The 111,925-nt window shown below is 51.3% G+C and carries 90 protein-coding genes, 3 tRNA genes and 1 pseudogene; 11 read left to right on the top strand and 83 right to left on the bottom strand.

The features are described from left to right. Positions 1–367 precede the first annotated feature (367 nt). From pfkA to ACTQZS_RS09615, 9 genes are all read right to left on the bottom strand, one after another. Positions 368–1,360, bottom strand: coding sequence for a 6-phosphofructokinase (gene pfkA, locus ACTQZS_RS09575; RefSeq protein ID WP_441101501.1), 993 nt, complete (start codon positions 1,358–1,360; stop codon positions 368–370). Positions 1,361–1,511: 151 nt separating this feature from the next. Beyond that, positions 1,512–4,982: a DNA polymerase III subunit alpha gene (locus ACTQZS_RS09580; protein WP_441475603.1), complete on the bottom strand. Its 3,471-nt coding sequence runs from the start codon at positions 4,980–4,982 to the stop codon at positions 1,512–1,514. A gap of 5 nt (positions 4,983–4,987) precedes the next feature. Beyond that, positions 4,988–5,830, bottom strand: a complete 843-nt coding sequence (locus ACTQZS_RS09585; protein WP_441475604.1) for a CvfB family protein — start codon at positions 5,828–5,830, stop codon at positions 4,988–4,990. A gap of 82 nt (positions 5,831–5,912) precedes the next feature. Then, positions 5,913–6,626: an acyl-[acyl-carrier-protein] thioesterase gene (locus ACTQZS_RS09590; protein WP_441475605.1), complete on the bottom strand. Its 714-nt coding sequence runs from the start codon at positions 6,624–6,626 to the stop codon at positions 5,913–5,915. Positions 6,627–6,774: 148 nt separating this feature from the next. Further along, positions 6,775–6,847: transfer RNA gene (locus ACTQZS_RS09595), tRNA-Gln, on the bottom strand. Between the two features lie 126 nt (positions 6,848–6,973). Next, positions 6,974–7,768 (bottom strand): CPBP family intramembrane glutamic endopeptidase, encoded by a 795-nt coding sequence (locus ACTQZS_RS09600; RefSeq protein WP_441475606.1) that lies wholly within the window; start codon positions 7,766–7,768, stop codon positions 6,974–6,976. Between the two features lie 39 nt (positions 7,769–7,807). Further along, entirely contained in the window at positions 7,808–8,575 is a 768-nt protein-coding gene (locus ACTQZS_RS09605; RefSeq protein WP_441475607.1) for an HAD hydrolase-like protein, read from the bottom strand. Continuing rightward, positions 8,572–10,338: an arginine--tRNA ligase gene (gene argS, locus ACTQZS_RS09610; RefSeq protein ID WP_441475608.1), complete on the bottom strand. Its 1,767-nt coding sequence runs from the start codon at positions 10,336–10,338 to the stop codon at positions 8,572–8,574. Before argS ends, ACTQZS_RS09605 begins: the two co-directional genes overlap by 4 nt. Further along, positions 10,335–10,820 carry a CBS domain-containing protein gene (locus tag ACTQZS_RS09615; protein ID WP_441098713.1) on the bottom strand — a complete coding sequence of 162 codons (486 nt, stop codon included), beginning with the start codon at positions 10,818–10,820 and terminating at the stop codon, positions 10,335–10,337. The genes argS and ACTQZS_RS09615 overlap by 4 nt, the downstream gene beginning before the upstream one ends. Positions 10,821–11,023: 203 nt before the next feature. On the opposite strand from ACTQZS_RS09615, the gene ACTQZS_RS09620 reads away from it, so the two are divergent. Further along, positions 11,024–11,659, top strand: a complete 636-nt coding sequence (locus ACTQZS_RS09620; protein WP_441475609.1) for a lactate utilization protein — start codon at positions 11,024–11,026, stop codon at positions 11,657–11,659. Positions 11,660–11,800: 141 nt separating this feature from the next. Here the strand turns inward: ACTQZS_RS09620 and ACTQZS_RS09625 are convergent, their stop codons facing one another. The 18 genes from ACTQZS_RS09625 to scfA all read right to left on the bottom strand — a co-directional run bounded on the left by ACTQZS_RS09625 (position 11,801) and on the right by scfA (position 36,745). Next, on the bottom strand, positions 11,801–13,075 hold the full coding sequence (locus tag ACTQZS_RS09625) for an ABC transporter permease (RefSeq protein ID WP_441475610.1): 1,275 nt from the start codon (positions 13,073–13,075) through the stop codon (positions 11,801–11,803). Positions 13,076–13,117: 42 nt separating this feature from the next. Further along, on the bottom strand, positions 13,118–15,364 hold the full coding sequence (locus ACTQZS_RS09630; RefSeq protein ID WP_441475611.1) for a hypothetical protein: 2,247 nt from the start codon (positions 15,362–15,364) through the stop codon (positions 13,118–13,120). Next, positions 15,354–16,139, bottom strand: a complete 786-nt coding sequence (locus tag ACTQZS_RS09635; RefSeq protein ID WP_441475612.1) for an ABC transporter ATP-binding protein — start codon at positions 16,137–16,139, stop codon at positions 15,354–15,356. Before ACTQZS_RS09635 ends, ACTQZS_RS09630 begins: the two co-directional genes overlap by 11 nt. Before the next feature lie 12 nt (positions 16,140–16,151). Next, entirely contained in the window at positions 16,152–17,579 is a 1,428-nt protein-coding gene (locus ACTQZS_RS09640; protein ID WP_441475613.1) for an efflux RND transporter periplasmic adaptor subunit, read from the bottom strand. Between the two features lie 88 nt (positions 17,580–17,667). After that, the gene (locus tag ACTQZS_RS09645) at positions 17,668–19,836 is read right to left on the bottom strand and encodes a hypothetical protein (protein ID WP_441475614.1); all 2,169 of its coding nucleotides are present in this window, start codon (positions 19,834–19,836) and stop codon (positions 17,668–17,670) included. Next, positions 19,811–20,713 (bottom strand): ATP-binding cassette domain-containing protein, encoded by a 903-nt coding sequence (locus ACTQZS_RS09650; protein WP_441475615.1) that lies wholly within the window; start codon positions 20,711–20,713, stop codon positions 19,811–19,813. The genes ACTQZS_RS09645 and ACTQZS_RS09650 overlap by 26 nt, the downstream gene beginning before the upstream one ends. After that, positions 20,710–21,084, bottom strand: a complete 375-nt coding sequence (locus ACTQZS_RS09655; protein ID WP_441475616.1) for a GntR family transcriptional regulator — start codon at positions 21,082–21,084, stop codon at positions 20,710–20,712. The genes ACTQZS_RS09650 and ACTQZS_RS09655 overlap by 4 nt, the downstream gene beginning before the upstream one ends. 197 nt (positions 21,085–21,281) lie before the next feature. Further along, positions 21,282–23,072: an aspartate--tRNA ligase gene (aspS, locus tag ACTQZS_RS09660; RefSeq protein ID WP_441475617.1), complete on the bottom strand. Its 1,791-nt coding sequence runs from the start codon at positions 23,070–23,072 to the stop codon at positions 21,282–21,284. A gap of 331 nt (positions 23,073–23,403) precedes the next feature. Continuing rightward, the gene (hisS, locus tag ACTQZS_RS09665) at positions 23,404–24,654 is read right to left on the bottom strand and encodes a histidine--tRNA ligase (protein ID WP_441475618.1); all 1,251 of its coding nucleotides are present in this window, start codon (positions 24,652–24,654) and stop codon (positions 23,404–23,406) included. After that, the gene (locus ACTQZS_RS09670; RefSeq protein ID WP_441475619.1) at positions 24,651–25,520 is read right to left on the bottom strand and encodes an HD-GYP domain-containing protein; all 870 of its coding nucleotides are present in this window, start codon (positions 25,518–25,520) and stop codon (positions 24,651–24,653) included. Before ACTQZS_RS09670 ends, hisS begins: the two co-directional genes overlap by 4 nt. Before the next feature lie 9 nt (positions 25,521–25,529). After that, a complete protein-coding gene (gene hemZ / locus ACTQZS_RS09675) occupies positions 25,530–26,993 on the bottom strand; it encodes a coproporphyrinogen dehydrogenase HemZ (RefSeq protein ID WP_441475620.1) in 1,464 nt (487 codons plus the stop codon). Positions 26,994–27,011: 18 nt separating this feature from the next. Next, complete coding sequence (locus tag ACTQZS_RS09680) at positions 27,012–27,644, bottom strand: MBL fold metallo-hydrolase (RefSeq protein ID WP_441475621.1); 633 nt, start codon at positions 27,642–27,644, stop codon at positions 27,012–27,014. A gap of 33 nt (positions 27,645–27,677) precedes the next feature. Then, complete coding sequence (locus ACTQZS_RS09685; RefSeq protein ID WP_441475622.1) at positions 27,678–30,032, bottom strand: RelA/SpoT family protein; 2,355 nt, start codon at positions 30,030–30,032, stop codon at positions 27,678–27,680. Positions 30,033–30,137: 105 nt separating this feature from the next. After that, complete coding sequence (locus ACTQZS_RS09690) at positions 30,138–30,662, bottom strand: adenine phosphoribosyltransferase (RefSeq protein ID WP_441098728.1); 525 nt, start codon at positions 30,660–30,662, stop codon at positions 30,138–30,140. A 149-nt stretch (positions 30,663–30,811) separates the two neighbouring features. After that, positions 30,812–32,554 (bottom strand): single-stranded-DNA-specific exonuclease RecJ, encoded by a 1,743-nt coding sequence (gene recJ / locus ACTQZS_RS09695; protein ID WP_441475623.1) that lies wholly within the window; start codon positions 32,552–32,554, stop codon positions 30,812–30,814. Between the two features lie 206 nt (positions 32,555–32,760). Next, complete coding sequence (gene secD, locus ACTQZS_RS09700; RefSeq protein ID WP_441475624.1) at positions 32,761–35,070, bottom strand: protein translocase subunit SecD; 2,310 nt, start codon at positions 35,068–35,070, stop codon at positions 32,761–32,763. A gap of 28 nt (positions 35,071–35,098) precedes the next feature. Beyond that, positions 35,099–36,496 (bottom strand): thioether cross-link-forming SCIFF peptide maturase, encoded by a 1,398-nt coding sequence (gene scfB, locus ACTQZS_RS09705; RefSeq protein ID WP_441475625.1) that lies wholly within the window; start codon positions 36,494–36,496, stop codon positions 35,099–35,101. Positions 36,497–36,598: 102 nt separating this feature from the next. Next, a complete protein-coding gene (gene scfA, locus ACTQZS_RS09710; RefSeq protein WP_441098732.1) occupies positions 36,599–36,745 on the bottom strand; it encodes a six-cysteine ranthipeptide SCIFF in 147 nt (48 codons plus the stop codon). 401 nt (positions 36,746–37,146) lie between these two features. On the opposite strand from scfA, the gene ACTQZS_RS09715 reads away from it, so the two are divergent. Further along, complete coding sequence (locus tag ACTQZS_RS09715; RefSeq protein ID WP_441475678.1) at positions 37,147–38,385, top strand: class I SAM-dependent rRNA methyltransferase; 1,239 nt, start codon at positions 37,147–37,149, stop codon at positions 38,383–38,385. Positions 38,386–38,566: 181 nt separating this feature from the next. Here ACTQZS_RS09715 and ACTQZS_RS09720 read toward each other — a convergent pair whose 3' ends face one another. The 11 genes from ACTQZS_RS09720 to hisH all read right to left on the bottom strand — a co-directional run bounded on the left by ACTQZS_RS09720 (position 38,567) and on the right by hisH (position 48,059). Next, on the bottom strand, positions 38,567–39,373 hold the full coding sequence (locus ACTQZS_RS09720; RefSeq protein ID WP_441098733.1) for an energy-coupling factor ABC transporter ATP-binding protein: 807 nt from the start codon (positions 39,371–39,373) through the stop codon (positions 38,567–38,569). Between the two features lie 41 nt (positions 39,374–39,414). Further along, the gene (locus ACTQZS_RS09725; RefSeq protein ID WP_441475626.1) at positions 39,415–40,227 is read right to left on the bottom strand and encodes an energy-coupling factor transporter transmembrane component T; all 813 of its coding nucleotides are present in this window, start codon (positions 40,225–40,227) and stop codon (positions 39,415–39,417) included. 331 nt (positions 40,228–40,558) lie between these two features. Then, a complete protein-coding gene (cbiM, locus tag ACTQZS_RS09730) occupies positions 40,559–41,602 on the bottom strand; it encodes a cobalt transporter CbiM (RefSeq protein ID WP_441475627.1) in 1,044 nt (347 codons plus the stop codon). 110 nt (positions 41,603–41,712) lie between these two features. Further along, on the bottom strand, positions 41,713–42,372 hold the full coding sequence (locus ACTQZS_RS09735; protein ID WP_441475628.1) for a DUF3786 domain-containing protein: 660 nt from the start codon (positions 42,370–42,372) through the stop codon (positions 41,713–41,715). Positions 42,373–42,384: 12 nt separating this feature from the next. Beyond that, complete coding sequence (locus ACTQZS_RS09740) at positions 42,385–42,738, bottom strand: metal-sensing transcriptional repressor (protein ID WP_441475629.1); 354 nt, start codon at positions 42,736–42,738, stop codon at positions 42,385–42,387. 159 nt (positions 42,739–42,897) lie between these two features. After that, positions 42,898–43,452, bottom strand: coding sequence for a hypothetical protein (locus ACTQZS_RS09745; protein ID WP_441475630.1), 555 nt, complete (start codon positions 43,450–43,452; stop codon positions 42,898–42,900). Positions 43,453–44,024: 572 nt separating this feature from the next. Then, a complete protein-coding gene (locus ACTQZS_RS09750) occupies positions 44,025–45,656 on the bottom strand; it encodes a putative polysaccharide biosynthesis protein (RefSeq protein WP_441475631.1) in 1,632 nt (543 codons plus the stop codon). Further along, positions 45,653–45,829 carry a hypothetical protein gene (locus tag ACTQZS_RS09755; protein ID WP_441475632.1) on the bottom strand — a complete coding sequence of 59 codons (177 nt, stop codon included), beginning with the start codon at positions 45,827–45,829 and terminating at the stop codon, positions 45,653–45,655. The genes ACTQZS_RS09750 and ACTQZS_RS09755 overlap by 4 nt, the downstream gene beginning before the upstream one ends. Further along, positions 45,826–46,509: a uracil-DNA glycosylase gene (locus ACTQZS_RS09760; RefSeq protein ID WP_441475633.1), complete on the bottom strand. Its 684-nt coding sequence runs from the start codon at positions 46,507–46,509 to the stop codon at positions 45,826–45,828. The genes ACTQZS_RS09755 and ACTQZS_RS09760 overlap by 4 nt, the downstream gene beginning before the upstream one ends. Before the next feature lie 47 nt (positions 46,510–46,556). Beyond that, a complete protein-coding gene (gene hisF, locus ACTQZS_RS09765; RefSeq protein WP_277674905.1) occupies positions 46,557–47,321 on the bottom strand; it encodes an imidazole glycerol phosphate synthase subunit HisF in 765 nt (254 codons plus the stop codon). Positions 47,322–47,444: 123 nt separating this feature from the next. Then, a complete protein-coding gene (gene hisH, locus ACTQZS_RS09770; RefSeq protein ID WP_441475634.1) occupies positions 47,445–48,059 on the bottom strand; it encodes an imidazole glycerol phosphate synthase subunit HisH in 615 nt (204 codons plus the stop codon). A 144-nt stretch (positions 48,060–48,203) separates the two neighbouring features. On the opposite strand from hisH, the gene ACTQZS_RS09775 reads away from it, so the two are divergent. Then, positions 48,204–49,181, top strand: a complete 978-nt coding sequence (locus ACTQZS_RS09775; RefSeq protein WP_441475635.1) for a DMT family transporter — start codon at positions 48,204–48,206, stop codon at positions 49,179–49,181. A gap of 297 nt (positions 49,182–49,478) precedes the next feature. On the opposite strand, the gene ACTQZS_RS09780 is transcribed toward ACTQZS_RS09775, so the two are convergent. From ACTQZS_RS09780 to ispE, 21 genes are all read right to left on the bottom strand, one after another. After that, complete coding sequence (locus tag ACTQZS_RS09780) at positions 49,479–49,805, bottom strand: YerC/YecD family TrpR-related protein (protein WP_441475636.1); 327 nt, start codon at positions 49,803–49,805, stop codon at positions 49,479–49,481. 318 nt (positions 49,806–50,123) lie between these two features. Further along, positions 50,124–51,050, bottom strand: a complete 927-nt coding sequence (locus ACTQZS_RS09785) for a bifunctional riboflavin kinase/FAD synthetase (protein ID WP_441475637.1) — start codon at positions 51,048–51,050, stop codon at positions 50,124–50,126. Positions 51,051–51,062: 12 nt separating this feature from the next. Then, the gene (truB, locus tag ACTQZS_RS09790) at positions 51,063–52,166 is read right to left on the bottom strand and encodes a tRNA pseudouridine(55) synthase TruB (protein ID WP_441475638.1); all 1,104 of its coding nucleotides are present in this window, start codon (positions 52,164–52,166) and stop codon (positions 51,063–51,065) included. Positions 52,167–52,281: 115 nt separating this feature from the next. Continuing rightward, complete coding sequence (locus ACTQZS_RS09795) at positions 52,282–53,232, bottom strand: DHH family phosphoesterase (protein ID WP_441475639.1); 951 nt, start codon at positions 53,230–53,232, stop codon at positions 52,282–52,284. Continuing rightward, the gene (gene rbfA / locus ACTQZS_RS09800) at positions 53,216–53,599 is read right to left on the bottom strand and encodes a 30S ribosome-binding factor RbfA (protein WP_441475640.1); all 384 of its coding nucleotides are present in this window, start codon (positions 53,597–53,599) and stop codon (positions 53,216–53,218) included. The genes ACTQZS_RS09795 and rbfA overlap by 17 nt, the downstream gene beginning before the upstream one ends. Beyond that, positions 53,596–56,283: a translation initiation factor IF-2 gene (infB, locus tag ACTQZS_RS09805; protein ID WP_441475679.1), complete on the bottom strand. Its 2,688-nt coding sequence runs from the start codon at positions 56,281–56,283 to the stop codon at positions 53,596–53,598. The genes rbfA and infB overlap by 4 nt, the downstream gene beginning before the upstream one ends. A 610-nt stretch (positions 56,284–56,893) precedes the next feature. Beyond that, complete coding sequence (locus ACTQZS_RS09810; RefSeq protein WP_441475641.1) at positions 56,894–57,214, bottom strand: L7Ae/L30e/S12e/Gadd45 family ribosomal protein; 321 nt, start codon at positions 57,212–57,214, stop codon at positions 56,894–56,896. Further along, positions 57,204–57,455, bottom strand: coding sequence for an RNase P modulator RnpM (gene rnpM / locus ACTQZS_RS09815; RefSeq protein WP_441475680.1), 252 nt, complete (start codon positions 57,453–57,455; stop codon positions 57,204–57,206). The genes ACTQZS_RS09810 and rnpM overlap by 11 nt, the downstream gene beginning before the upstream one ends. A gap of 44 nt (positions 57,456–57,499) precedes the next feature. Beyond that, positions 57,500–58,888, bottom strand: a complete 1,389-nt coding sequence (gene nusA, locus ACTQZS_RS09820; protein WP_441475642.1) for a transcription termination factor NusA — start codon at positions 58,886–58,888, stop codon at positions 57,500–57,502. 44 nt (positions 58,889–58,932) lie between these two features. Next, positions 58,933–59,406 (bottom strand): ribosome maturation factor RimP, encoded by a 474-nt coding sequence (gene rimP / locus ACTQZS_RS09825; RefSeq protein ID WP_441475643.1) that lies wholly within the window; start codon positions 59,404–59,406, stop codon positions 58,933–58,935. A 125-nt stretch (positions 59,407–59,531) separates the two neighbouring features. Beyond that, positions 59,532–62,126 (bottom strand): 1,4-alpha-glucan branching enzyme, encoded by a 2,595-nt coding sequence (gene glgB, locus ACTQZS_RS09830; RefSeq protein ID WP_441475644.1) that lies wholly within the window; start codon positions 62,124–62,126, stop codon positions 59,532–59,534. A 368-nt stretch (positions 62,127–62,494) separates the two neighbouring features. Further along, positions 62,495–64,381 carry an ATP-dependent zinc metalloprotease FtsH gene (gene ftsH / locus ACTQZS_RS09835; RefSeq protein WP_441475645.1) on the bottom strand — a complete coding sequence of 629 codons (1,887 nt, stop codon included), beginning with the start codon at positions 64,379–64,381 and terminating at the stop codon, positions 62,495–62,497. A 274-nt stretch (positions 64,382–64,655) separates the two neighbouring features. Beyond that, complete coding sequence (greA, locus tag ACTQZS_RS09840; RefSeq protein ID WP_441475646.1) at positions 64,656–65,159, bottom strand: transcription elongation factor GreA; 504 nt, start codon at positions 65,157–65,159, stop codon at positions 64,656–64,658. Positions 65,160–65,301: 142 nt separating this feature from the next. Next, entirely contained in the window at positions 65,302–66,681 is a 1,380-nt protein-coding gene (locus ACTQZS_RS09845) for an aminopeptidase (RefSeq protein ID WP_441475647.1), read from the bottom strand. A 94-nt stretch (positions 66,682–66,775) separates the two neighbouring features. Continuing rightward, positions 66,776–68,689: a B12-binding domain-containing radical SAM protein gene (locus tag ACTQZS_RS09850; protein WP_441475648.1), complete on the bottom strand. Its 1,914-nt coding sequence runs from the start codon at positions 68,687–68,689 to the stop codon at positions 66,776–66,778. Positions 68,690–68,827: 138 nt separating this feature from the next. Next, on the bottom strand, positions 68,828–69,595 hold the full coding sequence (locus tag ACTQZS_RS09855; protein ID WP_441475649.1) for an alpha/beta hydrolase: 768 nt from the start codon (positions 69,593–69,595) through the stop codon (positions 68,828–68,830). 166 nt (positions 69,596–69,761) lie between these two features. Continuing rightward, positions 69,762–71,171, bottom strand: coding sequence for a uracil-xanthine permease family protein (locus tag ACTQZS_RS09860; protein WP_441475650.1), 1,410 nt, complete (start codon positions 71,169–71,171; stop codon positions 69,762–69,764). 68 nt (positions 71,172–71,239) lie between these two features. After that, positions 71,240–71,776 carry a hypothetical protein gene (locus ACTQZS_RS09865; protein ID WP_441475651.1) on the bottom strand — a complete coding sequence of 179 codons (537 nt, stop codon included), beginning with the start codon at positions 71,774–71,776 and terminating at the stop codon, positions 71,240–71,242. 183 nt (positions 71,777–71,959) lie between these two features. Beyond that, positions 71,960–72,032 (bottom strand) — tRNA-Ala (locus ACTQZS_RS09870). Between the two features lie 249 nt (positions 72,033–72,281). Beyond that, a complete protein-coding gene (locus ACTQZS_RS09875; RefSeq protein WP_441475681.1) occupies positions 72,282–72,929 on the bottom strand; it encodes a GntR family transcriptional regulator in 648 nt (215 codons plus the stop codon). A 23-nt stretch (positions 72,930–72,952) separates the two neighbouring features. After that, the gene (ispE, locus tag ACTQZS_RS09880; protein ID WP_441475652.1) at positions 72,953–73,837 is read right to left on the bottom strand and encodes a 4-(cytidine 5'-diphospho)-2-C-methyl-D-erythritol kinase; all 885 of its coding nucleotides are present in this window, start codon (positions 73,835–73,837) and stop codon (positions 72,953–72,955) included. A 314-nt stretch (positions 73,838–74,151) separates the two neighbouring features. Here ispE and ACTQZS_RS09885 point away from each other — a divergent pair, with 314 nt between their 5' ends. Then, complete coding sequence (locus ACTQZS_RS09885) at positions 74,152–74,892, top strand: lysophospholipid acyltransferase family protein (RefSeq protein WP_441475653.1); 741 nt, start codon at positions 74,152–74,154, stop codon at positions 74,890–74,892. A 228-nt stretch (positions 74,893–75,120) separates the two neighbouring features. Here ACTQZS_RS09885 and ACTQZS_RS09890 read toward each other — a convergent pair whose 3' ends face one another. From ACTQZS_RS09890 to ACTQZS_RS09900, 3 genes are all read right to left on the bottom strand, one after another. Beyond that, positions 75,121–75,951 carry a glycerophosphodiester phosphodiesterase family protein gene (locus tag ACTQZS_RS09890; protein WP_441475654.1) on the bottom strand — a complete coding sequence of 277 codons (831 nt, stop codon included), beginning with the start codon at positions 75,949–75,951 and terminating at the stop codon, positions 75,121–75,123. 332 nt (positions 75,952–76,283) lie between these two features. Beyond that, positions 76,284–76,415, bottom strand: a complete 132-nt coding sequence (locus tag ACTQZS_RS09895; RefSeq protein ID WP_441098765.1) for a hypothetical protein — start codon at positions 76,413–76,415, stop codon at positions 76,284–76,286. A 248-nt stretch (positions 76,416–76,663) separates the two neighbouring features. Beyond that, positions 76,664–77,023: a metal-dependent transcriptional regulator gene (locus tag ACTQZS_RS09900; RefSeq protein ID WP_441475655.1), complete on the bottom strand. Its 360-nt coding sequence runs from the start codon at positions 77,021–77,023 to the stop codon at positions 76,664–76,666. 294 nt (positions 77,024–77,317) lie between these two features. Between ACTQZS_RS09900 and ACTQZS_RS09905 the strand changes: the two genes are divergently transcribed. After that, positions 77,318–77,391, top strand: a tRNA-Arg gene (locus tag ACTQZS_RS09905). A 257-nt stretch (positions 77,392–77,648) separates the two neighbouring features. On the opposite strand, the gene ACTQZS_RS09910 is transcribed toward ACTQZS_RS09905, so the two are convergent. From ACTQZS_RS09910 to ACTQZS_RS09980, 15 genes are all read right to left on the bottom strand, one after another. Beyond that, positions 77,649–78,842 (bottom strand): GTP-binding protein, encoded by a 1,194-nt coding sequence (locus ACTQZS_RS09910; RefSeq protein WP_441475656.1) that lies wholly within the window; start codon positions 78,840–78,842, stop codon positions 77,649–77,651. Further along, positions 78,843–79,907 carry an AAA family ATPase gene (locus ACTQZS_RS09915; RefSeq protein ID WP_441475657.1) on the bottom strand — a complete coding sequence of 355 codons (1,065 nt, stop codon included), beginning with the start codon at positions 79,905–79,907 and terminating at the stop codon, positions 78,843–78,845. 14 nt (positions 79,908–79,921) lie between these two features. After that, positions 79,922–80,749 carry an FHA domain-containing protein gene (locus tag ACTQZS_RS09920; protein ID WP_441475658.1) on the bottom strand — a complete coding sequence of 276 codons (828 nt, stop codon included), beginning with the start codon at positions 80,747–80,749 and terminating at the stop codon, positions 79,922–79,924. 221 nt (positions 80,750–80,970) lie between these two features. Beyond that, entirely contained in the window at positions 80,971–82,227 is a 1,257-nt protein-coding gene (gene aroD / locus ACTQZS_RS09925) for a type I 3-dehydroquinate dehydratase (protein WP_441475659.1), read from the bottom strand. A 323-nt stretch (positions 82,228–82,550) separates the two neighbouring features. After that, the gene (ftsZ, locus tag ACTQZS_RS09930; protein ID WP_441475682.1) at positions 82,551–83,729 is read right to left on the bottom strand and encodes a cell division protein FtsZ; all 1,179 of its coding nucleotides are present in this window, start codon (positions 83,727–83,729) and stop codon (positions 82,551–82,553) included. A gap of 175 nt (positions 83,730–83,904) precedes the next feature. After that, positions 83,905–85,557, bottom strand: coding sequence for a hypothetical protein (locus ACTQZS_RS09935; protein WP_441475660.1), 1,653 nt, complete (start codon positions 85,555–85,557; stop codon positions 83,905–83,907). Between the two features lie 11 nt (positions 85,558–85,568). Further along, on the bottom strand, positions 85,569–86,939 hold the full coding sequence (gene murD / locus ACTQZS_RS09940; protein ID WP_441475661.1) for a UDP-N-acetylmuramoyl-L-alanine--D-glutamate ligase: 1,371 nt from the start codon (positions 86,937–86,939) through the stop codon (positions 85,569–85,571). 94 nt (positions 86,940–87,033) lie between these two features. Then, on the bottom strand, positions 87,034–87,984 hold the full coding sequence (gene mraY / locus ACTQZS_RS09945) for a phospho-N-acetylmuramoyl-pentapeptide-transferase (protein ID WP_441475662.1): 951 nt from the start codon (positions 87,982–87,984) through the stop codon (positions 87,034–87,036). Between the two features lie 156 nt (positions 87,985–88,140). After that, the gene (locus ACTQZS_RS09950; protein ID WP_441475663.1) at positions 88,141–90,408 is read right to left on the bottom strand and encodes a peptidoglycan D,D-transpeptidase FtsI family protein; all 2,268 of its coding nucleotides are present in this window, start codon (positions 90,406–90,408) and stop codon (positions 88,141–88,143) included. Positions 90,409–90,679: 271 nt separating this feature from the next. Continuing rightward, complete coding sequence (locus ACTQZS_RS09955; protein WP_441475664.1) at positions 90,680–91,216, bottom strand: hypothetical protein; 537 nt, start codon at positions 91,214–91,216, stop codon at positions 90,680–90,682. Positions 91,217–91,241: 25 nt separating this feature from the next. Then, complete coding sequence (rsmH, locus tag ACTQZS_RS09960) at positions 91,242–92,186, bottom strand: 16S rRNA (cytosine(1402)-N(4))-methyltransferase RsmH (protein WP_441475665.1); 945 nt, start codon at positions 92,184–92,186, stop codon at positions 91,242–91,244. Positions 92,187–92,208: 22 nt separating this feature from the next. Beyond that, entirely contained in the window at positions 92,209–92,640 is a 432-nt protein-coding gene (gene mraZ / locus ACTQZS_RS09965; RefSeq protein WP_441098926.1) for a division/cell wall cluster transcriptional repressor MraZ, read from the bottom strand. Positions 92,641–93,136: 496 nt separating this feature from the next. Beyond that, positions 93,137–94,036 (bottom strand): cation diffusion facilitator family transporter, encoded by a 900-nt coding sequence (locus tag ACTQZS_RS09970; RefSeq protein ID WP_441475666.1) that lies wholly within the window; start codon positions 94,034–94,036, stop codon positions 93,137–93,139. Between the two features lie 91 nt (positions 94,037–94,127). Further along, on the bottom strand, positions 94,128–94,883 hold the full coding sequence (locus ACTQZS_RS09975) for a type 1 glutamine amidotransferase (protein WP_441475667.1): 756 nt from the start codon (positions 94,881–94,883) through the stop codon (positions 94,128–94,130). Between the two features lie 21 nt (positions 94,884–94,904). Further along, positions 94,905–96,410 carry a MurT ligase domain-containing protein gene (locus tag ACTQZS_RS09980; protein ID WP_441475668.1) on the bottom strand — a complete coding sequence of 502 codons (1,506 nt, stop codon included), beginning with the start codon at positions 96,408–96,410 and terminating at the stop codon, positions 94,905–94,907. 242 nt (positions 96,411–96,652) lie between these two features. On the opposite strand from ACTQZS_RS09980, the gene ACTQZS_RS09985 reads away from it, so the two are divergent. The 3 genes from ACTQZS_RS09985 (at position 96,653) to ACTQZS_RS09995 (ending at position 100,268) form a co-directional block, all read left to right on the top strand. After that, the gene (locus ACTQZS_RS09985; RefSeq protein ID WP_441475669.1) at positions 96,653–97,933 is read left to right on the top strand and encodes a hypothetical protein; all 1,281 of its coding nucleotides are present in this window, start codon (positions 96,653–96,655) and stop codon (positions 97,931–97,933) included. 1 nt (position 97,934) lies between these two features. Continuing rightward, positions 97,935–98,606 (top strand): response regulator transcription factor, encoded by a 672-nt coding sequence (locus ACTQZS_RS09990; RefSeq protein ID WP_441098781.1) that lies wholly within the window; start codon positions 97,935–97,937, stop codon positions 98,604–98,606. Positions 98,607–98,840: 234 nt separating this feature from the next. Further along, positions 98,841–100,268, top strand: a complete 1,428-nt coding sequence (locus tag ACTQZS_RS09995; RefSeq protein WP_441475670.1) for a sensor histidine kinase — start codon at positions 98,841–98,843, stop codon at positions 100,266–100,268. Positions 100,269–100,477: 209 nt separating this feature from the next. Here ACTQZS_RS09995 and ychF read toward each other — a convergent pair whose 3' ends face one another. The 3 genes from ychF to ACTQZS_RS10010 form a co-directional block, all read right to left on the bottom strand. After that, positions 100,478–101,590, bottom strand: coding sequence for a redox-regulated ATPase YchF (gene ychF / locus ACTQZS_RS10000; RefSeq protein WP_441475671.1), 1,113 nt, complete (start codon positions 101,588–101,590; stop codon positions 100,478–100,480). 437 nt (positions 101,591–102,027) lie between these two features. Further along, positions 102,028–103,164, bottom strand: coding sequence for an aldo/keto reductase (locus ACTQZS_RS10005; protein ID WP_441475672.1), 1,137 nt, complete (start codon positions 103,162–103,164; stop codon positions 102,028–102,030). Between the two features lie 404 nt (positions 103,165–103,568). Next, the gene (locus tag ACTQZS_RS10010; RefSeq protein WP_441475673.1) at positions 103,569–105,527 is read right to left on the bottom strand and encodes an oxidoreductase; all 1,959 of its coding nucleotides are present in this window, start codon (positions 105,525–105,527) and stop codon (positions 103,569–103,571) included. Between the two features lie 313 nt (positions 105,528–105,840). Between ACTQZS_RS10010 and ACTQZS_RS10015 the strand changes: the two genes are divergently transcribed. Further along, on the top strand, positions 105,841–106,701 hold the full coding sequence (locus ACTQZS_RS10015) for a LysR family transcriptional regulator (RefSeq protein WP_441475674.1): 861 nt from the start codon (positions 105,841–105,843) through the stop codon (positions 106,699–106,701). A gap of 192 nt (positions 106,702–106,893) precedes the next feature. Here the strand turns inward: ACTQZS_RS10015 and ACTQZS_RS10020 are convergent, their stop codons facing one another. Beyond that, a complete protein-coding gene (locus tag ACTQZS_RS10020; protein ID WP_441475675.1) occupies positions 106,894–107,973 on the bottom strand; it encodes a CdaR family transcriptional regulator in 1,080 nt (359 codons plus the stop codon). A gap of 388 nt (positions 107,974–108,361) precedes the next feature. Here ACTQZS_RS10020 and ACTQZS_RS10025 point away from each other — a divergent pair, with 388 nt between their 5' ends. Next, positions 108,362–109,510, top strand: a complete 1,149-nt coding sequence (locus ACTQZS_RS10025) for a glycerate kinase (RefSeq protein WP_441475676.1) — start codon at positions 108,362–108,364, stop codon at positions 109,508–109,510. A gap of 166 nt (positions 109,511–109,676) precedes the next feature. Beyond that, positions 109,677–110,936 (top strand): GntP family permease, encoded by a 1,260-nt coding sequence (locus ACTQZS_RS10030; protein ID WP_441475677.1) that lies wholly within the window; start codon positions 109,677–109,679, stop codon positions 110,934–110,936. A 274-nt stretch (positions 110,937–111,210) separates the two neighbouring features. On the opposite strand, the gene ACTQZS_RS10035 is transcribed toward ACTQZS_RS10030, so the two are convergent. Together ACTQZS_RS10035 and ACTQZS_RS10040 are read right to left on the bottom strand one after the other, a co-directional pair. Then, the gene (locus ACTQZS_RS10035) at positions 111,211–111,558 is read right to left on the bottom strand and encodes a DUF2200 domain-containing protein (protein ID WP_441098793.1); all 348 of its coding nucleotides are present in this window, start codon (positions 111,556–111,558) and stop codon (positions 111,211–111,213) included. A 147-nt stretch (positions 111,559–111,705) separates the two neighbouring features. Beyond that, positions 111,706–111,925, bottom strand: a pseudogene (locus tag ACTQZS_RS10040) (hypothetical protein); the annotation flags it as partial.

A 111,925-nucleotide genomic window follows, 5' to 3' on the forward strand; every position in this document is an offset into this window, starting at 1 on the left:
GCGGGGTCGGGACTTTCACCCTTTGGAACGTGCGCCCGCCGGGCGCACCAACGAGATAAAACACGCTGCGCGAGTTTTATCTCGCTATCGCGACGCTCGCCGCACACGAATACTTCGCATTCGGCTGCGGCTCACTGTTCGCGTAATTAAACAGCGCTCTTCCCGGCAAAGAAAGAATGTTCTGCTATGGCTGCATCAATTGCAGGTCACAGCGCTTTTATCATGAGTTCCGACACGGAATGCAAAAAGGCCGCCACACGAAATGGGTCCGGAAGAGATCTCTCTCCGCATTTCGCGTGGCAGCCCCTGCAATCCATAAGCTATACGCCTGTTATTTCATGACATAAATTCATAAGCTATGCGCCTGTTATTTCATGACATAGTTATAAGAAAGGGTCTTGGCAAGCTCAACCTCATATTCAGACAGAGACTTCTTCATCGCAAGTGCTTCATTGATATCGAAATCGACAAACTGTCCGTTCTTGTATGCGACAACTCTCTTGGTCTTTCCACTGATCAGCAGATCCACCGCGTATGCCCCCATAATGGTAGCGTACATTCTGTCCTTGCAGCTCGGACTTCCTCCACGCTGCATATGGCCGAGGATGGTGGCACGTGTGCCGATTCCGGTAGCTGCCTCAATCCGCTTTGCCATAGCCTGTGAATGGCCGATACCCTCTGCGTTGATGATGATGTGGTGCTTTTTGCCCTTTTTACGGGTCTCAATGATGTGATTGATGATCGTCTGCTCGTCATAATCGTATTTCTCCGGCAGAAGAACATCCTCCGCTCCGGATGCGATTCCGCACCAGAGTGCAATATATCCGGCATTTCTTCCCATTACCTCAATGATCGAACATCTCTCATGAGAAGTCGAGGTATCACGTACCTTATCAATGGCTTCCATTGCCGTATTTACTGCAGTATCGAAACCGATCGTGTACTCTGTGCAGGCAATATCCAGGTCGATGGTTCCCGGAACGCCGATGGCATTGATCCCTTTATCCGCAAGCTTCTGGGCTCCCGCAAACGAACCGTCGCCGCCTACAACAACCAGTCCGTCAATCCCGTATTTATTGCATGTGGCAACCGCCTTGTCGATTCCCTCGTCGGTGCGCATCTCTGCACAGCGCGCGGAATACAGAATTGTTCCGCCCTTTCCGATAATATCAGAAACGTCCTTGGCATTCAGGTCAACAATTTCTTCGTTGATCAGTCCTTCATACCCTTTCAGGATTCCCTTAACCTTAAGTCCCTTGCCGATCGCACGACGGGTAGCCGCACGAACCGCCGCGTTCATGCCCGGCGCGTCACCGCCACTGGTAAGGATACCTATTGTTTTGACTTTACTTTCTGCCATTATCGTTCCTCCGATTCTACACATTAGATGTATTCGATGTATCAGAATAACTGTAATTCCTGATTTCCGGGCTGCCCTTACGTCCCTGTTCCGGCGATAGACCGGAAAAAGGCCAATGTCTGCCCAAGCATGTTATATTTTAATGCAAATTCTATTGCATTTCAATGCGCTTTTCAACAACTTTCACGTTGTCACCGCCGAATTTTTGCTTCAAAGTGACGAGAACACCTCCGGCGTCTTCCGCGTCTGTAAAACAGTTCAGCCGCTTCATGGCGCGCTCCTTCTCCAGATAGACGATGATCCGGTCCGTTCCGGGGAAAGGCGCGGCAATATCCCGGATATCCTTCTCCGCCTGTTCAAAGGCATCTCTGTCCGGAAAGCGAATCCAGATCTCGGCCGGAACCTCGGAAAAGGGAATCACTCTTTCCAGAATGAGCTTGCTTGGCCGGTCTTCTTCCACAGAAACCCTGCCGCGGATGAACACCTTTGCGTCAGTATCAATCATACCTGAATACTGCTCATAACTTTTTGGAAATACGATGATTTCCATTGTGCCGAGAAGATCTTCCAGCGTCAGAAACGCCATCGTCTGATTTGTTTTAGTGTATTTGATCGTCTTGGAAGTGATCATACCGCCTACCGTAACCCGGTTTCCGTCTCCGACCTTCGGGATCCCGCTCTCTTCGTCCGGAAGGAAGTCCGTTGTTACCGCTGTGATGTTCTTTCTCCACTTTTCCTCATACTTCTCCAGAGGATGACCGCTGATATAGATCCCGGTCACCTCCTTCTCAAAGGCAAGTTTTTCCTCTTTGTTAAATTCTCCGACATCGGGCAGACGTATCTCAAACTGTTTTCCGGCCTCCTCGCCCATGAAATCAAAGAGCGTCATCTGGCCGGCCATGTTATTCTTCTTGTCCTGGCTGACCTGATCCAGGATCAGACTGTACACCTGCATATACTGCCTGCGGGTACCGCCAAAGCAGTCAAAGGCTCCTGCCTTGATGAAATTTTCCAGCGTCCGCTTGTTGACTTCTCTGCCGGAGAGCCTCTCGCAGAAGTCTCTCAGGCTCTTGAACGGACCGTTCAGCGCCCGTTCCGCTTCTATCGCCTCCATGACCGGGCGTCCGATTCCCTTCACGGCCGAAAGGGCATAGCGGATCTTTCCGCCTTCCACCGAGAACGAGCTCTCGCTCCGGTTAATATCCGGAGGGAGAATTTCAATTCCCATCTTCCTGCAGTGCAGCATATATTCTGAACATTTTCCCGCGTTGTCGATGACCGAAGTCATCAGCGCAGCCATAAACTCGACAGGATAGTAGCATTTCAGCCACGCTGTCTGAAAGGTCACAACCGCGTAACATGCGGCGTGGCTTTTATTGAACGCGTACCGGGCAAAATCGATCATCTCATCATAGATTTTATTTGCCGTCTGTTCATCGATTCCGTTGCGGATGCAGCCCGGTATATTTTTCTCCTCGCTGCCGTAGACAAAATTCTGGCGTTCCTCCTCCATGACATGCATTTTCTTCTTTGACATTGCCCGCCGCAGCAGGTCAGCGCTTCCGTAGGAATAGCCGGCGAGCTCGCGGACGATGTTGATGACCTGTTCCTGATAGATAATGCATCCATAGGTGGACTTCAGGATCGGCTCAAGCTGTGGGGTGTCATACCGTACCAGTTCCGGGTGTTTTTTTCCTTTGATATAGTCAGGAATAAAGTCCATAGGTCCCGGGCGATAAAGCGCCACACCCGCGACGATGTCCTCCAGAGAGGTGGGCTTCAGTTCCTTCATGAAGCTCGTCATTCCTGCGGACTCCAGCTGGAACACCCCCTCGCACCGTCCCTCTCCGATCATCTTCATTACCTTCGGGTCATTATAATCAACCTTTCGCAGATCAATTTTCAGTCCGGTTCTTCTCTCCGCCATATTTGTGGCATCCTGAATCACCGTCAGCGTCCGGAGTCCGAGAAAGTCCATTTTGAGAAGACCCAGCTCCTCCAGCTCCGTCATATTATACTGTGTTGTTATGGTGCCATCCGCCGCTCTCTGGAGCGGTACAAACTCGTCTACCGGTCTGGATGAAATGACCACACCCGCAGCATGCATGGAGGTGTGCCTTGGCAGTCCCTCCAGCTTTCTCGCCATATCAATCAGATGATGTACCTGTTCGTCAGAGTCGTATGCCCTCTTCAGATCCGGATTCATCGTCAGTGCCTTGTCAATCGTGATGTTTAACTCATTCGGTATCATCTTCGCGGTGGCATCACAGAGCGCATAGGGCAGGTCCATAACGCGTCCGACGTCCCGGATCGCATTTCGGGCTGCCATCGTACCAAAGGTCACGATCTGAACCACCCGGTCCTTATGGTATTTTCTTACGACGTAATCAATGACTTCCTGTCTCTGTTCAAACCCGAAATCCACGTCAATATCCGGCATGGATACCCTCTCCGGATTCAGGAAACGTTCAAAAAGCAGACTGTACTTCAGCGGGTCCAGTTCCGTGATTCCCATCGTGTAGGATACCATGCTTCCCGCAGCACTTCCTCTTCCAGGGCCGACAGGAATGTTGTGCTCCTTTGCGAAATGAACATAGTCCCAGACGATCAGAAAATAATCGACGTACCCCATGGTACGGATTGTATTCAGCTCATATTCCAGGCGGTCGCGGATTTCCTGCGTGACCGGATGGTAGAGCCGTTCCGCGCCGTCATAGCACAGCTTCTGAAGATAAGTCCATGAAGTAAAGCCCTCCGGCACCTCGTATTTCGGAAGCTTCAGCTCATGAAAGCGGATCTCGACCTGGCATCTGTCTGCAATCTTCTGGGTATTGTCAAGCGCCTGCCTGGCATAGGGAAACAGAGCTGCCATCTCCTCCTCGGACTTCACATAATACTGCCCGCCCTCATATCGCAGACGGTTTTCATCGCTGACCTTTTTCCCAGTCTGAATACACAGAAGAATGTCATGGGCATCGGCATCCTCCGCTCTTGTGTAATGACAGTCATTCGTACACACAAGTTCAATGCCCGTTTCCTCACTCATCCGCAGCAGCTGTGGATTTACGATTCTCTGCGCGGGAATTCCATGATCCTGCAGTTCAAGAAAAAAATTGCCTCTTCCGAAAATATCCTCATACCGGAGAGCTGCGGCTTTCGCCTCCTCGTAACGGTTTCTTGCAAGGTTGGAAGCAACCTCTCCCGCCAGACAGGCAGAAAGCGCGATGATCCCTTCGTGATATTTTCTGAGAAGCTCCAGGTCGACTCTCGGCTTATAATAAAAGCCCTCTGTAAAGCCCCGGCTGGTAATTTTCATCAGATTGTGATATCCCTGCAAGTTCTCCGCCAGCAGGATCAGATGATAATAGCGGTTCTCACCAGCAGCGGGTTCCCGGTCAAACCTTGACCCGGGCGCTACATAAACCTCACACCCGAGGATAGGCTTTATTCCCTGGGCCATGCACTCCTTGTAGAACTGAATACAGCCGTACATCACCCCGTGGTCCGTAATCGCAGCGGCATTCATGCCGAGCTCCTTTACCCGGGCGACATAATCCCGGATCTTGTTCGATCCGTCCAGCAGGCTGTATTCCGTATGAACATGCAGATGTACAAAACTCATTCTGATCACTCTTTCAGATAAATCTGTCCGTCATCGAGCCGTATTTTTCTCTCCTTCAGGAGATGACCAACCGCGCGCTTGAATGCAGCCTTTGAGATTCCAAAGCGGCTGTTGATCAGTTCAGGATCCGCTTTGTCATCAAACGGAAGAACGCCTCCCTCCTCGCGGATGGCTTCTTCGATCCTCTCTGCGTCCGTATCCATCTGAAGATAAGCCTTCTGCTTGGTCGTGACAGTCAGTTTTCCGTCCTCCCGGATCTGTGTGATCCGAACCTTCAGTATCTCTCCCGGCCGGAATTCTCCCTGTGCGTCTTTTTTCGGGATGAGAGCAGAATATTTGTCATCTACGGCAACAAAAACGCCGAAGTTTTTGCTCTGTTCATATACCCTTCCCTGCACCACATCGCCGACACTGTACGGGGAATCCGTATGAAGATAGTGATAGACCTTCATTGTCGCGCAAAGGCGCCCGCTCTTGTCAATATAGAGAGCGACCAGAACATCCTCATTTTTCTCAACCTTGCAGGTCTGTTCATGGAAGGGGAGCAGAAGATCCTTTTCCAGCCCCCAGTCAAGAAACGCTCCGATGCGCGTTGTATCCTTCACCCTGAGAACCGCAGTCTCCCCGAGTTCTAGCTTTGGTGTGTTTGTCGTTGCAATCAGCCGGTCACTCGAATCCCGATACAAAAATACCTCGACAGGGGTGCCAATCTCCGCTCCAGCCGGCACCTGTCTGGCAGGCAGGAGCACCTGCTGCTCCTTTCCAGCCTTCGGGTCATCGGAGAGATATACTCCGAAGTCCTGTCTCTTCAGCACTCTCAGCACCTGTTTTTTTCCTAATTCTAACATGTTGTTCCGTCCTTTCTGTAACCGAAGCCTGTAATCATGCGGCAATAACTTTCACATTCCGGGAAACCGGAGACCGGTTTCATTACTCCGAAAATTCAGAGATGAAGTATTTCTCTCCCTGTTCATCATTAAACTGTACATAAAAGCTGCTGTCCCGTTTTCCCACAATTGGGACAATGACATCGCCTTCCATAACCTGGCGAATCCATTCGACGCGAAGGTGATGAACCTCAAATCCGACAGGAAGAAATCTCCTTGAGAGGCGCACGTACTGTGCATTGTTCATGTGCCCGTTTACATCAAGATGTTCTTCACGGATTATGATTTTCTTCTCTTCCTCCCCGTTTTCGGGCATCCGGATCTTTCGTCTGCCCAGATCCTCCGGAATCTTCCACGACGGATCGAACCCGTATCCCTCGATCTGCTCTGCGGGAATCACCTCCGGTGTTCCCGTCTTCATATTCATAAATACCCAGTCCGAGGTTGCAAGAACCAGTGTCTCGCCATTCGCGCTTTCCATTGAGAAGTCACGGGACGCCATGAGACTCCGAAATCCGTGAGACCAGGTTCCTACCCGGATCTTCTCGTTGAAAGCGGCATATCGGTAGATATGTGCCTGCATGTCCACGATCACCCACGCATGATCCTGCTTTCGGTTATGAGCAATGCCAATCCCTGCGTCCTCACCATGAAAGGTTGCAGTGTCCTGAAAATAATTCAGGATCGTATAGGGAGTCATGCGTTGATTTTCGTCTACTTCACTGAAGCGGACTCTTCCTTCATAATAATATTTCATTGTTTTCTTCCTTTCATGGTATTCGCGTCGTTGCATGCATTCGCATCCGGTCTCTTACGCGCGCTTCGCGGCAGGCGACCCGTCTGCGTTTTCGAAGAGCTTATAATAAAAAAAGGCGATTACATCACATGGATGTAATCGCTTCTTACTGGGCTACCTGGATTCGAACCAGGAAAATGACGGAGTCAGAGTCCGTTGCCTTACCATTTGGCGATAGCCCAATGACTTGTGCATTGCCTTGCAACATGTGATATTCTATCAGACATTCCCGGGAAATGCAAGGGGAAATTTGATATTTTTTATATTCGTATTTTTTTCTGCGAACACCATATTGTTCATGAATTCTTTCAGGCACTTTTCTGTTTTCTCCGAAAATAAAGCAGGAGAAAGCAGGTCACACAAGCAGCTGCTTCCGCAGCCAGACAGGATGCGGGAACAGATCCATGGAAAGTCTTTCGTATCAGACGGTCTCCGAACACAGCCCAGGCGTTGACGCTCATATGTGCCGCAACGGCAGCACGGAGGTCGCCGCTCCTTTCATAGACAAAAGCCAGAAGAAAGCCAAGCAGGAATGCGTAGAGAAATTGAATCACATTTCCATGATAGATACCGAAACATAAAGCAGAGAGCAGGATTCCTTTCCTCATACCGGCATAGTACGCCGCGCGGCGAAACAGCATGCCGCGGAAAATCATCTCTTCCGCCGCCGGTCCGAGAATCACTGTTCCGAGGATCAGCAGCAGCAGATTCTGGTTTTCGAAGGCAGGTGCGGCGTTCTGCGTGTAACCCGTGAAAACCCGTTCCAGACCGCTTCCCGTGATCAGGCTGCTCCAAACATGACCGGCAAAGGTAACACACAGACAGCCACACACCATCTGCCATGCCTTCCACCCGCCGTCCCGCATCGGAAAGCGCATGGAGTCCACCCGGTAATTGTTCTTCTGCAGAAGAAGCGTGAGGCCGAATGCTGCGATGCTGATCCACATCGGGAGTGTCCGGACCCTGTCATAGATCTTCTCCGGATCATACTCTCCGACGATCAGCCCCGTCACAAGCAGAAGGACGACCGTAACCGCCGCCATGCACAGCCAGATAAAGACCAGCGGAAAAACCACATCCCAGATTTTCTGTCTCATTGTCATTTTCTTATCTCCGCAGCAGGACGTTTAAAGGCTCTACGTTTAAAGGACTCTGTTGGTCAGAAGAGCCTCCGCCATCTCCTCTGGCGTATCAAAAACCAGATCCGCCCCCGCTCTCTTCAGTTCCTGTCTTCCGCCGTATCCATAGGCCGCACCGACAGCCAGAAGCTTCTCTGCTCTCGCGCCCTCAATATCATATTTCCGGTCTCCGACCATGCATGCCGCATTTCTTCTTCCCGAGAAGCCAGTCCTGTCCAGCACCCGCTGGATCAGGCAGGCCTTGGAGATCGTCCCCTCCTCCCCGCTCAGAGATATCCCGCTCACACAATCGAAGTACCTTAGAAATCCGCAGTCGTCAGCGATTTCCCTCGCAAACTTTTCGGGCTTTGAGGTTGCCATTCCGATCCGCCATTTTCCTTCCTTCAGAGAGCACAGCAGATCTCCGATCCCGGGATATACTGTGTACTCAAGCTTACCGATCGATTCATACCGCTCCCGGAACAGACGGACTGCCTGAGCACACTCAGATTCATTCATACCCATCTGCGCAAAGCTTTCATTCAGAGGCGGACCGACAAAGAATCCAAGTTCTTCCGCCTCCCGGTGCTGCCATCCCATCTGATCCAGCGCATACTGGGCGCTCCTTGTGATTCCGAGCCCCGTATCTGTAAGTGTGCCGTCAAAATCGAAGACGATCAGACGCTCCATTTTCTCCTCTCCTCCCACGAACACATTTTCATCCATTTCCGATTTCCGGTCACTGACCGCATCGGACCTGTTGTGTTCTTCCGGATCTTCAGGTTTCCTCACATCTCCTCCGGGGCACTGAAACCGAGGACATCGATTGCATCCTCCAGTACCCTCTGAACAGTCTTCAGAAGAAGCAGCCAGGATTTCTTCTGCCCCTCATTCTCCTCGGTCAGAATCCGGGTCTCATGATAGAAGCTGTTGAAATTATTGGATAGCTCGTAAATATAGGCGCAGAGACGATGCGGCGCTTTTTCCTCAAAGGCACCGGTAAGCGCCTCGTTATATCGCGACAGCTGAAGCATCAGTTTCTTCTCAATGTCACTTGCGGCGTTCAGGATTTTCGCGTCTTCCAGACTTCCGCCCTCCGCTTTGAACTTATTCAGGATGGATTTGATTCTCACGATCGTATACAGGATATACGGCCCGGTATTGCCTTCAAAAGAAGTAAAACGATCGACGTCAAACACATAATCCTTGGACGCCTGATTTGAGAGATCTCCGTACTTGATGGCAGAAAGTCCTACAATCTTCGCGGTTTCCTCTGCGTCCTTATCCTTGACGCTCTTATTCTCCACGATCTTCCGGAACATTTCCCGGTCGATATCCGCGATCAGAGTCTCCAGACGCATTACACCGCCCTCTCTGGTCTTGAACGGCTTTCCGTCCTTCCCGTTCATGGTTCCGAAGCCGAGAAATGTCAGTTTTGTCTCCGGTTTTACAAGACCCGTCTTCCGTGCGCAGCGGAAGGTCTGGATAAAGTGCATCTCCTGACGCTTGTCCACCACATATAGGATCTCATCCGGATCAAAATCCTGCATACGCTCGACAATCGTAGCCAGATCAGTAGTTGTGTAAAGCGCTGCTCCATCGGATTTCAGGATCATGCAGGGCGGAACCTCCTTCTGGTCTTTTTCCTCCCTGACATCCACGATCAGCGCGCCCTGATCCTCGTAGGCGTATCCCTTGTCCTTCATCATCTGAACCATGTCCGGGATATAGGCCTGTGCATCCGACTCTCCCTTCCACAGATCAAAATGGACATCCAGTTTTTCGTAGTTTTTCTTCAGATCGGTGACGGAAACGGAAATGATATGTCTCCAGAGAGCCCGGTATCCCCTCCTGCCGCTCTGAAGTTCCGCCGTCGCCTGAAGGGCCTTATTCTTGTAGGCGTCATCTTCCTTCGATTTTTTGCTTGCCGTCGGATAAATCTCCTCCAGCTCGCTGATGGTAAATGGCGCCTCCTCCGGATATTCTCCGGTATAGGAGTCATCGAAATAGGGCAGCTCCGGTTTTCTTTCCTGAAGCTCAGTGATGATCAGTCCCATCTGAAGTCCCCAGTCTCCGAGATGAACATCACCGATCATGTGATGGCCAAGCCGACGGCCCATGCGCCGGATACTTTCTCCGATGATTGCGGAACGCAGATGTCCGACATGAAGAGGTTTCGCGACATTGGGGCCGCCGTAGTCAATGACGATTGTCTCCGGGTCTGCCGTCTTTTCGACGGAGAGTTCCTGATCCTCCGCCATTTTCTGAACGTATTCCGCAAGGGATTTCCGGTTCAGCGTGATGTTAATAAAGCCCGGCATAACGGCTTCCGCCTTCTCGATCAGTTCAGAATCCTGAAGATACGCCACAACATCTCCGGCGATCTGTATCGGTGCCTTTTTGTACTGTTTTTTAGCTGCCATTGCTCCGTTACACTGATACTCACAGAGATCCGGGCGGTTTGAGACAGTGACCCGGGCAAATCCGGCATCATATCCCGCCCTTTCAAAGGCTTCTGCTACTACTTCACTGATTTCTTCGATTACTTTCTTCATTTTGCTTTTTCCTTCTTGGGTTCTTCACCGGAGGAACGCTGTTCCGTTCGCTGCTGCAATTCCTTCAGTTCATCCCTGTATTTTTTGAAATGTTCATAGCAATACTGGATGATGGCCTTTCGGGTGATAATCCCGATAAAGACGTTTTCGTCATCGACCACAGGTACAAAATTCTGACGCATCGATGTCTGAATCAGATCCTCGATATCGCAGTTGATATTGACCGGGTCCATCTTCCATCTCCGCGGAACGGAGGAAAGACGGATCTCCTCGGCGTCCCTGAGGCTGAGATCATACCTGTCCTTGATGATGCGCAGCAGATCTCCCTCTGTCAGCGTACCGATGTATCGTCCCCTTTCATCGAGAATCGGAATCGCCGTATACTTGTGGTATTCCATCTTCTCGATTGCCTGCCGCAGGGAACAGTCCGCACTGATGTACGCGCATTCCGCTTTTGGCGTGATAAAAAACAAGATATTCATATAATTTTACCTGCCCCGAATTCTGCAAAGCCGTTCAAACGACGTCCGTGCTCCCAAAAGGATATTTCCTTCCGTCCCGCTCTGCAGATATTGCCAGACTGTGTTTTCGATGTCCTTCGTGCACAGACCGGATCTAATATAGTATAATGGAAACAACGATAAGTTTCAAGACAAGGGATTTTGCATGTAAAGGAGGATTTCTCATGACACCGAAGGAACTAAATTACCGCCATCTCGGCGAGAGCATGATCAAAAAATTTGAAAAACGGAATATCGAAGCCTTCTACACCGCGACACGGGAGGAGGCAAGAGCAAAGGTACTGGAGCTGATACCGGAGGGATCCTCGGTGACTTACGGCGGATCCGCGACACTAAATGAATGCGGAATCCTTGACGCAGTCAGAACCGGCAATTACTCTTTTATCGAGAGGACAGATGCAAGAACACCTGAAGAAAAGCGTGAAATGATGGCGCGGCAGATGATGGCCGACTATTTTCTGATGAGCACCAACGCCTTCACGAAGGACGGAGAGCTTGTAAATATCGACGGGAACGGCAACCGGGTCTGCTTTCTGATTCAGGGGCCAGCTCATGTCATTGTTGTCACGGGAATGAACAAGCTTGCCTTTGATATTCCCGAGGCTTTCCAGCGTATACACAACTGTGCCACCCCGCCGAACTGTGTCCGTCTCGGCTGCAAGACGCCCTGCTCCGTGACCGGAACCTGCGGAAACTGCCTCAGTCCGGAAACCATCTGCTGCCAGGAAGTCATCACCCGCTACAGCAAACATCCGGGCAGGATCAAGGTTGTAATGGTAGGCGAGGACCTCGGCTTCTGACATAGCCCGGAGGTCCTGCCTAATCGCTGCCGTTCACGCAGTAATTCCGCAGCTTATACAAATGGCGTGCGTCGGCAGCGATCAGGACCGGTTTCGCGAGTTCACGGAGTAATGCCGCAGCTTGTACCATTGGCGGCGCCGTCACTCTCTTCGAAGCGCGTCGATCGGATTCAGGTTCGCAGCCTTGATCGAGGGAAGCAGCCCGAAAAGGATGCCGATAGCCATCGAAAATCCGACGCCGATGAATATCGACGGGATGCTGATTGCCGCCGGGGTTCCGGATGATCTGGAAATCACTTCCGCGAGAACGATTCCCACAATGACTCCCAGAATGCCTCCCATACTCGTCAGGACAACGGATTCTGTGAGAAACTGTGCCAGAATACGGCGTTTTCTAGCTCCGAGTGCCTTCTTGAGCCCGATCTCACCTGTTCTCTCTGTCACGGACACGAGCATGATATTCATTACGCCGATTCCGCCGACCAGAAGGGCGATGCTGGCGATCCAGATCAGAAGGTTGTTGGTGCTTGCTGCAAGCTCCTGCTTGTTCTTCGCCTTTTCCAGCAGATCCTCTGCCTTATATCGGATCGCGCTGCCGCTTTCATCCTTACCTCCTGTATCTGAGGCACTGACGGATTCATTCATGATATCCTGAACCTCTTTCCCGACATTACTCATATCCTCCGTCCGGACGGCCTTCACGACACAATTTTGCGGTTCGTCATAACTGTAACTGATCGGCCAGTCCGCGTCGGGGATCATAACCCTTCCATATTCCTCCTCTGCATAGGTCAGATAATCCTGAAAGGAATCATAGTTTGGCCGCGTCTTCTGTATTTTTCTCACAAGCCCCACCACCGTGTACGGTTCTCCCTTTATGCTGAGGATGTTCCCAAGAGCATTGCCGGACGGATACAGAATGTTTGCAGCCGTTTCGTCCAGAAGCGCAACCTTGCGGAACTTCGTGTAGTCCGCATCCACAAACGGACGGCCGGAGTAAATCCGGTAACCGGTTGTGGAAAGATAATGTGTGTCGATACCGAGCATCTGTCCGCTGTCCAGCGTCTGGTCTCCGGCTGAAATACTGTCCGCATAACTTCTTGAGAGATAGAAGGATGCATCCGCAACATCGTCCAGTTCCCGGATTTCCTTCTTCTGTGCATCGGAAACAGGGACGACACCGTCAGGCAGACCGCCGTCCATCCAGTAGTCGCCCTCCCCCTGCTTCAAAGATACCGTTACATTATTGTTTCCGGCGCCGATCAGATTCTGCAGAATCTGTTTATTGGTTCCCTTGATGGTTGACACAATCCCTATGATCGAAGCGATTCCGATAATCACGCCAAGCATCGTCAGGAAGGACCTCATCTTATGTGCCCATATGCTTTGAAAGGAAAACTTCAGATTTTCTGCCATGTCTCCTCCTTGCTATTCATGGTTTGTTCTGTACCGAATGAATCATGAGTACAATTCATCAATCGTCCCTTCTCTCGTTTTTGCGCCTTCCCTGATATCTTTCCCGTAAGGAAAGGCCACCCAGTCAGACAGACTGACCCCGGATTTAATCTGATAGGATCCATTTTCATATGTGCCTGTCTTGATTTCTCTCTTCTCCAGCCGTTTGTCCTTGCCGCGAAGATATACGTATTTTTTTCCGTTTTCATCGAGAACAAAGGCGCCGTACAGGTAGAAGTCGGATTCTCCATTCGCCGTATTATCCGGTGTGATTCCCGACGAATCCATTGTGATCTGAACATATTCGCCATTCGTCAGAGCTGCATCGGCGCTGTCGATATAGGCGATGAACGGATATATGGAGTTGCTGCTGTCAGAGCCGTACATTCCGCTCGTATCCGGATACGAAGAGATGCTCTTTACCGTCGCCGGGTAGGTATTTCCCGACTGCCAGGAGGTTATCGTGACTTCCGTTCCCTCCTTTATCTGAGACAGACGGTTTTCGTAAACACCTCCCTTTACATACAGGCCGGACGCTCCCGCCAGCTGCAGAAACGGGCTGCCGTCAGTCGGAGGATTGTCCGGATCTCCGGCCGTCTTGATGATTCCGTTCATCTTCGCCTTTACGACACCATCTGTGACATCCTGCTGCGCTTTCTTCACCCTCAGATCCGATTCCTGCAGATCGAGCCTCAGGTCCGAAAGCTGACTTTCCTGATCCCGGATCGCCTGCTTCAGCTCATCTGCGCTATATTCCTCATCGGGGGAAATCAGCCCGCTGCTGCCTGAACCGCTGTCCGTTCCGGAATCCGATCCGAGGGATGCCCCGCTTTTATCTGCCGTCAGAATTCCGAAATCTCCATTCCCGACACACGCGGGTTTCTGTGAATACCCCGCCGTTTCTCCCGAAAAAACAGCATCGTCTGCATCGTCTCCGATCCGCATATAGCTTTTGCAGTCAGCAAAGACTCCCCGAAATGCGTTCATTTTGGAAGAAGCTGATGCAGGCACGGTGCCTCCGCTTTGTTCTGTATCCCCCGCAGCCTCTGCAGGAGATGGCTGTGGAGAAGTCCCGGGCTCTGACCCCTCACCTCCCTGCGGTGTAGGAGATGGTGTCGGGTCCGGCGGCGCGGTCGGCTCCTGAGTCGGTGCGGGCGTATCCTGAGACGGTGCGGGCGTATCCCGGGGATCATCTTCTTTCTGAAGCTCTGTCAGCGCCTGCAGAAGCTTCTCCCTCGTTTCTCTGTCCATTTTCTTCAGGATGTTATTCAGCTTTTCTTTATCCCCGCTCATTTTCTGCAGCGCAGCCGCAAGCTTGTCCGTATCACGGATTCCCTCCAGTGCCTTTGCGATCTGGTCTGCAGTCATAGCTGAAAGATCGGCAAAATCGGCATTTCCCGTAGCGGCATCTACCGTCACCGGGCTGTCCGGATCCAGCTTGCGGATATCCTGCATCCATGCGGAAACAGCATGATCATCCGCGTCAAGAATTTCCAGAACAATATAGCGTTGTTTCTGACCCGCCTTGTCTGCCATTTCCTGCTGCTTACGGATAAATCCGGTACCAATGGTAATCCTGCCTTCCTCGTCCGGCTCGCAGAGAAACAGATAGGGTTTTTCTGCTGTTCCGTCCGCGGTCATTTCATTCTTTGCTTCCGAATCAGCGGTCAGCTCCCTGTATTTCACAAGCTTCATCGGTTCTCTGTCATTCCCGCCCGGTTTTTCGTCTTTGTTCTGCCCCGGTTCTTTAATGTCATCCGGACCGTTATCAGGGACAATGTCTCCATCATCGATCGATGATGGATCCACCGGCACGAAATCGTCCGGCGGAATCACATTGCTGACCGGTTTCATCCGGCGCAGAGTATCAAGGTTTTTCTCCGCCACCTCAATATTCAGCCGGATCTGCTGGTTGTTCAATTTCTCCTGCTCCAGGTTCAGGCCTGTCTTTGTCGTATCATAAGCAAGGAGGATATCTCCTTCGCGAACCGCCTGTCCCTGCTTTACATACACATGCTTAATATCCTCCGTATCTGTTACGTAAATGTTCTGGCTGGCATCGGTTGTGACGACTCCCTGCATGGTCTGGCTGTCATACCCGTAGCCTCCGCTGAAATTCAGGTCAGAAGCATTGAAAACTGTGACAGTCCTCTGGCTGGTCGTCACCTGTACCGCGCGGAAGATTCCGTATCCGGCGCCTGCAGCAATCACGGATGCAAGGATAACAGATATTACTTTCTTAGCCTTCATTGCCCGGATCCCCTCCTTCCCCTGCATCGGTATGTCCGCTTTCCTTCCTTATTCTCTTTTCTTTTTGAAGCAGATTCTCTTCCTCAAGTACAGGAAGATCCTGATGTCCGGGAAGAGATAGAACGCCGTCACGGATCTCAACGAGTCTCTGTGCCCTTGCCGCGATTCCGGGATCATGCGTAATCATCAGAATACTGGATCCCTCCCGGTTTAGCTCCTGAAACAGATCCATGACCTGACTGCCGGATTTTGAATCCAGGGCACCGGTAGGCTCATCCGCAAGAATAATTTTCGGTCGGTTCGCAATCGCGCGCGCAATCGCGGTCCGCTGCTTCTGGCCACCGGAGAGTTGATTTGGCCGGAAATCCACCCGCTCCGACAGGCCAACCCGGGCCAGTGCCTCCTTCGCCAGCTCCCGTCTTTTTTTCTTTGGCAGGCCGGCATAAGTCAGTGGCAGTTCCACATTCTCCAGCGCGGTCATGTACGGCAGCAGCTGAAAGTTCTGAAATACAAACCCGATTTTTGCCAGCCGCAGGTCCGCGAGCTCATTATCCGAAAGTTTCGATACTTCGTTCCCGTCCAAAATCAGTGTCCCACTTGTCGGCTGATCCAGACAGCCGATCAGGTTCATCAGCGTAGATTTTCCGGATCCGGACGGTCCCATGACCGCCACGTATTCTCCCTCGTCCATCGAAAAATTCACATCCCTGAGAACCGGTACTTCAAGCTTTCCCTGAATATAATTTTTATAGATATGTCTGCATTCAAGGATCATTCCGGCACCTCCTCAGTCTGCGGCAACGGCGCCGCCGGCCGCCTGTCCGCCATCTGTGCTGTCAGCGTATCCTTCTGATCCGCCCTCCGATCCCTGCGCCGCTTCCTTCTGCGCCGCTGACATCTCCGGGTTATTGCTGCTCTCGGTCTCACGATATTCTGACGACGAAATCGTATCCTCGTAGTAGCTCCCGGAAATCACGTCATTTCCTGAGAGCGGAATCGAACTCGAGGACATCACGCCTTCCTTTCCGGATTCCGATGGCATCTCACTCATCGGGGCTGTTGCCATGCCCTCCTTCAGATCCGGAGATGGTATCGCCAGAGAATCCTCCATGGTAATTCCCTCTGTGATCTGCACCTCTCCGGTTGTATCATCGCTCTCTCCCAGCTTTACCTCACGCTTCTCCAGCTTTCCGTTCTTCCCTGCCGCCCATACGAAGGGATGTTTCGCATCAGACTGATCGACCATATACGAACCGATCCAGATTCCCTTGCTCTTATCCACATTGCTTCCGGTATCCGTCTGCATGTATACATGCTGTCCCAGCATGAGTCCCTCGCTGTTCTCGAGTTCCACGTAAAAAGGATAGTTTGTGCCTCCGGAAGACGATGCTCCGCTGTATGCATAGTCGTTATTGCTGCTGACGGTATTCTCGGTGTCAATCTTATTTATTGTTCCCTTCCAGGTTTTGCCCTCATCTACTCTGGAATGAACAATAACCGGCGTCCCCTCGGACAGCGTTCCGACGTTCTGTTCATTGACGGTACCCTTCACCCGGTAGTCTCCGGTTTTGATTATCGTGATATAGGAGGTATCCGTGCCGTCAGAAGAGTTTGATGTTCCATCATTGATGCTCTTTACCACACCGTCCATCTGGCTGGTCACCGTCGCGTGGTTGATGTTATCCTGCAGCTTCCGGATGTCCTGCTGCTTGCTCTGGATATCGAGCTGCTTCTGCTGCTGGGAGAGCTGCTGTTCCTGAATCCGGATGGTATAATCCGCCTGCTCCGATGCTGAAGCGGATGCCTTCTCCTTTGTCAGCTGACTGATTGTCTGCCCCATTGAGGTATACTCGTTATTCAGCCTCTGAAGATCGATATTGGCCTGCTCCAGATCCTGCTGGTATTTTGTCGTGTCATAGGTAAAAAGCACATCGCCCTTCTTCACCTCCTGTCCCACGGCAACCTTCAGGTCCTTCACCTCAGCGTCGGTGTTCTTATTCACGGACCATGTCTCCTGCGTCTCCACCGTACCAGCATAGTAGTTGTTCGTTCCGAGCGATCCGGTATCAGCAAGGTTTGACACCAGATCGACATACGCTGTCTCCCCTGTGTTCTCCGTTTTATTTTTCGCTGCATGCATGCGGATGACTCCGAATGTCAAAGCACCCGCAGCGGCAATAATCAGCACAAGAATGCCTGCTTTTTTCCTGTTCATAATGCTCCTTTCCCATGACAGCTGTCTGTCACCGTTCACAAATGCCTCCAAAAATCTCTGAGGTGCACTGAGCTGCAGAATTACCGGTTTATTGAGTCTCCTGATCCGATACTTTATTCCCTTCCAGAATCTTCAAAGCTTCATCGTCCGGAGTAAAGTAGACGGTTCTTTCGTACTGCTCGCTCTGATAGGCGGCCGACATGTACCACCAGGAGTCGTCCTCTGCGTCCGTATAATAACCGCGGATCTGTGTGACATGCTGAAGAAAATCTGAAATTTCATCAGGATCCGTCAGCAGATAACTGTTCTCTCCGCTCTGTACATCGACGGACAGGATGTCCGTGCTAATTTCTGTCTCGTCTCCAGATGAACCTTTCAACAGATTGATGCCGTGATTCTTCAGAAATTTCAATGTCCTGCCGTATTCCGGATAGAGATACAGCTCATATACATCCATCTGTCTGCCATCCATGGAAATCCCATCGGACCAGTCCTTCGGCGTGAACAAAAGGGTACCCACAGGCTCTTGCTTTTGAATCGCCGTGAGATCCGCTGCGTTGGAATCGTCTCTCAACGCCTGCATCAGGTCATGGATTTCCTCCTGGGACAGATCCGGTGTCGTCCCCGGGCCTTTCGCGATCTCCCACGGACAGATTTCAACGCTTTCAATCGCGGACGGATCCACATAATTGGCAGGATAATTATTCTTCCTCCAGGAAAAATCCGCCGAAAGCACGTTCTCTGCCTTCCGGAGTGCCTCATCCGACACCTGATACTGCCGGTATACAACGCCGCCGTTTTTCATATGGAACATGACACAGATATTTGGAACATACTCTGTCTCACCTGCCTGTTCCGCATTTTTCACGCCTTCTTCCGCCAGCGTATAGATGGACATAAAATCTCCGGTCTCCGTTTTCTTCAGCATGGCTGTGGCATTCTGACTCATATCCCAATAGCTGTACTCACCAAGAATACGGATTCCGTCACTGCATGGGATCATTGACATCGACAGGATCTGATCTGTTTCCGGAAGCCAGCTGTCATATCCAAAGGGATTTACGATCATGAGTGCGAGAAGCAGGGCTGTTCCGGCAAACTCCGCGGCAAGGGAGACCCAGTGTCTCGGGATACTCTTCAGATCTCTGCTGTAGATAAATTCGATGATGCCATTGATCAGAAAGACTCCGATCACAGAGAACACAACCCAGCTCACGCTGCTGCTGTCCGTGCTTCTCGAGAGCAGCGCTCCAAACACGATTCCGCCCGGAACGCTTACCAGAAGCTTTACACATGCCCCAAAGCCATGGTAGCAGAGAGAATTTTCCGCTGCCTCCGAACGTCTCCTTCTGTACAGAAGCAATCCGAGTATGACTGAAAAAATGAAGTATCCCGTCAGGAAAAGCCCCGGAAGAAGCAGAGAATGTACCCGATCCGGAAGCAGCGTTCCGAAAAGAGAGGACAGTCTGTCACTTCTCATCCACATCAGTGAGAACGGGGACAGAAGCCAGATCACATTGCCGCCTCTATCTGTATAGCTGCTGTATGTCACGAACTTTTCCAGAATCAGCGAACTGATCAGATAGAAGCATGTCGGCCCGTATCCCAGAAAAAATATTCCCGTCAGAAGTCCGGTCAGAAGTCTTCCGGTCAGAATCATCGCGAGGATACAGACCCCGTAAATTGCAGAAAACGCCAAGAGGAAGAACAGCGACGATCCCGCCACCGTCCGGAGCGTATCCCGGGTCAGAAGCCCGTAGACTCCCCCGAACAGGAAATATCCGCCGAACACATTTACGAGATATGGGACTGCCGCCGCAAGCCATCCTGCCGCAAACTTCACACAATACAGCTCATTGCGGGTAAGCGCGAGGCTGTGATAGAAATCAGTTCTCTCCTTTGAATCCAGATAATAAAACATCGTGCAGGCGCACAGAAGTGCGGCGACACTGACGGAAAGAATCGTAGGAATGTCACCCGATCCAAGGCTTGACTCAAGTGCCTTTATCCGGAGGGAACGGATCATCTCCGCATAGTTTTTCCCTTTCTCGGCATATAGATTGTTGATGTTCAGAACCAGATACAGACGCATCGGATATTCAAAAAACGCAATCACAGAGATCAGCACCGGGAGCCAGTAAGAGAGGCTGATCTCCTGCCGTATAAACCGAACGAGGCTGATTTTCCGATCGGGATTTCTTCTCCCGGCAGACGCCCGCATGGATTTCTGTTTATGAATGAATGCTTCGAACATCATATCCGGCCACCTCCGTTTCTGTAATAAAGATCTCCTCCAGTGTCAGCGGCAGATTCTCCGCGAAGATCGGATTCATTCTTTCAATGATATCCATGACATTCTGGTAAGATCCTCTGGCAACAATCGTGAGAATTGAGCCTCTCTTCTCACTCAGAATCACATCGAGACGTGATTTCAGCTCTTCTTCCATCAAAGGATCCCTCAGGACAACCTGCACCTTCTGCATGTTGAATTTCATGTCATCGAGGGCACTGGACAGGAGAAGCTTTCCATGATGTAAAAGTCCTACATGGTCGCAGATGTCTTCCATCTCCCGAAGATTATGCGAGGCAATCACGGGGACAAATTCCCGGTCCAGAATCTCCGAAGCCAGAAGTCCCTTGACTGCCTGACGGACGACAGGATCCATCCCGTCGAAGGTCTCGTCGCAGAGAAGGTATTTTGTACCGGAACAGATACCGAGAAACAGAGACAGCTGCTTCTTCATCCCTTTGGAAAATGCGTTGATTCTGCGTTTCTTGTCCATTCCGATTTTGCTGAGAAGCTCCAGGAACCGCTTTTCCTGAAAATCCGGATAAATGGTTTTCCAGATGCTGGTCATTGTGACCGGCGTTGCATTCACCGGGAAGTAGCTGAGATCCGGAATAAAGCAGATATCAGCCTTTGCCGCCGGATTGTCCCACACCGGAATACCGTCAATAAGGATTTCTCCTGTATCCTGCTTCAGCACTCCGGCGATCATGCGAAGCAGAGTACTCTTGCCTGAACCGTTCGTTCCTACCAGTCCGAAGACCTCTCCCTCATTAATAGCGGACGTAACCTCCTGGAGAGCCTGAACGTCCTGGAACTTCTTTGACACATTTATTAACTCGATCATTCCTGTCCCCCTCCAAAGATTTCATCGACAAGCCGGGTACAGCCTTCCCGGTCGACCCCAAGTTCTCTGCCTTCCTTCAGACATTCCTTCATCTTGTCCTTCCAGATATTTTGTTTTTGCTCCGCCAGAGAAGACGGATTGCCGGAAACGAAGTTTCCTCGTCCCTTCACCGTGTAAATGTAACCCTCTTTCTCCAGCACCGCATAGGCTTTCTGAATTGTATTCGGGTTAATCGACAACTCCTGCGCCAGCTGCCGCACGGAAGAAATCTTCTCATCCGGCGCCAGAACGCCCTTAATAATCAGCATCTCGTAGTAATCCGCGATCTGCTCATAGATCGGACGCCGATCCTGGTAGTCAATCGCAATCAAAGCTTTCCCTCCTTCCGCCTCAGAAAAGATCCCTGTATACGGTGTACTATATAACACAGTACACTCAATGTCAAGAAAAAGGCCGCTGGTCCGGCTCCGGTTTGCAGCCGGTGCGAATCCAGCGGTCTATGACTGTTCAATGATATGAGCGGTTCAGGGCGGGTATCTGCCAGAGCCAATGCCCGGCTTCCCGTCGGTTATTCTTCCGCGGGAATCTCCAGTCCCAGCTCATCCAACTGCTTCTGATCCACTCTGGAAGGTGCCTCAGTCATGAGATCGGATGCGTCCTTAACCTTCGGGAACGCAATAACATCGCGGATGGTATCCGCCTGCGCCATCAGCATGACGAGACGGTCAAGTCCGTATGCCAGACCTGCATGCGGCGGAACTCCGTACTTGAACGCAGTAAGCAGGAACTTGAAATTCTCCCATGCGCGTTCTTTCGTGAAGCCGAGAACCTCGAACATCTTTTCCTGAATGTCGTTCTGGTGAATCCGGACGGAGCCTCCGCCGATCTCATTGCCGTTCAGCGTGATATCATACGCCTTCGCGCGGACGGAACCCGGATCGGAATCGATCTTGTCCCAATCCTCCTCCATCGGCATGGTAAAGGGATGGTGCATCGCCATAAAGCGGTTCTCTTCATCAGACCACTCCAGAAGCGGGAATTCAACAATCCACAGGAAACGGAAATCATCCTTCCTGGTGAGCCCCAGCTCATCACGGAAATGCAGGCGAAGCTGTCCAAGCACATTCCACACAATCTTGTTGCGGTCCGCCGCAAAGAGCAGAAGGTCACCCTTTTCACCCTTCATTGCTTCAATCAGGGCAGCTTCCTGATCTTCCGTCATAAATTTCGCAAAGGAGGACTTCACGGTTCCATCGTCCTTCAGCTGAATATATGCCAAACCGCCTGCACCCATGCCCTTTGCCATCTCGGCCAGCTTGTCGATCTGCTTGCGGCCCATGTTGCCCTGTCCCTTGACATTGATGCCGCGAACCGAACCATCCTTCAACGACAGAGCGTTTTTAAATACCGCAAAGTCAAAGTCCTTTACAACCTCTGATACATCTACCAGTTCCAGGCCGAAGCGGACATCCGGCTTATCTGACCCAAAACGGTTCATCGCCTCAATCCAGGTCATTCTCGGGATCGGCGTGGGAACATCAACGTTCAGCGTCTTCTTGAACAGGTATTTCAGATATCTCTCGTTGACATCGATGACATCATCCACATCTACGAAGGACAGCTCCATATCGATCTGTGTGAACTCCGGCTGGCGGTCCGCACGAAGATCCTCATCCCGGAAGCATCTGGCGAGCTGAATATACCGGTCATACCCCGAGCACATCAGAAGCTGCTTAAACAGCTGCGGAGACTGCGGCAGCGCATAGAAACTTCCGGGGTGAATCCGGCTCGGAACGAGATAGTCACGGGCACCCTCAGGGGTACTCTTGCCAAGCATAGGCGTCTCGATCTCCATGAATCCCTCATCGTGGAAAAACTCACGTGTATAATAAGCCACATCGGAACGAAGCTTCATATTTCTCTGGAGATCCGGACGACGGAGGTCAAGGTAGCGATGAGCAAGACGGATTTCATCCTTCGTCTTGCTGTTCTCCTCGATCGGAAATGGCGGTGTCTCGGACTCTGCCAGAATTCTCAGGTAATTGACGAGAACCTCCATCGATCCGGTCGCAAGCTTCTCATTCACCGCTCCCTCACGTTTCCGGACGGTTCCCCTTACCGCAATTACAAATTCCGACCGGAGCTTTGTCGCCTTGCTGAAGCACTCCTCCTCGGTCTCCTTACTGTCAAAAATCAGCTGCATGATTCCGGAACGATCTCTGAGGTCCACGAAAATAATACCGCCCTTGTTGCGGCTCTTCTGTACCCAGCCCATCAGAGTCACTTCGCTGCCGATCATATCAGCAGTGACCTCCGCAGCTCTGCAGGTCCGTTTCATTCCCTTCATACTTTCCGCCATGGTTAATTGTCTCCTTATTTTCTTTTATATCAGATTCTATTCGCGTTTTCGCCGTGTTTCACACGGCTTCACGCTCATACCTGTTGCCTTCGAAATCGCATACAGTCTCTTACACACGCTCTGCGCGTGACGATCCTGTCTGCGTTTTCGAAGAGCTTATTTAATAACTGTATAAGCTACGGATTGCTCCGTGCTTCGCACTCCCGCAATCCTACAGGTATTCGGATTTCGCGCCTTCGCGCTTCATCCTCATACCTGTTGCCTTCGAAATCGCATACAGTCTCTTTCACACGCTTCGCGTGTGACGATCCTGTCTGCGTTTTCGAAGAGCTTATACAGTATAAATCTCTTCTATTTCTGTGTATCCTTCTGCCGTCAGCTGTTCTTTCTGGAATTTTTTATTTTTCTTCATGACCAGAAGATTCACGGTCTTGCCTTCTGCTCTTTCCTGCATGGCTCTGCGGACTGTCTCCTGAATCTTCTCTCCGGAGCATTTTTTCTCGATGAGGTACGCCTTCTTCACAGCAGTTCCCGGAACCTGATATCCACGTTCCAGGAGCAGCATGACGATCCGCTCAAAGCCGATGGAAAAACCAACAGCGGGTACCGGCTGTCCGATGAACTTTCCGACCATCTCATCATACCTTCCGCCGCCTCCGACGGAGCTGCCGAATTCATCCATTGAGATCTCAAAGATCGGACCTGTATAGTAGGACATACCCCGCACAAGTGTCGGGTCAAATTTCATGCGGAAATCAGCGGTTTTGACCGCGTCGACGCTGTTCATAATGGTGATCAGACCGTCCGCGTATTCCGGGTCCAGGAAGCCCGTCAGCTTTTCCTTTGCCGTCTTCACCCCTGCGGCGTCCGGAGTGATGATGCGGAACAGCTCCAGATATTTGTCCACGGATTCTTTTTCGTATCCGGATTCCAGAAGTTCCTTCTCCACTCCGTCCATCCCGATCTTGTCCATCTTGTCAAGGATAATGAAGACCTCGTCGTAAGATCCTTCCGGAAAACCGCTGTACGCTGCCATTGCTTTCAGAATGCGGCGGTCATTGATGCGGATCGTAAAGTTCCGGAAATCCAGTTTCCCGAGCAGTGTGGTCGTGGCAAGAATAAGCTCGATCTCAGCAAGATTCGAGGATTCACCGAGGATGTCAATGTCACACTGTCTGAACTGACGGAACCTTCCTCTCTGAGGGCGGTCAGCCCGGAACACGTTTCCGGTCTGAAGCGCTTTGAAAGGGCTCGGAAGTTCATTCGCGTTGTTGGCATAAAAACGGGAAAGCGGCAATGTCAGATCATATCTGAGTCCGCTGTCCACGAGATCCGCCTCAGATTCCGCCTCTGCCAGCTTCAGTTTCTCACCTCTCTTCAAGATCTTGAAGATCAGCTTCTCATTCTCTCCGCCCTGCTTGCTGTTCAGATTCTCAATATGCTCCACACAGGGAGTTTCGATCGGCGTGAAGCCGAATCTGGAATAGGTGTCGTTGATCAGACCAATCACATAATTGCGGATTTCCATCTCCCGGGGGAGAATATCCTTCATTCCTGTCACAGGTTTTTTTGTAAGCTTCATAATTTCTTCCAAACTCCTCTCACTTCCGGCCGTACCTCAGGCAAGGCAATGCTGCCGTCCGGACTCCTGTGCAGAACCCGCTGGAATGCCAGAAAAACTTTCAGATTATACTTTTCCACTTCTTCAATCATCATTTTCATAGCGGTTTCGGGCGGAAACGCACTCCGATAAGGACGATCCTGAATCAATGCACAGAATACATCACAGACACGGAGAATGCAAGCCCCCAGCGGGATATTGGACCCCTCCAAGCTCTCCGGATAGCCGCTGCCGTCCATATTCTCATGGTGGTACAGGACTTCCCTGCAGATCTCCTCTGAGAAGCCGTGGCGCTTCAGTATTTCGTATCCAGCCTTCGGGTGCTGCCGGACAGAATTCATCTCCTCCACCAGCATACAATCCCTTCCCTGCGCCTCGTTCGAGATCTGAGCTTTTCCGATATCGTGGAAAAATCCCGCGATGATCAGATCTTCACACTCCCTATCAGACAGTCCAAGCTCACGGCCGACCTCATACGCAAGACTGCTGACATTTTCTCCGTGTTCCAGCTGTTCAGACATGTTCGCGCCAAACAGATGACGGGTATTGTGATAGGCGGAAATCTTGTTCTGTGTCTTGGATCGTTTCGGCCCGTTCAGCACCTTTATGTCCGCTTTTTTCTTCCCGTTCTTCGTCTTGTCCCGGTCTGACGTTTTCTGCCCGTCATGCGCCTTGTGCCTGCCTGACGTTTTCTGTCCGTCCCGCGTCTTATTATGAGTGTCTGACGTTTTCTGTCCGTCTCGCGTCTTATGCTTCTTCTTTGGATTCTTCTCTTTCCCCTTTTTTCCGTCCTTCACTTCACCGGATTTGCTGTCTTTCTTCTTCATACCTTGTATTCACTGCCTCAGATAAGAATCAATCCCAATTTTCTTGCGCCGGCACATCTCCTCGATACGCTCTGTATAATTCTGAAGATCCTTTACATTTTCGGCGCGCTCAATCCGATTTCCATCCTCAAAAACAAATTTTGTGGAGGCTCCGGAACCGGCTGCCAGAATACTCTGTTTTTCTTCCATGATCAGAATGTTGTAGATCCCCGCCTTGCCGGGCTTGGCATATCCGACATTTTCGAAATTTCCCGCCATATTCTTGTAGCGGTACAAATAATAGGGGCTCATTCCCATCTCTTCTGCGCAGGCCTGCGTGCGGTTCATAATTTCCGTGGAATTGCGGAAGGAGATTGGTTCATACTCCTCCTTGAAGAGATTCAGCCGCGTCGCGCGTTTCAGCGCAAGCGAATGTATCGTGAGGCTGTCGGGATCCAGTTTCCGGATCTCCTTCAGCGTGTGGCTCACCTCGTCTGCTCCCTCCCCGGGAAGACCGACGATCAGGTCCATATTGATATTGTCAAATCCCATTCTGCGCGCGAGCCGGAACTTCTCGATTGTCTCTTCTACCGTGTGTTTCCTGCCGATCAGATCCAGCGTCTTCTGATTCATGGTCTGCGGATTGATGGAAATGCGGCTCACCGGATATTTTTGAAGCACGCGGAGCTTATCCTCCGTGATCGTATCCGGACGTCCTGCCTCCACGGTAAATTCTGCCAGGTGATGCAGATCAAACTCCCGGTCGAGAACCGACAGCAGCTCATCAAGACGCTCCGCCGAGACCGAGGTCGGCGTGCCGCCGCCGATATAGACCGTGTCCAGGGTAAAATCTCTCATCTCGTCAGCAATAAATGCCAGCTCCCGGTACATGGCATGAAAATACGGCTCCTCCATTTTCCGGCAGAGATCCAGCCGGTGCGAGCCGAACGAACAATACAGACAGATGGTCGGACAGAAAGGAATGCCCACATAAAGGCTGTAGCCCTTCTTGAGGTGCATCCGGTCGAGGATATCCTTCTCTCTGTGTATCACAGAAAGAGATAGCCGGATCTTACTGTCCGATGTGAAGTAATTCTCCCGCATTTCGCGGCTGATTTCCTCATCGGTCCGGCCCTCCTCCAGGAGCTTCATCGCGATCTTTGTCGGGCGTATGCCCGTAAGATCCCCCCACGGCAGCGTAATCCCGGTTGCGTCCGATAAAGTCCTGTAGATAAGCTGCTTCAGCTCATTCTTCGTATGAATCCTGTCATCCGGATCCGAAAGGGAACATTCCTCCCGCCTCGAGCCATAGGAAAAGGAGACGTACGTTCTGTAATAGGTGATCACAAAATCCTCGTCAAAATCCCCCTCGGGACGCTCCTCTCCCTCGTACCATATTGTAATCTCCGATAAGGGAAAAAATGCCCTGATCAGGTTGTAGACATCGTATTCATATACTCGTTGATTGAATTGCAGCGTAAATCTGGCAGGCACCTTTCACCTCATTTCCGGTCACCGGGCGAGCGGATTATACTTCCGTTCACGGGCAATCGTCGTAAACATCTCATGGCCGGTATACACGGCGGTATCCGGCGGAATTTCTCTCAAAATGCGTCGAACGCTTTCCTCCATATCATGGCTGCTTCCGGTCGGAAGGTCTGTTCTTCCGTAGGATTCACAAAACAGAGTATCGCCGCTGAACAGCGCTTTCTCCTCTGGAAAATAATAACAGCAGCTCCCTTTGGTATGTCCCGGGGTGTGATATACGTGAATCTCAAAACCTGCGAGCCGCAAAATGTCTCCGTCCTTCACATAACGATCCGCTTCAGCCGTTACCGGAGAGGCCCAGGAGGCAGACAGATTCTTCGTCGGATCCGTCAGAACCTCTCTCTCATGCTCCTCCGCATACACCATGATTCCATATTTTGCACGAAGCGCCGCACAGGCGCCGATGTGATCAAAATGGCCGTGTGTCAGCAGAATAGCCGCCGGCTTCCCGTCCATCTCTCCGATTTTCCGGGCGATCCGGTCCGGGCTGTCCGCAGGATCCACCACCAGAAGTTCGCCGGTTTTCTTGTTTTTCACCAGATATACATTGGTCTGGACCATGCCGAGAACCATGCTCTGTACTTCCATCTCAGACATAAATCTTCTCCTGCTCTGTATAAAATAAGATTTTCATCCCTTCTGCCGCTCTACATCCAGAACATTTGGTATCTGACGAAGCTTCTCGGTAAGATCACGCAGCTCATTTGTGCTTCTCACATGGAAGGTCATATCGATAGTAGCCGTGCCCTGCTTGCTCGTCCGCACATTCATCGCCGATACATCGATGTCGCGTTCGGTAAAAATCTTGGAGATATCAACCAGAAGTCCCGTGCGGTTGTTCGCGTAAAGCACGATGCTGACAGAATAAGACTCTCCCTTGTCCTGCTCCGGTGCCCATTCCGCTTCGATCAGCCTGCTTCGTTCCGCCTCCGGGAGGTTCATGATGTTGATGCAGTCTGTCCTGTGGATGGTAATCCCCCGGCCCCGCGTTACAAATCCGACGATTTCGTCTCCCGGAATCGGGCTGCAGCACTTGGAAAAACGCACCGCGACGTCATGAATGCCCCGTACAGTTATCCCGCCCTTGTGCTTCAGAACCTCAGGATCATTCACACCTGCCTTATCCTGAGACTGCGCGTTCGCCGCGGCCGCGTCCAGAACATCCTGATCGGTCATCTGCATCTTGCGGTCCCGCTCCATGCACTCAACCAGCTTGTTCATGACCTGGCCTTCCTTCAGGCCGCCATGTCCGATCGCCGCCAGAACGGAATCCCAATCCTGAAAGCCATACTTGTGCATCACCTTTTCGATGTAAGCCGGCTTCAGAAGATCGCTGATCGTCCGCCCCTTCGAATGGGCATAACTGGTCAGAAGTTCCTTCCCGCGGAGAATATTGTCTTCCTTCTTCTCTTCCCGGAACCATTTGTTGATGCGGTTCTTCGCCTGTGTGCTCTTCACGACCTTCAGCCAGTCTCGGCTTGGTCCCTTTGAGTTCTGCGAGGTTATGATCTCGACACGGTCGCCGTTATGAAGCTCGGTCTCGATGGGAACAAGCTTACCATTCACTCTGGCACCGACCATCCGGTTCCCGACCGCGGAATGTACCGAATAGGCAAAGTCAATGGTACACGACCCCGCCGGCAGTGTCTTCACATCGCCGGCCGGTGAGAACACATAGACGTTTTCATTGAACAAATTCAGATCACTTTTCAGAAGGCTCATGAACTCTCTGTTGTCCGACAAGTCCTGCTGCCATTCCAGAATCTGACGCAGCCAGTTCAGTTTCTCCTCTTCCTGCTCAGGCCCCGGCGTCTTGCCGTCCGATGCCTCCTTATATTTCCAGTGCGCAGCGATACCATACTCCGCCACCCGGTGCATCTCGAAGGTCCGGATCTGTATCTCAAACGGGGTTCCGTTCGGTCCGATCAGCGTCGTATGAAGAGACTGATACATATTCGGCTTCGGCATGGCAATATAATCCTTGAAGCGTCCGGGAACCGGGGTATACATCTCATGAATGACCCCGAGAGCAGCATAACAGTCCTTCACCGTCTCCACAATGATGCGGACCGCAAACAGATCGTAGATCTGATCCAGCGTCTTGTGCTGATTGACCATTTTCTTGTAGATGCTGAAGAAATGCTTGGCTCTTCCGTAAATCTGTGCCTCAATTCCGGCATCTTCAATCTGAACTCTTACTTCCTCGACGATTTCCTCAACGAAGGCTTCACGCTCGGATTTCTTCTGATTAATCTGGTGCACCAGATCATAGTATGCCTCCGGCTCCAGATATTTCAGAGAGAGGTCATCCAGCTCATTCTTGATTTTCGCAAGACCGAGTCTCTGCGCGATGGGAGAATAGATATCGATCGTCTCTCTGGCCTTTTCCAGCTGCTTCTCAGGCCGCATATACTGCAGTGTCCGCATGTTATGCAGGCGGTCCGCCAGCTTGACCATGATGACGCGGATATCCTTCGCCATAGCCAGAAACATCTTGCGCAGATTCTCTGCCTGCTCCTCCACCTTGTCAGCCGAATAGCTCAGCTGACCGAGCTTCGTCACGCCGTCTACGATCAGTGCAACTTCATCGCCGAAAAGTTCGGCGACCTGTTCCTTGGTAAGCACTGTATCCTCAACAACATCATGAAGCAGCCCTGCGGCGATGGACTCCTTATCCAGTTCAAGATCCGCAAGAATGATGCCAACGCAAAGGGGATGAATGATGTACGGCTCGCCGGATTTTCTCTTCTGATCCTTATGAGCATCCGACGCAACCTTGTATGCCTTCTCAATCATGGACAGATCCGTAGAAGGATGGTATTTTTTGACGCTCCGGACCAGTTCCTCATAGAGCTTTTCCGGAGACGAGAAATCTTCCATGGTCTTGAGGCTTGCATCAACCTCTGCCACATCCTTCTTCAGCTTTTCATCTTCCCTGCGCAGCTTCTCTCTATCGATCGGATTTAATTTCTGCGTGTTCTCCATATGATGTTCTCCAGACCCCGCATACCGGAAAAGCGGGGCAAAATGCCTTTCACACGTTTCCCCCGCTATCGCAAAGCTCCTGTAAACAAAAATCAGCCGCGGAAATTATTTTCCTTCATAAATAATGGCAGAATCAATATCATACTTTGACAGGCGCTCTCTTCCCTTAAGTCCGGCAAGCTCCATGACAAAAATCATTTTGACCACTTCTCCGCCAAGTCTCTCAACCAGATGCGCGGCTGCCTCGATCGTGCCGCCGGTCGCAATCAGGTCATCGACAAGCACAACCTTCTGCCCCGGCCGGATGGAATCCTTATGGATTTCGATCGTCGCCTGACCATACTCAAGATCGTAAGTCTCCGAAATTGTCTCCCTCGGAAGCTTGCCCTTCTTGCGGATGAGCACAAAAGGCTTGTGCAGGTTATACGCAATCGGCATACCGAAGATAAATCCCCTGGATTCAGTTCCGGCGATTACATCCACATCCAATCCTTCAAGAAACTTCTGAAGTGTATTAATGGCAAGCTGCAGGCCGTCCGCGTCGTCAAGGATACTGGTGATATCTCTGAACATAATACCCGGTTCCGGAAAATCCGGAATTGTAGTTACATAATCTTTTAACTCTTTCATCCTGTTTTATCTCCTGTTCTGTCTTCTTCGGGTAACCGTAAACCTCAGTATAGCATCAAATTTCTGCCGCCGCAATATTTACTGCCCTCATGTACAGACGCCGTTACCCTTGTTACTGTTTCTGTAACGAGACAAAACAGTCATTATCCTCAGCGATAAGACAAAATACGTACCTGAAGACGGTTTCTTCCCTGCCAGGTATCAATTTCCGGATAATAGGTAACCGAGATCGTCCGTCCGGATGCGTTGCGGACGAACTCGTCTGCATCACCGAACCAGATCGCATCAATCCTGTATCCGTTCCGGTCTGACAGCTTCATCTTGCACACATTCCGGTTTTTCCCAAATACTCTGGGCGACTGAATTTGCATCTGACTCTCCGCGAAAACAGGCCGGCTATTCCCCTTGCCGCACGGCTCCAGCATTTTCATCTGCCGGATCAGATCCTCCCGTATGTAGGAAACCGGCATTGCAACATCGATGACCGTCTTTGGCGTCAGCTGCTCCGGAGTGAGGGTACAGACCTCGTTAATTCTTCTGCGGAATTCCCCGACCTTTTCTGCAGGAAGAGACACGCCTGCAGCCATGGGGTGCCCGCCGAATTTTGTAAATACATCGCGAACCCTGCAGAGTTCCTCATACATCGAATAGGTTTCAATGGAACGTCCGGATCCTTTGACCTCATCGGTACCGGTAAGTACAAAAGCCGGCCTGTAGTAATGCTCCCTCAGCCGTCCGGCGATGATGCCGGCCAGGCTCTGATGGCATTCCGGAAGATATACCACAAGAACCCGGTCCTTCTTCAGATCGGAGTTCTCGACCATCCCGAGTGCCGTCTCCAGTCCCTCTGCCGTCATATCCTTTCGGCTGGCATTCAGGCTGACCAGATCGGCTGCCAGCTCTTCCGCTTCCTTCCGGCTGTCTGTCAGCAGCATCCGAAGCGCCCGTTCGGCGCTGTCCAGCCTGCCACTCGCATTCAGGCATGGTCCGAGGATAAAACCGATGTGATAGGTTCCGATTTCCTCCTTTTCCAGCCCGCATTGCTCTGCGAGTGCACAGAGACCCGGATTCGCAGTCCGATGCAGACGTTTCAGGCCCTCCCGCACCAAAATCCGGTTCTCATCTGTCAGATCCATCACATCACCGACGGTTGCAATCGCCGCGAATTCCAGAAGTTTCTCCTTCTCCTCCTCACGGTTCGCGATATCTGCCTGATCATACATGTAACAGATCAGCTTAAATGCAACTCCTGCTCCGCAGAGACCGTCAAACGGATAAGAATCATCTGCGCGGTGCGGATTGATCACCGCATCTGCCGGAGGAAGCAGATATTCCGTTTCTCCATTCTCCGTCTCCCGAAATGGGATGGCATGATGATCCGTCACGACAGCCTTCATTCCGAGTTCATGGGCCAGACGGATCTGTTCTGCCGCGGCGATGCCATTATCACAGGTAACAATCAGATTAATGCCGTCCTCATGAGCGTCCCGCACAAGGCTTTCATTCAGACCATATCCGTTCCGGATACGGTCCGGTATTCTCACGGACACATCCGCTCCCAGTTTTCTGAGACCGGTGATCAGAATGCAGGACGACATGATTCCGTCGATGTCATAGTCTCCGATAATCCGGATCTTCTGCCTGTCTCGAATTGCGTCAAAGATGACTCTGCTGCCTCTCTCCATGTCCTTCATGCGTGACGGATCATACAGGTCGGACAGCCTTCCGTCCAGATATTTCCGGATTTTTCTATCCGCGACTTCCGGATCATCCTTTTCCGTAAAGACATCGCGATTACGAATCAGCCGCACGATAACCGGATCCAGATGAAGTCTTTTCCCGATACCGCTAAAATCCGCCCGTTTTGCGGCGACCACCCACTTCTCTTCCATTCTTCTTTCCTTTCGGGGATTGTTTGTGTACAGTAACGGCCATACGTTACATCGTGCCACACACTGTATAAGCTACGGATTGCTCCGTGCTTCGCACTCCCGCAATCCTTACAATAAGGCAGGCACCCGGACCCTGTCCGGATGCCTGCCGTCTGTTCTGCTGTCGGACGGAAGCCACCGCTCTCGTCCTCTCAGAGTTTTATTATTCAGAACTTTCTGTTTCTGCCTTTCTTCGGCTTCACGCTCGAAAGCTCACTCCTGTCCTTTTTGACATGTTTCTTTCTGCCGGTCCCGGGAACATCCGAAGAATCTCCCGATGCCTTCTTCTCTCCTCCTGCGGTCCTGCCTGACGCTCCCTGTGCGGCGGGTGCAAGATCGTTCCTGCCGTTCCTGGTCTTCATCATGTACCAGAGCGGTCCAGTGATAAAGATGGAAGAATACGCGCCGGCTACCAGACCGATAATGATCGGAAGCGCAAACGAACGCACCGAGCTTACTCCCATGATAAACAGCACCACAATGGTGATAAGAGTTGTGATGTTGGAGTACAGGCTTCGGGTCAGCGTCTGTGTAATGGACGCGTTAACGATTTCCTTGTAGCTGGTTCCCCTCATGATCGGGATATTCTCACGGACACGATCAAAGATAACGATGGTCGAGTTGATGGAATATCCGAGGATCGTAAGCATGACGGCGATGAATGTACTTCCCACCGCAGCTCTTGACCACACGTAGAAGGCAACGACTACCAGGATATCATGACACAGCGCCAGAACCGCGCTGGATGCGAAACGGATATCACGGAACCGGACAAAGATATAGAAGAGCATGCAGATAACGGAAATGATAACCGCAAGAATAGCATTTCTCCTCATTTCTCCGGAAATCGTGGAGGAAATATTCTCCGCTGTAATCTTTGACTCATCGATCGTGCTGAAGTTCTTGGCAAGGGCATCATTCAGCGCCTGCCTTTCGTCGGCATCAAGCTCTGTGGTCTTGATCACGACCTGGTTGCTGCCGGATATCTTCTGGAACTGTACGTCGCTGTTGCCGGTTACTTTCGAAACCACCGGAGCGACTTCATTGTCCAGGTCGGTCAGACTCATCTCCTGTCCGAAATCAACCGTAGTAGCAGTTCCGCCGATGAAATCCAGACTGTAATTCATCGCGCGCTTTCCCTTTGCACTGTACATGATCATGCCGACCGGTACAGAAATCATCAGGATAAGGCCGATGGTCATGGTAACGGCTCTCTTCTCAACGAAACGGAAGTTTTTCTTGTGTGTCGTTGTTCCGTAGAAGCGCGTATTCCGGATTCCGACCCCGTAAAATGCGTAGCTCAGCCATCTGGAGATCGCAAGAGCCGTGAACATGGAAAGGATTGTTCCGATTGCCAGTGTCGTAGCAAATCCGCGGATCGTACCGGTTCCCATAATATAAAGCACAGCAGCCGCGATCAGAGTAGTGATCTGTCCGTCAAAAATTGCGGAAAACGCCTTGTGGAAGCCGGCCTTCAGCGCCCGATAGAGAGTTACACCGGTTGCCAGCTCTTCTCTTACACGCGTGTAAATGATGACATTCGCGTCCACTGCCATTCCTATGGTCAGAATCAGACCCGCGATACCAGGCAGCGTAAGTGTCAGATCAAAGGCGTTCATGAAGCCGAGGTCAAGGAAGGTGAAGATGACCAGAGCCCAGGCGGCCGCCACACCCGACATCCGGAAAATGATGATCATAAACAGCGCCACCAGCAGAAGTCCGATGATGCCGGCAGTAATACTCGTTGTCAGTGCCTCCTGACCGAGAGACGCTCCGACTACGTTCGAGTAAACCTCCTTCAGTTCCAGGGACAGAGAACCGATACGGATGAAGGACGCAAGCTTCTGTGCCTCCTCCAGAGAACTCATGCCGGTGATCTGTGCCTTTCCGCCGCTGATCTCATTCTGTACGGTCGGCGAGCTTACCGTCTGACCGTCGTAGATAATGGAAATCTGCTTGCCAATGTTCGCAGCGGTTGCCTTCTGGAATTTCTCTGCTCCCGCGCTTGTCATCGTCAGCTCAACGACATACTCTCTCGCACCTGTACTTTGATTCGTCGTGGATACGCCTTGTGCGTCCGCGATATCCGTACCCTCGAGCACCGTGTTGCCGCTCCCGTCCTGGAATGTCAGGGAACCCGGTGTTCCGAGTGCGTCCAGAATCTCATTCGCGTTTGTGACGCCCGGAATTTCGACGTTGATCCGGTTAAGTCCCTGCTGATATACATTCGCCTCGGTGCTGTATGTAGTCACCCTCTGCTGAAGTTTGTAGATGGTGTCCGACATGTCCTCCGCGGACGGATTAGATTCCGTCGCCTCATATGTGATGCTGACGCCTCCGGAAAGATCAAGTCCGGTCCGGATATTCTTCATTGCTCCTGTGTGGTGGCTTCCCCATCCGAATATTACCGTATATCCGAGAAGCACTGTAAGAACGGCTGTGATAATCAGCACCGCTACGCTCTGTTTCTTTTTCATCTCTTTTTCCCTCTTGTTACAATATCTTTTATAAATCTTTCCCGTCTATTTTCATCTCGGTGTTGCCCTCGTCATCCGCAAGAGCGGCCTTGATCATCAGTGCGCACTCTACCCGCTTTCTCTGAAGCTCGCAGCCGATTCTGTAAACGTCGTTGATCCCCCCGGTAAAATTATAAGAATTCGCCGCGCAGCCGCCGGAACAGTAAAATCTCGAGAAGCATGCCGTGCACTCCGGCTTGGAATATACATTTACCTTCTTGAATTCCTGTACAAGATCCGGACGGATAATTCCCTCATCCACATTTCCCAGAATAAAGTCCGGATTGCCGTCGAACTGATGGCAGGGATAGAGTTCTCCCCAAGGGGAAACCGCCAGATATTCTCCTCCGGATCCGCAGCCTGAGAGCCTCTTGTACACGCAGGGCCCGCCGGAGAGATCAATCATGAAGTGGAAGAAATTGAAGCCTCTTCCCTCCTTCGCGCGCCGGATCATCTCCTTTGCGAGAATATCATACTGCTCGCAGATCTTCGGAATATCCTCTTCACGGATCGCGTAATCCTCTGAAGGCGGAGCCACAACCGGCTCCATCGAAATCTGCTTGAAGCCGAGATCCGCAAGAGAAAGAACATCCGCCGCAAAGTCAAGATTATAATGAGTAAAAGTCCCTCTTACATAGTACTTGTCCTGATGTCTTCTCTCCGCCCATTCCCGGAATTTCGGGATGATGACATCATAGCTTCCCTTTCCCCCGCGGAAGGGCCGCATGTGATCATGAACCGATTTCCTGCCATCCACGGACATTACCACATTGCCCATCTCACGGTCACAGAAATCCATGATTTCTTTATTGACAAGGACACCATTCGTGGTCAGTGTGAACCGGAACTTCTTGTTGCATTCCTTCTCTCTGGATCTGCCATATGCAACGAGATCCTTGACCACCTGCCAGTTCATGGTCGGTTCTCCGCCAAAGAAATCCACCTCAAGATTGTGCCGGTTTCCGGAACTGCGGATCAGAAAATCCAGGGCCTTCCGTCCGACCTCGTATGACATCAGTCCGCGCTTTCCGTGATATTCGCCTTCATCCGCAAAACAGTAGCGGCAGGCGAGGTTACAGTCGTGAGCGATCTGAAGGCACAGAGCCTTCACTACAGTAGGACGCTCCGAAAAATGCTCGATGGCTCCCCGGTAGGAATCCTCTGAAAACAGCATCCCCTGGCGTTTCAGCATATCACATTCGCTGAGTGCCTCCGAGATATCTGACGTATCATATCTTCCGGAAAGCTCCTGCTGGATCTCATCCGCACTCTTTCCCTGATCCATCCGTTCAAGGACATCGTAGGTGAGATCATCAATGACATGAACCGATCCGCTGTTCACGTCCAGGCAGATATTGTATCCGTTGTTTTTATATAAATGTATCAAAAATGCTCTCCTAACTTTCATCTGGTCTTACAAGAAGAAGGTGTTCCCGCTCCGGCTGGAACAGGAACACCTCATCATTGTACTTGTTCGGTTATGCAAAAATTACTTCGCTGCATGCTCGCAGGTCTGATTGCCTACTGTGCAGGATGTCTTGCATGCAGACTGACAGGATGTCTGGCACTCGCCACATCCGCCGTCTTTAACTGAGTTCTGAAGATTTCTTGTATTTAATGTTTTAATATGCTTCATTTTCTGCCTCCTCGTTATTCGCATACCTGTTTCCGGTATTTCCAATTGATTATATCATAGCAAAGACTGTTTTAAAAGGTTTTTTTATCTATGCTTCATCCGGGTTCATCCGGGTTAACAAGTCTCCTTCCGGTAAGCCTTCGCTCAATGGAAGGGGCAGTTCATACGGCTTGTTATTTACTATAGCCTATGTTAGAATTCGAATAAATTCAGGTGCATTTTAAAAATTTCACGCGAGTTGAAGGTCGTTCATGGAAGGCACCCGGATATTGACGCAGAAGCAAAATCAGCTGTGCCAGGCGGCAGAGCATTCCCATGCGGTAGAATATTTCATTTCCGGAGATACAGGAGGCAGAATGAGCGAAATCAAAGAAGTCCAACAGCTTGAGAATATACTTGACATGACGATAGATACAGAATCGGATCGCGATCTGGCAGAAGGCGCATCTGTTACCCTGAAAAAGGGAGAAGGCAGGACCTTGAAAAAGGGAGGCTTCTGGGTATTCGACAATGAGGTTGCCGCCGTTGCCGGAAGCTTCACGAACGGAGGCATTGTCTGCGTTCAGGACTTTGACGGGTATTTTATGGGCTATGGTTTTATCAATACCGTTTCAAGGATACGAATCCGGATGCTTACAAGGAGAAAGGACGAGAAGGTCACTCCCGCACTCCTGAAGGAAAGAGTCCGGGCGTCGTGGAATTACCGGAAGCAGGTGATTGATACCTCCAGCTGCCGGATCATCTTCGGGGATGCGGACGGTCTGCCCGGTCTGACCGTCGATAAATACGAGGACATCCTCGTTGTGGAATCCCTGGCACTTGGTATCGACCGTCTGAAAGATCTCATATTGAAGGCGCTAGTCGAAGTGCTGAAAGAGGACGGCATCCGGATCCGCGGCATCTTTGAGCGAAGCGATGCCAGGGTGCGTGAAAAGGAAGGGTTGCCGAGAATCAAAGGTTTCCTCTCTGCTCCCTTTGACACAAATGTCCGCATCACGGAAAACGGCATCCGCTATATAGTAGACGTTCGCGACGGCCAGAAGACCGGATTCTTTCTGGATCAGAAGCTGAACCGTAAAGCCATCTGGCCCATCTGCCGGAACGCAGAGGTTCTCGACTGTTTCACACACACCGGCTCCTTCGGACTGAACGCGGCGTCTGCCGGCGCAAAGCATGTCATCTCGATTGACGCGTCGGATACGGCGATCGAACAGGCGCAAAAAAATGCCGAAATCAACGGCCTGGCCGACCGGATTGATTATCAGGTTGCCGATGTCTTCGATCTCCTTCCGGAGCTCGAAAAAGAAGGCAGGCAGTTCGACGTCGTAATCCTGGATCCGCCCGCATTCACAAAATCAAGGAATTCAATCAAGGCTGCCGCAAAGGGCTACCGCGAAATCAACCTCCGGGGAATGCGCCTGGTAAAGGACGGCGGATTCCTTGCGACCTGTTCCTGCTCCCACTTCATGGATCAGGAGCTCTTTGCCCGGACTATTGCACAGGCAGCCAGAGATGCTCATGTCCGTCTCCGCCAGGCTGAATTCCGCACCCAGGCTCCGGATCATCCGATCCTGTTTGGGGCGGAAGACGACTCCTACTACCTGAAATTTTATATTTTTCAGGTACTTCGTGAGTACTAAAGCGTCCTTCAGCATGGATGGCTCAAACGCAGAGCTGCTGTCCTGTACTCCGCCTGCTCCGCTCACGTAACAGCTCAGACCGCGTACCGGGTGTCCGCTTAAGCACTGGGAATGGTACAGACCATGTACCGGATGCCTGCTTATCGCCAGGAATGGCACAGATCCTGAAACCGACGCCGGATCACAGATCTCCGGACAGTTCTTCTTCCGTGTGCGTATGATGTTCAATTCCCTCCTCCACAAGCATTTCTTCCTCCTCCGACTTCGGATGAAGGACGTGGCAGTGCCTGTGTGTGTGGTAAAACACCTGAAGCTCTTCGGCTTCATGCTCTTCATTAAAAAAGATATGCCGGTCCGCGAGATGTTCCGCGAGTTCCTCATTATGTGTCGCGATGATCATCGTTTTCCCTGCTTTCTTCAGCTTCAGAAGAAACGAAATCAGCCACTCCTGGGCGGGACGGTCCAGTCCCGCCAGCGGCTCATCAAGCACCAGGATCTCCGGATTCATTGAGAGGATACAGGCGATTGCGACCTTCTTCTTCTCGCCTCCGCTCAAATGATAGGGTGCCCGGTCTCTGAGCTTATCGATATCCAGAAGCCGGATCACATCATCTACCCGCTGCCTGACAGCTTCCTCATCCAATCCCATTTGCAGAGGTCCGAAAGCGATTTCCTCCTCGACATTTGAACAGAACAGCTGTATATCGGAGTTTTGAAAGACAAAGCCGATTTTCTGGTGAAACCACTTCGCAAATTTATTATTTTTCAGGCTCTCCTCGGAAATTTCTCTTCCCTCGAATAGGTAGCTCCCCTCATTTGCAAAAACAAGACCATTGATCAGCTTCAGAAGCGTGGATTTCCCACTTCCGTTCGCGCCCTCCAGAATGATGGTCTCTCCTCTCCGGATTTCAAGATTGATATACCGCAGCGCAATATGATCCTCGTACGCATAGCAGATATCCTTCAGCTGTAATAATGTATCATTCATCTATTTGTTCCTTTTTTTATTTCGTATCTGTCATAAATCGTTCAGGCTGCTGTTTCCAGAAAGAGAAATCCTGCGGTCACTGCCGCCATCAGAAAAATATACAGCACGTCTCTTCCTGCAAACAGATTTTTCCTCATAGAATAATACTCTCCCTCAAATCCTCTGCACTGCATGGCGCCGTACATCTCCTCCGCCATCTCTCTCGACCGCAAAAAGACGCTCCCGAGAACGCCGGACAGCGATCTGCTTTTATCCCTGTTTCTTCCGACGGATCGAAGCTTCATTGCGGTCAGCATATTCACGCACATGTCCCCGAGTATCACAATGTATTTCAGCGTGATGTCAAATGTGAAGATAAATATGTTCGGTACATGGAAGACTCTGAGTGCGCCTGTCAGCCGGTTCCAGGGAGTCGTTACCGACAGAAACGTCAGCATGCTGACAGAGAGAAACACCTTCAGGGAAACCGTGAGCATGGTCGACGGCTGTCCGAGGAATACCGCTGGGAGAAGGATCAGCATGCTCAGAAGCGCTGCAGTTATCCCGCTTCGAAGAATTCTTCCGAGCTTTTTCGCAGGAAGAAAACAATACCGCGCAAGGCAAAGAGCCAACATGCAATACAGAAAAAATGCGTTTGTGCAGAGCGCTGTCAGAACGATAAAGTACAGAATGTAGATAATTTTTACCGCCGGGCTTGCTCCCTGCGCCCGGATCTTCCCGTCCTCCCGCGCGCTGGACAGAACCCCAATCAGCTTCAGCATCGTTTTTGTGATAAAATTGTCCCGGTCTTCCGGCGGATCGTAATCCTCCTCTGCCGTAAGCCACTCGGGAATTTCATTTTCTTCAGCAGTCATATTATACTCACACTTCCTGATTATAGTCAGTCAGGCCTTCCGATCCCGTCGAACAGGCCTGACAGTCATTTTAACCCCTCGCGTCCCGTTTGTACAGCAAACGCCCAAACAATAAATGTGCTGCATACTGTATTAAGCCAGCTGCTCCGCTGCTTCGCAGCACTCGCAGCAGCCACTTGTGGCCGGCTTCGTCGATCTGCTGCAGCGTTCACTCCGCCCCTTCACACTGTGTGAGCGGATATGGCTCACCGCCCAAAGACTGTGCGGCAGCAGAAATGAGGATCCGACACAAAGTCGCGCGGATCCTCATTCCCGGATATTCTATTTTCTCTCAATCCGCGGATGCCCCGGATACTTTCTTCTTGTGAAAGTCTACCGTCTCCTTCATCGATGCCGCAATGATTCGGAAAATAATGATCAGAAGAAGCACTCCGATCAGTGCGGAAAGAATGTATCCGACTGCATCCGGAAGCCCAGCGATGGAATAATCCGGCAGCAGCGCCTCCAGGGAGAAGCCCTGTGTCATTCCGGCCGGTGTATAGCCGAGTGCTTTTCCGCCACTGACAACCGACGCGATCTCATCGGCGCCCCATTCTCCCCATGCCGTTCCCGTAGCCAGAAGTCCAAGCGGCACCGCACAGATCAATGCCGCCAAAAGGATCGCCAGCGGCTTTACCCCTGCCTTCTTGGCCGTCTGTTCATGTGACGCGTCCGGCAAGATCCCCGGTGAAGTGCGGAGTACATATGCCAGCACAGCAACAGTGAAGATCACCTCGACAATGCCTGCGATAGTGAGATGTCCGAGCATCATTGCCGGTATTGCGATGTTCAGTCCGTACGGGCAGTACAGAGCCTGACCGGACGCCGTGTGGAAGAGCGCAGGCTGGATGCCGAACTCAACGGCCGCGCAGAACGCCGCGGCATTGATGCCGATATAGCTTCCGACTCCTGCAGCCACAAGCCTTCCCTTTTCGGAACTGGTCCGGCTGCGGATCAGACTGTAAATTGCATATCCGAGATACGGAAGGACAAAGGCCATATTGAAGCAGTTGGCCCCAAAAGCCAGAATCCCGCCGTCACCGAAAAGCAGTGCCTGTATCAGCAGAGCGATCGTCACCGAGATACAGGCCGCATTCGGGCCGAGAAGCAGCGCAATCAGCGTTCCCCCTACCGCATGTCCCGTCGTGCCACCAGGCAACGGAACGTTGAACATCATTGCAACAAAGGAGAATGCCGCAGCCACCCCCATCAGAGGCATCTTTGTCTTCGGAATCTCCACCTTGATCTTCTTCACCGCATGTACCCAGACCGGAATCATCACTGCGGTCATCACCGCACAGGTCTGTGGACTTAGATAATTTTCTGGAATGTGCATAAAAGAATCCCCCGTGTCAACTACATATTCCGGCGTGCGGACAGTACCTGCATCACCGTTCACACACAATGATAGTCCCTGCTCCGGTAAAAAAGAAGCTGGGTGGGGGGTTATTTTTTCAGATATTGAAGAACATTTTCGAATGCCTCCATGCAGGTGTCAATGATCTCCGCCAGATCATAGGTGCCGAAAGCCGCCGGAAAATTGCTGGAAAACAGAATCTGTGCCGTTGGCGCAAACTCCTCGTCCCCTCTCCAGAATAAGAAACGAATGGACAGTCCGTCCAGAAATTCAAATTCCCATGCCTCATCTGCGCCGTGAATATGCTCCGCGCCGATATATTCCATAATATCCCCGAATTCATCCAGATGGCTTCCAAACCGTCTGGCAAGACGGCTCAGGCATCGTTCCTCAAACTGCCGCGCATATACCTCGCCGCTGGGCAGTTCCCGGAATGCCATAAATTCCCCATTCTGCGGAAACACTGTCGCGTGAAGAAGATATCTTCCGATCAGGATTCTCCCGGAAGGAAGGCTTTCGAGCCGGTATGGATCCTCTCCATCAGCAGCCTCGATCCTCATGCCGGGATGCGAGACATAGTATTCCTTCCCCATAAAAGAGACGCTGAACCGCTCAAAGATATAGTCAAAAGGAAGTCCGAGTCTGTTTGCGATATGTGTAGGCTCCGTCTCTGCATATTGAGCCTGATAATGCCTGAACAGTTCCTCTTCGGAGACATCTGTCCCGTTCTCTCTGTCGAATGTACTCATTTTCATTTATCCTCACTTGATAAATTGATCAATTGCTCTGTTCAGCTCTTCGATTTCCTTCATGTCTCCGCTCTCAATGGCATCAACCATGCAGTGTTCCAGGTGATCCTTCAGAATCACCTTGCCTGTACTGTTCAGTGCGGACTTGACCGCGGCCAGCTGAATCAGAACATCGCTGCAGTCCCTGCCCTCCTCTACCATTCTCTTCACCATGGTAAGATGGCCGATTGCCCTGGAAAGACGATTGACTACCGCCTTCGTATTCTGATGCGTATGCGTGTGTGTATGCGTGATCTCGGTTCCGTCCTCCAGCAGATGCGTGTGCCGGACATTTGACAGAACGGTGTCTTTCTTCTGCTCCGTCATTTTTCCTCCCTTGTGTCCGATGTTCTTCCCAAAAGATAACGGGTCGGCCGTGAAATCCTCAGGTTCACGCGGCAGACCCGTCTCTCTTTTCGTTGCATGACTTCTTCATCCAAATTTCCTCATCCGAATCTCTCCGATAAGGGTTTGATGATATTAAATTTAAATGGTGATAATGCTGCCAAGATCGATATCCTGGCTCATCGTTCTCCGAAATTCCAGATATTCCTCGTGATAGACCGCATTTCTTCTCTCTCTGACACGATGGATCAGGGTGATCGTCAGCGCCCAGAACAGAAGGAATGTCCATACAAACAATACCATGAACGGCGTGATGATATCAATATATCCCGTCGCCGCATTTCCTGCAGCGACCGTTACCGCGGGAGTGGTGCTCTGTCCGCTGCCTCCTGCAGTACTCACATTCTGCTGTTCTGCCGCAGCTGTATTCCCGGATACCGTCTGCGTGCCCGCAGAACCGGAAGCTGCCTGTGTGCCCGTGGATGCGGATGCTCCTGCGCCTGAACCGGCCGCTGCAGAAGAAGTAACGTTTCCGGCGGATGCCGATGACGACGAATTGCGGACAACCGTTCTGCTCGTTCCTCCGCCTACCAGATCGCGCCCGGCTGCAAATACGCTTGTTGCACAGCCAAACATGCTTAATGTAAGTGCAATAGTGATTAATATTTTTGTAACTTTCCTTCTGGCCCCTCTCATTGTAATACTCCCTCTTTCCTCTGTAAAACCAGTCGGGAATCCCTTATATTCTCTGACTGATACCGATTATATCACAGTTCCCGCAGCAAAAAAAGCCTTTATTTTAAGGCTTTTTTACTTTTCTGTCACATCATGTACAGGTAGTGGCATCTGCATGCAGTCACCACAAGATCTTGCGTAACAACACGTAAAATCCATTAATATCTCTGTAACAAAATTCCCGGGCGAACATGCCCGGGAATCGGTTATTTACGCGAACAGTGAGCCGCAGCCGAATGCGAAGTATTCGTGTGCGGCGAGCGTCGCGATAGCGAGATAAAACTCGCGCAGCGTGTTTTATCTCGTTGCGGCAGTTTACACTGCAAAAATTTATTTTTCGCTACACGATCCTGAAATATCGAATCGGATATTCCTTCAGCGCAGATCTTAAGCTTATCTTTGGCTGCCCGATCTTGAAACATCAAACCAGATATTGCGGCAATGCGAACTGCGAGAGGGATTGTGCGAAGCTACTCGATTTCATTGAAGCGCTGCACGAGGAGTCCTCAAGCACCGGGAAATTTCTCTCATAATCAGTGATAGATCCGGATCAGCCGCAGGAATTTCACGATTCTCCCTCCCATCGGGAACCGGTACATCTCCTCCTCTGTTGTCTTTGAAATGACGACATAGGATACGAGATAGACAACAATCGCAACCAGAATCGCCACAAGCAGACCGATGAACGGTCTCCTCGTAAGATGGAACAGCGCCGTGTAGATGAGCCAGGCGACAGCCCCCATGATCACGGACGATGCCAGAGGCTCCACATATGTTTTCCGGATCTCGTGCCTTGTTCTTAAGTGTTTCTTCATGGACAGAATGTTCAGGAAGCAGCATACCAGCGAGAAAATGATATTGGAGAGCATAACCGCATAAATATCAAGTCCGGGTCTTGCGAACAGCATAACCGCGAGAGAAGCCAGATTGACAGCAAGCGAAATTCCTGCATTGACCAGAGCCACATGCTGCTTTCCGATTGCCTGAAGCACACCTCCCGTCACAATGGAGAAGGAATCCGTCACAACGAAGACGGAACCGGCGAAGAGCAGCTTCTCCGCCAGCTCGCTCGCCGACGGAAAGAGCACGCCCATGATTGGTTTCGCGAGAACCGTCAGTCCGATCATGCACGGAATGCAGATGAACATCGTCAGACGAAGTGTCTGATTTACCTGGCGGTTCAGCTCGTCGAGCTGACCAATTGCGTATTTCCCTGATACCTCGGGCATCATGGCAGAGGTACTGGCGGAGGCCATCGCCAGCGGAATCGAGACAAGGGGAACATAATAATTGCTGTATTCTCCGTAGGCAGCAGATATGGAATCCGCAGACATTCCGTTAAATCCCTGGATCGCGGAGTACAGATAGCTGTCCGCATACGCGCTGCAGTTGTAGATAAATGAGGTGAAAATAATCGGCGTAATCATCAGAACAAGCATCTTCAGGATTTCCTGGTAACTCTGTTCTGTGGATCTGCGGTCGTGTGCGATTTTTCTCCGGAAATAGCCTCTGTTAAGCATATACACGAAGGTCATGAACAGAAGTCCGACCAAAACTCCCGCACCGGTTCCGATGGTTCCGCCCATGGCTCCGTATATAGCAGCTCTCGTACCGCCCTCCGGCGCAAGATTGCGGATCAGAATCCATGCCGCCAGAATGCTGACGATCGCGTTCATGATCTGTTCCAGGATTTGCGAGATGGATGTGGGCGTCATCGTCCGGTGTGCCTGAAAATATCCTCTCAATACGCCGAGGATCGCGGAAAGAAAAATCGTCGGTGCCAGTGCGCGAAGCGCTGGAAGAGCATTCTGCTGGTTCTGCGGGAGAAGAATTGCACCGCCGAAAAAACAGATCAGCGCCGTGATACCTCCGACAATAACCGCATAGAGCATGGCTCCCCGGAAGACCTTATGCGCTCCCCTGTACTCCTTCTTTGCAAGCATCTCCGAGATGATCTTTGACGTCGCCATTGGAATGCTGTAGGAAGAGATCAGAAGAAGAATCGAATACAGATTGCTTGCGTATCCATAATATCCAAGTCCGACCGACCCCAGAATACTTCCGAGAGGTCTTCGGTAGAGAAGACCGATGACGCGTGAAATGATGGACGCGATCATCAGAACGGACGCGTTTTTTACGAGTGAGTTTGAATTTTTCTCTGTCATGGTATCCGTGCTCCTGCTAATATTTCCTGCTCCCGTGCCCGATCCGGCTGGTCTGTATCTCTCATCTCCCGGACCCGGTTCGGCCGGTCTGTATCTCTCATCTCCCGTGCCCGGTCCGGCTGGTCTGTATCTCTCATCTCCCGGACCCGGTTCGGCCGGTCTGCATTTCTCATTTCCCGGCGATGTTCTCGATCTGCCAGTCAATGGGCTCTATTCCGTTCTCCTCAAGATACCGGTTGGTCTTCGAGAAGGGTCTGCTTCCGAAAAAGCCCCTGTACGCGGAAAGCGGACTGGGGTGCGGCGACTTCAGCACGAGATGCTTCGGATTATAGATCATCTCCGCTTTTCTCTGGGCCGGCTTTCCCCACAGAATGAACACCATCGGCCTGTCCTGATCCGCAAGTACACGGATCGCCGCATCGGTAAACTCCTCCCACCCGATATTCCGGTGAGAATTTGCCTGATGCGCCCGAACCGTCAGAACCGAGTTGAGCATCATAACGCCCTGCTTCGCCCACTTGACCAGATATCCGTTATCCGGAATGTAACACCCGAGATCATCGTGAAGCTCCTGATAGATATTTACAAGGGAAGGGGGGATCTCAATTCCCGGCTTCACGGAAAAAGAGAGCCCGTGAGCCTGTCCCGGCTCATGATACGGATCCTGCCCGAGAATAACTACCTTCACCTGGTCCAGCGGCGTAAAATGAAAGGCATTGAAAATATCCTCTGCCGGAGGATATATCGTTCTCGTCCTGTACTCCTGACTTACGGTAAAAAAGAGTTTTCTGTAATACGGCTTGGAAAATTCCGGTTTCATGGCTTTTTCCCAGCTTCCGGTAAGACCTGCCATCTCCTGCTCCCTCCTGCTGTATTCATCCGCCTGTCATAATTCTTGCCTCAGACCAGTCTCACGGGCACCCCGTGCTCCTGCAGATACTTCTTGACCTGCCGGATCTCCAGTTCCCTGTAATGAAACAGTGATGCCGCCAGTGCCGCGTCAGCGCCTCCCACCGTCAGCGCTTTGTAGAAATCCTCCATGCTTCCGGCGCCTCCGGAAGCGATGACCGGTATTCCAACCTCCCGGGAAATCGCGCCGGTCAGCTCCAGGTCATATCCTGCCTTGGTGCCGTCACAATCCATGCTGGTAAGCAGGATCTCACCGGCACCGCGGTGTTCCGCCTCCGCAGCCCATTCGACTGCATCGAGGCCCACATCGACCCTGCCGCCGTGCTTATAAACCGTCCATCCCTCTCCGTCAGGTCTTTTTCTTGCATCAATCGCCACAACGACGCACTGGCTGCCGAACTTCATAGCTGCTTCACTGATCAGATCCGGATTCTCAATGGCGGAAGAGTTTATGGAAATTTTGTCTGCGCCCTCACGAAGAAGCGCCTTGAAATCCTCCACGGTGCGGATGCCGCCGCCGACCGTAAACGGGATGAAAACATTCTCAGCCACCTTCCGGACCATATCCACTACGGTGTTCCTGTGATCACTGGAAGCGGTGATATCGAGAAAAACGACTTCGTCAGCGCCTTCTCTGTCATAGGCCTTTGCAACCTCCACCGGATCGCCGGCATCCCTGAGATTTACAAAGTTCACGCCTTTTACAACCCGCCCGTTCTTGATGTCCAGGCAGGGAATGATTCGTTTTGTAAACATAGCATTCTCCATGAGTATTTTAAATATTTAATTGCTTGGATCCGTATTCGCTTTGATCCGTATTCGCTTTGATCCTTATTATTGATTGCTTAACTCCATTTCCCGGGATCATGGTTCTGGTTATCAAAGTCCGGCAAAGTTTCTGAGAATCGCCAGTCCGGTGTCAGAGCTTTTCTCCGGATGGAACTGGGTTGCGAACACATTGCCCTTTTCAACGGATGCATGGATTGTCACGCCGTACTCGGTGGTAGCAGTGACGATGCTTTCATCTGCGGCTTTCAGGTAATAGGAATGCACAAAATAGACATAGGACTGTTCAGGGATTCCGCAAAACAGTCTCCCGGTACCGTTCTGCCGGATTAAATGAATCGAATTCCATCCCATATGAGGAATTTTCCGGTTCTCTCCGTCAGGGATACGAAGGATTTTGCCCTTCAGGATCCCGAGGCCCTTCACACCCGGCGATTCCTCGCTCTCCTCAAACAAAAGCTGGAGACCGACACAGATTCCAAGGAAGGGCTTGCCGCTCGATGCGATTTCGCGGATGACCGGAACAAGCCCGAACTTCTCCAGATTCTGCATACAGTCTCCGAAATTCCCGACTCCAGGAAGGACCACTTTATCCGCGCTCCGGAGTACTCCGGCATCCCTGGTGACCGTTACCTCCTGTCCGAGTGAAACGAACGCTTTTTCAACGCTCCTGATATTCCCCGCATCATAATCAATTATCGCTATCATTCCTTGAATTCTCCATTTTCAGATGCTATGATGATTAAGTCTGTCTTCCGCAGGCCGGCCGGTTCTTCCCGTCGGCTGCACAGCCTTTTTTCAGGACAAACTACATCGTAACTTATTTTTTTCACGAATACAAGAGGTTTTCATATGTCATCAGATACCCTGTCAAGGGATACCGGAGACGCCCTGGGCCGTTCCCGGAATTCCCTGAAAATACGGCACTCCCTGCTGCTCCTTCTGGCAGCGCTCATCTGGGGCACCACCTTTGTGGCGCAGAGCATAGCCGCAAAGACCATCTCGCCCTTTACATATAATTTCTGCAGATTCTACGTCGGTGCTCTCGTTCTGCTGCCAGTCGCAATTCTGGTGGGAAAGAAAGATCCATTAGCTCCGAACTACACCGGCGCTTCGATTCCCGGGATGCGTCCGAAGAAATCACGGACCCGGGATCTCCGGATCTGCGGGATCGCATGCGGCATTCTTCTCTTTCTTGCCGGCGGTTTTCAGCAGGCAGGCCTTGAATACACCACCGCAGGAAAGAGCGGATTCATCACTGCCCTGTACATTATTCTTGTGCCGATCTTCGGGCTGTTCCTGCACAAAAAGTGTCCGCCTCTGGTCTGGATTTCGGTTGCCCTCGCTGTCATCGGATTCTATCTTCTCAGTATCCGGGGAGGATTTTCCGTGAACCGCGGTGATCTTCTTACGCTGTGTTCTTCCTGTATGTTTGCCATGCACATCCTGACGGTGGACCATTTCATTCCACGCGTGAACGGAATCCAGCTCTCCTGTATTCAGTTTCTGGTATCCGGAACACTTTCTGTGTTCCCTGCCTTTCTTCTGGAGACTCCTGACATATCCTCCATCGCACAGTGTATCTGGCCTATCCTCTATGCGGGAATTCTTTCCTCCGGGGTAGCCTACACCCTTCAGATCATCGGACAGCGGGGCCTCAATCCGACACTTGCCTCACTTCTGATGAGCCTGGAATCGGTCATCTCCGCCATATCCGGCTGGATCGTCCTCGGCGATTCCATGTCACCGAAGGAACTGACCGGATGTGTCTTCGTATTCGCCGGGGTCATTCTGGCACAGCTTCCTTCCATCCGGAGGCTCCGTAAATAACTGAATAAGCACATCGAAAGCACTGACAGTCCGCCTGTTCGATTGTGAGAGTGCAAAGTGCGGAGCAATCCGCAGCTTATACAGTATATGGCATATCGTATGGCGGTTATGATCGCAGACGGAAAATCACCCCCTTTCGATGACGGACACTGCGTCAGATGACAGTCACTGCATCAGATGTCAGATTATAAACACTAAGTCACAGCGAATCGTAGGATAGCTGAAAAAGACCGGATACCGATCCTCTTCATCAGGGATCGATACCCGGTACTTCGTTGTACATGCGTTATTGATAGATTAGTCATTTCCGCCGTTTTCTTCCGGATCCGATGGCTTTTCAATTCCCATTCTCTTCAAAACCATCTCATAACCGTCATTCCCATAGATCAGCGAACGGTTTACGCGGCTGATTGTCGCCGTCGAAGCGCCCGTTTTTCTGGAGATGTCGAGATATGTCTTCTTCTCTCTCAGCATCTTTGCAACCTCAAAGCGCTGTGAGAGGGAAAGGATTTCATTGATCGTGCACGCATCCTCAAAGAAGGTGTAGCATTCATCCAGCGTATGCAGCGTCAGAATGGCCTGAAACAGCTGATCCACCTCTTCCGTATGAATATCTTTGCTCATTTTCTCTGCTCCCAAAATTATTATTTCGTCACGAAACCGATGTATCTCTGATACTTCACAATTTCACAGTATCAAAGTGACTGCTAAAATCATGTTACCACTTTAGTGTACCGCAGTCAAGAACAGCTCCTTTTCGCAAGGCGCATACAAAGCCTGATAACGGCTGCCCTGAAAAAAATTGAGAAAATCCTGGGGCAGGAATCTGTTTCGCTGTTTCAACGCAACCGGTGTGACCGCGATTGCATATTTTCAGCGCGCGGTGATTTTTATTCTTCTGGTGATTTTATTCTCCTGGTGCTTTTATTCTTCTGGCGATTTTCATTCTTCTCTGGAAAAATAGTTGTCTGCCGCCTGGATATCGCGGTCCATCTGCTCCTTCAGCTCATTGATGTCCGAAAATTTTTCTTCCGGTCTCCGGAAGGACAGAAGCTCTACTCTAGCTTCCTGGCCGTACAGATCCAATGTACAGTCAAACAGATATGTCTCCAGTCCGACCGCTGTGCCGCCGACAGTCGGCTTGATTCCGATGTTTGAGATTCCCTGATACCACCTGCCAGCCACGAGGGTTCTGGAATAGTAGACGCCTCGGGGAGGAGTCATCTTTACAGGATCCGGAATCTGATTGATGGTGGGAAATCCGAGGGAATGTCCGAGATGCCTGCCATGCACAATCTTTCCCGTGATGAAGTATGGCTGTCCGAGCAGCCTGGTGATTTTCTCCATATGGCCCAGCGCCAGTTCCTCCCGGATATAGCTGCTGCTGATCTCCTTGCCGTGATATTTCTCCTTCGGAAGCACCTCTACCAGGAATCCGTACTTCTCTCCCATCTGCTTCATCAGTTCCGAATCTCCCTTCCGGTCTTTCCCGAAATGGAAGTCCGTTCCCATGACGACTGCCGACACATGAAGCCTGTCCAGCAGAATCTCACGGACAAAATCCTCCGGCTCCATGCTGCGCATTCTTTCTGTAAACCTGCACTCAAACAAAAGATCCACATCCAGCTCCCTGAGGATCTCCCTTCGCTCTTCATTTGTCATCAGCATCTTCGGCCGGCGTGCTCCCATGCATACCTGAGGCGACACCTGAAAAGTAAAGACAGCAGTCTTCCATCCGTGCGCGCGGGCAATTTCCTTTACCCGGGCGATCAGCTTCCGGTGGCCCTTATGAACGCCGTCAAATTTTCCAAGCGTAATGACGCAGCGCTCTGCGCCGGTATATTTTTCCACTTCCTGTATATATTCCAAAGCTGACGCTCCTCAAATTTTAACTCTGCATTCATCATCCGGGTCATAGAACATCCTGACCGGCTTCAGTAAACCGCCGGGTGCCGCAGATTCATAAATTCCGATAAAAACGCCTTCAGAATCAAAAAGCCTCACCCGCCGTTTCTCTTCTGCGGACTGACCTGTAGCTCTCCCGACCTGAAATCCGGTCTCCGGATGCCCGTCCCTGTCATCTACAACACGGACTCCATCCTCCGGATCCCCGTCCCTGTCCTGTATAACATAGTGTCCATCCTCCGAAACCCGGTTCCCGTCCTCTATAACACGGACTCCATCCTCCGAAACCAGGTCCTTGTCCTGTATCACGCGGTATCCCTCTTCGGGGATCCGGTTGCCGTTATGCGCAAGCCGGTCTGCCTCACCTGAAGTGCGGATCAAAGGATAATCAAACAGCCGGTATACCGGAATCAGGATATCCTTCCATCTCCCATCTCCGGTCAGCCGGGCAACCTCGGAAAGGCGAAGCGAATCCTCAATGTGAAACTGTCCGACGCGGACCCGGGTGAGTGCTTCCATGCAGCCTCCGCAGCCCAGCCTTTCCCCGATGTCATGGCAGAGCGTCCGGATATAGGTGCCCTTCGAGCAGGTTACACGGATAACCGCTCTCGGCAGATTGCAGGAGAGCAGATGGATTTCATAGAAATGAACCGGCCGGGCCTTTCTCTCCACCGTCTTTCCCTCTCTGGCAAGCTCGTACAGCTTCCTCCCATTAACCTTCAGAGCGGAGTACATCGGCGGAATCTGCATCTGTGCGCCCTCAAAGGATTTGAGGCAATTCTCCAGATCCTTCTTATCGCAGGTCACCGCATGCTCGGACAGTACCTCTCCGCTGATATCCTGCGTGTCGGTGTCCTTTCCAAGCAAAAGCACTGCCTCATATGTCTTCGTCTCATCGGTCAGAAGCTCCACGAGGCCAGTGGCCTTTCCCACACAGACCGGAAGGACGCCTTCAGCGTCCGGATCCAACGTACCCGTATGACCGATCTTCCTCTGATGCAGGATGCCTCTGAGCTTCGCGACAACATCGAAGGAGGTATAGCCCTTCTCCTTGTATATGTTAATGACTCCGTTTTTCATTATTCTCCCTGCTGATGTCCAACCCATTCGATCGAACAGATGTTTTCTCTGCTGATGTCCAGTCTGTTCGGCCGAACAGATGTTTTTTCTGCTGATGTCCAGTCCGTCCGACCGGTCAGACGAGTTCTTTTTCCAGATACAAGGTCAGATTATTGACAACATCGTAACAGGATCCCTGCATCGTCACGCCTGCCGCGCGCGCATGCCCGCCGCCGCCGTAAATCTGCGCAACAACACTCACATCCACTTTATCTACGGAGCGCAGAGAAACCTTCCATTTTCCGGTTTCCAGCTCATACATGAAAACAGAAACCTCTACGCCCGCCGTATTTCTCATCTGGCTCACGATTCCGTCCATGTCCGCCGGCAAGGCATTGTAGAAGTCCATGTCTTTCTTGCGGATGCAGGAGACAATCATTTTCCCGCCAAACATAAGGAAACTTTCCATAAGCGCTCTTCCGAGGAGTTGATTCTGAATAAAGGTTTTCTCATAATATGTACTGTCTACAATTCTGCTGAACGGGATTCCCTTCTCCATCAGAGACGCGGCGATTCGCATCGTGCGGGGTGACGTACAGGAGTACTGGAAAACCCCTGTGTCATGAACAATGCCCATGTACAATGCCTCTGCGCACTTCTCCCCGATTTTCTCCGGATCCAGAAAATTCCAGACAACCTCACAGGTGGAGCTGAGATCCGGATAATTAAACAGCCAGGTGTAGTGGTCACGGTTCGTCTTGTGGTGATCCAGACAGAGAACGCGGTCTGCAGTCTTCAGCAGAGCTCCGGCAACACCGATCCTGTCCTGACTGCTGATATCCAGAAGAATCAGCAAATCATACCGGATTGCAGAGCAGACCTGTCTCGCCTTGTCAATATCCTCGATCATGTCAAAGGAACTGCGGGGCTTTTCGAGATATACGTCCGCGCTGATCTCCGGATAATTATCACGCAAATACAGGTACATACCCATGCACGACCCGACGCAGTCGCCATCCGGGTTAACGTGTCCCGCAATCGCGACTGTATTTACATCCTTTAAAAATTCATCAATTTTCCTCTGCATGCTTTCCTCTTCGATCCTGTTCCATGACCTCATCAATCCGTTTTGACATCTCAACACCATATTCTATCGATTCGTCGAGCTTGAAATGAAGTTCTGGCGTGTTTCTCAGATTCAGATTCACAGCGAGCATATGGCGGATGAAACCGGAGGAACTTTTCAGTCCCTCCATTGTATCTTCCTTCGCCTTCTCATCTCCAAGAACGCTGATCATGACCTTGCAGTTTTTCAGATCTGTCGCCACGATGGCTTCCGTAACAGAAACGACCGGAGCGATCCGCGGATCTTTCACTTCATTTCGGATGATATTGCTCAGTTCTTCCTTTACTGATTCATTAATTCTTATGTTCTTGACACTGTTTTTTCTCAACGCGGCACCTCGACCATAGCATATGCCTCAACCTGGTCGCCTTCCCTGACCTCATTGAAGCCGTCAAACACCAGACCGCACTCATAGCCGGCTTTGACTTCCTTGACATCGTCCTTGAAACGCTTCAGACTTGCGAGGTCTCCCTCGAAAATCTGCTTGTCTCCGCGGCTGATGCGAACCTTGCACCCTCTCTGTACGATTCCATCGAGGACATAACTTCCGGCAATGGTTCCGACTCCGGATGCCTTGAAGAGCTGGCGTACCTCGGCATGACCGATGACCTTCTCCTCGTAAATCGGCTCCAGCATTCCCTTCATCGCTGCTTCGATATCATCAATTGCCTGATAGATTACCTTATACAGACGCACATCTACTTTTTCCTGTTCTGCCAGGGCTTTCGCGTTCGCGTCCGGACGAACATTAAATCCAATCACGATCGCGTTTGATGCCGCCGCAAGTGTGACATCAGACTCATTGATCGCGCCGACTCCGGCGTGAATGATCTTTACAACCACTTCATCGTTGGAAAGCTTGAGCAGGGACTGACGAATAGCCTCTACCGATCCCTGTACATCCGCCTTGATAACAAGCTCAAGCTCCTTGACAGAGCCGTCCTGAATCTGGCTGAAGAGATCATCCAGAGACATCCTGGACTTGGTCTCCTCCAGAAGCTGATTCTTGTGCTCGGCGGTAAAGGTTGCGGCAAAATTCTTCGCCTCCTTGTCTGTCTCCATAGCTACCAGCGTCTCGCCCGCATCCGGAACACCGTCAAGTCCCTGCACCTCAACCGGGGTGGACGGGCCTGCTGTTTTTACACGTTTTCCGTTCTCATCCGTCATAGCACGGACTTTTCCCGAGCATGCGCCGCAGGCAATATAATCGCCGACATGAAGGGTTCCCTTCTGAACGAGAAGGTTCGCTACCGGTCCCTTGCCCTTATCCAGCTTCGCCTCAAGTACCAGACCTCTCGCGAGACGGTCCGGATTCGCCTTCAGTTCCATGATATCCGCCGTAAGGAGAATTGTCTCCAGAAGATCATCAAGACCAACTCCGGTCTTCGCGGAAACCTCGACCATCTCCGTCTGACCGCCCCAGTCACTTGCAATCAGTCCATACTCTGTGAGTTCCTGTTTTACCCGGTCGACATTTGCTCCCGGCTTGTCGATCTTGTTTATCGCAACGATAATTTCAACGCCGGCAGCTTTCGCGTGGTTGATTGCTTCGATGGTCTGCGGCATAACACCGTCATCCGCCGCTACGACAAGTACCGCGATATCCGTGGACTGAGCTCCACGAAGCCGCATCGCCGTAAACGCTTCATGGCCCGGCGTATCCAGGAAGGTGATCTTCTTGTTGTTGATATTAACGACATATGCGCCGATATTCTGTGTGATTCCGCCGGCTTCCTTTGAAGTCACATGTGCGTGGCGGATCGCATCGAGCAGAGATGTTTTACCATGATCGACATGTCCCATGACACAGACTACCGGAGGACGGGGAATCATCTTGCTTTCATCCTCTTCATCCTCTTTCAGCATCTCGGCAATGACATCCACCTTCTCTTCCGGCTCACAGAGAATATCATATGTCATCGCAATCTCCTCTGCCTTTTCGTAATCGACCTCCTGGTTAACGGTATACATCTCACCCTTCATGAAGAGATCTTTAACGATGACGGAGGGCTGCATCTTCATCTTTTCCGCAAGCTCGCGGATGGTAACTTTCTCCGGGATCTTGATTTCTGTCACCTTTTCTTCCTTCTTCTCCTCTTTCTTATGCACCGGTCTCTGCAGTGCCTTCGGGATCAGATGTCTGTTGTTGCGTCCATTTCCTCTGTCGCTCGTGTATTTGTTGCCGCGAAGATCATTCTTGTTCTTGTCTTTATCCTTATTGTGTCCGGCACCATCTCTCGACGGCTTCTTGAGCCCCATATCCATCGCAGCGCCCTGACCGCCCTTGTGATCACTGTGCTGTCCTCTGGAGTGTCCCGGGAAACGATTTCCCTCTTCTGCGTCCTTACCGCCGAACCCAGGTCTGTTTCCTCCAAAACCAGGTCTGCTTCCTCCGAATCCCGGACGGTTGTTGCGGTCGCCAAACGGTCTTCTGCCCTGACCGCCGTTATTGCGGTCTCCATAGTTTCTGCCCTGACCGCCGTTATTGCGGTCTCCGTAGCTTCTGCCCTGACCGCCGTTATTGCGGTCTCCGTAGCTTCTGCCCTGGCCGCTGTTATTGCGGTCTCCGTAGCTTCTGCCCTGACCGCCGTTATTGCGGTCCCCGTAGCTTCTGCCCTGGCCGTTGCTGCGGTCTCCATAGCTTCTGCCCTGGCCGTTGCTGCGGTCTCCATAGCTTCTGCCCTGGCCGCCGTTATTGCGGTCTCCATAGCTTCTGCCCTGGCCGCCGTTATTGCGGTCTCCATAGCTTCTGCCCTGGCCGTTGCTGCGGTCTCCATAGCTTCTGCCCTGGCCGCCGCCATTCCGGTCCGCATCGTTTCTGGCGCCCTGGTTCTGCCGTTCCGAACTCTCGCCAGCGGCAGCAGAGGCTGTTCCGGCAGCCGGTCTCTCCTGAGATGCTGTCTCATGCTCACTCTTCTCAGCTGCCGTTGCCTCACTCTGTGATGCCCCGTTCTTTCCATTCGACACTTTCATTTCTGTAGCCGTGCCCGCCGAAGAGCTCTTTTCCGCCATTCCCGCAGCGGATGAATTGATCTTTGCTGATTCCGCAGCAGCCGGCTTAGCAGAAGCCGTCTCAGCTCCGATAGTCTCAACAGCTGCTTCCGGCTTTGCCGCCTCTGTCACAGGAGTGTTTCTGACAGCACTCTTCTTTGTTTCCGCCGGAGCAGGTTTCGGAGCCTCCTCGGTCCGGATAACCGGATGCGGTCTCGGCACCTTCACAATGGGAGTTCCGGCAGACGCACGGTTGCCGACAGGGCGTCCACCGCGGCTGCTCTCCTGCATCACACCGCGTCGGGAGCCTTCCACGCGACCGGCGGCACCATCTGTTCTTCCGGTCTTCTCTCTGGTCTTCTTCTTTTTATCCTTATCCATGACCTGATGGAAGCTCTTGCCCTCTTTACTGGTTGCATTCTGCGGGTGAAAAACAGCGATCAGTCTTTTCTTTTTCTTTACCGGTTTTGCTTCCTTCTCTCCCTTTGCCGCACTGTCTCCTCTCGAGGTTTTGGATTCCTCCGCCTTCGCTGTCTTTTCTATCTTATCGTTTACAATCTTTCCTTCATTTTCATTATTATTCAATGTATCGCTTACCTCTTTATTTCAATGAATCCTGATCTGTCTGTGTTTATATCTGTTCGCTCTCCGACCCCAGAAGGCTTCGGATTTCCCGTGCCAGGTTCGCGTCTGTGATTACCAGCGAAGAACGCTCCCCTTTTCCGATCAGAGCGCCGAGCTCTGATTTCGGAAGAAATTGCATAAACGGAATACTCCGGTAAGCAGCCATATCGCGGAATTTTTTCTTTGTATTTTCCGATGCGTCTTCCGAGACGATCACCAATTCCGCGCTGCCTGCCCGGATTGCCTGTTCTGCGGCGAATTCCCCGGCAGCGACTTTTCCGGCCTTCATGGAGATACTGATCATGAACCGTGCCTTTCTACTGTCCAATCTGTTTCATCTCCTCCTCAAGCCTGTCATATACCTCGTCAGGAATTGCGCAGCCCAGAGATCTTTCTATACCGTGATTTTTCCTTGCCTTTGCCAGACATCCGGGATCTGCGCAGATATACGCGCCTCTTCCATTCTGCCTGCCCGTCGGATCCAGCCGGATCTCGCCTTCCGGCGTTTTCAAAACGCGGATCAGTTCTTTCTTCGTCTTCTTGGAACGGCATCCGACACAGGTACGCATCGGTATTTTACGGGTTATACTCAATGAACGCCTCCCTCGCCAGCTTATGCCTCAGGTTTGCTGTCTTCCTCCGTGTCAGGATCAGCTCCAGCCTCATCGGCGTCATTCTCATTCGCCGCGGCGCTGTCTTCCTCCGTTTCCGGAGTGTCCTTCTCACCGTCAGAGGAATCCTCAGATCCGGCCTCCGGATCCATCTCTTCCGGATCTGTGGTATCTTCGTCATCTTTCATATCTTCAGCATCTGCAGAAGCGCTGTCTGCGTCGGACGTTTCTGTGGAGTCCTCCTCGCCGGATTCGGCCTCTTCGGACTCTTCCCTGCCGGATTCCTCCTCGTCATAGTCGTAATCCTCATCCTCATCGTCCTCATCGTCTTCCGCGTATTCATCAAACAGACCTTCTTCACGCGCCTGCGTCTCGCTCTTGATATCGATCTTGAACTGCGTCAGATGCGCCGCGAGGCGGGCATTCTGACCTTCCTTCCCGATCGCCAGGGAAAGCTGATAATCCGGGACAATGACAAGTGCCTGCTTCTCATCCGGATCCGCAAGAACAGAGATAACCTTTGCCGGAGAAAGCGCATTTTCAATCAAATATGCCTGGTTCTCATCCCAGTTGATGATGTCGATCTTCTCACCATCCAGTTCATCCACAATCGCATTGACACGGGATCCGTTCACGCCGACACAGGCTCCGACTGCATCGACATTCGGCTCATTGCTGTAAACTGCGATCTTCGTACGCGATCCGGCCTCTCGTGCAATTGCCTTGATCTCGATCACACCATCACGGATTTCCGCAACTTCTTCCTCGAAGAGTCTCTTCACCAGCTCCGGATGTGTGCGGGATACAAGGATTTTCGGCCCCCTCGGGGTATCCCTGACCTCCAGCACGTATACCTTGACTCTTTCCGTAGGCTTGAACTTCTCACCCTTTACCATTTCCTTGGCCTTCAGAATCGCGTCTACCTTGCCGAGATTTATGCTGACATCCCTTCCGATATATCGCTGAACAACACCCGTGACAACCTCATGTTCCTTCTCATAGTACTCATTGTACAGGGATTTTCTCTCTTCCTCACGGATCTTCTGAAGTATGACGTTCTTCGCATTCATGGTCGCAATCCGTCCGAAGCTCTTGGACTGGATCTCAACATTCACTGTGTCGCCGATCTGCGCACCGGAATTGATCTTGAACGCCTCCTGCTGTCCGATCTCTGTGACCGGATCCTCCACATGCTCTACCACCGTCTTGGCAGAAAGAATGTGATAATCACAGGTCTCCGGATCTATCGTGACCGTTACATTATCCGTACGGTCATACTGATTCTTGTAGGCCTGCAGAAGAGACTGCTGAATTGCCTCCAGAAGAGTGTCCTTGCTGATCCCCTTTTCCTTTTCAAGAGTATTCAGAGCTTCCAGTAACTCGCTGTTCATTTTTTCATTATCCTCCTGGTCTTAAACCAACTTATATTCAACCGTTAAAAATCAAACGCCATACGGATCAGGGCGATCTCCTTTTTGTGAAAGGTCATCGGCTTCTCAGTTTCATCTTCCACGATGCTCACCGTATCCTTATCATAGGCAGTCAGCACCCCGGTAAATTCCTTTGCGTGATCAATAATCCTGAACGTGCGGATCTCAATTCGCTGCCCCATCGCACGCTGATAATCCCTTTCCTTCTTCAGCGGTCTTCCAAGTCCGGGGGAACTGACCTCCAGAATATAGGAATCCTCGATAAAATCCTGCTCATCAAGCTTTTCACCGAAAACCCGGCTGATGTCTTCGCAGTCGTTCACCGTGATCCCGCCTTCTTTGTCCGCATATGCTCTCAGATACCAGCAGCCGGCCTCTTTGACATATTCCAGATCCACAAATTCATAGTGCATCTCATCCAGAATCGGGATCAGAATCGCTTCCGCCTTCTTCTCGATTGCTTCCGTCTTACTGCTCACGCAATCTCTCCTTTCATAAAATAGGAGCGGGCTTTTCTCGCCCACTCCTACCTTAGTCAACTATTAACGTTACCAAAATACCACGAAAGCTGCGCAAATGCAAGCCCCTGCTGTATACATTACGCTTATCCCTTTCTCCTGTTCACCATCTTCCTGGAAGCCGCAGCCGCGACCTTTTTCACGGTTTTCTCTGTTTTCGCGACTGCTGCTTTCTTCAGAGTCTCTCCCGTTTTCTCGGTTTCTCCCTTCTTCATGGCTTTTGCGGATTTCACGCTTGTCCGCTCCGGCTTCTTCTCCTCCCGATCCGGTGCTGTACGCTCAAATGCCTCGGTAAAGCGAAAAACGGATACTCCGAGCGGCGGTACCTTTATCTTGATTGAATCCTTCCGTTCATCCTGTTCAACCGCCCGGCTCAGCTTCACCCTCGGATTTATCACACCGCCGCCGCCGAATTCCGCGGCATCGCTGTTGAAGATCTCTTTGTATTTCCCCGCATAAGGTACTCCGACCATGAAATTATCATATACGACATTCGAAAAGTTCGTGACGACGAGCAGGGTGTCCTCCTCCTTCTCCGTCTTTCTCAGAAATACCAGAAGATTTCTCTCCCAGTCGAGGTTGCTGATCCACTCAAAGCCCTCTGGTTCTTCATCGAGCCGGTACAGCGCAGGCTGCTCTCGGTAGAACTTCAGCAGGGCTCTGCTGAAATTCCTCATATTCTTCTGATCTGCGTTTTCAAGCTCGCTCCAGTCAACACCGTCTGAGGCGCTCATTTTCGATTTCTGCCCGAAATCCTGCCCCTGGCAGATCAGCTTTTTGCCCGGATGCATCATCAGGTAAGCGTAGGTCAGACGGAGATTCGCAAGCTTCAGGGAATCATCCTTACCCGGCATCATGCGAAGCAGCGGTCTTCCATTTTCCAGTATATTGTGGGACAGCGCAAGCATGAACTTCTCCGTATACATGTATACCATGCTGAACGTAAGATCATCCTGGTGAGCCCCGCGGAAAAGCGGATCGAGCTGGATATACTTGAGGTAATCATCGATGCATCCGTTGTTCCACTTCAGACCAAATCCGAGGCCTTCCTCCTCTGTATTTCCGGTAACTGCCGGATACCCGGTCGTCTCCTCCGCGATGGTGATCGCACCGTATCCGTTTGCCCGGATGTCATTGTTCAGATTCCGGAGGAACTCAATGTTCTCCAGGTTCTCATTCCCGCCGTACATATTCGCGATCCACTCCCCATCGCGCCTGCCGTAGTTCAGATACAGCATACCGGAGAGATCCGGAATCCGCAGGCCATCCGCGTGATACTCCGAAATCCAGAACATCGCGCTTGATTTCATAAAGCTCTCGACCTCGCCGCGTCCGTAATTGAAGATCAGTGCGTTGTTGTACGGGCAGACTCCCTTCTTCGGATCCATGTGCTCATAGAGACAGGTCCCGTCAAAGGAAGCGAGGCCATCATTGCCTCTTGCGAAATAACCCGGCACCCAGTCAAGAAGTACGCCGATTCCATTCTGATGCAGACGATCAACCAGATATTTAAAATCCGCCGGTGTTCCATAACGGCTGGTCGGGGCAAAAAAGCCACTGGTCACGTACCCCATGGAAGCATCGTCCGGATACTCCATTACCGGTAGGAATTCTACGTGCGTATAACCCATGTCCTTCAGATACAAGACGAGATCTTCCGCGATTTCCCGGTACACCGAAGATGCCTCACCGATCCCCTTCTTCCGTTCTTCAGCCCGCTTCGCTCCGGTTTTTTCTTCCAGATCCAGGGCTTTCTCGGCTCCATTCTCTCCTTTCCGGTCCGGGGCCTGCACCACTCCAGTCTCTTCTTCCGGGTCCGGGGCCTTCCCCGATCCGTCCTCTGCTTCCCGGTTTTCTGCAGTCCTCACGGGGTTTCCATCTTCCCGCTTCATCCACGTCCCGATATTGCATTCATAAACCGCAAGGGGCGAACGGGACGGATCAAATTCCTCCCGGCGTTTCATCCACTCGTCATCCTTCCAGTCATATCCGGTGTTCGTGATCACCGAAGCTGCCTCTGGAAGCTGCTGCGCGCGGAATGCGAACGGATCCGCCTTCAGATAGACCAGACCTGCCTTCGCTTTGATCTCAAACTTGTAGAAACTGCCTGCTTTAATTCCCGGTACAAACAGCTCAAAAATACCGCTCTGCAGACGGTTCATCTGAAGTCTGCGTCCATCCCACAGATTAAAATCACCGACAACGGACACACGAATCGCATTCGGCGCCCACACCGCGAAATAAACTCCCTCTGTGCCGTTAATGTTCATCAGATGCGCGCCCATTTTTTCCGAAGCCCTGTCCCATATGCCCTCCTGGAACCGGATCTCTTCCTTTTCTGTGATCTGGCACGGAAATGCATATGGGTCCTTGTATTCCGACACCGTACCATCCTCATGCAGAATCACAAAAGTGTAATCAGGTATTCTCTTCCGGTCAAGCATGACCGCAAAATATCCTGCCTCGTCTTCCAGAACCATCGGAACGACATCTCCGGAAGCCGTTTTTACGCTGACGTTTTCCTCTCCCGGAAAGAATGCTCTGATCAGAACGCCGTCCGGCAGTGCCACAGGACCCAGCACTCTTCGCGGCGAATCCTCCTCCGCGTATACGACAGCCTCGATCTCCGCCCAGTCCATCAGGTCATAGATTCTGCTTTCCATACTTTCTTTCATGCTCATCTGGTCTCCTCCTGAAAAATGCTTCTCCCCATTCTGTAACGAGATAAAACACGCTGCGCGAGTTTTATCTCGCTATCGCGACGCTCGCCGCACACGAATACTTCGTATTCGGCTGCGGCTCACTGTTCGCGTAAAAAAGGAACCAAAGCACTGCCGCATCTGACAGAACTTTGGTTCCCATTATACATCATTTCTCAGAATAATTTCTACAAATCTGCACAGTGTTCTCTGCAGATTTCCGATAAGCGTTACTATTCGCCCCAACAATGTACAGCAAAGATTTTCGCGCTGCGTGAACAGCATCGTATGAGTCCTTACTGCTCACTGGATCAGGGTGGAATTTTCACAGTGCGAATGCCGCGAACCGGTTATTGTGCCGCCGGAGCGGTACCCTGTCCTGCCTCCCCCTGATTCTGATCCGGTATCAGCTCCGGCTTTTTCTCAAGGATCTGCATAAACTCCTCACCGGTGATTGTTTCCCGCTCATACAGATATTTGGCGAGCTCATGAAGCTTCGGCATATTTGCGGAAAGCAGACTCTTTGCCTTGCTGTACGCGTCATGCACAATCTTCACAACCATCTCGTCTATCTTGCCCGATGTTGCCTCGGAGCACGCCAGAGATGTATCACCGCCGAGATACTGATTCGTAACGGTTTCCATTGCTACCATTCCGAATTCATCGCTCATTCCGAACCTCGTCACCATTGCTCTTGCGAGTTTCGTCGCCTGCTCGATATCATTTGACGCTCCCGTTGTCACGGAATGGAAGATCAGTTCCTCCGCAACACGTCCGCCCGTAAGCGTTGCGATCCGGTTCACGATCTCCTCCTTGCTCATCAGGTTATGTTCTCCCTCATCCACCTGAAGGGTGTAACCAAGAGCTCCTGATGTTCTGGGGATAATCGTGATCTTTGTGACAGGCGCGGAATGCGTCTGAAGAGCCGCGACCAGGGCGTGGCCTGTCTCATGATAGGAGACGATCAGCTTTTCCTTCGTCGTCAGCACCTTGTTCTTCTTCTGGTATCCGGCGATTACGGTCTCAACGCTCTCCATCAGGTCATTCTGTGTTACAAATTTCCTTCCGTCACGTACCGCGCGAAGAGCCGCCTCATTGATCATGTTCGCCAGCTCGGCTCCACTTGCTCCGGAAGCGGTGCGCGCAACCGCGTTGAAATCTACATTGTCGGAAATCCGGATATCCTTTGCGTGAAGCTTCAGGATTTCCTCTCTTCCCTTCAGATCCGGAAGCTCTACCGGAATTCTCCGGTCGAACCTGCCCGGACGGGTCAGCGCCGGATCCAGGGACTCCGGACGGTTGGTCGCCGCAAGGATGATGACACCCTTTCGTCCATCAAATCCATCCATCTCCGCAAGCAGCTGGTTCAATGTCTGCTCACGCTCATCGTTGCCGGAGAATCCTCCGCCGTCACGCTTCTTACCGATAGTATCAATCTCATCGATAAACACAATACACGGTGCCTTCTCATTGGCCTGTTTGAACAGGTCCCGGACCTTCGCCGCGCCCATTCCGACAAACATCTCGACGAATTCAGAGCCTGAAATAGAGAAAAACGGTACATTCGCCTCGCCGGCAACGGCTTTGGCAAGTAGCGTCTTACCGGTTCCCGGAGGGCCCACCAGAAGAGCACCCTTAGGCATTTTCGCGCCGATCTCCGTGTACTTCTGGGGATTATGCAGGAAATCGACGATCTCCTGCAGAAGCTCCTTCGCTTCGTCTTCTCCGGCCACATCCTTGAACTTAATGCCGGTCTCCGACTGTATGTACACCTTGGCATTACTCTTGCCAAAGCTCATGGCATCACCCATGCCTCCGCCCATACGCTTTGTCATTGAACTCATAAGCCATCTTCCAAGGAAGAAGAAAATGACAAGAGGAAGAATCCAGCTCAGCAGGAAGCTCAAAACAGGCGACATCTGCTGCTGAATCGGACTCTCGAAGTCCTTGATTCCCGCTGAAAGCAGACGGTCCACCAGCTTATAGTCATTCATCATACCGGTGCGGTACATATTGCCCGAGGAATCCTTGAACTCGATCTCACTGTCCGCCGAGTTGACCTCTACCTGGCTTACCTTCCCATCTTCCAGCATCTCAATGAAGTTGCCGTATGTTGTGTCCTGTATCTTGGCACTATTGATCTGCGGGATCAGAAGAAAATTGAGAAGGAGCAGCACGAGCAGCACGATGGCATAATAAAACGCAATCGGCTTTTTATCATTTTTTACCTCTTTCAAACTATCACCTCCGTTCATTGTTTTGGTTCCAGATCAGATTCCGGACTAAGTGTTGCTTTTCGTCCCGGATCTTCATCAGCGGCCCCAGAATTAGCAGCCAGTACATCTGATGGCTAATTCTGTAGACCAGTATCTTACATCGGCGATCTCCTGTCAACCGTGCGGAAATAAATTTTATACAATTTTTCGAATTGCCTGCTGCCTTATATAAACAGCGAACCACGGTGAATGCGCGCCTTGCGTCTGTCCCGCCTCTCATCCGGATGCGTCCGCTTCAGAACCTGCGAATCGTATCCGATTCCTCTTCCCCGACGTTTTTGATGCCAACGATCTTGACGTCATACTCGATGGTATCGCTGACCTTGACGTGGCAGACATCACCCACCTTATGGCGCATGATTGCCTTTCCGAGAGGAGATTCCGGAGTGATCCGTCCCTGCATGGAATCCGCGCGTACAGAGGTAACGAGCTTGTACGTCTCGGTCTCCTCCTCGTCATCGAACTGCAGAGTGACCTTCTTGTTCAATCCGACCTCATCGCTCTTTGAGCGGTCTTCAATCACAATTGCCGTTTCAATCATCTTCTCCAGGTAATGGATCCGGCTGTTATTCTCCCGATTGGCCTTTCTTGCGGCATAATACTCAAAATTTTCGCTCAGATCTCCCTGCGCTCTCGCCTCCTGTACCTCCTTCAGGATTCGAGGCCGCTCCACCAGAGTCCGATGGTCAATTTCCGCCTGCATCTTGTCAATATCGCTCTGTGTCAGTCTGTCATGCATGATTTCTTACCTTCTTATACAGTTTGTGACGCCCCGCCTGCGAAGCACGGAGCAATCCGCAGCTTATACAGTGTCTGCTGCCCCGCCTGCGGAACATTACGGTTTACCGGAAGGAAATTCCGCCTCCCGGATCCCGATTCCGTTACTTCAGGAATGCGCGGTATGCGTTGTAAGCCTCATAGATATCCGCCTTGCTTGTAATCTCCCAGGGCGCATGCATATTGAGAACGGCAACACCGAAGTCAATAACCTCCATTCCAAGATTTGCAAGAATGTAGGCGATCGTTCCGCCGCCGCCCGCGTCTACCTTTCCAAGCTCAGAGGTCTGGTAGATAATATTGTTCTCCTCCATCAGTTTTCTCAGGAACGCAATATACTCCGCATTGGCGTCATTGGAACCGCTCTTGCCGCGGGAACCGGTATATTTGTTGAATACCGGTCCTCTTCCAAGATATGCGCAGTTGTTCTTGTCCATCACATCCGGATAATCCGGGTCAAATCCGGCACTTACGTCAGAGGAAAGAACCCTGGTCTTCGTCAGCAGACGGCGGAGTGCCAGTTCACTGTAGCATCCCTGCAGATTCATGACCTCTGCCAGTGTATTCTCATAAAATCGGGAGTGCGTGCCGGTCGCGCCGACAGATCCGATCTCCTCCTTGTCTGTCAGAAGACAGACGCTGGTGTACTCCGGATTCTTTTCGTCCATGATTGCCCGGAAGGACGGATATGCGCAAACCTTGTCGTCCTGACCATATCCCATGATCATGCTCCGGTCCAGTCCGTAATCCCTGGCCTGTCCTGCAGGGACCACCTCGATCTCCGCTGATACGAAGTCGTCCTCCTCCATATCATATTTTTCCTTCAGAAGTTTCAGGATATTCGCCTTAACCGCATTCTTCTCATCCTCATCCGCGGACGCGAGCGGTCTGCTTCCGACCAGAACATTCAGGTTTTCCCCCTCGACAACCTCTGCGGCATTTTTCGCCATCTGCTTTGCCGCCAGATGGATCAAAAGGTCACTGACACCGAACACCGGATCGTTCTCATCCTCGCCGATGCAGACATTCACAACCGAACCGTCCTTTTTCGCGATGACGCCGTGAAGGGCCATCGGAAGCGCCGTCCACTGATATTTCTTGATTCCGCCATAATAGTGGGTGTCAAGAAGCGCCAGATCGGTATCCTCATACAACGGATGCTGCTTCAGATCCAGTCTCGGAGAATCGATGTGCGCACCGAGAAGACGCAGTCCCTCTGTCATCGGTTTCTGTCCGATTCGGAAGATCAGAAGAGACTTCTTCATCATATCCGTATATACAACTTCTCCGGGTTTAAGAGCTCTGCCCTCAGCGGCAGCCTCTTCCAGAGATTTTGCTCCTGCCTTCTTCAGTTCCTCTTCCATGCCTGCGACATTTTCCCTCTCTGTTTTATGTCCGGAAAGGAAAATTCTGTAATCCTCACAGAAATCGTTCAGCTTCTGCTCATCATCCTTTTCCCAGATCGTTTGTTTTTTTTCTTTCATTCGATTTTCTCCTTTTCTTTCGATACACAGATCATATCACAAAATCTGTATTTTGAAACGGTCAAAGTTCAAACCTGATTCCTGCCTCTGCTGCTCACACGCTGCCCGCAGCTCCCTGATCTGTACGTCCGGGCAGGACAGTCACCTCCGCGTTATCCGTCAGGGGATCCCGCTTCCGATAATCGAAGACCACGGGAAGCGGCAAACCTGCACCTGATTTCAGCTTCGGACTCTCCGGGGAAACGAGACCCGCAGCGATCAGCGTCTCCGGAAGGAATAGATCCCCGTGAACCATCCGGCGGTCCTGCTTTATGTTCATTACCTCCCGGTAGTATCTGCGAAAAAATTCCCGACAGGAGCTGAGATCACGTGCCCACTCCGGTCGGCTTCGGCTGTTCTCCCTCAGATACAGATCCAGGACCAGGAGCTCCCGGTATAATTTTTCCGAACCGGGATCAAACGCGGTGGCAAAACCGAGGAGTGCCTCAAATCGCTCCAGACGGGACAGATGAATCTCCGTGAGATGATGTTCCGAGTAATAAGCTGCGAGATTTTCATATACACGGAACGGGCTTCCGACGCGCTCCACAAGTACCCGCATCGTGCACGCGAACTGCCAGCTGTTATAATATGCCTCAACCATCTCTTCAATCCCCTTCAGCCGGAGAATATCATCGTAGCTCAGCCACCTTGTCCGGATCACCTCGTAAGGCGCCCGCTCATGGCAGACGATTCCGAATTTCTCTGCATTCCTGTGAAGAGACGATCCCTTCAGCAGCTTGAGAAAGCCCATCTGAAGCTGCTGCGGCTCCATTCGATAGACCTCATCAAAGGATGCGGCAAAGCTCTCATAATCTTCCTCCGGAAGTCCCGCGATCAGATCGAGATGCTGATGAATATTCCCCGCAGCGTGAATTTCCGATACAATCTGCCGGAGATGATCCACGTTCTGCGGCCGGCAGATTGCCCGAAGGGTCGCAGGATTCGTGGACTGTACTCCGATCTCCAGCTGCACAAGTCCCGGTCTCATGCCGGACAGCAGGCGGATCTCTTCTTCCGTCAGAAGCTCCGCCTCGATTTCAAAATGAAAATTTGTGATCCCGTTGTCATGATCCCGGATATAGCTCCAGATTGCAGACGCGTGATCATGATCACAGTTAAACGTGCGGTCCACAAACTTGACCTGAGGCACACCTTCATCGAGAAAGAACTGAAGCTCCTTCTTCACAAGTTCAAGGTCCCGGAAGCGGACGCTCTTTCCGATCGATGACAGGCAGTAGCTGCACCGGAAGGGGCAGCCCCGGCTGCTCTCATAATAAATGATCCGGTGTTCAAACTGATGGAGGATCTCCTCGCCTGCGGAATTATGATCTGCGTAAAAAAAAGGGATCTCGTCGAGATCCGGTACTTCCGCGGGAGGATTAACCAGAATTTCATCCGCTGCCCCAGAGCTTCCTCGGCGGTATATAATTCCCCCGATTCCCGAAAGCTGCGGCGACGATCCGCATCTTTCAGCTGCTTCATAGGCATTCACCAGACGGGTGAAGATAATCTCCCCTTCTCCGGCCATAACCCCCCGGAGAACCGGATAATTCCGAAGGACCTCTGCCGCGTCATAGCTGACCTCAGGGCCGCCGAGCCAGAGCTCCGCGTCCGGAAGAATCCGGCGAAGATCGCCGAGCAGAGATGCCACATACTCCATATTCCACACATAGCAGGAAAAAGCGATCACGTCCGGCCGTCTCCGGTACAAGTCCGCGAGGACCCTGTCCGGCTGCTGATTGATCGTATATTCCGCCAGCTCTATGATCATGTCTCCGCGTCTGCTGCCGCACGCTTCCGATACGTCCTCGCGTCTGCCGCCACACGTTTCCGGAACATTCCCACATCCGCCGCCGCTCTGTCTTCCCCGATATTCCCGGTGGCTTTCCGCATATGCTTTCAGATCACGGATCGCGAGACTTGAATGTATAAATTTTGCATTGACCGCCGCAAGTACTATTTTCACCTATTCTCCTCTCCGCGTTCTGCTTCCCGCGGGACAGTTCCCGGAACAGCCGTCCATCCATGATCCCGACACTTCTTTTTGAATTTTCTCAACGCCATGGGCATAAAGCAAAGCTTCCGTCCAGTCTCCTGACACTTCTTATACATGAAACAGTTTTCCGTTCCGGACAAACGCAAGGTCTCCGGCATTCAGATCCTTCCCGTACAGCTCCTCATCCCCTGCGGTGATGCTCATTTCCATGCCAGAAGCATCCTCAAGCAGAACGGATACCGGGACATCCGTATTCTCCGGCAGTTCCTCGCATCCATAGTCCGCCTCCGAAATCCGGAGGATCCGGAAGATCCTCTCCTCCGTGGCCAGATATCCACGTGTCTTCTCCATGATGCTCCGCATGTTTTGCAGGTCCGCCATCACATCACCGGTCTCCAGAGAATGATTCGCGCCCTCTGTGATGTACAGGGGAACCATCTTCTCCCTGCATCCCTGCCGCACAACCTCCGTCTCAACCCATGGATCACCTGTTCCGTGAAAGGCAATCCCGGATGCTTTCTCCATAAAATGAAAAGTACCGGCAACCGGAGTGTAATAGACATGGCGTACGCTCAGGCCATGGTCCCGCGCATAGGAAGCCGCAACCGCTGTTCCGAGGCTTTTCGACAGGAATACCAGTTCATCCGCCCTGTCCCATTCCATTTCTCCCAGAATATCTTCCGCCTGATCTCTCGCGATTTTATAAACGCCCTCCATTTTCTCCTCATTGCCGATCAGATCTTTCTTTCCGGAAAGATCATGGAAGCAGACTTTCACGATCTGCATTCCCAGATTCTTCGCAATTTTCGAAGAATAATAGAGCAGCGGTTTATCACAATGATATCCGATTCCCGGAAAAATAACTGCAAATTTCATTTCTTCCTCCTGAAAAAGCTGCCGCGCAGGGTTTACCCACGTGACAGCTTCATTTTGCGTTCAGTCAAAACGAGATAAAACACGCTGCGCGAGTTTTATCTCGCTATCGCGACGCTCGCCGCACACGAATACTTCGCATTCGGCTGCGGCTCACTGTTCGCGTAAATCAAAAGAGCTTCTCATTCTTATCATACTGATATTTCTTCTCCTGCTCTTCCTCCTCTTCCTCAGGGCTTTTCCCTTTGTGCATCAGCAGGTTGACAAGAATCCCGACGATAAGAGCGGTGGCAATGCTTGTAATCTGCACATATTTCAGATCAAGGATGAGTCCTCCGATTCCCAGCACCAGAATTGCGCTGACAACATAAAGATTACGGTTGTCATTCAGGTCCACGGTCTGAATCATACGGAGACCGCTGACCGCGATGAATCCGTAAAGCGCAATGCAGATACCGCCGATGACGCAGACCGGAATCGTATTGACAAAGGCCACAAACGGCGAGAAGAAAGAAAGTACAATCGCCATGCAGGAGGTAAGAATGATGGTGGACACAGAAGCATCTCCCGAGATCGCGACACATCCGATGGCCTCTCCGTAACTCGTGTTCGGGCACCCTCCGAAGAATGATCCGATAATTGTTCCAAGTCCGTCTCCCATAAGAGTCCGGTGAAGGCCGGGATCACGGATCAGGTCTCTTCGAATGACGGATCCGAGGTTCTCATGGTCCGCGATATGTTCGGCAAATACAACAAGCGCTACCGGTCCGAACAGCAGAAGAACCTGAAGCACGCCAGCGACTCCCTTCATCGCGTCCGCGCCATTATGGAAAATTCCGAGGAATGTGAAATTCGGCACACTGAAAAAGCTGTTTACGGAAAGTGTGCGGAAATTATCGATCAGCGCCGAGTAGTCCACGATCTTCAGATATTCGATCCCTGCCGCATAACCAATCAGGGTGAAGACAGATGCCAGAACATACCCCACAAGGATACCGATAATAAATGGGATCATTCGAATCGATCTTCCGCCCCGGACAGATACCACAATCGTCGTGAAGAAAGCGCAGAGCCCGCAGAAGATCGCGATCAGATTGTATTCTCCTGCCGCGTTGCTCTGCAGATTATTCACCGCCGAGCCGCACAGGGACAGTCCGATCAGCGCGACGGTAGGTCCGATGATCACGGGCGGCATCAGACGGTCTACCCATCCGGTTCCAACCTTCGCGATGATCAGTGCGATCACCACGTATACCAGACCCGCAAAGACAGCGCCAAGAAAGATCCCGAGATAGCCGAAGGTGCAGGCACCGATCAGCGGATTGATAAATGCGAAAGAGCTTCCGAGAAAAATCGGGCTCTTTTTCTGTGTGCAGAGCACATAGATCAGCGTTCCGACTCCTGCCCCGAACAGCGCCGCCGGCTGGCTCATCACAACCTCCGTTGCTCCCTTCGTCCCCAGATTGACAAGGGTCGGAACCAGAAGCGTCGCCGCAATGATCGCCAGCAGCTGCTGAAACGCGTAAATCACATTCTTTCGGAACGGTGGCCTTTCCTCAACATCATAAACCAGTCTCATGTGTTTCCCTCCTCATATTCTTCACTCTGATCTGATTAACCAGTTGCAGCGCGGTTTAAGCAGGTCTGCTATTTTTTGTTTTTCTTCTTTCGTGAGAACTCCTTCCGGTCTTTCCGGTTCTTCTCCACCTGCTCCTTCATGAAAGCAAGACACTCTTCTGCCGTTCCCCGTTCAAAGGAATCTTTTTTCAGTCCGAGGGACATATCGTGACTGAGCTGAAGCACAATCATATTTTTTGTGACAATTACTCCCTCAACTCCCGCGAGCGGTATGGAATTTCTGGTATTGCTGACGACGGTGCGGATCTCATGATCAATCTCGACACGCATAAACGGATCGCTCATATGATAGGTCCGCACAATGTTTTCTTTCTCACGCCCAACCGCCTGCCGCTCTCTGACGATAAACATCAGAAAGCCGAAGATACCGGTCAGACCGGGAACCAGCCAGACTGCATTACCGGTCACTGCCGCACACACCGCAAAAACCAGAAACATTGCCAGAAGCGCGACCAGAGGAATCCGATATTTTCTGAGCCACCATGCTCCCATCGACTCCTCCACTTCCTTTGGACCGTATTGGTATTTATTCACAAAATGCTTCAACGGATAACCTCACCTTTACTAATTTGTAAATTCCAACTGTACATTCACTGATGATTCATGTACTCACTAAACAAATATGATACCATTTTGAATTCCATATGTACAGAAAAACGCCACACGAAAATTTAACATTGGCACCAAAAAAAGCCGGAAACCCTTGAAAACAAAGGATTTCCGGCTGTCTGGAGCATATGAGATTCGAACTCACGACCTCCACAATGCGAATGTGGCGCGCTCCCAACTGCGCTAATGCCCCTCTTTGTGAAACCATTGTCTATAATAAACCTTCGTGCAATGATTTTCAAGTAATTTTTTTAATTCTAAGCATCGATATTTTTATTCTGTTAACCCAGAATCCTTCACCGGTTGTCTTCTCAATATTCCGCCGCGCAGAGCATTCGGCAGTCGATATCATCTGCAGTATAGTGCTGTCGCATCCGTGTGCTCACTGTATGTTGCTCTGAATATTCTTCATCTGCAGTATAACTCTGTCGCATCCGTTTGCTCACTGTATGTTGCTCTGAATATTCTTCATCTGCCGCTCGATGTGCCGCCGCATATACTGCTCCGCGGACTCCTTGTCCTTATCCTTCAGGCTCTTCCAGAGCTCATCGTGCTCCCGGATCAGCGTGTTCCGATTGCTCTCATCCTTCAGGTATTCGACACGATAGCGGTACATCTGCTCACGCAGGTTGCTGATCAGCTGGATCAGTCTTCGATTGCCGGTCGCCTCATAGATGATGGCATGGAAGTCCTCATCGGCGCGCGCAAGCTCTGTGACCCCGGCCTTTCCAATCATTTTCTCAAAGTTCCGGCTTGCCTGATAAAGCCGGTCCAGTCCCTCAGGCGTAATCCGCTCCAGTGCGAGATCAACCGCCATCTCCTCGAGACCGAGGCGCACCTCCAGAACATCCCTCAGATCCTGCTCCGTGATCCTTGCTACCTGTGCGCCCCTTCTCGGTATATTGTATACCAGGCCCTCCAGTTCCAGCATGCGGATAGCTTCCCGGATCGGAGTCCGGCTCACGCCCAGCCGGTTGGCGAGCTGAATCTCCATCAGCCGCTCTCCCGGTTTCAGATCGCCCCGGAGAATTCCCTTTCGCAGCGTCTGAAAAACGACATCCCGAAGAGGCATCCCCTCGTATTCACTCATCGTCTGTACCAGTTTATCTGTCTTCACGCATAAACCTCCTGCATGGTATCTGTCACCGGATATGGCCTTGTCAGAAAAACATCCTTCGCCAGTCCGCTCTTCTCAAGTTCTTCGTACGCCATCCGGGCATCCTCTTCCCGCCGGAAGATTCCGAAAACGGTCGGTCCGCTTCCGCTCATTCTTGCTCCCTCTGCCCCGTTTCTTTCCATAATCTGAATCAGCTCTGCGACAGCCGGATGGTGCGGTATCGTCACCAGCTCCAGAACATTTCCCATCGTGCGGACGATCCCGTCCAAGTCTCCCTCTCGGATCGCGCGGATCTGTCCGTCCACATCCGGATGGGGATAGCTCTCCAGCAGATCCAGGTCATGATATACCTGTCCCGTCGGAACGCTGTCCTCCGGCTTCGCAAGCAAGATCCGGCAATCCGGAACGGGCGGCAGTTTCGTCAGCACCTCCCCGATTCCCTCGGAAAGAGCCGTACCTCCCATAATACAATAAGGCACATCCGCGCCGAGTTTCACGGCTCTTCTGCAGAGCTCCTCTTCCGTCAGCCCGAATCCGAACAGCTCATTCACTCCTTTCAGAACACAGGCTGCATCAGCGCTCCCGCCGGCGAGGCCTGCCGCAGACGGAATTCTTTTTTTCAGAAGAATGCTGACACCATCTCTGACCCCGAATTCCTGCATCAGAAGCTCTGCCGCCTTCCAGGCCAGATTCCTGCTGTCCGCCGGCACTCCTGGTACATCGCACGCAAGCGAAATCCCTGCAGAATCCTTTTTCTGCAAAACCAGTGTATCGCAGACGTCGACCGTCTGCATCACCATCCGGACCAGATGATAGCCGTCCGGACGCCTTCCGACAACATCCAGACTCAGATTAATCTTTGCTCTTGCTTTTAATTCCATGGCTGCTCCATCCCTGTGTGACAGATTCCCAACGAGATAAAACACTCTGCGCGAGTTTTATCTCGCTATCGCGACGCTCGCCGCACACGAATGCTTCGCATTCGGCTGCGGCTCACTGTTCGCGTAAATAAAAATGTGTTAATTGTCTGATTACTGCTTGCAGTAGCCTCTGCGCAATTTTATAATCAATAGCGTACGATGATCTGTTTCATCAGCTTCATAGCCGGAAGCATTTCATGTTCTGTTCCATCGTTTTCATAACCGGGGAGCATTTCATGCACAATTCCAATCAGCAGAAAAACGGGGGAAATTATATGCTGCGTTCACTTATCTCGATATTATTTGCTGTTCTTTACCTGATTCTGACACTTCCTGTGCTCGGAATCATAACCCTCATTCATCGAAAAGATCCCGAAAAAGCAGGCCGGATTTCTCAGGTCATGATCCGGTGGGCGTTTCGCGTACTCTGCGTGCTCGCCGGCATCCGCATCACCGCTATCGGACAGGAAAATATTCCGGATGACCGCGGCGCCGTCTTCATCGGCAACCACCGCAGTATCTATGATGTCATCATAACTTATCCGTTTATGAAAACCATGGGCGGATACATCGCCAAGGATTCAATCGAGAAAGTACCGATTTTCAACATCTGGATGCGCTACATCTACTGCTTCTTCCTGAACCGGAATGATCTGAAACAGGGAATGCAGGTAATTCTCGATGCAATCGCACAGGTCAAATCCGGCAAATTCGTCTTTATTTTCCCAGAAGGTACCCGGAACAAGGCGGAGTCAGACACGCCTCTCCTGGAATTTCACGAAGGAAGCTTCCGTGTAGCAACGAAGAGCGGCGCGCCGATCATTCCGGTGTCCATTTCCAACTCCGTCAACATCTTCGAGCGGCATTTTCCCTGGCTGAAGGCCACACATGTCATCATCGAATTCGGAAAGCCGATCGATCCCGCGACTCTATCCCGTGAAGAGAAGAAGCATGTCGGTGAATACACCCGGAAGATCATGACGCAGACCCTCGAGCGCAATGCCAGCCTCCTGTAGGCCGGCCGCCTGATGGCGATCTGACGGAATACCATTCTCCTCTGAGCCGGCCGCCTGATGGCGGTCTGCCGGAATATCACTCTCCTCTGAGCTGACCGCCGAACAGGATTTCCTGTCCACGATAAAGATGTCATATTCAAAAGATAACTTATTCACGCTAAAAAGTCCATGGAATTCTTTCTTCAAAGAACCCCATGGATTTTTCATGTCCGGTTTCCGCCACCGGCCTTATGGCTGAATATCTTCAAACACAACCGTTGATCCATCTGTCTTCACCAGCTCATAATCCTCCAGCGAGCGGACAGTGCGGTCCATTCTCGGTACGCGATAAACGAGTCGGCACAGCCAGATGCTCGGATTATTGCGTGAATCAATATTGGTAGAGATGTAGTCCGGCGCCGTCAGGAAATTCATCAGAAGACAGCTTGTAAGGATGTCGAACAGAAGATTCATAAAGGAGGAGCCGCTTCTGTGATTAAAATCCGAAATCTGTCCGCGGATGTACTCCCCGCGCTGCTTCCGATACCACCTCAGCACTCTCACATCGATCGATTCAATTGCAAATACGCCCTCATAGGCATCTACAACCTCACACACCTGATCCGATATGGCATTGTAATTGTCTTCCTCCGTATGGATATTCAGCAGTACCGGAACCTGACCATCGATCTCGTGGAGAGCCTCCTCCAGCGTCGGAATCTCCTCCTCTGAATCTCCAAGTTTCAGTTCCTTCAGTTCGTCCAGGACACTGTTCTCCACAGAGCCTTCTATTCCCGTCATCCGCTCCAGTCTGGAGTCTGCAAAAACAACAGGCACCCCGTCACGAGTCAGTCTCACGTCGAGGTTCAGACCATAGCCGTGATCAATGGCAGCGCGGATCGCCGCCATGCTGTTCTCCGGAATCCTGCCATCCTCTCCCCGGTACCCTCTTCTCGCATAATCATAACGGCGGATTTCGCTGATATCCGGTTTGTTCCAGATTCTCGGTTTCACCGCAAACGTCCACGCAGCAACTGTGCCGATGCAGACACCTGCCACCTTCTTAAATGTCTTACCCATAGCAACACCCTCCAGGCTTTTCTGTATGTATTCTGTGCCGGTATCTCTCCGGTTTCGGAATTTTTCATTTACCTGCTCAGTAAACGCCCATACGATAAATCGTGCTACAAACTGTACAAGTCCCCGCGTCACTTCGCTGCTTCGCAGCTTCCGTGCATGCTTCGCATGCCCAAAGGCCACCTGCTGGACAACGGTTTTATACAGTATAACACAGGCATCTCCAAAATCAAAGAAATACCGGTCATTTTTCAGCCCGTCCCGTGCCGCCGGGACTTATTCCTATTACATGTACAGGATTCAGGCCCCACAGAAGCTTGTCCGTGTCAGAGCACTTATTTGTCCAGAAGGTCCGTCATACTCGACAGTGCGATCGCAACTGTCGACATATTGTGAAGGGCAGCTGTTGTCCCGGGCATCATAACTCCTGTCACACCCAGAATGATCAGCAAGGTATTGAATACCATAATCTTCCTGTAGTTACGGTTGATCCTTTTGACCAGAGCGTCTGAAATTCTCCGCAGTGTTACAAGCTCATTTCCTGTTTGTCAACCCAGACATTAGTTGTACACAGATATGCAAGTAATGCAGATTTCCCTGATCTCTGCAGCAGGATCAGCTGTGAACAGAATTGCATTCGGTAAACCGTCATGCAATAAACCACACACTTAAGACAACACCACATACTGTACTTCGAAGAGATGACAAATACTTCTCATTTGCGGTCGCATTGACTGAGTGCCTTGTAGGATGCTTCGCTCAGACAACGCGCCATTGCTCTCGCCTCCTGCTGTGCCTCCTCCGGTTCTATTCCCGCGTCTGTCAGCATCTTACACAAAAATGTAATCCGGTCACAATACGCGCAGGCAATGGAGCGTCCTGAATCAGACAGAGATATTTTCTTTCGGGGCGAGATATGAATCAGCCCTTCTCCCTCCAGCTGCTGGAGCATATTGTGAACACTGGCTCTGGAGAATTTCAATACGTTCGCAATATCTATGGAACGCACCTCCTCCCGGTCCTCCTCAAGCTTCAGGATTGTGTATAAGTAGCCCTGCATCGCATCTGTAATCATCCCTTCTCCTCCATCGAAAACAACAACCGGCAGTGCGGTTTGCTGATCAGCAAAACATATGGTGTCATATTGGTCTTATAATGGTGTCGAATCAATGGTAAATGTCCTGTACAAAGTATAATATATTCGAATATATATTTGTTAGCTCGTATATGTATTAGATGCCATTAACCTCTGTAAAGTTTATAATTCTCCATATCTGTTGTCAATAAAAGATTATGTTTTTTTAATTTATCTATTGACAAAACAATTCGTATGCGTTAAGATAATCATCGCTGGTTGAAAAACAGCCGTGTGTGATTAGCTCAGCTGGATAGAGCGTTTGGCTACGGACCAAAAGGCCGGGGGTTCGAATCCTCTATCACACGCTACAAACGAAAAGGCTTCCGATTTCTGAAGAGATCGGAAGCCTTTTTGTATCACGGAACACCTGTGAACCCTTTTGCGTGTTCCTTTCCTTTTCACCGCACACAAAAAAGAGCCCTGTTGCCCGATCGCCGGCAGGCTCTTTTCCCTTATCTCTCAGGCAGGCTCTTTTCCCTTATCTCTCATATATTTTTATATATCCCGCACATCATGTGTCCCGCACGTCATGTATCTCATGATGCATCTCACATATCATGTATCATACATCATAGTATGTGACACTTCTGGTCTCCCCGAAGGCCAGTCCGACCTCCGTGCCCTTCAGATGCTCTCCTACGATAATCATCACTTCTTTCCGGAAGGATGTCGGCTTGACCTCCGCGTGCTCCGCAGTCGCGTTAATCTCATACCAGCTATCCTCAGAACCGTCATCCGCGCAACTGCCATCCGAACAACCGCTATCCGCACGACTGCCATCCGCGCATCTGCCATCCGCGCATCTGCCATCCGAACAACCGCTATCCGCACGACTGCTGTCATCACAATAATCATCCCTGCAATGGTCATCTTCACAACGGTCATTCTTCTCTAAGCCGGAGGATCCGGCCGGTTTATTCAGCCCTGGCGCGCGGAAAAATCCCTTGACGCGGATGACTCTTCCGTATTTTTTCTCATTGGTAAACAGGCCGGTAATAAGCAAGCGAACATCCTGGACAGGTCTGGAAATGTGATAATAGAAAAGGGTCTGATAGCTGCCGTCTTCTGCCGTCGGAAGCTTAACCATATCCCCTCTCCGATGCCCCGCTTCCAGAATCCTTCTCCAGTCTTCATCGCTAAGCCGCTCCCAGTCAGCAACGAGGATATCCTCCCGCCGGAAAATTCTGTTCAATCTGTATTTCTCCGATCCCTCATCCAGCAGGCTGAGAATACTGCTGCAGATTTCCTCCGATGTCTTAACAGACGGAAACCCGGGAATCTCCTGCGCTCTGGATACAACCAGAAGGCCGGCATTTGCCGCTTCCGAAGTGAACAGATACTTCCACGTGTCATCCGGGCGCTCCGGTATATGCGCGTCCACCATGCACAGAATATTCCCCAGCGAATACCATCTGTCGATCGGGCTGTCATTGAGAATGTTAAAAAAATCATCCGTATCAAAAATTCCGGACGGCTCCACAATGACTCTGTCATAGCCAAGCATGCCCATGGAAATCAGCTTCGTCCGAAACCGTCTGCGGTAACAATCCCAATCTCCGGCCGTGACCATCTCCACATCGCATGCCTCTCCCAAAGCCTCCGTCAACAGCGCTCTGTCCACACTGATTGCCCCATAGTCATTCGCCAGAATGCAGACACGCTTTCCCTCTCGCAGAAACTTCTGCACATACCGGATAATAAACGTCGTCTTCCCGGAACCAAGAAGGCCGGTGATCAGATCGATCTTAACCTGCATCTACACACTCTCCTCCAGAGCCAGCGCAAGCCGGTAGAAAACCGGATCCTCCAGTGCCTTTTCCCAGTTCGGGTAAGGTGAGATAGTCCCGAAAACCTTATCCCTCAGCACCCTGGTGTCATCCGACTGATACTCGTTTGCGATGATCATGCACTGGCATTTTGGCAGAAGCTCGCTGTTTTTCAGCAGTTTCTGCATTTTACGGTTTGCCAGAACATTTGCCTCGGTCAGCAGAATCAATGCCTTTATCTTATTCAGCCTCTCCGTGATCTCCCGGGTGAGACGGGTCCCCATATCCAGAATAATAAAATCAAAATCCTGCTTCTCCACAAGCGTGTGAATCAGAACATCGAATTCCTCCAGGCCGATATTCATCATCCCCAGGGATTTTTCAAACGGAAGCAGATACGAAACGACATCCGTCTTGATGTTCTGAAGAATCGTCCAGTAGGTATCTTCGTCAGGGTGAATCAGCTTTTCCGCCAGCTCCGGAGAGGCGTAATTCTCTCCTGGAAGATATACGGACAGGCTCTGTGTGTCATCACATCCGACCAGAAGCACCTTCTGGTCCAGCATCTTAAGTTTTCTTGCAAGGGCCACACACACGAGGCTTTTCCCGCATCCCCCGATCGGAGAATAAACGGCAACCACCCTTGTCTGCTTCGGAGCCGGCGTCTCATCCTCCGCCTGTGCGGCAGATTCCGCCTCATCTTCTGACCAAAGGGCCATATCGATCTTCTCGAAAATCTCTTCCTTAGGCATGAACTCAACCAGAACCGTCACATTGTCCGGATATGTTTTTGTCATTTCGACCTCCGGAACAAGCAAATAGATCTTGCCGATCGAATGCCCCTCAAATTGACTGCCGTCTCCATAGGAAGCCTCATCGATCAGCATCAGATCCGGGTTCTGCTCCGTCGAAAAGTAGGCATCCACAAATCCCGGATCCGTGATAACCTGAACCTCGGCATTCACAGAATACCGTCTGATGATATCCTCCTCATACCGTTTGAGAAATCCTGAATCGGTGTCTATTATGATCAGCTGCGGTTTTTTACCTTCCATAATCACTGTGGCCCTCACTCTACGTTAAATGTATAATCCGCGAAACGAATAACAGTACCTTCACCAATCGGAATCTCCGTATTCGGGGCAATCTTCTGATCATTGATATATGTGCCATTTTCGCTGTTCATATCACTGACATAATAATTGATGCCATTCCAACCGATAATCGCGTGAACCGGACTGACTGTATCCACATCTGTGATCAGTCCGTCCGCCTCCCCCGGATCTGTCCCGATCCGGAACTTTTCCTGTCGGATGATAAAGGTAAGCGGATGCGGTGTGTTAATGCTCTTCAATGTGAGACTTTCGTTGTCGAGCTCAGCCGGAGACCGCTGCTCCAAAGCAGTGGAAAGGCTCTTCCAGTCGCCGAAATTCTGCTGCTTCTGATAGGCGATCTGCCTGCAGACAAATTCACCGCCATCGCGATCCGATACCAGATCTTCTATCAGGGAATAGAGCCGCTTCATATAGATACCGCTATGCCTGGACTCCTCAGGGATGGTTGCCGGAAGGCAGATCAGATACACCTGTCCTCCGTCATCCAGATAAATGCTGTCCGTATCCCAGATGACATTCTCCAGTGAAATTTCCTCATGCTCTGACAGAGCACTCACTCTCTCAAGCAGCGCCTGAGCCGCCTTTGTCACCTCGTTGAGATCCATATCCTGCGTCGCCTCCCCGAGCGTTCTGTAACGTTCCGGGAAAAAAGCCAGCTTGATTCGTTCGTTATAATGAATCCAGAAGCACGGAAACAATCCGTAGTCTGCTCCCTGTCCATTCACAAAGGCAAGGGCCCTCGTATCGAGCAGTTCTTCTGAATTAATCAAAAAATCCCTCATACTACATCCTCTGTCTGTAAGATTTCAGCTGTTTTCCGCCCCTCCTCAGATATCAGCCAGAGTCATTGTACATCAGTTCACAAAATTATACAACTGCCAGCGAAACGCTCCGAAAACACCAGCGAAACGCTCCGAAAACGCCGGAAATAAAATGCTGTCATTCGCAGCGTTTCCGGCCTTGCGGGTGTATTGAAACCATCCCGAAACGAATACTCTGTTTATCAGATAGCCCTGAGCATCTCCCGGAGCTCCTCGACCGGAAGCTGTCCCGGCGCGGATGCATCTCCGACGATTCCGAAGGTCATCGCTGATCCGGTAATTCTTCCGCTCACGCGGCTGAGTCTCCCAAGGTCTCCCATTGCCATCGTCACGAGCGGACTCGGGAACTGACGGTTCTTCTCCTCGGTAACACTCATAAGCCGCAGCACATCCTTTGCCTTCTTTGGCATGACTGCCACCTTCAGCACATCCGCCCCGGTTCGTGACAGTCTGTCAAACACAAGTCCCAGCTCCGGTTTTTTGGGTGTTCTGCTAAAGTTGTGCCAGGACGCGATTACCGGCATCCCCAGCTGATGAACCTCGGAAATCAGGAGTTCTGTATTGATCTCCGGATTCAGTCCCTCAATATCAACCAGAGAAACTTCCGGACGCCCGGCCGCATACAGAAGCAGTGACCGGTATTCTTCCGGCGTCAGCTGTCCATTGCCTCCCTCTCTCTTCGTGCGGATGGTGAAGAGAATCGGAGTCTCACCCAGAATTTCCTGTAGAGACACAAGCACTTCCGCCACCTTCTCCACGTCTCCAAGGTCCTCGAAATAATCGGCACGCCATTCCACAAGATCTGGAGACGCCGCAGCGGCTTCTCGTGCCTGTGCTTCCAGTTCATCCTTTCCTGTCCCGGTTAGCGGAACACAGATTTTCGGCAGTCCCTCTCCCAGAATCACTCCGTTCTTCAGATGCACCGGTTTCTTGACTGCCTTCAACGGCTTCGGCGATTTTGCAGGCTTTTCACGGCGCCACTCATAGAGTGAACGCTGTTTTTTCTCGTGAACTTTATTTCGTCTCATTTCCTGTCCCCTATGATCCGATCGCACATCCGCGTCTTTCTCCGCTTCAGGATCATCTGTCTTCTCTACGCTCTTCTCTCCGGACAGCGTATTCTCGTTCTCCCCGGGCAGCTCATTCTTGTTTTCTCCGTGCAGCCCATTCTTGTTTTCTCCGTGCAGCCCATTCTCATCATCTACAGACCGGATATTTTCGCCCTCTTTCTGCCGTTCGCTCTCAGCCTCCGCAGGCTCATGGTCCGCAGGTTCTTCCGCTGTCACGTTCATTTCTTCTGACGGCTTCACGTTCTCCGAATACTCTTCGGGTGTTTTTTTCTCCAGGTTCATTTCCGCAGAATTCCCGCACGACAGACTTTCCTCATCACGTCCTGCCGTCGATTCCTTTTCATCCACAGTATTCTGGCCTTCTGCCATCCTGTTCTTTCTTCCTAAAAATGTATTTCTTTTTCTTCGTCTTGTGAACCACATATCTTCTCCTTTGCCCCTGAATCGCCGGACTTCCTGCTATCGCGGCAGAACCTCGACGATAATATCTGCAGTCTAAAACAGCCCGGATAGGTTCCGGGCTGTAAAATCTCTTAATTATTTATCTAATTCGATAATTATGATCCCATTTGGTATCTCTGAGATCTGTCGTTCTTCTCCTGAATCAGACACAAATCTTCCTTCCATGCAGGAACCGGAAAAATATCCTTATTCCCTGCGGAGGAAAAATGCGCCTCTCTTCGCTCCCTATCTCAGTGCTTCTGGAGGAAATCCGGAATCTGGATATCCTTCTTCGGTGTCTTCGGGGCTGTCGGTCTCGACGTGGTTGGTGCAGCGGTCTGCTTTGGAATCGTGAAGCTCGGCATGGAATAGGAAGGTGCAGTCTTAGCTGCGGCTCCGCTTCTGCGGTTCTGCGAGGAACCGAGGATCGTCGGCTCTGTCTTCTCGATTTTCTCCGCCTCTGCGTCCTTTACATTTGCTACTCTGGCAGATGCATCATCCAGTCCGGTCGCAATCACCGTGATCTTGCAGGTATCCGGCGTGGAGTCGTCATACATCGCGCCGAAGATAATATTTGCGTCGTCACCGGCGAGATTCTGTACATAGCTGGCAGCGTCATTGGCATCCATCAGGCTGATATCTCCTGAGATATTGATGATGACATTGGAAGCGCCCTCAATCGTTGTCTCAAGAAGCGGGGACTGAACTGCCTCCTGAACCGCCTCAAGTGCTTTGTCATCGCCCTTGGAAGCACCGATTCCGATATGCGCCATCCCCTTGTCCTTCATAACCGTCTGTACATCCGCGAAGTCGAGGTTGATCAGCGCGGGTACATTAATCAGATCCGTAATGCCCTGTACTGCCTCCTGAAGCACCTCATCCGCCTTCTTCAGTGCCTCCGGCATAGTCGTGCGGCGATCCACGATCTCGAGAAGCTTATCATTCGGGATCACAATCAATGTGTCTACATTCTGCTTCAGTCTGTCGATACCGGAAAGAGCATTTGTCATCCGCTGCTTTGCTTCAAAACGGAACGGCTTGGTAACCACACCGACTGTCAGGCATCCGGCTTCTTTTGCCAGACTTGCAACCACCGGAGCAGCACCGGTTCCGGTTCCGCCGCCCATACCGCAGGTGACGAATACCATGTCGGCGCCTTCCACGAGCTTCTTGATCTCGTCCGCACTCTCCTCTGCAGCCTTCTGTCCTACCTCAGGCTTTGCTCCTGCTCCGAGTCCCTTTGTAACCTTCTCGCCGATCTGCAGAACAGTCGGTGCCTTGCAAAGTGTCAGTGCCTGCTTATCTGTATTGATTCCAACGAATTCCACCCCTCCGATGGACTCGTCTACCATTCTGTTTACGGCATTGTTGCCGGCGCCTCCGACACCAATTACCACAATCTTTGCTGAAGATTCAGCCTCGTTCGTCATAATCTCTAACAAAATGCTTCCTCCTTTATCTGACCAGAAACCTGAAGCAGGTCTTCTGCCAATTATTTATCTTCCCTCATTCCTTATAATCAAAGAAAACAACACACTTCCTATAATATAGTCTTCGCAGGAAATATTCAACACTTTTTCAAAAAAACGTAGGCAGCCACAGTCATCAGTATGCAGCTCCGCCATAGCCATCCGCCGTTCCGTCTGTCCCGTCGTCATAGGTGTTTTCATTTTCATATGCGGTATCCGTGCTCCCGTCTCCGCCCGCATTCCCTGTGTCTGTGTCTCCATATGCGGCGTCCGTGTCTCCAGCTCCGCCGGTGCCATCGGTGTCTGTTTCACCATATGTGGCATCCGTGCTCCCGTCTCCGCCCGCATTCCCTGTGTCTGCGTCTCCATATGCGGCATTCGTGCTTCCGTCTCCGCCCGCAGTGTACGTATCTGCCGTTCCGCCGTTTTCGTCCGCAGTGTCGGTTCCCTCAGCGGTCGTATTGCCAGCATCTGCCGTATTTCCGGAAGCAGTCACTGTTCCCGTACTTCCGGAACTGTCGGAGGAATTCTTCCCCGTCTCCGTCGTATCAAAGATGATATTTACCGTATCCTCCGTATAGGTCTCAAGATGAAGCGTTCCCTCCATTCCCGAAAGCTGAGGCAAAATCGCTGCAGCCTTCGACATTTTGTCCTCCAGAAGGGTATCCTTTCCCAGAAGGATCTTCACCTTTCCATCGTTGTAATACAAGGTAATATTCTGGTCATTGTCAAACGCGATCTTGTCCGGTCTGATGTCAAATTTGCTGATCAGCCGGCTCAAGGCCTGAATTGTAGAAAAGACGCTATTGTCTGAAACCGGAACGGCCTTTCCAACGGTCAGTTTCTTATCGGTTAGTCCGATAATCCTTGTTACATCCGTCAATGCCGGATGATACTCTGTGTCAGCGGAAGAATCGCCAGCAGGTTCGGAAGACCCGGATGAAACAGCCTGAAGTGCATTTGATCCATTCTCCGTCCGGTTCGCAGAGGAATCTGCTGCAGCTGCCGCCCCAGATGTCTGGGCTTTCTGCTTTTTCTCCTCTTCTTTTGCCGTCTTAGCATTGTCGTAGTCTGTCTGTGTGATATCCGGAACGCCGTCGCCGTCAATATCAATCAGTCCGACACCAGAAGTTGTCTGATCAACCATCCCGTCGCTATCAGTGTCCACCAGCCAGTTTCCATCCGCATCTGTCTCGGGAACGCCGTCGCCGTTGAGATCCACCAGCGTCGCCGTAAGGCCGAGCGACTTGTAATCGGTCTTCTGCGTGCCGGATGAAGAAACCGAAGAGGAAGAAACAGACGAAGCCGAAACCGATGACGAAGACACCACGGACTCTGTCTCCTCCTCGTCAGACGTTGGATTATCGTCCTTAACCGCCTCCAGCACGATTCCGTTTGCGTCGAAATAATAGTTGATTCCGTCCTGTTGAATATATCCAACAGGAGAATTTTCATTTACCGCGAGCCTGACACTGCTGTGGCCCATGTATTCCACATGTATAGATGAGATGAACGGTGCGTTTTCAGGCTTAATCGTCTTTCTCACATAGCACAGATACAGAGAATTCCGATCCGCGAAGCCTCCGAACACCATCTCCCTGATCTCTTTTTCCGTATACCGCGAACTCCCTGTCACTTCCGCATTTTGATCCGGAACATAAAATACGCCGATGAAAATCACGAAGCACACCAGAAGGCCTCCGACAGCCGCAAGGATAATCCGCAGTTTTTTCCTCCGGATCCTCTCCCGTTTTTTCTTTTCCTGATGTCCTCTTTTTTCCTGATCCAAAACGAACTCCTTTATTCGTGGCATCCGCACATGCTTCTGACGTACTGTTTGAACATATCTCCACGCTGCTCGTAATTGTCAAACTGGCCCCAGCTCGCACACGCCGGAGAGAGCAGAACGGCATCTCCGGGAACCGCATGTTCCGCGCAAGCCTTCGTCGCCTCCTCCAGGTTATCGAAGAAAGCAATATTCTTCTTCGGGAAGCCGAGCCGCACTGCCGTCTCTGCGATCTTTTCTCTTGTCTGTCCGATCAGTGCGAGAAACTTTACTTTACCGTCAAACGCCTTGATCCATTCATCAAAAGCCAGCTCCTTGTCGAAACCTCCCCCGATCAGACAGGTCGGCCGGTTCATCGCCTGAATTCCCTTAATGGCAGCATCCGGATTCGTGCCCTTAGAATCGTTATAGTATCTTACGCCGTTTACCTCGGCCACATACTCTATGCGATGTTCAACTCCCTTGAAAGCACATACCGTCTTACGGATACTCTCCACAGGTACACCCGCGTGATACGCCATGGCAACAGCAACCATGATGTTTTCAAAGTTATGAAGACCGAGAAGCTGAAGATCATCTGTCCGGACTACCGGAAGCTTTTCCTTGCCATCCGCGATGTAAATCGTACCGCCGTCCAGATATATTCCATGTTTCAGAACTCTGCGGCTGGAAAAATAGATCACCTTTGCTCTAACCTTGCTGCCGAATTCACGAAGTATATCGTCCTCATAATTTAGAACGCAGATATCTTCCCCGGTCTGATTTTCCGCAATCCGCTCCTTGCATCGAATATATTCCGTCATCGTATGATGCCGGTTCAGGTGATCCTCCGTAATATTTGTAATCGCCGATGCAACCGGATGAAAACTGTCGATGGTCTCCAGCTGGAAACTGCTGACTTCCGCCACCGTCCACGCATTCTCGCTCTGCCCGAGGACCACGTCCGTATAGGGTGTCCCGATATTTCCGACTACATAGACCTCAGGGAAATAATCCTTCATAATCTCGCCCAGAAGCGTTACCGTTGTCGTCTTTCCATTCGTTCCTGTGACAGCGAGCACCTTTCCCCTGCCGATCCTGTAAGCAAGCTCGATCTCTCCCCAGACCGGAATTCCTCTCGCGTAAAAATCCTGTACAACCGGTATGTCGCAGGGAACTCCCGGGCTCATGACCACAAGATCAATCTGTTTCGCCTTCTCATCCGGAAGACTGCCGAGAATGATCTCCACATCCCGGCCAACATTATCCAGAATCTCCTTCCGGTCAGCTTTCTCATTGCCATCGTAGATCACCGGCACCGCTCCCCTTGCCAGAAGCAGATGCGCTGCGCCGATACCACTTTTTCCGGATCCGAATACTAGTACTTTCTTTCCCTTTAACTCCATGTCCATGTCCCTTCCTATTCTGAAATGACGGTCCCGTTTCCGGAGCCTGGATATTTACCTCTGATAAATTCTGTGCTGCCCCTGACTCGCCGTATTACTTTGTGGCGAGGAGGCAGAGCAGAGCCGTAATAATCGTGAAGGTTGTCACAATCCTGGTCTCAGACCATCCGCAAAGCTCAAAGTGATGGTGAATGGGCGTCATCTTGAAGATCCGCTTTCCGTGGGTCAACTTGAAATACGTTACCTGAAGCGCTACAGACACCAGCTCAAAAGCATAGATAAATCCGACAATCGGAATGTACAGTGGCATCTTCATCATATATGCGCTCCCGGCAACAAAGCCGCCCAGCGCCAGAGATCCGGTATCTCCCATGAAGATCTTCGCCGGATAAGCGTTGAACAGAAGGAATCCCATCAGAGAGCCGACCACAGCAAAGGTAACGGGCGTGATTCCGCCGGAAAGCATCATCGACGATACCGAGAAGAACAGTGCAACCACAATCGTGACGGAGGATGCAAGCCCGTCCAGACCGTCGGTGAAGTTTACACCGTTCACCGTCGCGAGAATCACAAGAAACGCAAACGGGATACTGAACGCCCCGAAATCGACGGATGCCGCTGTGTTGAACGGGACGAGCATTGACAGGGAAACACCGTAGACATGTACCATCACATACAGAAAGACCGCGGTCACCACAATTTCAAGAAGCAGTTTCTGCCATGCAATCAGGCCGTCGGACCGGTGAAGTACCACCTTCAGAAAATCATCCAGAAAGCCTACCAGACCGAATCCAAATGTCAGTATCATGATCGGCACAATAGCGGGCTCCAACCGAAAATACAGAAGTGCCACAACAAGAATTCCCGCTATGATTGCAATGCCGCCCATCGTCGGCGTTCCCGCCTTCTTCAGATGAGATGCCACGCCCTCCTTCCGCTCTGTCTGATCTACCTTTTTACGATTTAAAAAAGGAATCAGCAGTCCTGTGCAGACCGCAGTCACCAGAAACGCAATAAATACCGGTAAAAATTCAATCCATTTCATCGCTTGTCTCCCACTCCTGATTTCATATGATAACTGACCGGTGCCCTGAAAAAGCCCGGTCAGTTAACACCCCGGTCTGCTTTTCGCAGACCCTGTGCCGTACACATTTATTACATAATTTGCGCATCCTGTCAACCGTCTGCAGGATATATTCCATCACTGATTCTCCGACAGATAATTTGAAAGGTCCTCATTGCTGACGCCATCGGTAAAGTAATCGTTCCCGCTCTCGGTATCCTCCGACCCGATATCCACGGTCGGCAAATCCGTTCCATCCTGCGCTGTTCCAACGGTTGTATCATTGCCGGTTACGGTGTTTCCTGCCTCGGTTGTAGAAGAACCCGTGTCAGCATTCCCGGAAGACCCGTCGTCTCCGGACGATGAAGCATCTGTCACCGTGTAAATCGGGCCGTTCTCACCGATGGAAAATGCTTTGTCAATCATCTGTTCGCTTGTCACAAAACCAGTATCCACATCAGAAGCCGTATAACCGTCTTCATCCGGGAAGATATTCATATATGGAAGAAGCTCTGTGAAGATGTTCCGGGCAATGCTTTCGGCGTAACATGAAGATTCCTGATTTTCCGCGTTCGGTTCATCAACCGTGACATAGACCACAACCTTCGGATCATTAAGAGGCGCAAATCCGATAAAGGAAAGAATATACTTGTTGTTGCCCCGTGGAAGCTTCTCTGCGGTTCCTGTTTTTCCTCCCATACTGTAGCCCGGGATTTTTGCCACATAGCCGGTTCCGCCATACTCCATTACCGTACCCATAGCCTCCCGCACCTTCTCGCTCACCGCCTCGGTATTCGTCCGTCTCTCGAGAACCGGGTTGATGGTCTGAACCACAGCACCATTTTCATCCGTGATCTGCTTAACGACGTGCGGTTTATAATAATAGCCGCCGTTGATGGCTGCGGAGATCGCAGCGGCCTCCTGTATCATTGTCACGGTAAATCCCTGCCCGAAAGATGAAGTTGCCAGCTCCACCGGTCCCATGGTATCCGCGTCAAACAGAAGGCCCGAGCTCTCCCCGGGAAGATCAATGCCAGTCTTCATGCCGAAATTAAAGATGTTGTCGTATTTCAGGAAATTCTTCTCGCCAATCAATGCGCCGATCTGCATCAGAGCATCGTTGCAGGAATACTTCACTGCCTCGTCAACCGTAACCTGCCCATGAGTGCCCTCGCAGGCAATATATTTATCGGCCACCTGCTGTCCCCCGTCGCAGATAAAGGTGGAATTATCATTCAGAACTCCGGTCGTGTATCCCTCCGCGACAGTGATCGGCTTGTAAACCGATCCCGGCTCAAAAGCATTTGATATGGTAAAGTTCTGCCACAGACTGCTCAGAGCATCCATCATATCGTCATTGCTCATCTTCTTGATTTCTTTCTCGGAATAGAAAGGAGTCAGATCACGCGGGTTATTCAGGTCATACCATTTATCGGAATCCAGTCCCAGAACTTCTCCGGTGTTCGGGTCCATCACAACGACACCGACATTTTCTGCGCCATTATTCTTCTCTTCATTATCCGCCTGCTCATTCTCATACGCTTCCAGCGCGTCACGGATAATCTGCTGGACATTAACATCGATCGTGGATACGACATTATCCCCGTCCTTCGCGGCAATGGTAGACTGTTCCACGTCCGCGTTATCGGTGTAATATCCATACTGTCTTCCGTCAACACCGTTGAGGATGTCTGAGTAGTATCCTTCAATTCCCCAGTCTGCGGTTGTGCCGTCATAAGTAAAGCCGATGGTGTCGCAGGCAAGTGAATTCAGCGGATACGTCCGGACATACTTTTCTTCAAACCAGACTCCCTTGATGTCTTCCCTTTCCTCTTTCTCTGCATCGGTAAGCTTCGCGTTTTCCTCGCTGGTCACATCCGTATATTCTTCGAATTTCTGTTTGTCCGTGATGGACAATCCGGTCTTCAGGATCTGATACTGGCTGTTCTTTGTCGCATCATCTGTAAGCAGCTTGCGAATCGAAGCCTCATCAATTCCCAGAACATCGACAAGCGCCTTTACCGTAGGCTCCAGATATGTCTGACTGGAAGTCCCGTCAAGGCCGCTCACCTCGGTATTCACGACCTTACAATCCAGTATGACATTATACTCCTTTTCACTTGATGCCAGAATCGTACCGTTCCGGTCTGTAATATCTCCTCTCCGATAAGGAATCGTTGCGCTCGAGTACTGCTGCTGTGCCTGTGTCTGCACAATACGCGCATAACGTTCGCCCTGAGAGGCATTGATATAGGTAATCCGAAGGGCAAGCCCCGCCAGGCATACAACAACCAGAAGGAACAGGCCTATAAGCTTCCTGCTCGTCCTGAGCCCGATCCGGCGCTGACGCATACGGCGCTCTTTTCTCTTCTCCAGACGTTCTCTTCGATTCGTTCTTCTGCTCAAATCAAATCTCCTTTTTCAGGCGCACAGATCTGTCTTTTCCCGGGAAAATCAGTCCCAAAATATACTTTTCTGCACAAAAAACATCAGAACCATATGAACTAATCTGGGAAGCCGCGGATACGCGCTGTCTGACGACAGCGGCGCGTCTTCTCAGATCAATTCACATGGTTCTGAAATTATAACATAATAATGTCTGCCTGTCTCGTTTTCCATTCAGCATCCCGGATCCACCGGCGATTCGCAGTCGTTTTTCTCTCCCGGCTCATCCGAATCAGCCATCATCTTCAGATAAGTTCTGGTACTGACGCACATAGCTCTCATCCTCTGCGCTGTAATACCGAATCTGGGATTCCGTTGCGTAATGCATATTCAGCTTCTTCAATGCCGTATCTTTCACATCATCCATCGACAGTGATGCCATGGTTTCCTTGTAATATGCGTCATTATCCGCTTTAAGCTGACTGAGCGCATTCTGCATCGAGGCGATTTCCTCTGTCTGATTGGTCAGATCAGAGCGGAGCTGCAGATAATGAATGCAGAGAAAAACCGTGACGATACATACTGCGGAAAGAAAAAGAACATATCCGGCGCTCATATTCTTCGCCCTGGCGCGGTTGCTCTTCGTCCGCTCACTCACCTTCGGCCTTACCTCCTCAATAATGTCCTCCTCTGTTTCTTCCTCGAAACTTCGGACGGCATTACCGTCTTCATATGATTCCTGCAGTCTGTAGTACTTTGCCGAACCCGATTTTATCGAATTTACCCTTCGTTTTGCATTTGTATATGATTTCGTATTTCTTCTGGCCATTCCTGCTATCCTGTATTCAGGGAAATCATCCTGCGCTTCGCTTCTCGAACACCCTGAGCTTCGCACTCTTCGAACGAGGATTTTCTTCCATTTCTTCTACCGACGGAACGATAGGCTTTCGTGTAACAACAAAACCTTTTGACTTTCTTCCGCATACACATACCGGAAACTGCGGAGGACAGATACACGGGTTTTCATTTCTTTTGAAAATGTTCTTGACGATGCGGTCCTCCAGAGAATGAAACGTAATCACACAGATTCTTCCGCCCTCATTCAGCAGACCGATCATGCTGTCCAGCGAATCCTTCAGAACATCAAGTTCACCGTTAACCTCTATACGGATCGCCTGAAACGTCCGCTTCGCCGGATGTCCGCCTGTCGCTCTCATTCTGGCCGGAATAGAGGCCTTGATGATACCGGCAAGTTCTCCGGTTGTCCGGATCGGTTTTTTCTCCCGCTCCAGACAGATATGTTTGGCGATATTCTCGGCAAATTTCTCCTCACCATAATCACGAATCACTTGATACAACTGCTCTTTGCTGTAGGTGTTTACGACCGTATAAGCAGAAAGCTCACGCCTCTGGTCCATTCTCATGTCCAGTGGGGCGTCTGCCCGGTAGGTAAATCCACGGCTTGAATCATCCAGCTGGTGCGAAGATACACCAAGATCCAGCAATATACCGTCTGCGCCGGCAATGCCCTGATCTGTCAGCATGCTTTTCATCTCGTGATAGTTGCCCCGGAGAATCGTTACCCGATCCTTATATTCCATAAGACGATTCCCGGCCGCCTCAATCGCGTCAGCATCCTGATCAATCCCGATGAGTCTTCCCCCACCTGTAAGACGCTTGCAAACTTCAAATGCGTGTCCGCCACCCCCTAATGTGCCGTCCACGTAGATTCCGTCAGGCTTAATATTCAGATTCTCGATGGTCTCATTTAACAATACCGATTTATGACTGAATTCCATATCCCAGCTCCTGCATCAGACTTCAGATTGACACTCCAATATCCTGCAGTCCCTTCGCAATGGCATCCATGTCTTCGTAATCGTTGTTATCCGCCCACCGGTCCTTGCTCCAGACTTCAATGCGATCCAGGTTCCCGGCCAGAATCACATCCTTTTCCAGACCTGCATATTCCCGCAGCGTACCCGGCACGAGAATTCTCCCCTGCTTGTCCAGTTCACAGCCTGTTGCTCCGCTGACAAAGAAACGGGTGAAGGTTCTTGCATCTTTACTTGTAAGTGGCAATTCGGCCAGTTTCTTCTCGAAGGCTTTCCACGATGCAGCCGGATAGATCGACAGACATCCATCCAATCCTCTTGTCAGGACAAAGTTCTCCCCAAGCTCCTCCCTGAACTTGGATGGGATGATCAGTCTTCCTTTGCTATCAATTGTATGGCTGTACTCACCCATGAACATAGAAACAATAACCTCATTCGTGACTGCGGCAGAGAGCCCTCCACTTCCTCCCCAAGAAGCGTTCTGGTCTCCCTTTTCTACCACAATTCACCACAAATCACCACCTATGTTCCCATTTTAGTCTTGCTCCCCCTAAAAATCAACCGATTTTCGCGAAAATTATGTGAAAAAACCGGCCCCGTTACAGGGCCGGTCTATCTTGTGTTTCGTGTCGACTCTGACACATGATGTAGCGGATGTGCCACTTTCGGTCAGCATCCGCCTTGCCGTGAGTGAAGCGGCGCGCCGGAACATTGCCCCGGAAGGCGATAGCAATGATCAGCCGCCGGAAATCCTGTACATCGTGCCATGCGCCGGAGCAATGACGGCATCCTGTTACAATGCGGCTATGATTCCGGCCGCTCCGAGAAATTCTGTTAAAGGCAATGCCTCCTTCGCATCAATTTCTACTGTCAAATTTGAAATATCAGGAATCAGCTCACATCATCTTCTTTTATCAATTCGGAATATCCGGAATCAGCTCCACATAGTACTGATCAAATTTATCCTTTAGTTTCTCCCGAATCGCGTCACGAATCAGATGCAGATGACGCAAAACCACAACATCCGACTCGCTGTCAATGTAAATCTCCACCCATGTCTTTCGTCCGGTCTGGATAACCTCGAGGAAGTTAATATCACATGAATATTTCCGCAGCTCCTCCTCAGCTACCGCACGTACCTCCTCAACGGTCTCCGGCGGCGCCGAGAACAGCAGAAGATTACGGGTATTCGCCGCAATTTCCCGAATCGGACGGATGATCAGGACAATCGCCATCACCGACGCAATCACCGGATCCATGTAGGGCGTGACAAATGCATACGGCGTTTTTTTCAGGAAAATAGTCAGAAGAAAGGCCAGCGCAAGTCCCGCACTTGTATATACATAGATTTTCCAGGAGTAGATCTCCGCCTCGATGATCATGGACTCATACTTGCGGCTGAGGTGCTTCAGAACCAGGCACATCGCCAGCGTGCCGATGCTCGAAATCATCTCATACAGAAAGACGGCACCGGCATCGATCATCTGGCCTCCGCCGATTATTGTGCGGATATTGTCGTACAGAAGATCGATATCCACAATTACCAGAGCGAGGTACTTCATGATAATAAACAGCGACTCCACCTGTCCGTACCCGTACGGATGCCGTTCCGATGCCGGCTTATAAAGAAACGGAATCAGAACCATCAGCGGTCCGATGAGAATCACGTCGACGAAATCGAAGACAAAGTCCATCAGAACCGCTCTCGAACCCGCGATCAGAAAAATCAGGAACTCGGCGGCAGCAAATGCCACTGTCCCGATAAAAGAGATCCGCATCGCGACCTTTTCAATTTTCAGTTTTTTCTCCTGCATACACAGATGTCTCCAATTTATACCAGCTCACTATACCAGCTCACCGATCACCGGCATCTCAGGCTCCAGGGCTCTTTCAATTCAAATGTGCTCAGTCATCTGCTCCGGCGGTGCCGGCCATTACGCCAGCAAGAACGCTGTCGTGGGCCTGTTTTTCAAAAGCATCCTCCAGCGGTTCCAGATCAAAGCTTCCATATTTCCGTTCCAGCGCCGTTTTCAGCAGGAAATCACAGAACTCCGGGTTCTTCGGCAGCACCGGCCCATGGCTGTAGGAACCGAAAACATTCCTGTAATGCACGCCCTCTGTTCCATCCTCTCCGTTGTTTCCATAACCCTTCAAAACCGTACCGAGCGGTTTCACGCCCTTGCCCAGATATGTTCTGCCGCTGTGATTTTCAAAACCGACAACCGTGCTTCCGCCACAGGAGGCATCCAGCCGGAAGGCATAATTATCAATCATCCGGGTGCTTCCGCCCCTGGTATAAAAATCAACTGCGCCCAGGAACTCACATCTGACTCCGTCATAGGTTTCATAGTAATGTCCGAGCATCTGGTAACCACCGCAGATACACAGAAATGTTTTTCCGTCCTCAATGGCTGAACGGATCGCGTCCGCCTTTCCTGCCTTCAGGTCCTTCAAAAGAACCTCCTGTTCAAAGTCCTGGCCGCCGCCGATAAAGAACAGATCATATTGGGAGAGATCCTCATGATCTCCAAGGCCGACCCGCGTAATGCTCGCGTCAATGCCTCTCCACTCCAGCCGTTTCTGCATGCACCGGATATTTCCGCGGTCTCCGTACAGATTCAGCACTTCCGGATAGAGATGGCAGATTTTCAATTCACTCATAGCTCAACCTTCCTCTCCTTGTCAGCCTTTCCAGAATTCCTGTTTCCCGGTAATCGCTCCGAGCGCCGCCCGAAGAGAAAGCATGGATGTATAATTCGGAAGAATAAATACCGGAACCGTGCTTTTCTTCAGTTTTTCAATCAGCGCCGCGTTATCTGCCACCTTCTCTATGTCCTCTTCCTCAGCGTCCGCGTACTTCAGCCTCAGCCGCATGTCGTCCGCTCTGTCTCCCAGAACGAAAGCATGCATCATATGCGGATCCCGACAGACCTTTTCAAAATCCGCATCCCAGATCCAGGAGATATCATGTCCGTCCGCAGTCCGGTCATTCAGGCAGAAGACCGCCTGGTAATCCTCACCGAGTCCGGAGAGATAAGATAAGGCCTGATTGCACCCGGCCGGATTCTTCACCAGAATCATCTGGACCGGAACTTCTCCGAGCCGGAAGGTTTCCATTCTTCCGAAACTGCTGTGCACATCCGCCAGTGAAGCGATGATCTCCTTACGTTCAAAGCCCGCTGCCTGATACGCGGCAATCGCTGCTGCACCGTTATAGATATTATAGACAGCCGGGAGCCCGATTGTGACCTCCTGCTCCGTCTCTGCGGCGGTGTCTCTGCCCTTGCCTTCCTCTGCCCCGGCAGTGTTACTTCTGTCCCTGCCGCCTTCTGTCCCGTCGGCTGTTCCTCTGATCCTGCCATCTTCTGCGGCGGCGTCCGTACTCCCGTCTGCTCCGAACCGCATCCGCACAACACTCCCTGAGGAAGATACCTTCTCGATCCCGGTCACGGCAACCGCCGGACGGATCCTGCGGTATCCGCATTTCGGACAGCGGAACCCTCCCAGATGCGCATAGGTATGGTAATCATACTCATACTCTGTGCCGCACCGGATACAATATCTTGCGTCAGAAATCTCCACATTTTTCTGTTCTCCGACGGGACAGTCGATACCGAAATACGTCACCGGGTTCGGAACGCCGAGCGCCAGAGATGCCGTCAGGGAATCATCGGCGTTCAGGCAGAGAATCGCGTCCGGAACCAGGCGGATTCCCTTACGTATCTCCTCAAGTGTATGCATGACCTCACCGTACCGGTCAAGCTGATCGCGGAACAGGTTCGTCACGACAATCACCTTCGGATGTATCCTCGGAACCACCTGCTTGAGGGCGCCCTCATCGCATTCAATCACTGCATAGTGCTTTTTCGGTCTGCCTGTCGCCGTCGCGTTCGAGGTAAACTCCGCTGTGACGCCAGGAAGCAGATTTGCCCCGGACTTATTCGCAAGCACCTCTCTGCCGCTGCCCGAAAGCGCGTGATCGATCATATTCGAAGTCGTCGTCTTCCCGTTTGTTCCGGTCACCACAATGATTTCCATGTCCCGGGAAACCGTCTCCAGAATATCACCATCGATCTTCATAGCCAGCCGGCCCGGCGTCGTCGTACCTCCACGGTGCATCATCCGGAGAGCCGTCCTCGATGCCTTGCATGCCCCGACGGCAAGCATGGTTTTTAAAAGATTTGCCATAGTTCTTCTTCCTTATTATATAGTCATGAAAGTACACTTCCCCGTGCAGGTAAGGTGCCTTTTCCCCTGAATAAACGTAAAAAACAACCTTACCATAGCACATGCCCCACACGTTTTCAAGATTTCAGGACGTGATTATTATTTCACACAATCCTTTCATTTCCATGTTAAAATAAAACCGCAGAAAAAAACGTGTATGCCATAATCCAAAACACAGAACATACAGAAACGAGGAACACCATATGGAAATTGAGAGAAAATGGATGGTAAAGGGGTGGCCGGAGAAGCCCCTCCCTCTTCTTTTTGAATATCGGATGCGTCAGGGATATCTCTCGGTCACGCCGACCGTCCGGATCCGGGAGGAATCCAGAAGCGGAGGAGATACGGATTATATTCTCTGCTTCAAATCCTCAGGGACACTTGCCAGAAAGGAGATCGAGCTTTCCATCTCAGAAGACAAATTCCGACAGCTGGAGGATCTCATCCATCTCCCACTGATCCCGAAAATCCGGAGGACATATCTGCTTTCGGACGGCAGCCATCTTGAAGTAAATCATGTCGACGAGGGACAGAAAACAGAATTCTGGTACGCTGAAATCGAATTCCCGACCGTGGAAGCTGCTCTTTCCTGGAAACCGGAAGATACGGATCTTTCCGCCTATCTCAATGACGAAGTCACCGGAAAGCCCGGTCAGAGCATGGGTGCCTACTGGGTTCAGACAAGATGCACTGACACGACAGACGCCGGGCTTAAGCCGCAGAGTGCGGATACGAAGGACGCCGGGCCAAAACCGCAGAGTGCGGATACGAAGGACGCCGGGCCGGAGCCGCAGACCACGGATACGAAGGACGCCGAGCCGAAGCCGCAGACCGCGGATACGGAAGACTCCGTTTACGGAAAATATAAATCCGCGCTGAAGTTTGTGATGGACAGCATGACCGACCGCATCCGCGCCTATAACGACAGTTTTCGTTCCGAAAAGGGCGAAGGTATCTATGAACATCTCAGTGCCAGGATCAAGAGCGAGGAAAGCATGCGTGAGAAATGCAGACGGAAAGGTTTGCCCGAGACACCCGATTCCGCGCTCAATGTCATCACTGATGCAATCGGTATCCGCATCGTGACCCGATTCATCGACGACATCTACGCCATCATACGTCACCTGAAAGCATCCTCTGATCTGACTGTTATAACAGAAAAGGATTACATCCGAAACGCCAAGCCAAACGGTTACCGGAGTTACCATATGATTCTGAAGGCTGCCGTTCCGTATGAGGATGTCCGAGGAAATTTCCCGGGAGAATACTATGTCGAGATTCAGCTCCGGACCATTGCGATGGACATGTGGGCAAGTCTGGAACACCAGCTCAAGTACAAGCAGAATATTTCCAATGCCTCGATGATCACTTCCGAGCTGAAACGGTGTGCGGATGAACTGGCGTCCTGCGACGTCTCCATGCAGACGATCCGCACTCTGATCAACGGAGATGCCACAAAGGAACAGAAGGAAGGAACAAATTAAGATGAAATTATTACTGGCAGAGGATGAACCAGATCTCTCCCGCGCACTGGTCGCGGTTCTTTCACACGCAGGTTACGAAATTGACGCAGTTTATGACGGTGAAGCAGCCGTACAAAAAGCAGCGGCTGCCCCTTATGACTGCATGATCTTTGACATCATGATGCCGAAGATGGACGGTATCGAAGCCCTGAGGGTTCTGCGGAGTCGTGGCAACGTGACGCCCGTCATCATGCTCACGGCGAAGGCAGAAATTGACGACCGTATCACCGGTCTGGACGCCGGTGCAGACGACTATCTGACCAAACCCTTTGCAATGGGCGAGCTTCTCGCCCGGATCCGCTCACTCACCCGCCGCTCCGAGTCCTACACTCCAAAGCAGCTTCGCCTCGGAGATGTCACGCTGAATACCGATGAGCAGGAGCTCTCCAGTCACAACTCCATACGCCTGGCCGGCAAAGAGACAAAGATGATGGAATTTTTCATGCTGAACGCAGGAAAAGAGCTGACGACGCAGGAACTCCTCGACCATATCTGGAGCGATAATACTGATAAGGATCCGGAGATCGTATGGGTATATGTCTGCTATCTGCGCAACAAGCTTCAGGCAATCCGGGCAGATATCGAAATCGCCGGTGAACACGGCGGAACCTACGTGCTGCGTCAATTCAGATAATCAGCGAAGCGGGCCGACCGCCCCAGGCACGTAAATAAACGCGCAAGCGGCACGTAATGGAATGTGTCCCGGCAGCGAGCCACACCCGCTGACACAAAGTGTGAAGCGGTGGGGTGAACGCAAAGTCGGTTATCTGTGGGATTGCGGGAGTGCAAAGCGCGGAGCAATTCCGCAGCTTATACTGTATGTGGCGCAATTTATCGTATGGCATTTTACTTTGAAAGGGAGTCCGGAATGATCAAGAAATTACAGCACCAGTTCATCCTTTATTCTACCCTTGCCATCATCATCCTGATGGTTCTTCTGCTCATCCCCGTCAACCTGTTCAATTATCTGAACAGATCGTCCGATATACACGATGAGCTGCAATATATCGCGGACAACGGCGGCGAGCTTCCATCCATCACGCTGAATGAATACAAAGATTATCTGAAAAAAAACGATCCGGACTACCACGATTACGATGCCTCCCCGGATGTCTCCTCCGAAAGCGGAACAGTGTTCGGCTCTTCGTCTTCAGCATCCGGAAGTACCGGAATCACCATCAACATTGACTCTCTCCTGTACAGGCTTCGCGAGTATTTCCGTGCCCTCAAGATCGGTTCAGACGGCACAAAGACAGAATATCTGGAGCTGACCCCCGAGAGCAGCTATCAAATCCGGTATTTTTCCGCAATCTTTGATGCAGACGGTCACATTCTCACCATGAAAAACGACCATATTTCCTCACTCACCGAGGAGGAGACCCGCAGCTTTGCCGAGTCCTGCTACGCATCCGGTCAGAACAGCGGAATGATCCATTACAACCAGATGATCTATTCCTATTACGGACAGCCCGCCGTAGACGGAACCTATATTCTCGTTTTCATGGATTCCACAAACGATTATCGTTCTTTTCAGATGTTCTCCCGGTACTCGATCATCTTCGCCATATTCTGCACGATTGTTTTTCTGATTATCATCACCTTCATCTCGCGGAAAGTCGTACAGCCCATCGCCCGCAACATCGAAAGCCAGAAACAGTTCATCACCAATGCCGGACACGAGCTGAAGACGCCCCTCACCGTGATTTCCGCCAATGCCGAGGTCCTGGAGATGATCAACGGAAAAAATGAGTGGACCACCAGCATCCGCAACCAGGTTTCCCGCCTGACCGGACTTGTGAACAACCTGATCACACTTACCAGGATGCAGGAAACCAGTTTCAAGCATCCGGAAGACATGAATCTGTCAGCAGTCTCAAGACAATCCGCAGAAAACTTCCGGCCGGTCATCGAACAGCAGGGCAAGCATCTCGAAACCGTGATCGACGACGAGCTTCACTTTACCGGAGATCAGAGTGCACTCTCAGAGCTGTTCAATATCCTACTGGACAACGCCGCGAAATATTGTGACGAAGGCGGCACCGTCTTCCTCACCCTGCACCCGAGAAATCACGGCAAGGGCATCCACCTCACCGTAACCAATACCTACGCAGATGGCGAAGGTACAGATTACACCCGCTTTTTCGACCGTTTTTACCGCGAGGACACCTCACACAACAGCAAAAAATCCGGCTACGGCATCGGTCTTTCCATGGCAAAGCAGATCATAGAAAACCACCACGGCAAGATCTTCATCAGCTACAAGAAACCGGATATCTCCTTCCACGTAACTCTTTGAGACTTTTCCCGGCTGAAGAAGGCAGCAGATTCCTGACAACTGCCCGCCTGTTCACACAACGAGATAAAACACGCTGCGCGAGTTTTATCTCGCTATCGCGACGCTCGCCGCACACGAATACTTCGCATTCGGCTGCGGCTCACTGTTCGCGTAAAAAAATCTCCCGAAGTCTGGCCTGATCTTAAAAAGGCCCTCTTCGGGAGATTGCTTTATACATTGAAACGGAAAATAATCACATCGCCGTCCTTTACGACGTAATCCTTGCCCTCCATGCGGACCAGGCCCTTTTCACGTGCCGCCGCGTACGAACCGCAGTCCAGAAGCTCCTTGTAATTAATGACCTCCGCCTTGATGAAGCCGCGCTCAAAGTCGGTGTGAATTTTTCCGGCCGCCTGCGGTGCCTTTGTGCCGATTCGTATGGTCCACGCACGGGTCTCGTCCTCACCTCCGGTCAGGAAGCTCATCAGACCGAGCGTGCGGTAGGAGGCCTGAATCAGCTTGTCCATTCCGGATGATTTCACGCCGAGGTCCTCAAGGAACATCTCCTTATCCTCATCGCTCATCTCGGACATCTCCGCCTCGATCTCCGCACTCACCACGAAGACCTCGCTGTTCTTCGCCTTCGCGTACTCCCGCACCGCCTGAACATGGGGATTGGAAGCGCCGTCGTCCGCAAGATCGTCCTCCGCGACATTCGCCGCATAGATCACCGGTTTCGCGGTAAGGAGATTCAGCTCATTAAAGGCGGTCAAAACGCTCTCCTCGTCCCGGTAAGGTTCCAGATCAAACGAAATCGCGTCCTTGCCATCCTCCAGATGCGCCTTCAGGGCCAGAAGCATCTCCAGCTCCGTCTTGACGGATTTGTCACCGATACGGGCCGCCTTGGTTGTCTTCGCGATTCTTCTCTCCAGTACCTCGAGATCCGCGAAGATCAGCTCCAGATCGATGGTCTCGATATCACGGGTCGGATCAACACTTCCATCTACATGAATGACATTCGGATCCTCGAAGCATCTGACAACATGAACAATCGCGTCGCACTCACGGATATTCGCGAGGAACTGATTGCCCAGGCCTTCTCCCTTCGATGCGCCCTTTACCAGACCGGCGATATCCACGAACTCGACAACTGCCGGTGTCACCTTCTTGGAATGAAAGAAGTCGCCAAGCAGCTTCAGTCTCTCATCCGGAACAGGCACAACGCCGACATTTGGATCAATGGTGCAGAACGGATAGTTTGCCATTTCTGCCCCTGCCTGGGTCAGCGCATTAAACAGAGTGCTTTTACCAACATTCGGAAGTCCGACGATACCTAGTTTCATTTTCTTCTATATCTCCTTAAAAATCCTTATATTTACGGGCTTTTGGCTCCTTGCTAAATTTATCGGGTGCCACAACAAGCGCCACGAGACAGATCGTCCTTGGCCTTAGATTGCGAATTCCGGCAGATGAAAAAGAGTAATCCCCGTCTGATAGATCGTCGGGATTCTGCAGCCTTCCTCCGCTATATCAATAAAGACCTTCTGACAACGAGATAAAACACGCTGCGCGAGTTTTATCTCGCTATCGTGACGCTCGCCGCACACGAATACTTCGCATTCGGCTGCGGCTCACTGTTCGCGTAAATGAACAGGCTTCTCCTCCGTCGGAGAAGCCCTCATAGAAATTTTAGCGATAATATTGTACACTAATCGCGGATCATTTGCAATGTTGCTTCATTTTCAGGATTTGGAAATACTGCCATATATCTCTCCACTCCTCAGTGTTCAAAATGCCTGCTTACATCTTCCAGAAAATCGATGATGTGAAGATGCTGAGGGCAGACGCTCTCGCACTGTCCGCATTTGATACAGTCAGACGCCTTTCCGTGTCTCTCCGCAACCTCCTGATAATTGGTAAAGTTCACGGTCCATCCCTTTTCCGCAAGGTTTTCGCGCATATCCTCATTGTATAAAGAAAAATATTCCGGGATAGCTATATGCTTCGGGCATCCGTCCGTACAATAATGGCAGCCAGTACACGGAACTGTAATCTGACTGTTAATAATGTCTCCAGCCTTGAAGCAGAGTGCCTTCTCTTCTTCCGTCAGAGGCTCAAAATCCTGCATAAAGGAGGTATTGTCCTCTACCTGTTCAATATTTGACATACCGGAGAGCACGACCATGACATTCGGGAGACTTGCGGCAAAACGAATCGCATAGCTGGGAACGGACAGAGATGGATCGTGATCTTTGAACAGCTGCTCCGCTTCGGCCGGAATCTTTGCAAGTGTTCCTCCTTTCACAGGCTCCATCACAATCACCGGCTTGCCAAATTTTTCACACACCTCATAGCACCGCCTCGAGTTAATCCATTCGGACTCCCAGTCCAGATAATTGATCTGAAGCTGAACAAATTCCATTTCCGGATGTTTCGTCAGCAGCTCTTCCAGCAACTCCGGCGTATCATGGAAGGAGAAACCAATGTGTCTGACAAGGCCGACTTCCTTCTTCTGAACCAGCCAGTTCCACACATCAAATGTGTCGATATGCTTTATCATGCCGTGACCAACGCCGTGAATCAGATAATAGTCAAAATACTCAACGCCACATTTTTCCAGCTGCTTAAAGAAAATCTCATCTCTTTCTTCCATCGTGTTGTAAAAAGCCGCGTGCAATTTCGTTGCAAGAGTATAATTTTCTCTCGGATAACGATCCGAAAGGCATGTCTTTACAGCATATTCACTGGCAAAATCGTTGTACATCCACGCGGTATCAAAATAGGTGAACCCCCTTTGCATAAAGATATCCACCATCTTTTTCACCTGTTCGATATCGATATCCGCAGGATTCTGCGGATCCATATGCGGAAGCCGCATCAGGCCAAAGCCGAGTTTCTTTTCTGGTTTAAAATTCATATTCTGTCACCTCCCATTCAAGTCATTGCAATCTTTCATCAAAAGCCATTCAACCGCGTCCTAAAGTCATATCCCGATTCATCCGAACCTATGTAACTACGTTGTTTTGATCTCGGCATCTTCCCAAAAGACTTCCACGGCATCCCGGTTTTCTACTTGTATCATATCATATTTGCACTTGCGGGATCATCAGAAATCTGTCTCCCGATATTTCTTTCTGTATAAAATGCTCACGTTCCACTAAGACGGCAAGAATTGGGTGAATACAAAATAACGCCCAGGGATTTCAGTAACCCTGAGCGCCTTGACCGCAACAAAAATCTGCGATTTCTGATTCTCAAATTTCATACAAATTGCCGGATATCAGGCGTTTGTGGGGAACAGAAGTCTGCGGTTTCCGATCCTCAGATATCGAGTGCCGCATGATAGCCCCAGTACACCGCATTTGTAATGGTGGAAACTCTGGACGCATCGCCGATTACACGGACGAAGGGAGCGGTGTCCATCAGGGCCTCCACAACATCAGTCCGGGATCTCTGGCCGAGCGCGCAGATCACGGTGTCACCGGGAACCAGAACCTTCTCTCCGGCCTTTGTCTCACAGAGGATTCCCTCTTTTGTGACCTCGAGTCCCTTGTAACCGGTATGGACCGTACAATATTTATCAATCTGTGCCATCAGCAGAGGACGGTGGCGGACGTTTGCGTCCGGCGCAAGCATATCCCGCATCTCAACGATCTCGACATGCTTTCCCTCCTGCCCGAGATGAACGGCACACTCACAGCCCGCGAGTCCGCCGCCGAATACAACGACATGATCCGTACAGCGCTCTTTTTCCAGATAATAGTTGTTGACCACAATGACGTTTGCTCCGTTTTCCCCGCGCAGCCCCGGAATCGGAGGTACGAGAGGTGTGGAGCCGACCGCAATGATCAGCGCGTCCGGCGCCTCGCTGTCGACATACTCCGGCGTCACCTCGACACCGGTACGGATCTCAACTCCCGCCTTCTCGCAGAGCAGCCGGTATGTTCCGGAGAGCTGGTACATCTCATACTTGAACGGGAGCGCCTGTTCCGATTTCAGAATGCCGCCGACTTCTTTTTCCTTCTCACAGAGGACCACCTGATGTCCCCGTCTCGCAGCGGTATAAGCCGCATACAGACCGCCCGGGCCGCCGCCTGCCACGAGAACCTTTTTCTTTACCGGTGCGGGCTGGATCTCATCGCCTTCCAGTTCTCTTCCGATCAGCGGATTGACCGTACAGCGTCTTGTAGACGTAGCCGCCCGCTCCGCCATACACGTAAAGCACCGCAGACACCGCACGATCTCATCCTCTCTGCCCTCGTTGATTTTTCTCGGAAGGAAGGGATCGGCCAGAAGGGCGCGTCCCATATACACGATATCCGCTTTTCCCGAAGCAATGATCTCCTCCATTTGCGCCGGGTCGTTCAGGCCTCCGATCGTAGCTACCGGCTTATGCACATGCTTCCGGATCTCTGCCGCCAGATACACGTTGCGTCCGTGGTCCTCGAACATTGACGGATGCGTGATGCCGAACGTCTTCTGATAGGTGCCGGCCGACACGTGTATGATATCCGCATAGGGCTCGATCGCCTGTGCAATACGGACACCTTCATCAAGGCCATATCCGCCCTCCGTGAACTCAGCGCCGCTCATTCGAAATTCAACAGGGAAGAACGGGCCTACCGCCTCTCTCACCGACTGAAGAACCTCCACAGCAAACCGGGTGCGGTTTTCCAGTGACCCGCCATATTCATCTGTCCGATGATTGAACAGGGGAGACAGAAACTGATTGATCAGCCAGCCGTGCCCGCCATGAATCATGATCATTTCAAAACCCGCGCGCTTTGCCAGTCCTGCCACATGCCCGTACGCTGCCACAATGTCTTCAATCATTTCCTTTGTCAGAGCCTTCACCTGCACGCCGTCTCCGCGAACGGTATCCGAGGGCCCCCACTGATGCAGATCGTGCTGCTTCTTCTTATCTGTCATGTAGGTGCCGGCAAACATACCAGAGTGCGACAGTTCCAGACTCGGAATCCCGCCATGCCTGCGGATTGCATCCGCCGTATAGGTTGCGCAGGCCAGGGAGTTCAGAATAGACTCATCGAGATGATAGGCGTGCGATCCGTCCGTCTGTGGGTGAACCATGCACTCACTTACCGTGACCGCCGCTGCGCCTCCCTTGGAACGCAGCTCATAAAAAGCCGTGGATTTTGGTCCGATGCAGCCGTCATTCGTGATATCCGTTCCACCCATAGGTGCGGAAAACATACGGTTGCGAAAGGTAGTTCTGCCGATCGTGATTGGTTTGCAGAGATTCGGGTATTTTCTGGTTCTCATAACATCCTCCTGTACACTCATTTCAGATTGATGGCGCGATATCGTTAACAAATTAACTAAATCTATCTTACATCGCCTTCCCGGCTTCCGCCATCAACCAGACTCATACGAGTAGAAACTATTTTTTTCATCCCTTCATAATGATTGTATGGTTTTTGTCTGAAAAAGTATAAACTCATCCTTATCTGGGGTATAATGCAGAAAGACAGATCCCGTCATACAAGAATGAGACGCACCCAGGAAATGGGCATCATGTAAGAAGGAAACATGCTCAGCGAATGGACATCATGTAAGAAGGAGGCATACTCAGGGAATGGATACAAAAACGCTTCGTTATTTCTGTGCCTGCTATGAAACCGGAAGTTTGAACAAAGCTTCCGAACGTTTTTATATTTCCCCGCAGGGTATGGGAAAAAATCTGAACCGCCTGGAGGATGAGCTCGGCGTGGTTCTCTTTCGCCGGTCATCGGCAGGGCTCATTCCCACCAAGAGCGGGGATTACCTGTACAGGCACAGCCGCGAGCTGCTGTACCGGCTGCAGGATCTTGAAATGGAGATGAAGCGAATGGATTTCTCCCGCCGCTCTCTCCGGGTCGGTTTCGCCTGCGGCGTCATCCGGGCTCTTCAATCCGTCCCCGCGCTGCGGACGCTGAATCAGAAGCTGATCGGATCAGAGAGCGTGGAATGGACAGAGGATTTCAATCAGAACATCAAAGATCTGCTCCTGGGCGGCAAAATCGACACCGCCTATGTAGTCGATCATTTTCGCTCCCCCATGGTGCATGAGCAGAAAATCTTCGAGACGAGACTCTGTGCCGTGGTTCCTCAGGGGCATCCGCTGTATGATAGAGATGTACTGTCATTCGTGGATCTCCAGGAAGAGAAGCTGATCACGCTCAACGAGAAATTCAGTATTTTTCACTCCATCGTCACCAAATGTCAGGAGCTCGGCTTTGTGCCACAGATCTCCATCCGTACAATGGAGAGCTCACTAATTTATCTGTTCGTATCCAGACAGCACGGCATCGGCATCGATGTAAACCTTCATGCCTCCGAAATCCGGCAGGAGAATATCCGGTGCATCGAAATTGCAGACTCCATCCCCTGGGCCATCTATGCAGCGACACTAAAGACCCCGGCGTCCTCCGGGCCCACAGGCAGTTCCGCTTCCTGAGTGTTCGTATTCGCATTTCTCTTCGTCGGCGTCTGCCTCTTTCAGGCATGCATTTACGGCCATCTGCCTGCCTCAGACATGCATCGCCAGCGCCAGAACAGAATCTGTATTCATAGCCGCCCGTTCGCCTGCCTCAGACATGTATCGCCAGCCACAACAGAATCTGTATTCATAGCCGCCCGTTCGCCTGCCTCAGACATGCATCGCCAGCCAGAACAAAACCGCATCCCGGAAATTCCTGGGGTTCATTCCGGTCTTCCCGGCGATCCGGTTCAGCCTCTGCTGAACGGTGTTGACATGCAGGAAAAGCTTCTCCGCGGCCGCCTTCAGAGACATGTCCGAGTCATAGTAAGTCTTCAGAAAGTCAACCTCCGAGGACTTCAACCCTCCCAGCACCTTCGTTCTGTATTCCTCTCTCACCGCATCACTCATCCCTGAAAGAAGGATCTCCAGCTTCAGATCATCAAACGCGACGAGATCCTTCCCGGTCCCGCGTATGGAGCTAATGGCGATGACTGCATCCCGCCAGGAATCGCCGCACTTTTCAAAACTCTTGTCACTGCCGACCCCCATCTGAAGGATCTGATGATGATCCGATGCAAAACGGCGGAATACTGACTGATAATTCTTGTATGACTCCGACCGTATGAGTCCGGCGAACCGGTTCGGGTAGATATAGGTGCAGACTTCTTCCCCGATCCGGTTGAAAAAAGCTCTTACCTTCTGCTCCAGAAGAGAGATGTTCACCAGATTATAACGAGTATTTATCTCGATACACAGCATGCGGTATCTGCCCTTCGGGTCTACATGAAACTCCTTCAGGCAGCTGTCAAAATAAGCGCGGTTTTCGAAATCCTCATTTTGAATACAGCGGATCAGATAGGCTCGCCGCTCATCTGTACTCCGGTACATCTCTCCGATTTCCTGCTCATGCAGGAGAAGCGCCGAGATCCTTTCCGCAAGATGCGCGTACTTCCGGGCCTCGGAGGGCTCTGCTGTAATGCCGATCACCGCGATTACAGAGTTATGATAATAGATCGGAATATTGATTCCCTTTCTTGTACCCGAATAATCCTCGTTGCTGTCCACCTCTATGGTCTCTCCACTCTCTGCAGCTTTTCTTCCGATTTCGTGGAACATACCGATACGCTCCGGATCCGTTGACGCGGTGATTTTCCCCTCCGGACTGATAAAATTAATGTTGTATCCGCACACATCATGTATGGTATCCACCATCTGCTGCGCCAGACGGTGCCGTATCAGACTCTTCATGTTCTCAGCTTTCTCCTCTTTTTCCTTTTTTCATGTCTGTAAATCGCGTCTGCCAGATTGGGTCTGTCAGATAGCGTTTGCTAGATCCGGTCTGCCAGATAGCGTTTGTTAGATCCGGCTTGCCAGATAGCGTTTGTTAGATCCGGCCTGCCAGATCGAGTTTGTCAGATCAGATCTGTTAAACATGATATATAATCACATTTTATCGTTAAATTTATGTTATCTATAACATAGCATACCCGGATACTTTTTTCTATAATCAGCTTATAAAACAAGTGCGGAACAGCAGCCCGGAGGTTCCGAAGGCGATCGGAAAAGTCCGGGGACAGATACACAACACAGACGAATTACCTTCGGAAATTTATGAACAGACGAAAGGAGTATTGATATGAAAATTGTGACCGCCATAGATTCATTCAAGGGAAGCATGACTTCGATCGAAGCGGGAAATGCTTTTGCGGAGGGCTTTCATCGGGTGTATCCCGACGCGGAAATTGCCGTGCGGCCGCTTGCGGACGGCGGAGAGGGAACAGTTGAAGCCCTGACAAAGGGAATGAACGGACACCTTGAGCATGTCACGGTCACCGGACCATTCGGAGAGCCGGTTGACTGTCCCTATGGGATCATCCGTGATTCCATAACTGCGGTGATCGAAATGAGCGGAGCCGCGGGCATCACTCTGGTCCCGGCCGAAGAACTGAACCCGCTTTCGGCAACCACATACGGCGTCGGCGAGGTGATTGCGGATGCCATTCGAAAAGGCTGCCGTCGCTTTATCATCGGAATCGGAGGAAGCGCGACGAATGACGGCGGCGCCGGCATGCTTCAGGCCCTCGGCTTCGGACTGCTGGACAGCAATGGCAAAGAAATTTCACGCGGCGCCCGGGGACTCATGAATCTTGCTGTGATAACGGAGGAGCATGTCCTCCCCGAGCTGGCAGAATGCACCTTCCGCATCGCCTGCGATGTCACAAATCCGCTGTGCGGCAGCAACGGATGCAGTGCCGTCTTCGGCCCGCAGAAGGGAGCACGTCCGGAGGATATCCGGAATATGGATCGCTGGCTCGCCCGATATGCCGAAATTTCCAAAGCCCTTCATCCGGACGCTGATCCGGATTTTCCCGGAACCGGAGCTGCCGGCGGTATGGGCTTTGCCTTCCGCACTTTTCTGCCCGCCGAGCTTCAGTCCGGCATCCGGATTGTTCTTGAGGAGACCCGTCTCGAATCATACCTCGCGGACGCGGATCTGATCATTACCGGAGAAGGCAGGCTCGATGCCCAGACTGCCATGGGCAAGGTGCCGGTCGGAGTCGCAAATCTTGCCAAAGCACATGGGAAACCCGTCATCGCCTTTGCCGGAAGCGTCACAGACGACGCATGTGCCTGCAACGAATGCGGCATCGATGCCTTCTTCCCGATCGTACGCGGTGTCACGACTCTGGAAGAAGCCTGTGAACCTGAGAACGCCAAAAAAAATATGGCTGCTGCGGCCGAACAGGCGGCACGCCTCATAAAACTGCAGATAGCGAAGGGGTAATTCTCCGGATATCACCGCCAAACCCGAAACATCAGAACCATCTCATAAGACCTGAAGGATTTGCAGGCACTCTCCCGGACGCAGAACGGGAGATGCTTAAGTATCCCGCTGCTGCATACAAAACTTTCTGACCATCCCAACGGATACCATATAAGGAGGCAAGGCAATGACATACACATTTTCAACTGCAGGGGCGCTGATCGGAATGGCGCTCGCAATTTTTCTCATCATCCGGAAATTCCATCCGGCCTACAGCCTGATCATCGGCGCTCTGGTCGGCGGGCTGATCGGCTCCGGCGGAAATCTGGGTGTTACCGTAGACTCCATGATGACCGGGGCGGGGAGCATGATTACCTCCGTTCTCCGGATCATGACCTCCGGCATTCTCGCCGGCGCGCTCATCCGGACTGGATCCGCTGAAAAAATCGCACAGGTCATCGTCCGGAAGCTTGGAAGCCGCAGAGCGCTCTTTGCGGTAGCCCTGGCCACGATGATCATCTGCGCGGTCGGCGTATTTATCGATATTTCCGTAATCACCGTTGCCCCAATTGCGCTCGCGATCGGTGAGGAAGCCGGATACAACAAGCAGTCACTGCTCCTGGCGATGATCGGAGGCGGAAAGGCCGGCAACATCATTTCCCCGAACCCGAATACCATCGCGGTTTCGGAGGCTTTTAAGATCAATCTGACTTCTCTGATCACGAGAAACATCATTCCGGCGATCTGCGCCCTGATTGTGACGGTCATTCTGTCCGGAATTCTTGCCGGAAAGAACGGACTTCCGGTAACAGAATCGGATCTTGAATCGACCGATTCCCGCAGCCTGCCCTCCTTTGCGCAGGCAATTGCCGGCCCTCTCACCGTAATTGTGCTGCTCGCGCTTCGTCAGGCAGGAATTACGATAGACCCGATGATCGCTCTTCCGGTCGGTGGACTCGTCTGCGCGTTTGCGACAGGCACGGTGAAGAAATTCGGCGAATTTTCCTCCTTTGGACTGGATAAGGTAACCGGTGTCTCCATACTGCTTCTCGGTACAGGTACCATTGCCGGCATCATCAAGGCATCCGCTCTTCAGGCAGATGTCGTGACTGTACTGAACTTCTTCCACATGCCCGCCTTCCTGCTTGCACCGATCGCCGGCATCCTCATGGCAGGCGCTACAGCCTCCACCACAGCAGGCGCTACCGTTGCCGCGCAGACCTTCTCAAAGGTCCTTATCTCCAGCGGAATTCCGGCCGTCTCTGCCGGCGCAATGATTCATGCCGGAGCAACAGTCATCGATTCCCTGCCACACGGATCCTTCTTCCATGCAACCGGCGGTGCCGTGAACATGCAGATCCCGGACCGCATGAAGCTGATCGCGTATGAGGCACTCGTCGGACTGACAAGCACTATCGCAGCTGTGATCGTATACCTCGTCGCCTGACCGGATAAATTGCTGCTCTTCGTCGCCTGACTGGATCTTTCATCAATGATGTCTCTTCGTCAGCTGACTAAATCATTTATCAACTGCAGTTCTTCGTCACCTGATTGAACGAGATAAAACACGCTGCGCGAGTTTTATCTCGCTATCGCGACGCTCGCCGCACACGAATACTTCGCATTCGGCTGCGGCTCACTGTTCGCGTAAATCAAAAAAATACCTGTCCGCTCAAGGAGCATTTCTCCGGCGGACAGGTATTTTTCTTTGATGTTTTCCATCATCGCATTATTTTTTCCATTGCCTTACCTTTTGCCAGCTCATCAACCAGCTTGTCCAGATACCGGATCTTCTGCATTAACGGATCTTTGATTTCCTGGACCTTGATTCCGCACACACTGCCTGTAATCAGATGGCAATTCGGATTCATCTGCGGAGCCTCTTCAAAAAATGTCCGGTAATCGACTTCTTTTTTCAACTGCTCCTGCAGCTCTCCTTCTCCATATCCTGTCAGCCAGCAGATGATTTCATCCACCTCTTGCCTTGTCCTGCCTTTACGCTCAGCCTTCGCCACGAGCAGCGGGTATACCTTGGAAAATTTCATGGCAAATACTTTTTCATTATCCATTTGATCCACTTCCTTCATGCACGATTTTCCATCTGGTGACGCCAGAGAGATTGTCCTGAATCACAAAATACCATCCGGAAGTCTGGAAATCAATATATATTTCTCTTTGAAAAATCGAGTAGGAGGCGGTGACTAACCGCCGTCCTCTCACAACACCGTACGTACCGTTCGGTATACGGCGCCTTCAATAGTTGAGATAACGTGCACAGACTGATAGGCCGTGGCTAAATCATAGAAGCCACTGTTTATCAGTCTCTCTTTTGTCATAGCCATATTGACTGCGACTGTATGCGTCGTGAACCAATGGCCTCTTCGGCTGTTCCCAGCCTGCCATGCTAAGTCCTCGGGCACGCCCATCTTAATCAGA

This window comes from Bilifractor sp. LCP19S3_H10, from assembly GCF_052119185.1.
Taxonomy (GTDB): Bacteria; Bacillota; Clostridia; order Lachnospirales; family Lachnospiraceae; genus Bilifractor.

What these genes read in the sequence shown, in the direction of transcription:
- pfkA (WP_441101501.1), bottom strand. Translation starts at nt 1,360, where the DNA reads ATGGCAGAAAGTAAAGTCAAAACAATAGGTATCCTTACCAGTGGCGGT.
- ACTQZS_RS09580 (WP_441475603.1), bottom strand. Translation starts at nt 4,982, where the DNA reads ATGAGTTTTGTACATCTGCATGTTCATACGGAATACAGCCTGCTGGAC.
- ACTQZS_RS09585 (WP_441475604.1), bottom strand. Translation starts at nt 5,830, where the DNA reads ATGTTAGAATTAGGAAAAAAACAGGTGCTGAGAGTGCTGAAGAGACAG.
- ACTQZS_RS09590 (WP_441475605.1), bottom strand. Translation starts at nt 6,626, where the DNA reads ATGAAATATTATTATGAAGGAAGAGTCCGCTTCAGTGAAGTAGACGAA.
- ACTQZS_RS09600 (WP_441475606.1), bottom strand. Translation starts at nt 7,768, where the DNA reads ATGACAATGAGACAGAAAATCTGGGATGTGGTTTTTCCGCTGGTCTTT.
- argS (WP_441475608.1), bottom strand. Translation starts at nt 10,338, where the DNA reads ATGAAGAAAGTAATCGAAGAAATCAGTGAAGTAGTAGCAGAAGCCTTT.
- ACTQZS_RS09615 (WP_441098713.1), bottom strand. Translation starts at nt 10,820, where the DNA reads ATGAATATCTTGTTTTTTATCACGCCAAAAGCGGAATGCGCGTACATC.
- ACTQZS_RS09620 (WP_441475609.1), top strand. Translation starts at nt 11,024, where the DNA reads ATGACACCGAAGGAACTAAATTACCGCCATCTCGGCGAGAGCATGATC.
- ACTQZS_RS09625 (WP_441475610.1), bottom strand. Translation starts at nt 13,075, where the DNA reads ATGGCAGAAAATCTGAAGTTTTCCTTTCAAAGCATATGGGCACATAAG.
- ACTQZS_RS09630 (WP_441475611.1), bottom strand. Translation starts at nt 15,364, where the DNA reads ATGAAGGCTAAGAAAGTAATATCTGTTATCCTTGCATCCGTGATTGCT.
- ACTQZS_RS09635 (WP_441475612.1), bottom strand. Translation starts at nt 16,139, where the DNA reads ATGATCCTTGAATGCAGACATATCTATAAAAATTATATTCAGGGAAAG.
- ACTQZS_RS09640 (WP_441475613.1), bottom strand. Translation starts at nt 17,579, where the DNA reads ATGAACAGGAAAAAAGCAGGCATTCTTGTGCTGATTATTGCCGCTGCG.
- ACTQZS_RS09645 (WP_441475614.1), bottom strand. Translation starts at nt 19,836, where the DNA reads ATGATGTTCGAAGCATTCATTCATAAACAGAAATCCATGCGGGCGTCT.
- ACTQZS_RS09650 (WP_441475615.1), bottom strand. Translation starts at nt 20,713, where the DNA reads ATGATCGAGTTAATAAATGTGTCAAAGAAGTTCCAGGACGTTCAGGCT.
- aspS (WP_441475617.1), bottom strand. Translation starts at nt 23,072, where the DNA reads ATGGCGGAAAGTATGAAGGGAATGAAACGGACCTGCAGAGCTGCGGAG.
- hisS (WP_441475618.1), bottom strand. Translation starts at nt 24,654, where the DNA reads ATGAAGCTTACAAAAAAACCTGTGACAGGAATGAAGGATATTCTCCCC.
- ACTQZS_RS09670 (WP_441475619.1), bottom strand. Translation starts at nt 25,520, where the DNA reads ATGAAGAAGAAAGACAGCAAATCCGGTGAAGTGAAGGACGGAAAAAAG.
- ACTQZS_RS09680 (WP_441475621.1), bottom strand. Translation starts at nt 27,644, where the DNA reads ATGTCTGAGATGGAAGTACAGAGCATGGTTCTCGGCATGGTCCAGACC.
- ACTQZS_RS09685 (WP_441475622.1), bottom strand. Translation starts at nt 30,032, where the DNA reads ATGGAGAACACGCAGAAATTAAATCCGATCGATAGAGAGAAGCTGCGC.
- ACTQZS_RS09690 (WP_441098728.1), bottom strand. Translation starts at nt 30,662, where the DNA reads ATGAAAGAGTTAAAAGATTATGTAACTACAATTCCGGATTTTCCGGAA.
- recJ (WP_441475623.1), bottom strand. Translation starts at nt 32,554, where the DNA reads ATGGAAGAGAAGTGGGTGGTCGCCGCAAAACGGGCGGATTTTAGCGGT.
- secD (WP_441475624.1), bottom strand. Translation starts at nt 35,070, where the DNA reads ATGAAAAAGAAACAGAGCGTAGCGGTGCTGATTATCACAGCCGTTCTT.
- scfA (WP_441098732.1), bottom strand. Translation starts at nt 36,745, where the DNA reads ATGAAGCATATTAAAACATTAAATACAAGAAATCTTCAGAACTCAGTT.
- ACTQZS_RS09715 (WP_441475678.1), top strand. Translation starts at nt 37,147, where the DNA reads ATGACGATAGATACAGAATCGGATCGCGATCTGGCAGAAGGCGCATCT.
- ACTQZS_RS09720 (WP_441098733.1), bottom strand. Translation starts at nt 39,373, where the DNA reads ATGAATGATACATTATTACAGCTGAAGGATATCTGCTATGCGTACGAG.
- ACTQZS_RS09725 (WP_441475626.1), bottom strand. Translation starts at nt 40,227, where the DNA reads ATGACTGCTGAAGAAAATGAAATTCCCGAGTGGCTTACGGCAGAGGAG.
- cbiM (WP_441475627.1), bottom strand. Translation starts at nt 41,602, where the DNA reads ATGCACATTCCAGAAAATTATCTAAGTCCACAGACCTGTGCGGTGATG.
- ACTQZS_RS09735 (WP_441475628.1), bottom strand. Translation starts at nt 42,372, where the DNA reads ATGAGTACATTCGACAGAGAGAACGGGACAGATGTCTCCGAAGAGGAA.
- ACTQZS_RS09740 (WP_441475629.1), bottom strand. Translation starts at nt 42,738, where the DNA reads ATGACGGAGCAGAAGAAAGACACCGTTCTGTCAAATGTCCGGCACACG.
- ACTQZS_RS09745 (WP_441475630.1), bottom strand. Translation starts at nt 43,452, where the DNA reads ATGAGAGGGGCCAGAAGGAAAGTTACAAAAATATTAATCACTATTGCA.
- ACTQZS_RS09750 (WP_441475631.1), bottom strand. Translation starts at nt 45,656, where the DNA reads ATGACAGAGAAAAATTCAAACTCACTCGTAAAAAACGCGTCCGTTCTG.
- ACTQZS_RS09755 (WP_441475632.1), bottom strand. Translation starts at nt 45,829, where the DNA reads ATGAGAAATGCAGACCGGCCGAACCGGGTCCGGGAGATGAGAGATACA.
- ACTQZS_RS09760 (WP_441475633.1), bottom strand. Translation starts at nt 46,509, where the DNA reads ATGGCAGGTCTTACCGGAAGCTGGGAAAAAGCCATGAAACCGGAATTT.
- hisF (WP_277674905.1), bottom strand. Translation starts at nt 47,321, where the DNA reads ATGTTTACAAAACGAATCATTCCCTGCCTGGACATCAAGAACGGGCGG.
- hisH (WP_441475634.1), bottom strand. Translation starts at nt 48,059, where the DNA reads ATGATAGCGATAATTGATTATGATGCGGGGAATATCAGGAGCGTTGAA.
- ACTQZS_RS09775 (WP_441475635.1), top strand. Translation starts at nt 48,204, where the DNA reads ATGTCATCAGATACCCTGTCAAGGGATACCGGAGACGCCCTGGGCCGT.
- ACTQZS_RS09780 (WP_441475636.1), bottom strand. Translation starts at nt 49,805, where the DNA reads ATGAGCAAAGATATTCATACGGAAGAGGTGGATCAGCTGTTTCAGGCC.
- truB (WP_441475638.1), bottom strand. Translation starts at nt 52,166, where the DNA reads ATGAAAAACGGAGTCATTAACATATACAAGGAGAAGGGCTATACCTCC.
- ACTQZS_RS09795 (WP_441475639.1), bottom strand. Translation starts at nt 53,232, where the DNA reads ATGCAGAGGAAAATTGATGAATTTTTAAAGGATGTAAATACAGTCGCG.
- infB (WP_441475679.1), bottom strand. Translation starts at nt 56,283, where the DNA reads ATGGCGGAAAAGAGCTCTTCGGCGGGCACGGCTACAGAAATGAAAGTG.
- rnpM (WP_441475680.1), bottom strand. Translation starts at nt 57,455, where the DNA reads ATGCGTACCTGTGTCGGATGCCGTTCCAAGAAGACGAAGAAAGAACTG.
- nusA (WP_441475642.1), bottom strand. Translation starts at nt 58,888, where the DNA reads ATGAACAGCGAGTTACTGGAAGCTCTGAATACTCTTGAAAAGGAAAAG.
- glgB (WP_441475644.1), bottom strand. Translation starts at nt 62,126, where the DNA reads ATGAGCATGAAAGAAAGTATGGAAAGCAGAATCTATGACCTGATGGAC.
- greA (WP_441475646.1), bottom strand. Translation starts at nt 65,159, where the DNA reads ATGCATGACAGACTGACACAGAGCGATATTGACAAGATGCAGGCGGAA.
- ACTQZS_RS09845 (WP_441475647.1), bottom strand. Translation starts at nt 66,681, where the DNA reads ATGAAAGAAAAAAAACAAACGATCTGGGAAAAGGATGATGAGCAGAAG.
- ACTQZS_RS09855 (WP_441475649.1), bottom strand. Translation starts at nt 69,595, where the DNA reads ATGAAATTTGCAGTTATTTTTCCGGGAATCGGATATCATTGTGATAAA.
- ACTQZS_RS09860 (WP_441475650.1), bottom strand. Translation starts at nt 71,171, where the DNA reads ATGAGACTGGTTTATGATGTTGAGGAAAGGCCACCGTTCCGAAAGAAT.
- ACTQZS_RS09875 (WP_441475681.1), bottom strand. Translation starts at nt 72,929, where the DNA reads ATGAGTGAATACGAGGGGATGCCTCTTCGGGATGTCGTTTTTCAGACG.
- ispE (WP_441475652.1), bottom strand. Translation starts at nt 73,837, where the DNA reads ATGGAATTAAAAGCAAGAGCAAAGATTAATCTGAGTCTGGATGTTGTC.
- ACTQZS_RS09885 (WP_441475653.1), top strand. Translation starts at nt 74,152, where the DNA reads ATGCTGCGTTCACTTATCTCGATATTATTTGCTGTTCTTTACCTGATT.
- ACTQZS_RS09890 (WP_441475654.1), bottom strand. Translation starts at nt 75,951, where the DNA reads ATGGGTAAGACATTTAAGAAGGTGGCAGGTGTCTGCATCGGCACAGTT.
- ACTQZS_RS09895 (WP_441098765.1), bottom strand. Translation starts at nt 76,415, where the DNA reads ATGGTATTCAATACCTTGCTGATCATTCTGGGTGTGACAGGAGTTATG.
- ACTQZS_RS09900 (WP_441475655.1), bottom strand. Translation starts at nt 77,023, where the DNA reads ATGATTACAGATGCGATGCAGGGCTACTTATACACAATCCTGAAGCTT.
- ACTQZS_RS09910 (WP_441475656.1), bottom strand. Translation starts at nt 78,842, where the DNA reads ATGCAGGTTAAGATCGATCTGATCACCGGCCTTCTTGGTTCCGGGAAG.
- ACTQZS_RS09915 (WP_441475657.1), bottom strand. Translation starts at nt 79,907, where the DNA reads ATGGAAGGTAAAAAACCGCAGCTGATCATAATAGACACCGATTCAGGA.
- ACTQZS_RS09920 (WP_441475658.1), bottom strand. Translation starts at nt 80,749, where the DNA reads ATGAGGGATTTTTTGATTAATTCAGAAGAACTGCTCGATACGAGGGCC.
- aroD (WP_441475659.1), bottom strand. Translation starts at nt 82,227, where the DNA reads ATGGCAGAAGGCCAGAATACTGTGGATGAAAAGGAATCGACGGCAGGA.
- ftsZ (WP_441475682.1), bottom strand. Translation starts at nt 83,729, where the DNA reads ATGACGAACGAGGCTGAATCTTCAGCAAAGATTGTGGTAATTGGTGTC.
- murD (WP_441475661.1), bottom strand. Translation starts at nt 86,939, where the DNA reads ATGGAGTTAAAGGGAAAGAAAGTACTAGTATTCGGATCCGGAAAAAGT.
- mraY (WP_441475662.1), bottom strand. Translation starts at nt 87,984, where the DNA reads ATGAAATGGATTGAATTTTTACCGGTATTTATTGCGTTTCTGGTGACT.
- ACTQZS_RS09955 (WP_441475664.1), bottom strand. Translation starts at nt 91,216, where the DNA reads ATGGCCAGAAGAAATACGAAATCATATACAAATGCAAAACGAAGGGTA.
- rsmH (WP_441475665.1), bottom strand. Translation starts at nt 92,186, where the DNA reads ATGGAATTCAGTCATAAATCGGTATTGTTAAATGAGACCATCGAGAAT.
- mraZ (WP_441098926.1), bottom strand. Translation starts at nt 92,640, where the DNA reads ATGTTCATGGGTGAGTACAGCCATACAATTGATAGCAAAGGAAGACTG.
- ACTQZS_RS09970 (WP_441475666.1), bottom strand. Translation starts at nt 94,036, where the DNA reads ATGCAGGAGAAAAAACTGAAAATTGAAAAGGTCGCGATGCGGATCTCT.
- ACTQZS_RS09975 (WP_441475667.1), bottom strand. Translation starts at nt 94,883, where the DNA reads ATGAGTGAATTGAAAATCTGCCATCTCTATCCGGAAGTGCTGAATCTG.
- ACTQZS_RS09980 (WP_441475668.1), bottom strand. Translation starts at nt 96,410, where the DNA reads ATGGCAAATCTTTTAAAAACCATGCTTGCCGTCGGGGCATGCAAGGCA.
- ACTQZS_RS09985 (WP_441475669.1), top strand. Translation starts at nt 96,653, where the DNA reads ATGGAAATTGAGAGAAAATGGATGGTAAAGGGGTGGCCGGAGAAGCCC.
- ACTQZS_RS09990 (WP_441098781.1), top strand. Translation starts at nt 97,935, where the DNA reads ATGAAATTATTACTGGCAGAGGATGAACCAGATCTCTCCCGCGCACTG.
- ACTQZS_RS09995 (WP_441475670.1), top strand. Translation starts at nt 98,841, where the DNA reads ATGATCAAGAAATTACAGCACCAGTTCATCCTTTATTCTACCCTTGCC.
- ychF (WP_441475671.1), bottom strand. Translation starts at nt 101,590, where the DNA reads ATGAAACTAGGTATCGTCGGACTTCCGAATGTTGGTAAAAGCACTCTG.
- ACTQZS_RS10005 (WP_441475672.1), bottom strand. Translation starts at nt 103,164, where the DNA reads ATGAATTTTAAACCAGAAAAGAAACTCGGCTTTGGCCTGATGCGGCTT.
- ACTQZS_RS10010 (WP_441475673.1), bottom strand. Translation starts at nt 105,527, where the DNA reads ATGAGAACCAGAAAATACCCGAATCTCTGCAAACCAATCACGATCGGC.
- ACTQZS_RS10015 (WP_441475674.1), top strand. Translation starts at nt 105,841, where the DNA reads ATGGATACAAAAACGCTTCGTTATTTCTGTGCCTGCTATGAAACCGGA.
- ACTQZS_RS10020 (WP_441475675.1), bottom strand. Translation starts at nt 107,973, where the DNA reads ATGAAGAGTCTGATACGGCACCGTCTGGCGCAGCAGATGGTGGATACC.
- ACTQZS_RS10025 (WP_441475676.1), top strand. Translation starts at nt 108,362, where the DNA reads ATGAAAATTGTGACCGCCATAGATTCATTCAAGGGAAGCATGACTTCG.
- ACTQZS_RS10030 (WP_441475677.1), top strand. Translation starts at nt 109,677, where the DNA reads ATGACATACACATTTTCAACTGCAGGGGCGCTGATCGGAATGGCGCTC.
- ACTQZS_RS10035 (WP_441098793.1), bottom strand. Translation starts at nt 111,558, where the DNA reads ATGGATAATGAAAAAGTATTTGCCATGAAATTTTCCAAGGTATACCCG.